Below are 113,651 nucleotides of genomic sequence, written 5' to 3' on the forward strand. Positions count from 1 at the left end.
GCGGCGGCGGAGGTGGTCGGCAGTGCGGGCAACGGGCTCGTCACCGTGACCGGCAACGGCACCGGTGAGGTGACCGCCGTGTCGATCGACCCTAAGGTCGTCGATCCTGACGACGTGGAGACCCTGCAGGACCTGTTGCTCGGTGCGTTGGCCGACCTGTCGGAGAAGCGCGAACAGCTCGCCAGCGAGAAGATGGGCCCGCTCGCCGGTGGTCTCGGCGGCGGCCTCCCCGGATTGGGCGGCTGAGTACGCCCACCCCGCGTACGACGCCGAACGACGAGTAGGAATCCCGGACACCGTGGACGCAGATCAGCATGTATGAGGGACCGATCCAGGACCTGATCGACGAGCTGGCCAAACAGCCGGGCCTCGGTCCGAAGGGCGCCCAGCGCATCGCGTTCCACCTGCTGGCCGGGGAGAAGTCCGACATCGATCGCCTCGTCGCCGCGCTGGGACGGGTCCGCGACGACGTCGTCTTCTGCGCGGAGTGCGGGAACGTCTCGGCCAATCGGCTGTGCCGGATCTGTTCGGACGCCCGCCGCGACGCCAGCAAGATCTGTGTCGTCGAGGAGCCGAAAGACGTGCACGCGATCGAACGGACCAAGGAGTTCACCGGGCGCTACCACGTACTCGGTGGTGCTCTCGACCCGTTGTCCGGGATAGGCCCGGACCAGTTGCGTATCCGTGAACTGCTGCGTCGGCTGGCCAATCAGGAAGACGGCGTCGACGTCTCCGAGGTGATTGTCGCGACCGACCCGAACACCGAGGGCGAGGCGACCGCGACCTACCTCCAGCGCATGCTGAAGGACTTTCCCGGCCTGTCGGTCACCCGGCTCGCGTCGGGGCTGCCGATGGGCGGCGACCTCGAGTTCGCCGACGAACTCACCTTGGGTCGTGCACTGTCGGGTCGTCGCATCCTGGCGTGAGGTCGGTGGCCGTCGTACCCGGCAAACCGGACGGCTAGGGTCATGTGGTGATCTCGCGTAGTGGGTGGCGTCGTCGTGTCCGGGGTGTTGCAGCAGGCCTGACGGTGGTGGTCGCGGGCGGCCTGGTGGGTGCCGTACAAGGTGTGCAGCCGCCCGAAGCATCCGCTGCGCCGGCGCTCGATTGGCAGGCATGCCCCGCGGTGCACGGCGTACCGGCGACGGTCCGGTGCGCGACGGTCGAAGTTCCGCTCGACCACACCGAGCCGAACGGCGAGACCATCGAGATCGGCGTGAGCCGTATGCAGGCGCGCGACCAATCCCGGCGTCGCGGTGTCGTGATGGGCAACCCGGGCGGCCCGGGCGGCGACGGCATCGCGATGTTCAGTCAGCTGCGCCCGCCGGCGGCCATGCTCGACGAATGGGATCTGGTGGCCGTGCAGCCGCGTGGTCTGGTGTCGGGCACACCGCTGCGCTGCGATCCGATCACCGGCGACGAGCCCGAACTGATGACGGCGCTGGGCAAGCTGAATCGCGATCGCTGCGAGGCGCGTACGCCGGGCCTCGGGGCGACGCTCACCACCGAGAACACCGCCCGTGACATGGAGGTCGTCCGGCGGCTGCTCGGCGAACCGAAGGTCAGCCTCTACGGCATCTCGTACGGCACCCTGCTGATGTCGACGTACGCGACACTGTTCCCGCAGCGCGTCGACCGGATGGTCCTCGACTCCGGTTTCGACCCGAGCGTGGTGTGGAACAGCCTTCTCTCCGTGCAGACACCCGGCTACAAGGCGCGGGTGCACGAGATGATGGCGTGGATCGCGCGCCACGACCGGATCTACCATCTCGGCACGACGCCACTCGCCGTGTACCGGAAGTGGAGCGACCGGGTCAGTGCCGAGGCCGGTGTGCCGCCATCGCTGCTGGCACCTCCCGCGCAGGTCGGGGACGTGCCGCCAGGCCTGCGGGCGGTCGCGCAGCAGTACATCGCGGGAACCGATCTGACCGCCGACGCGCGTGCCAGGTTCGAGAACCTGGTGTTCACCTTGCTCCGGCCCGGGTCGCTCCAGCTGACGTCGCAGCTACTGGTGCTCACCCGCGCGCTCGCGCCTGATCGCAACTCCTGGCCGACAGTGGCGCTGATGACCGCGAACCCCGGCCGGAAGCTGCCCACCCCGGGCCCCGCCGCGATCGAGGCCGCCCAGGTCTCGCAGGACATGCAGGCCGCGGTGCTGTGCAACGAGAACCAGGTCCCCGCCCAACCGTCGCTCGGCTTCCAGGCGTTCGTAGCGAACTACGTGACCGGGGATCCTTTCGAAGCGCCAGGTCTCGCCTACGAGTCCGGCCTCGCGTGTGCCGGAGCGCCGGCGCTCGCGCGGCCGGTCGAGATCCGCAACCGCGGGCTGGCGGTGGCGCCCCTGCAGATCCAGAGCGTCGGCGACCCGCAGACCCCGTATCGCGGGTCGCTGAAGATGCGTGAACTCATGCGCAGCCACCTCATCACGGTCGGTGGTGGCGACCACGCGCAGCTCGGTCGCGCCAACAAGCCACTCGACGACGCCATCGTCGAGTACTTCCGCACCGGCCGGACCTCGGTGCAGCGCGTCCCCGAAGCCCCGATCACGGCTCCGCTCACCCGGTTGCCCTCGGCGTTCGCGTCCGGGGCGGCCGGTCGGTGACCCATCCTGATCTGGTGAGCCCGCAGACCCGCGCCCGTGTGACCGAACTGGCCGCTCGCCTCGACGCCGGGATCGTCGCGATCGACGGACCGTCCGGAGCGGGCAAGTCGACGATCGCCGATCTCCTGGTCGCGGACCTGCGCGCTCGGGGAGTCGGGGTGACCCTGGTCCGCACCGACGACTTCGCGACGTGGGACGATCCGGTTGCGTGGTGGCCGGAGCTGGAAACCGATGTGCTGCACCCCTTCACCCGACGACGCGACTACCGGTACCGGCCCCGCGTGTGGCAGGACGGCGTCCCGGCCCCCGGGCCCCGCGTGTGGATCGAGTGGCAGCCGCTGCTGATCATCGAAGGGGTGTCCTCGGCGCGGCGCCGGATCGCCGACCGCCTGTCCCACGCGCTGTGGCTCGACGGCGGGACCCCGGGCGAACGGCTCGAGCGGACGGTCGCCCGCGACGGCGAGGACGCGCGAGGTCATCTTCAGGCGTGGCAGGAGTTCGAGCGCGGCTGGTTCGGCGTGGATCGCACGCGAGAACGGTGCGTCGTACTGGACTGAGCGGTCTCGGACTGACGGTCCCGTCGGCCGGCCGGGATGCCGAGCGGACGCCGCGGTTAGTGTCGAGGGATGGCCACCCGACGACGCTTTTGTGATCTGGCGGAGCTCGACGCGCAGCTGATCGAGTGCCGTGCATGCCCGCGCCTCGTCGAATGGCGGGAGTTGGTCGCGCAGGAGAAGCGACGCGCGTACGCCGACGAAAAGTACTGGGGGAGGCCGGTGGCCGGTATCGGTCCGGCGGATGCGCGACTGCTGATCGTCGGCCTCGCCCCCGCGGCGCACGGTGGGAATCGGACCGGGCGCATGTTCACGGGTGACCGCAGCGGCGATGTCCTGTTCTCGGCGCTGTACCTCGCCGGCCTTGCGAGCCAGCCGCATTCGGTCGCGATCGGCGACGGGCTGGAACTCTTCGACACACGGATCACCGCGCCCGTGCACTGCGCCCCACCGCAGAACAAGCCGACGGTCGCCGAACGCGACACCTGTTCGTACTGGTTGCACGCCGAACTGGAACTGCTCGCGCCGACGGTCCGCTCGGTGGTCACGCTGGGCGGATTCGGTTGGCAGTCAACGCTTCGCACCTTCGCGAAACTCGGCTGGACGGTGCCGAAGCCGATGCCGAAATTCGGCCACGGTGTCTCCACGACCCTCGTCCGCGACGGTACCGAACTCGAGGTCTTCGGCTGCTACCACGTGAGCCAGCAGAACACCTTCACCGGACGGCTGACGGTCGAGATGGTCGTCGACGTGCTCACCGCCGCGGCACGGTCGGCGGGGATCGAGAGGGGCCACCGCCCTGCTCCCTGAGGTGCGAGCGAAGCGAGCCACGAAGGGGCTGGCTGGCGTGGCACGTCACCAGGCCCGTCGAGGCTCGTCGACCTCGACGCGCTCCTTCGTCGCTTGCCCGTCCCGGCGGCTTGCGCTCCTCGCGCCTCAGGGAGCAGAGGGTTCGTTACCGACGCCGTCCGGCGGCGAGGCGTTCCCGGCGGAGCCGATCGACCTCGGGGAGGTCAAGCGGGGCAAGGGATTCGACGCCGAGCGCGGTGGCCAGGAGGTGGTCGGCGAGTTCGGGGTTGCGGGCCAGTGCCGGACCGTGCATGTACGTGCCGATGACACTGCCCTGGACGACGCCCTCGGTGCCGTCGCCCACACCGTTGCCGACGCCGTGCCGTACCCGGCCCAGTGGGGCCGCGTCGGACCCGAGAGTTGTTCCGCCGCGGTGGTTCTCGAAACCGGTGAGGGGCTGGGACAGCCCTGGCAGAGTCGGATCGATGAGCAATTCGCCGATACTCCGCTCCGCCTGGGGCGCCGTCGTGAGATCGAACAGGGAGATGCCGTCGACACGTTCGCCCGCCGATGTCTCGTACCAGTGGCCGAGCACCTGGATGGCGGCGCAGATGGCCAGCACCGGCCGTCCGGCCGCCGCCGCCTGCTGCAGACCCGGGTAGCGCGTGAGGTGCCGGGTGGCGAGCCGCTGCGCGTAATCCTCGGCGCCACCGAGGGTGTAGACGTCGAGCGAGTCGGGGACCGGATCGTCGAGGGTGATGTGGATGACCTCGGCGTCGATGCCACGCATCAGTGCACGGCGCTTCAGGACGAGGGCGTTCCCACCGTCCCCGTAGGTACCCATGACGTCGGGCAGGACGAGGCCGATCCGCAGGGTCGATTCGCTCACTGCTCTGCCTTCCGCGATCGTGCTGCGCGTTCCAGGGCGGTGCCGAGATCGCGGAACGCCGTGTAGTTCGCCAGGACCTCGACGCGTCCCGGCGGACAGGATGCGATGGCGGCCATGGGATCCGGGATGGTGGTGTGTTCGGCGCCCGCGTAGAGCAGCCGGACCGACAGGTCGGCGGCGCGCTCGCCGGCCGCGACGACCTGCATGGTCTCGAACGCCTCAAAGCGCACGTCCCACAACCAGGACAGGTCCTCGCCGTCGGGCACCTGGCCGTTGACCGCGATCACCAGCCCGTCGGCGTCCTGGTCGATCATCGACATCGCTTCTTGCCACCCGGCCGGGTTCTTCGCGAGAAGTGTTCGGACCGAGTGGTTTCCGACCTGGTGGATGCCGTACCGGCCGGCGACCTCGCCGACGGTGCCGACGGCGGCCACCGCGTTGCGCGGGTCGGCGCCCATCGCGACGGCCGCGGCCACCGCCTGCGTCGCGTTGCCGCGGTTGGCCCTGCCCGGCACCGCGAGCTCCAGGGGAGCGCTGAAACCGTCGGGGCCGTAGATGTTCTCGTCGTCGAACCACCAGTCGGGGGTGGGGCGGCGGAAGTTGTCGTCGCCGGTCGACCGCCACCCCTCCTCGGAACGGACGATCGGCTCGCCGGTACGGGGGCAGCTGACGGAATCGCCGACCCAGCTCGCGCCGGCCGCGACCCAGACCACGTCCGGGGCGTCGAAGGCGGCCGACGTCACCAGGACGTCGTCGCAGTTGGCGATCACCGTGGTCTCGGGATGACGTGCGATGCCTTCACGCAGCCGACGCTCGATCATGTTGATCTCCCCAACTCGGTCGAGCTGATCCCGGGAGAGGTTGAGCATCACGAGGACCTCGGGGTCGACGGCGTCGCTGACGTGCGGGACGTGCAGTTCGTCGACCTCGAGCGCGCAGAACGGCGCCGTGCGGCTCAGGGTCAGCGTCGCGATGATGCCGGCGTCCATGTTGGCGCCGTCGGCCTGGGTGGCGACCTCGCCGAGTTCGGCCATCGCGGCCGCGGTCATCCGTGTGGTCGTCGACTTTCCGTTGGTGCCGGTGACGATCGCGGTGCGTTTGCCCGCGGCGAGCCGACCCATGATCTGGGGGTCGATCTTCGCGGCGACCAGACCGCCGATCATCGACCCCTTGCCTCGTCCCGCGGTGCGCGACGCCCACCGGGCCGCGGCCGCAGCGCCCAGGGCGACGGCGGTACGGGCGGGAACACGGGTGTTCGTGCGGGTTGCGGAACCGGCGGAAGAGAGTCGGTCGGGCATGCGCACGAGTGTGTCACAGGCCGATCCGACGGGAGTGGTCGTGCCGTGCGCCGACGCCGCGTAGGCTCGGCGGCTGTGAGTCGCGACACCCATCTGCGCCTGTCCCTGCCCGCCCGAGTGCAACGCGGACTGTTGCTCGCCGTCGCACGAATCCCGGCCGGCGCGTTGGCCGTTCTGGGGCGACGGGCACCGGTCAACTCCGACGGTGAGCGGGTCGCCCCCGAACTCGCCGCGATCGGCTGGGCCAACGACAACGTGCCCGGGCTGAACCCCTTCCAGGGCGAGGTGGCGCAGTCGCGCGCGCAGACCGACGAGGTCGGCGCCGCCATGGCCGAGGCGCTGCCGCCCATGGCGGTGGAAGAGGACCTCGTCATCGACGGACCCGCCGGCCCGATCCCGGCCACCCGGTACCGCTCCACCACCGACTCGGCCGGGCTGCTCGTCTACTTCCACGGCGGCGGCTTCGTCACCGGCAGCCGGATCAGCCACGACACCTTCGTCCGGCGTCTGGCACATGGCACCGGCCTCGACGTGCTCTCCGTCGACTACCGGTTGGCCCCCGACGCCCCGTTCCCCGCGGCCGTCGAGGACGCGGTGGCGGCGTGGCGCTTCGCTGTCGAGGTGGCGCCGCGGTGGGGTCTCGATCCGGCGCGGATCGTCGTCGCCGGTGACAGCGCGGGCGGAAATCTCGCGACCGTCGTCGCCCGGGAGGTCCGTGGCGAAGCGGTCACCCCGGCTTTCCAGCTGCTCATCTACCCGGTGACCGACCAGGCCGCCGACACACCCTCGCGCCGGGAGTTCGCGTCGGGGTACTTCCTCACCGCCGACGGCATCGACTGGTTCACCGATCGCTACCTGCCCGACGCCGCGCAGCGGAGCGACCCGCGCTGCTCGCCACTGCTTGCCGACGATCTCAGCGGTCTCCCGCCCGCGCATGTCATGGTCGCCGGCTTCGACCCGCTGCGTGACGAGGGCCTCGCGTACGCGCGCAGGCTCGAGGAGGCCGGCGTGCCGGTCACGGTCCGGCGAGAGGGCGCGATGATCCACGGGTTCGTCAACATGACCTTGATCAGTCCGGGGGCCCGGGCCGCGGTCGACCGTCTGTGCGCGGTGGTGCGCGAGGCCCTTCCGTCGGCCGGGTCCAGCTCAGCCGCCTGAGCGCACCGGTGTTCGGGCGCCCTCCCGAGCGCCCGTCACCGCCGACACGGAATCGGCCGGCGTCTGCGTGGCACCTGGAACGGTCGGGCGCCTACGGGTTCGCGGCCGGGCCATCACCCCGGCAGCGCACCCCGCGACGACGATGACCGCACCGACGATCTCCCCGACGCTGGGGACTTCGCCGAGAACGAAGAATGCTGCCGAGATCCCAACCACGGGCACGAGCAGCGACATCGGCGAGACCCGGCTCGCGTCGTTGCGTCCCAGAAGGGTGGTCCACAGACCCGCACCGATGACGGTGCCGAAGATCGCGAGGTAGGCGAGTCCGCCCAGCGCACGCAGTCCGCTCTCGGTACCGAGCGTGGCGAGCGCGTCGAAGCCGGCGGACGGTCCCTCGACGATGAGGCTCACCGCATACAGCGGCGGAGTGGCGACGACGGCCATCCACAACGTCATCCGCAAGGAGTCGTCGGGACGGGCGAGTCTGCCCCCGATGTTGCCCGCTGCCCAGCTCAGACCACCGAGCACGGTGAGACCGATCGGGAGCAGAGCGGCCACGCCGAGGTCGCTGCCGCGCATCCGGTCGATCGCGATGACCGCCATGCCGAGGACCGCGACCGCCAGGCCGAGGATCTGTCCGGTCGTCATCCGTTCGCGGAGGAACAGCACGCCGAGCATGACCGTGAAGGGCGCCGAGGTCTGGAGGACCAGCGAGGCGAGCCCGGTCGGCATGCCCAGATCCATGGCCCGGAACAGCATGATGAACTGCACGCTGCCGAAGCCGGCGACGTACAGCAGGAACCACTTCAGGCGCACCTTCGGGAACCGCACGAACAACATGACCGGTATCGCCATCACCGCGAATCGCATCGCGGCGAGGAAGAACGGCGGGAAGTGGTCCAGCCCGACTCGGATCGCGATGAAGTTCAGTCCCCAGAGCAGGACGACGAACAACGCGAGGAGGCGATCACGAGTGGACATGGCCCCATCGTCGGCGTGGACGATGTGAAGGACAATCGAATTTAACCGGAATAACTATTCAGTTTTCCTGAACAGTTATCCCTGTGCCGCGGCGACCTTCGCCCGCACGTCATCCATGTCGAGCCCCTCGACGGCGCCGATCAGTTCCTCGAGCTGAGCCGCAGGTAGTGCACCGGGCTGGTTGAAGACCAGGATCCCGTCCCGGAATGCCATGAGCGTCGGGATGGAACGGATTCCGAGACTGCCGGCGAGCTGCTGCTCGGCCTCGGTGTCGATCTTGCCGAACACGATGTCGGAGTGTGCTTCGGAGGCCTTCTCGAAGACGGGCGCGAACTGCCGGCACGGGCCGCACCAGCCGGCCCAGAAGTCGAGGAGGACGATGCCGTCCGAGGCGATGGTGTCCTCGAAGGTTTCCAGGGTGATGTCTTGTGATGCCATGCCCCCACCAACGGATCGGACCGCTCGGACATTCCACCCCGAGGGTCATGCCGTGACCCACGGCACCGCCTGACGACGACGTGGGCCTGAGTACCGTTGTCGCATGGAAGTCCGGCGTCTGCGGCTGCTGCGGGAATTCGCCGACCGGGAGTCGATCGGCGCGGTCGCCGAGGCGATGCACATGACCCCGTCGGCGGTGTCGCAACAGCTGAAGGTCCTGGCAGAGGAGGCCGGTGTCGCGTTGTTCGAACCCGATGGCCGCCGAATCCGATTGACCGAGGCGGGGCGTGCGCTCGTACTGCGCGCCGATGACGTGATCGCGGCGGTGGATCGGGCGCAGGAGGAGATGTCGTCGTATCGGTCGGGCAAGACCCGGGTCCGCCTGGCGATGTTCCCGTCCGGTGCGACCCTGCTGCTGCCGGCGGTCCTGGAGCGGGCCACCGCATCGGGCATCGACGTACACGCGGTCCACCTCGACGTCGGATACCACGACGCGGCACCGGCTCTCGCCGATCACGACGTCGTGGTCACCCACCGCGACGAACGGACCCCGGCGATCAACATCCCGCGGGTCCGCGTCACCGAGTTGATGCGTGAACCCGTCGACGTGATCGTCGCCGCCGGCAGCGAACTCGCCGTGCGCGACCAGGTCGCGGTCGCCGAACTCGCCGACCACGACTGGATCAGCGTCGAGGGCGGCTTCCCGGTCGACGATGTGCTGCAATCGATCTCGGCGGCGACCGGGGTGGCGCCCCGGGTGACACAGCGGATGCTGGACTTCACCACCATCGAGGCGCTCGTGGCCCACGGCCACGGCATCGCGCTGATGCCGCGTTTCGCGGTCCGGCACCCGGAGGTGAAACGACTGGTGCTCAAAGGAGTTCGCGCCGCACGGGTCTACGAGGCGCTGGCCCGGCCGCGTTCGCGGGCGGCCGTGCAGCAGGTCGTCGATCACCTGCGTGCGGTGGGTGCCGAACAGGGCTGACGGCCCGACGCCACCTGAGCGGGCCCGGATACGCCGACAGCCCGGGGCGTGTGCCCCGGGTTGTCGGTGATCGATCGCTGGACTCAGACGCCGAGGCTCTTGCCGACGATGTCCTTCATGATCTCGGTGGTGCCACCGAAGATCGTCTGGATACGAGCGTCGGTGTAGGCGCGGGCAACCCGGTACTCGTTCATGTAGCCGTAGCCGCCGTGCAGCTGGAGGCAGCTGTCGATGACCCGCTTGGCGAGCTCGGTACACCACCACTTGTTCTTCGAGGCGTCGACGGCGTTCAGTTCACCATCGAGTACGCCCTGCAGGCAGCGGTCGATGTAGACCTCGGCGATGTCGAGCTCGGTCGCCATCTCGGCGAGGCTGAAGCGGTTCGCCTGGAAGGTGCCGATCGGACGGCCGAAGGCCTTGCGGTCCTTGGTGTACTGCAGGGTCTCGTCGAAGATCGCACGCGCACCGGCGATGGCGCCGATGCCGATCGACAGCCGCTCCGACGGCAGGTTCTGCATGAGGTGGTAGAAGCCCATGCCCTCCTGGCCGAGCAGGTTCTCGACCGGGACGCGCACGTCGTTGAAGTGCAGCTCGGCGGTGTCCTGGGCCTTGAGGCCCATCTTGTCGAGCTTGCGACCGCGCTCGAAGCCCTCCATGCCGCGCTCGACGACGAGCAGCGAGAACGCCTTGTGGCCCGCCTCGGGATCGGGGTTGGTCCGGCAGACCACGACCACGAGGTCGGAGTTGATGCCCGACGAGATGAACGTCTTGTTGCCGTTCAGGACATAGTGATCGCCCTCGAGCTTGGCCGAGGTCTTGATGCCCGCCAGGTCGGAGCCCGCGCCCGGCTCGGTCATCGCGACGGCGAGGATCGTCTCGCCGGTGGCGATCCCGGGCATCCAGCGCTTCTTCTGCTCGTCGTTGGCGAGATGCACGAAGTACGGTGCGACGACGTCGTTCTGCAGGCTGAGGCCGGGTGCCGCGCCGTCGAACTTCGCGAACTCCTCGACCACCACGGCGTTGAACCGGAAGTCGTCCATGGCACCGCCGCCGCCGTACTCCTCGGGGATGTTGAATCCGAGAAGACCTGCGTCACCGGCCTTCTTGAATGCGATGCGATCGACCTGACCGGCTCGCGTCCACTCCTCGGTGTACGGGGCGCATTCGCGCTGCAGGAACTGCCGCGCGGTTTCCCGCAGGGCCTCGTGCTCGTCTTCGAAGATGGTGCGTTTCATGGCTTCTGCCTTTCTGCTCTACTCGATCGTCGTTCAGGAGTTGTCGGTCGGTCAGTTGTCGTTCTGGTCGGCGTCGCGCGCGCCGACGACGCGCAGTGAGAGCAGCGCATACGACGCCGCGACCTCGGCCGGTGTCCGGGCACCCGAGGGGCGGTACCAGGTGGTGATCGCCTGGCATGCGCCGAACAGGTAGCGCAGCACGTCTTTCACGTCGTCGTCGAAGTGGAACTCACCGGATTCGACGCCACGCTCGATGACACTGGCGAGCAGCTCCTCGGTCTCGGTCCGCATCGCGACGTAGGTCTCCCGTCGCGGATCCTCGACGTCGAGGTGGCGGAACTCGCTTGCCACGCTGGCGAGTTCGACGTCGTTGGTCATGTGCAGGACGATCGACTCGATCGCGTTGGACAGCTGCTCGCTCGGCGTCCGTCCGGACTCGATGGCCGCACCCACCCACGCGAGCACAGCGGTCATCGCCGCCTCGAGCAGTTCGACCAGGATCCCCAGCTTGTTGTCGTGGTGGTAGTACAGCGTCGGCAGCGACACCCCCGCTCGCGAGGCGATGTCGCGGATCGAGGTGCCGTGGTAACCGCGTTCATAGAACGCGTGTTTCGCCGCGACGAGAGTGGCCGGCAGCGGAACCTGTTCGCGCAGCCGCCAGTCCAGACCGTCGGTCTCGATCGTGAATTTCCGGGCGGGAACCGCCCGGGCCGGCTCAGACACGTTCGATGATGGTGGCGTTGGCCATGCCCGCGCCCTCGCACATGGTCTGCAGGCCGTACCGGCCACCGGTCGCCTCGAGATGGTTGACGAGCGTGCCCAGCAGGCGGGTGCCCGACGATCCGAGCGCGTGGCCCAGCGCGATCGCGCCGCCCCGCGGGTTCAGCTTGGCCGGGTCGGCGCCGAACTCGTGGGCCCAGGCCAGGGGCACGGAGGCGAAGGCTTCGTTGACCTCGTAGGCGTCGATGTCGTCGATGGACAGTCCCGAGCGCGCGAGGATCTTGTGCGTGGCCGGGATGGGAGCGGTCAGCATGAAGATCGGATCGTCGCCGGCGACCGAGAACGAGTGGAACCGTGCGCGGGGGGTCAGGCCCAGCTTCGAGGCCATGACGTCACTCATGATCAGTGCGCCCGACGCGCCGTCGGTCAGCGGCGACGAGTTACCGGGGGTGATGTGCCAGTTGATCTCCGGGAAGCGAGCCGCGAAGTCCTCGCTGTAGAACGACGGCTTCAGGCCCGACAAGCCCTCGGGGGTGGTCGCGCGCACCGTCTCGTCGGTCTTGTGCGTGAACGTCGTGCCGTCGGCGTCAGCGACGTCGATGGGCAGGATCTCGCGATCGAAGAAGCCCTCGCCGGCCGCCGCGGCGGCACGCTGGTGGGACTGCGCGGCGAAGGCGTCGAGCGTGTCGCGGTCGAACTTCCACTTGGCGGCGACCAGTTCAGCGGAGATGCCCTGTCCGACAAGTCCATCCGGGTACCGTGCTTCGATGCTCGGGCCGTAGGGGCTGCGCCCGGCGGTGGTGAAGCCCATCGGGACGCGACTCATCGATTCCACGCCGGCGGCGATCACCACGTCGTAGGCGCCGGCGATGATGCCCTGCGCGGCGAAGTGGGCGGCCTGCTGGCTCGATCCGCACTGCCGGTCGACGGTGGTGGCGGGTACGGATTCGGGGAAGCCGGCGGACAGCAGCGCGGTCCGCGAGATGTTCAGGGCCTGCTCGCCGGCCTGACCGACGCAGCCGCCGATCACGTCGTCGACGAGTGCCGGATCGAGGTCGTTGCGCTCGACCAGGGAGCGCAGCACATGCGCGAGGAGCTCGACGGGCTTGGTCTCCGACAGCGAGCCACCGGGCTTGCCCTTTCCGGACGCGAGGCGGACGACGTCGACGATGACGGCTTCGGGCATGAGGGTTCCTCTCGGGAGCGGGTCACGGCGCAGCGCACCGCTTCGCGCGGCGTACTTTATCTAACGATCGTTATACCGGTCTAGCACGCGCCCGGCAGGGGAATCAACAACACTGGCCGCGGAAATGCGCGAAGCCCCCACCCGACAGGTCGGATGGGGGCAGATGTCGCGGTGGGTCAGATGGTGCCTTTGTCCGGCTGACCTGCAGGAACGGCGGTGAAGGTCCGGACGTCCAGCGGTCCGGAAAGCAGGCCCCCGATCGCCTTGCCGAGCGCGGTGAGCGCCGGAGCGGAGCCGTGCGTCGCCAGGGCCTCCGTGGATTCCCAGCGCTCGATCATCACCAGGTCGGTCGAGTCGCCGGTGGCCTCGTGCAACGCGTACTTCCCGCATCCCGGCTCGCCGTGGACTTCGGGGATCGCGGCGAGCAGGGCCTCCCGCACGGCCTGTTCCTCGCCGGGTTTGGGGGAGATGGTGGCGACGACGATGACTTCCGACATGAGAGTTCTCCGTTCGCGGTGGGGCTTGGTGTGTGTCTCGACTACTCGTCGGGATGTCCCTCGGGCATCGGACACCCCGGTGACGTTAGGTCAGCGAGTCGTCGCGATGTGGCGGTTTCGGCACCCCGCGCAGAAACGAGGCCGAATTTCGCCAACGGACGACCTCGTCTGCGACCGGATCCGTCGGCATCGTCCTGTCAGCGTTGCGACTGATGGTTTCCGATGCAACGCGCGGACTTCGGCGTCCAGTTCGCCGACATCAGGCCGATGATCGGTCGGCGGCGGCGCGACGCCGCTGCGAGGCGACCGTCAAAGACGAAGGGGTGTATCCGATGTCGGTGCATCCGATGTTGGTTCCCGGCGTGGCGATCTCGTCAATACGGTCCAGCACCTCGTCGGTGAGTACCGTATCTGCGGCGGCCAACAGATCGTCGAGTTGCTCGGTGGTCCGTGGGCCGATGATGGCCGCGGTGACGGCCGGGTGCGTGGTGACGAAACTCAGCGCCATGTGGGTCATCGAGATCCCGGCGGACGCGGCGACATCCGCTAGTTTCTCCACCGCGGCGTACTTGTCCGGATCGGTCATGTGCCGCGGCCCCCACTGAGCCCGGCTCGGCGAGTCGGCCCCGTTCTGACCATCGCGGTACTTCCCGGTGAGCAGGCCCCACGCCAAGGGACTCCAGGTGATCACCCCCATTCCGTAACGCTCGCAGACCGGGAGGACGTCCCGTTCGATCTCGCGAGAGAGGATGGAGTAGCTCGGCTGCTCGGTCCGGAGTCGCACGAGGCCGCGTCGTTCGCTGGCCCACTGGGCTTCGACGATGTCGGAGGCAAGGAAGCTCGATGAGCCGACGGCGCGAACCTTGCCGCTGGTGACCAAGTCGGAGAGCGCCGACAGAGTTTCTTCCAGGTCCGTCGCCGGGTCGAAGTGGTGAATCTGGTAGAGATCGATGTGGTCGACCTGCAGCCTGCGCAATGACTCCTCGACGGCAGTGATGATCCACCGCCGCGAAGCTCCTCGCCTGTTCGGATCCTCTCCCATCTGGCCGCTGAATTTTGTTGCGAGGACGACGTCGTCGCGCCGGCCTTTGAGGGCTTTGCCGACGATGGTCTCGGTCTCGGAGTAGCCGTACACGTCAGCGGTATCGACAAAGTTGATGCCCGCGTCGAGTGCGCGACGGATGATGCGGTGACAGTCGTCGGGATCTGCGTTGCCTGCGGGGCCGAACATCATTGTGCCGAGGCAATAGCGGCTGACGTGAATGCCGGTCCGGCCGAGGCTTCCTGTTTTCACGGAATTCTCCCGTTCCTTGGTGTTCGCTGGTTCGTGTCACTGCCACACGGCGAGGATGCTGCTCGCCACGACGGTGCAGACGACAAAATAGGCGCGTTGATGAAGGTGTAGAGAGCGGCCGCGGGATATTCGGATCGATGGCGACAGTGAGGGTCTGCGCGACCAGGTAGCCGATAGCGGCCGAAGACGATCCGTTGCCGAACGCGTCAATGGCTCCTTTGCGTGAATGTGGTGTGGAGTGTGGCTGGCGCCGCGAGGCGGGCGGTGAGCCCGCCCGCTTCGCGGCCGGCTCGAACGACTGTCCAGTCGGCCGGGCGGAGGTCTGACCAGGGGCCGGATCAGGAGGTGGTGACGCCCACGCTCCAGGTGACGCCGAAGCGGTCGGTGAGCATGCCGAAGCCGGCGCTCCACTCGGACGCCGCCAGCGGCTCGACGATGGTGGCGCTGTCGCCGAGCTTGTCCCAATAGACCTGCGCCTCATCGAGGGTGTCTGCGTTGATCGAGACGAACAACGCCTGATCGGTCAGAGTGGTGTTGTTCTCTCGGCGTGTCGAAGTGCCGCCAATGACGGTGCCGCCCTGCTCGCCGGGGATGTCGTAACCCATGATGCGGAACCCGTTCTCGGCGACCACAAGCCCGAAGACCACCTTGTCGGCTCCCGGGAGTTCCTGCGACAACCCGAATTCGCCGTAGGTGTTGATGACGCTGTGTCCGCCGAAGACAGACTGGTAGAAGTCGAGCGCCGCGCGGGCGTCTCCACGAAAGTTCAGATGCGTGGTGGTCTGGATGCTCATTCGTGCTCCTCGTGTTGGTTCCCGCCATCGGTGGCAGTGGTTACTCAGGCCCGGGGCGGTTCCGGTGGCCCGGTGAAACCACAGTCCCAACCGTGTAGGACGGGATCAGTCCTAGACTCGGCATAGGGTTCGAACTGTGACGACGACGACAACGCGACTTCTGACTCTTCTCTCGCTGCTACAGACTCGGCGCGAATGGTCGGGCTCGTTGCTCGCCGAGAGACTGGGTATCAGCGACCGGACCGTCCGGCGCGACATCGATCGACTTCGCGAGATGGGGTACTCGATCCAGGCAAGCATGGGCCCCGACGGCGGCTACCGCCTCGTACCGGGAGAAGACCTTCCCCCACTGCTGTTCGATGACGACCAGACCATCGCTGTCGCCGTGGCCCTGCACACCGCGTCTACCTCCGGCGCAGGGATCGAGGAGGGAGCCACCCGCGCCCTCGCGACAATCCGCCAAGTCCTGCCGTCACGTCTCCGGCACCGGTTGGACGCCCTCGATGTCACCGCGATCAGCGATCTCCCCGGCACCAGCACACCGATGGACGTGTCACCCGACACCCTTGTCACGCTCACCAACACGATCCGCGCGCAGGAGGTGCTCCGCTTCGACTACCTGCCCCGCGGCGCCCTGCCAGTAGACGACTCAACGACACCACCGAGGCGCGTCGAGCCCCATCACATCGCCACCTCGTACGGGCGCTGGTACCTCCTCGGGTGGGACCTCGACCGCGCCGACTGGCGACTGTTCAGCGTCGACCGAGTCCTGCCACGCGCACCGACGGGTCCTCGCTTCACCCCGCGCGAGGTCCCCGGCGGCAACGTCCACGAGTTCGTTTCCGCACGCTTCAAAGGGCAAGACGTCAATGAGTGGCCGTGTCGAGGCACTGTCATCCTCGACCTGCCGGCCCGGGACGTCCTTCCCTTCGCCGGAGACGGAGCGGTTCGTGTCATCGCCGAGAACAGGTGCAGTTTGGAGATCGGATCCTGGTCGTGGGGGGCGCTGGCCGCCTCGTTCGGTCGTTTCGAAACGGCCATGGAAGTCGTCGAGCCTCCCGAACTCATCGCTGCGTTCGCCACCCTCGCCGAGCGGTATCGCTTGACGGCTCAGACCGGCACCGCTCCGCCCGCCAATTGAGTACCGGGGGTGAGCCGGTGACCAAATTGATGCCTGTGCCGATCTGATCGGAGGGTTCTGGTGTCAGCCGCCGGTGAGCACCTGGTGGTCAACGCCAGCCGAGAGCGGGTGCGACGTGGGTCAGGATCGACTCGAGCACGTGGGCGTTGTACTCCACGCCGAGCTGATTCGGCACCGTCAGCAGCAGTGTGTCGGCCGCGGCGATCGCCTCGTCCTCACGCAACTGCTCGATGAGCTTGTCCGGCTCGTCGGCGTAGCTGCGTCCGAATCGGGCCACACTGTTGTCGATGACACCGACCTGATCCGATTCAGCACCACCACGTCCGAAGTAGGCGCGGTCGCGGTCGTCGACAATGGCGAAGATGCTGCGGCTCACCGACACTCGCGGTTCGCGCGGATGTCCGGCATCGGCCCAGGCCTTGCGGAACCGCTGGATCTGCTCGGCCTGCAACTGGTGGAAGGGTACCCCCGTGTCCTCGGTGAGCAGCGTCGAACTCATCAGGTTCATACCCTGCTCAGCGGTCCATTCCGCGGTGGCGCGGGAGCCGGCGCCCCACCAGATCCGGTCGCGGAGACCGGGCGCCTGCGGCTCGATCGGCAGCAGACCCGGGGGATTCGGGAACATCGGGCGCGGGTTCGGCGTGGCGAATCCGCCGCCTTCGATCACCTTCAGGAACACCTCGGTGTGCTGGCGCGCCATGTCGGCGTCGGTCGACCCCTCGGGCGGGACGTACCCGAAGTACTTGTAGCCGTCGATGACCTGCTCGGGCGATCCGCGACTGATTCCGAGCTGGAGCCGGCCACCGGAGATGAGATCCGCTGCGCCGGCGTCCTCGGCCATGTACAGCGGGTTCTCGTAGCGCATGTCGATGACCCCGGTGCCGATCTCGATCCGGCTGGTCTTCGCCCCGATGGCCGCGAGCAGCGGGAACGGTGAGGCGAGTTGCCGTGCGAAGTGGTGGACCCGGAAGTACGCGCCGTCGGCGCCGAGCTCCTCGGCCGCCACCGCCAGGTCGATCGACTGCAGCAGGGTGTCCGCGCCGGACCGCACCTGGGACCCGTGGGCGTCCGACCAGTGGCCGAACGACAGGAAACCGATGTTTTTCATGCCCTCTAAATGAAACTCCGGTCCGTTTTGTTCCCGTCAGAACGATTCCGTCCCGTCGATCGGCGCGATCGACGGGACGGAATCGGGTCTTCGAAGGGGGACGGTCAGGGCGCCCAGGTGCCCGGGGCCGCCTCACCGTCGGCGACCGGGGTGGAGGTGACACGGTAGGCGCGGTTCACCGCCGAGACGACGGCGCGCAGACTCGCGGTGGTGATCGACGACGCGATGCCGACACCCCAGACCGTCTCGCCGTTGACCTCGGTCTCCACGTACGCCGCGGCGCTGGCGTCGCCGCCGGCGGTCAGTGCGTGCTCGCTGTAGTCGAGGACCCGGACCTCATAGCCGACGGCGCCGAGCGCGTCGACGAAAGCCGCCAGCGGACCGTTGCCGGAGCCGGAGATCTCCCGCTCGTTGCCTTCGACCTTCACCACGGCGGTGATGTGGTCGTCGCCGCCGTCGACCTCGGCCGCGTCCACCTTCTGCCGGATGCGCTCGAGCGGCCAGATCGGGTGCAGGTAGTTCTCCGCGAAGACGTCCCACATCTCCTTGGGATTGACCTCGCCGCCCTCGCCGTCGGTGATCTTCTGGATCTCTCGGCTGAACTCGATCTGCAGACGACGCGGCAGGTTCATGCCGTGGTCGGCCTTCATGATGTAGGCGACGCCGCCCTTGCCGGACTGGCTGTTGACGCGGATGACCGCTTCGTAGTTGCGGCCGACGTCCTTGGGGTCGATCGGCAGATACGGGACGGCCCAGGTGATGTCGTCGACGTCGGAGTCGGCGTTGTCGGCGTCGACCTTCATCTGGTCGAGGCCCTTGTTGATCGCGTCCTGGTGGCTGCCCGAGAACGCGGTGTAGACCAGGTCGCCGCCGTAGGGGTGACGCTCGGGGACGTTGAGCTGGTTGCAGTACTCGACCGTCCGGCGGATCTCGTCGATGTCGGAGAAGCTGATCTGCGGGTCGACGCCGCGGCTGAACATGTTCATGCCGAGGGTGACCAGACAGACGTTGCCGGTGCGCTCGCCGTTGCCGAACAGGCATCCCTCGATGCGGTCGGCGCCCGCCTGGTAGCCGAGTTCGGCTGCGGCGACGGCGGTTCCGCGGTCGTTGTGGGGGTGCAGGCTCAGGATGACCGAGTCGCGCCGGGCGAGGTTGCGGTGCATCCACTCGATCGAGTCGGCGTAGACGTTGGGCGTGGCCATCTCGACGGTCGCCGGCAGATTGATGATCATCGGGCGCTCCGGGGTGGGGGCGATGATCTCGGTGACCGCGTCGCACACCTCCTTGGCGAAGCTCAGCTCGGTGCCCGTGTAGGACTCCGGCGAGTACTCGTACCGCCAGTTGGTGTCCGGGTAGTTCTGCTGTACCTCGAGGACCTTGTGTGCGGCGTCGGTCGCGATCTTGGTGATCGCCGCCTTGTCCGCGCGGAACACGACGCGACGCTGCAGGACCGACGTCGAGTTGTAGAAGTGGACGATCACGTTGGCCGCGCCGCGGCAGGCGTCGAAGGTGCGCTCGATCAGTTCGTCACGACACTGGGTCAGCACCTGGATCGTCACGTCGTCGGGGATGGCGCCGTCTTCGATGATCTCGCGGACGAAGTCGTAATCGGTCTGGCTGGCCGACGGGAAGCCGACCTCGATCTCCTTGTAGCCCATCCGGACGAGGAGGTCGAACATGCGGCGCTTGCGTGCCGGGCTCATGGGGTCGATGAGTGCCTGGTTGCCGTCGCGGAGGTCGACCGCGCACCACATCGGGGCGGTGGTGATGACCTTGTCGGGCCAGGTGCGGTCGGGAACCGCCACTTTCTCGACCTCGTCGGCGAACTGGCGATAACGATGAACGGGCATCGCGGAGCTGCGCTGCGGGTTCCATGAGGGTTGTCCGGCGGGAATCGGGCCCGCGGGCTCGACGATTCGGCTGGCGCCGGAAGTGAAGCTGTCTGCTGGTGCCATGGTGGTCATTCTCCGTGTGTGGAAGGAAAGTGACCGGCGCGTGATGAGGCCCCGCGACGGAGGGCCGGTCGGTTCAGACCCCGCCGCGGCAACCGAGGAGGAGTGCGCGCTGCATGCGCTCGACTGTACTCCCCGGCGACGAGGTGGCCAAAGCTGCAGGTGAGGCCGGGTCGTGACGTCCCCCTCTTCGGGGGGTGCCGCCTCACCGACACGGGCTCCAGACTATGACATGCCTCTCACCGCGCAGCCGGAGTGACCCAAATCATCCGAGCGGCGGACGGGGGCACCCGGACCGATGATGCCCGGGATCTCGAGCCGCCACCCCGACGCGGCCGTCTGCAGAAAGGGCGAACGCCAGTGACGACCATCCCCGCCGAACCGCCGGTGACCGAACCGCCGGAGGGTAAACGCACGAGCCTTCGACGCGTGGCCGCCGCGAGTTCCATCGGCACGACGATCGAGTTCTACGACTTCTTCATCTACGGCACCGCCGCCGCCCTGGTGTTCCCGACCGTGTTCTTCCCGGCCGCCGACGAGGTCACCGGGACCATCGCGTCCTTTGCCACCTTCGCCGTGGCCTTCTTCGCGCGGCCGGTCGGCGCGATGCTCTTCGGTCACTTCGGCGACCGGATCGGCCGTAAACGCACCCTGGTGTGGACCCTGCTCATCATGGGACTGGCGACGGTCGCGATCGGTCTTCTCCCCGGTTACGAGACCGGCGTGTTCGGCTTCGCCGAATCCGGGATCGGCATCGCGGCGCCCATCCTCCTCGTCTTCCTGCGGTTCCTGCAGGGCTTCGCCGTCGGCGGCGAATGGGCGGGCGCAACGCTTCTCACCGCCGAGTACGCCCCACCGGGCAAGCGGGGGCTGTACGCGATGTTCCCGCAACTCGGCCCGGCCTTCGCGTTCTTCCTGTCGAGCCTGACGTTCCTCATCGCGAGCCTGACGCTCGGCGAGACCAGTTCGGCCTTCCTCGACTACGGCTGGCGCATCCCGTTCATCCTGTCCTTCGCGCTCGTCGCCGTCGGGCTGTGGGTGCGGCTCGCGGTCGCGGAGACGCCGGTGTTCCGAGAAGCCCAGCAGCGCAGGGCAATCGACGGTCCCGTGGTCGACGGTCCGGCACTGCCGTTCCTCGACGCCTTCCGCCACCAGTGGCGCGAGATCCTCATCGCCGGCGGCGCGCTGGCGAGCCTTTTCTCGCTGTTCTACATGGGCACGGCGTTCCTCACGAACTACGGCACCAAGTCACTGGAGCTGTCCCGGACCTTCGTGCTGACCGCGGGGATGGGCGCGGCCGTGGTGTTCGGACTGTCCACCGCGGCGTCGGCGGTGTGGTCGGACCGCGTGGGTCGTCGCCGGGTCATCCTCACCTCGTGCAGCGTCGCGATCCCCTGGGCGCTGGTGCTGTTCCCGATCCTGGAGATCGGCGGCGGCGTCGCGTTCGTGGTCGGACTCTTCGGGACGCTGCTGATCTTCGGCATCGCCTACGGTCCGGCCGGAGCGCTTCTGCCCGAACTGTTCGAGGCGCGGTACCGCTACACCGGTGCGGGGATGGGTTACAACCTGGCCGGCATCCTCGGTGGCGCCATCCCGCCGCTGATCGCCGCCCCGCTGATCGCGGGTCCCGGTGCGATCTGGGTGGGTGTCCTGCTCGCCGGTCTGTCGGCACTCAGCGTCGTGTGCACGATCAAGATCGTCGAGACCAAGGACAAGACGATGCGGGCGTCGGTCACCGACGACGAGCAGGTGCTGGTCGCGTAAGCTACTGTCCCGCAACCGCATACAAGAACTCCGCCCCGGGCCTGTCGGCTCGGGGCGGAGTTGTTGCCACCGTCCGCAAGCTACGGGCGCTCCTCAGCTCAGGGAGCGGGGGTGGAAGGGGTGTAGCGCAACCAGTCGACCGTCATGGTTGCCGGGCTCGGAGTCGTCGACGACGGGGGCCCGGGCCAGATGCCGCCGACCGCGACGTTGAGCAGCGCGTACATCGGCTTGTCGAAGACCCACCGTTCGTCGCCGGTGAGCGAGGAGCGGTTGATCGTGTAGACCGCGTTCCCGTCGATGGTGAAACGGATCTGCGACGACGACTTGGTCACCGCGTAGACGTGGAAGTCGCCCGGATCGATGCCGGTGAGGTCGTGGCCCCGCTCCCAGCGGCCGGCGAGCGGCCCCGGCAGCGGCAGTCCGGGGAGGAGATCGGCGAGCGAGAGATCGAGTGATCCCATCGCGGTGCCCAGCGCCGTCGGGCCGTGCACGCCCACGTGGACCCAGTCGGAGGAGTTGGTCGTCTCGGCGATGTCGACCTCGCCGGCCGCCGGGTACCCGACGGAGTCGATGTCGCTCCCCAGCAGCCAGAACGCCGGGTGCAACCCGCGACCCTGCGGCAGGGAGATGCGCGCGGAGATCGTCCCGTAGGTGAACTCGAAGCTGTCCTTGGTGGTGAGCCGGGCCGACGTCCAGCCGCCGGTCGCCGCGCGGCGCGCCTCGATGAGCAGGTTGCCGTTGCCGTCGAGCCGCGAGTTCAGCCGATCGGCGGTGTAGTTCTGCACCTCGTTGTTGCCCCAGCCGCCGGCGCCGGTCTCGTGCTGCAGCGCCGACGGGAGAGTGCCGGCGGCGCCGTCGAATTCGAGGCTGAACGGCTCGTCGGCGTGGGCGGCCGCCGGCACGGACAGTGCTGCCGCGGCTGTCAGGGCGGTGACGGCGGCGACGGGCGCGAGGTGCGCTCCCAGTCGGCGGAGAAGTCCTCGAGGTTGAGGTGTGACAGTCATGGAGAACAAGTACCACACGTCACTTTTGTCTCATATGCCTCGTTCGTCACATTCGCCGGTCAGGCGCCTGCGGAGTCCGGGAACGCGGGACGTCCCCAGCGGCCCGCGAACGCGACCTCGGAGAGCGGGAGCCGGGTGCGGGGTTTCTCGTCGCGGGCGCGGATCTCCTCGGGAAGGGACGCCGGGTCGGCGAGCGCGCCGACCCCGAGCAGCACCAGCGGTCGTTTGTCGGCGGGGATCCCGAAGATGTCGCGGGCTGCCTCGGCGTCGAAACCGGCCATCGGATGGGCATTGAAGCCGAGGGCCTCGGACTGCAGGATCATCTGCGCCACCGCCAGTCCACAGTCGACGGCCCCGTACGTGTGGGCCTTCGCGTCGTCGGGGTCATCGGTTGTGCAGACCAGGATCAGGGCCGCCGAGCGCGGCGCCCACCCCGAGTTCCCCCGGGTCAGGACGCCGGCGAGGGCGTCGAACGTCGGGTCGCCGCGCAGTCCCGCGATGAAGCGCACCGGCTGCACCCGGCCCCAGGTGGGAGCCCAGCGCCCGGCGTCGACGATCGTGGTGACGTCGCCGAGCGAGATGGTCGCGGACGGATCGTAGCCGCGGGCGCTACGGCGGCCCGAGATGAGTTCGTGCATCCGCCCGAGGGTAATGGCGTGGCGACCGCCGGGCTCGCCGTCAGGAGTCGGCGCGTGCGACGCCCACGGGACCGGTCGCCGGGAGCGAAGCAAGCGGCACCGGATCAGCACCGTCCGGCAGTTGCACCTCGGCGACCTCGGCCTGCGGATCGGTGGGCTCGTCGCGCATCACGAACAGCAGGACCGTGCCGAGTGCGAGGAGCGCCAGACCGCTCGCCAGCGACGCCGCGTGCATGCCGTCGACGAAGGCCTGCTTCGCAGCGGTGGCCAACCCCTCTCCGGCCGAACCCATGTCGGTCGCCCGGTGCAGGGTCTCGCCCAGGGTGTCGCCGAACGACCAACCCCGGTCGCCGTCTCGGAACACGAGGGTGGCCAGCGATCCGAGAAGGGCCAGGCCCATCGCGGTCCCGAGCTCGAAGCTCGTCTCCGAGATACCCGACGCGGCGCCCGACCGCTCCGGCGGAGCCGAGCCGACGACCACGACCGACACCAGGCTGAACTGGATGCCGTAGCCGACGCCCGCGATCGTCGTGCACAGCACGTACGCCCAGACCGGGGTCGAGGTGCCGAGGGTCAGCATGCCGAGATTGCCTGCGGCGGCCAGGCCGACAGAACCGACGAAGGCCAGCCGGGTGCCCAGGAACGCGGCGACCCGGGTCGCGCCGATGGAGAACACCGCCACCGCGACGGCCATCGGCAGGCCGGCGATGGCCGCGGCCAGGACGTCGTGGCCCATGACCGACTGGAGGTAGACGCCGGTCAGGTACGACATGCCGCCGAGGGCCATCATGCCGATCAGCGCAACGGCGACCGCTCCGCTGAACTGCGCGTTGCCGAACAGCTTGAGGTCCAGGAGCGGTGACGTGACCCGGCGCTGGTGCAGCAGGAATGTGACGAGCAGCGCGGCACCCACCACTCCGGCGACCACCACGCCGGTCGTGGCGCCTTCGCTCGCGACCGTCTTGACGGCATAGACGAGCGGGAGGATTCCGGCCATCGAGAGCACGACGCCGACGACATCGAACGGGTCGTTGGTCGCGGCCCGGTACTCGGGGATCAGGCGCGGCCCGAAGACGAACAGTGCGGCGAGCACCGGGACGTTGATGAGGAAGACCACGCCCCACCAGAAGTGGTGCAGCAGAACGCCTCCGATGACCGGGCCGACCGCACTGCCGCCGGCGAACGCCGCGGTCCACACACCGATCGCGCGCCCGCGCTCGCGGGCGTCGGGGAACATGTTGGCGATGAGCGACAGGCTCGAGGGCAGCAGGGTGGCACCGCCGATGCCCATGAGGGCGCGCGCCGCGATCAGGATCTCGGGCGAGGGTGCGAAGGCGGCGATGACCGAGGCGATGCCGAACAGGGCGGCGCCGGCGAGGAGGATGCGTCGCCGGCCGACGCGGTCGCCGACATTGCCCATCGTGATGAGCAGCCCGGCGATCAGGAAGCCGTAGATGTCGAGAATCCACAGCTGCTGGGCTGCGGACGGCGCGAGGGCATCGGTGATCGACGGGATGGCGAGGTACAGCACCGAGACGTCCATCGAGACCAGGAACACCGGCAGGGTCAGCACGGCCAGTCCCAGCCACGTCCGCCGGTCGGCGGTACCCGAGGTGGTCGGGCGGAGCCGGTTCGACGGGCCGAGCTGGGCGGACATCATTCCTCCTTCGCGGCAGACGGCAGCTACCTACGCGTACGGTGTACGCGGGTCAGCGTACGGGGATGAGTACGCTGTACGCAATCGGATAATTCCCGCCCTGAGCAGGAGGAACGAGAACGTGACGGCCGACACCTCGAAACTGTCGACGGCGACGATCGTCGATGCCGCCATCGCCGTGGCCGACGATGCCGGGATCGGCTCGCTGTCGATGCGGCGGGTCGCCGAGAAGCTCGGGGTCGGGGCCATGTCGCTGTATCGCCACGTCGAGGACAAGGACGCGCTGCTGCAGGCGATGTCGACCGAGGTCGGACGGCGGTTCCCGTACCCCGTCGACACCGCGCCCGAGTGGCGGACACGGGTCGGGATCGCCGTCGACGTCGACTGGGACCTCTACACCCGGCATCCGTGGGTGGTCCTGGCCTACTCGTCGCCCCGGCACAGTTACGGCGAGGATTCGCTGGCGTGCCTCGACTGGCTGGCGGCCGGATTCCTCGAGCTCGGCGTCGGCATCGAACGCGCCACCGACATGGCGCTGTCGGTCTGGAGCTTCGTCCACGGCGTCGCCCTTGTCGCGGTGAGCGATCAGTTGCTTCACGACGACGCCCTGCTGCCGTCCGCGGGACTGGCCGAGGTGATCTCGGGGGAGTCCGAGGTCGAAGTCCCGTCGCATCTCGCCCGCCTCGCCGGCCGTCGCGATGCCGGCCGGCTGCTCGATCCCCGGGCGCGCCTCGACGCCGGAATCGACTACCTCTGCCTGGGATTCGCGGCGTCGGCGGTGTGACAACCTTCGGCTCCCTGAGAGGCGAGCGAAGAGGGTTTTTCTGCTCCCTGAGGAGCGAGCGTAGCGGGTCGTCTCCTGCTCCCTGAGGTGCGAGCGTAGCGGGTCGTCTCCTGCTCCCTGAGGTGCGAGCGTAGCGAGCCTCGAAGGGTCTCGCACGGCATCTCACCAGGCCCTTCGAGGCTCGTCGCTATCGCTCCTCGCACCTCAGGGAGCAGAGGGTCCGCTCGTCGCGCTTGGGGGCAGAGGGGGTCCGCTCGTCGCGCTTGGGGGTAGAGGGGTCGCGCTCCTCAGAGAGCAGGGGAACGTGGCTCCTTGGGGAACGGGGGTGCGCGACTCTCACATGGCGTGGGGGAACACGGTCAGCATGTGCGCGCCGAACCACGAGCTGCCGACCACGATCGGCACGACGATCAGTCCCGCGACCACCGGCCGCATCCGGGCGAGCGCCATCGCCAGCGGGATCAGCAGGACGAAGGCGGGCAGCAGCAACCGGGGCCGGCTCATCATCAGTCCGCTCGACAGCACGATCTGCGCGACCAGCAGCGAACCGTAGAGCAGGACCGGCCACGGCACCCGTGACCAGACGGCGACGCCCAGCATCACCAGCGTGCTCAGCACGATCCACGACGTGGCCACCGGGGCGATCTCGGCCGAATGGACGAGCATTTCGTTGATGAACTCGAAAGCGGCCACGCCCCAGTCGAACTGGGTGTCCCAGCCCTCGGTCTGGATGCGGAACCACCCGGTCGGCGACCCGGTGTGCGCCCACACCACGCAGAGATAGGCGAGGTAACCGAGCGGGCTGATGACGATGGCGACGATCGCGCGGACGCGTGCCGCTCTCGGGACGTCGGTCCCGCGCGCCTGCCACAGGTACACGAGGGCCGCGAGCATCACGACCCCGATCAGGACCGCCGCCGTCGGCCGGCACAGACCGCAGAGCGCGGCGACGACGCCGGCGAGGAGCCAGCGTTTCTCGAGGACCCCCACCAGCGCCCACACCGCGAGCGCGCAGAACAGCGCCTCGGTGTATGCCATGTTCAGCACGATCGACATCGGCGTCGCCGCGAAGAGCACCACCAGGAACAGTCCGGTTCCGCGTTCGGGTGCCGGGCCGATCGGGGACCGTCGTGCCATGAGTCGGGCGCACACCATTCCGAGACGTGCCGCACCGACCGCCGCCACGCATCCCAGGACCAGGTTCACCGTGATCGCCGCACCGAAGGGGCTCAGGCCCGGCAACTTCGCGATCAGGCCCACCAGGTAGGGGTAACCGGGAAAGAAGGCGTACGCGGTGTCGACGGTGTGCAGACCCCGCGCGTCGGTGAGCGTGTAGGGCACGCCGTCGTAGCCGTGGGTCGCGATCGCGATCATCCACTGCCCATCCCAGACCGCCAGGGAGTCGCCCAGCGTGGTGCCCCGGAGGTCGGCGAACCGCGCCAGGACGAGGATGCCGATGGCGCGGATGACGAGGAAGACGAGCAGCGCGTCGAGCCACCAGCGATGACCACGGACCGCGGCGGGCGACGAACCGAGCGGACCGAAATAGCCGCGGGTCATCGACGCCAGTCGACGGCCGTAGCTGTTCGTACCGACGGGACCGGTTCCGGTGTCACCGACGTCGGTTGGGGAGGCCACGCGAGCGATCCTAGGGCGGATCACCTCGGTCCGGTCCCGTCGGGTGGGGCGGAGACCAGGTCAGAGCGGTCGCGGCGGTCCCGGTAAGGTTGTCCCGGCAAGTTGACGTCTATCGACCGGCACACTGGCCGGCGGGAGGTAACTCGACGTGGCCCTCGTGGTGCAGAAGTACGGCGGATCCTCGGTCGCAACGGCCGAACGCATCCGTCGCGTCGCCGAGCGGATCGTCGAGACCAAGAAGCAGGGCAACGACGTCGTCGTGGTCGTGTCGGCGATGGGCGACACCACCGATGAGCTCCTCGACCTCGCCCAGCAGGTCAACCCGGCGCCGCCGGCCCGTGAGATGGACATGCTGCTGACCTCGGGTGAGCGGATCTCCAACTCGCTCGTCGCGATGGCGATCAGCTCGATGGGCGCGCAGGCGCAGTCGTTCACCGGATCGCAGGCCGGTGTCATCACGACGAGCAGCCACGGCAAGGCCAAGATCATCGACGTCACGCCCGGGCGCGTTCGCAGCGCACTCGACGAGGGCAAGATCGTGCTGGTCGCCGGCTTCCAGGGCGTCTCGCAGGACACCAAGGACGTGACCACGCTGGGACGCGGCGGCTCCGACACCACCGCGGTCGCGCTGGCGGCCGCGCTCGAGGCCGACGTCTGCGAGATCTACACCGACGTCGACGGCGTCTACTCGGCCGATCCGCGGATCGTGCCCGACGCCCGCCGTCTCGACACCGTCTGCTTCGAGGAGATGCTCGAGCTGGCTGCCTGTGGCGCCAAGGTGCTGATGCTGCGGTGCGTCGAATACGCGCGCCGATACAACGTTCCCGTTCACGTGCGCTCGTCGTACTCGACCAAACCCGGCACCATTGTGACCGGATCGATGGAGGACATCCCCGTGGAAGAAGCCATTCTCACCGGCGTCGCACATGACCGCAGCGAGGCCAAGATCACCGTCGTCGGCCTCGACGACAAGCCCGGTTACGCCGCGCGGGTGTTCCGCGCCGTGGCCGACGCCGAGATCAACATCGACATGGTGTTGCAGAACGTCTCGAAGGTCGACACCGGCAAGACCGACATCACCTTCACCCTGCCGCGCGAGCTCGGGCCGCTCGGCGTTGAGAAGCTCACCAAGCTGCAGACCGAGATCGGGTTCACCGATCTGCTCTACGACGATCACATCGGCAAGGTGTCGCTCGTGGGCGCGGGCATGAAGTCGCACCCCGGTGTCACGGCCACCTTCTGTGAGGCCCTCAGCGAGGCCGGCGTGAACATCGAGCTGATCTCCACCTCGGAGATCCGGATCTCGGTGCTGTGCCGGGACACCGAACTCGACGACGCGGTGCGCGCTCTGCACGCCGCCTTCGATCTCGGCGGCGAAGAAGAAGCCGTCGTCTACGCCGGAACGGGGCGATAGCAGTGACGGGGCGAGCGAAGCGACGGGAGATGTAATGGTACGTATCGGAGTCGTGGGCGCGACCGGTCAGGTCGGCGCCGTCATGCGAACCCTGTTGGCGGAGCGCAACTTCCCGGCCGACGAGGTGCGCTTCTTCGCGTCCTCGCGCTCGGCGGGCAAGAAGCTGCCGTGGGGCGACGGCGAGATCGTCGTCGAGGACACGGCCACCGCCGATCCGTCCGGACTCGACATCGCGCTGTTCTCGGCGGGTGCCACCATGTCGCGCGAACAGGCGCCGCGGTTCGCCGAGGCCGGCGTGACCGTCATCGACAACTCGTCGGCCTGGCGCAAGGATCCCGATGTGCCGCTGGTGGTCTCGGAGGTCAACGGTGAGCTGGCGAAGAACCCGCCCAAGGGCATCATCGCCAACCCGAACTGCACCACGATGGCGGCCATGCCGGTCCTCAAGCCGCTCCACGACGAGGCCGGTCTGCAGCGCCTGATCATCTCGAGCTACCAGGCGGTCTCGGGTAGCGGTCTGGCCGGTGTCGACGAATTGGCCACCCAGGTGCGTGCGGTCGCCGGCGACGCGGAGAAGCTCGTGCACGACGGTTCCGCCGTGGACTTCCCCGCCCCGAACAAATACGTCGCGCCGATCGCGTTCAACGTCGTGGCGCTCGCCGGTTCGCTCGTCGACGACGGTTCGGGTGAGACCGACGAGGACCAGAAGCTGCGCAACGAGTCGCGCAAGATCCTCGGGCTGCCCGGATTGCTCGTGAGCGGAACCTGCGTACGCGTGCCGGTGTTCACCGGCCACTCGCTGTCGATCAACGCGGAGTTCGCGAACCCGCTGTCGGCGGCACGTGCACAGGAGATCCTCGGTGGCGCAGCGGGTGTGGAGCTCGCGGACGTGCCGACGCCACTGGCCGCCGCCGGCAAGGATGCCTCGCTGGTCGGCCGGATCCGGCAGGACCCGGGTGTTCCGGACGGCCGCGGTCTCGCGCTGTTCGTCTCAGGGGACAACCTCCGGAAGGGCGCTGCCCTCAACACGATTCAGATCGCCGAGCTGCTCGTCTAGAGCACCTCAGGTGGCGGGGGCGATACAGCAGCCGCCGCTTCGGTGATGATCGCGCGCATCGACGCCTCCGCGACCTCCGGGTCGCGGAGGCGTATTGCTCTGGCGACGTCGTCGTGCAGTGCGATGGCCACCGGATTCGGTGTCGCGGGCATCATTCCGTGGTGGGTGCGGCCGGCGAGGACCTCGTTCACCACCCCGGTGAGCGACCGGAACATCTCGTTGCCGCTGGCCTCCAAGAGCGTTCGATGAAAGACCTTGTCGGCCAGCAGGTACGACTCGAGGTCGCCGTTGCGCCCGTGTACCGACATGTCCGACACGGCTGCCGCCAGGATGCGGCACTGGTGCTCGTTCGCGCGCTCGGCGGCGAGGGCCGCCGCCACCGGCTCGAAGCCGCGTCGTAGCTCCGAGAGGGTGGCGAGGAACTCGGCGCGGTCGGCGCCGTCGAGGCGCCAGCGGATCAGCCGGGCGTCGAACACGCTCCATCGGGTCCGCGGCTGGATCGTGATGCCGACGCGGCGCCGGGATTCGACGAGGCCCATCGACTCGAGAACCCGGATCACCTCGCGGGATACCGTCCGCGACACCCCGTGGTCGGCGCTGATGGCGTCGAGGGTCAGCACGCTGCCGGCCGGCTGCGCTCCCGAGACGATGCGTCGGCCGATCGCCGCGAGGATCTCGTCGTGCCGCTCGCCTGTGCTCCGTGTGCCCTGACTCACCGTTTCATCTTCTCATTCATCGAGGTACGGACAAATGTGCGTACTTAATGGTCGCGAGGGCTTGCGAAAGTATTACTATTGAGGCAGCCTACGTGATCAGCAGCACAGCGTGGTGAGGAGTGAACATGCGATCGCCGATCGTCGTCATGGGGGTGTCGGGGTCCGGGAAGTCGACCGTCGGGGCGGCGTTGGCACAGCGCCTGCGGGTGCCGTTCGCCGACGCCGACGACTTCCACCCCGCCGAGAACATCGCCAAGATGTCGGCGGGAGAACCGCTCGACGACGACGACCGCCGACCCTGGCTCGAGTCGATCGGCGTCTGGCTCGCCGAACACGCCGACGGCGGTGTCATGAGCTGCTCCGCGCTCAAACGGCATTACCGCGACCTTCTTCGTGATCACGCACCGACGACGCTTTTCGCGCATCTGGCCGGGTCGGTCGAGGTCATCTCGCGACGGCAGGCATCACGCCCGGGGCATTTCATGCCACCGACCCTGCTCGCCTCGCAGTTCGAGACCCTTGAACAGCTGACCCCCGACGAACGCGGCCTGACCGTCGACGTGGACCAGAGCGTGGACGCCATCATCGACGAACTGGTCGAGGCCCTCTCGAACAGTTCCGATCTCGACGCCGAGGAGAACTGATGTCGCCGACCACCACGATTCTCGCCGCGAGCACAGATCTGCCGCAGCCGGTCGCGCCCGGCTGGCAACTCATCGTCGCGGCGCTGGCGGGTATCGCCGTCATCGTCGTGGCGATCACGATCGCCAAGGTCCATCCCTTCCTGGCGTTGGTGGGCGGCGGCGCGACCGTCGGCATCGTCGCGGGTGAGTCGATCCCGACGGTCCTCGAGTCGTTCACCGCCGGATTCGGCACCACCGCAGCGGGAGTCGGCATCCTGATTGCACTCGGCGCCATGTTCGCCAAGCTGCTGGCCGACTCCGGTGGTGCCGACGAGATCGTGGACACGATCGTCGGTCACGCCTCACCGCGGATGCTGCCGTGGGCGATGGCGCTCGTCGGCGCCATCATCGGTCTGCCGATGTTCTTCGAGATCGGTCTCGTGCTGTTGATGCCGGTGATCTACCTGGTGGCCCGACGCTCGGGTCTCGGCCTGATCCCGATCGGCATCCCCGCGCTGGCCGGGTTGTCGGCGATGCACGGGTTCGTCCCGCCGCATCCCGGCCCGCTCGTGGCGATCGACGCCCTCGGCGCGGATCTCGGCATGACACTCGGACTCGGTGTGCTGGTTGCCATCCCGACCATCATCGTGTCGGGGCCGCTCTTCGGCGTGCTCGCCGGGCGATGGGTGACGGTCGAGGCCCCGACGACCTTCGACGTCGATCCGTCCGACGGCCCGACCACCAAGCGTCCGTCCTTCGCGATCACCATGTTCAGCGTCCTGCTGCCCGTCGTGCTGATGCTCGGCAAGGCACTCGCCGAGATCTTCATCGCCGACGAGGACCAGCCCGTGCGCAAGGTCCTCGACATCCTCGGCACGCCCCTCATCGCGCTGCTCATCGCGGTGATCGTCGCGATGTTCACCCTCGGCCGCGGTTCCGGCATGGACCGCGAGACCATCTCGAAGTGCACGGGTGCGGCACTCCCCGCGATCGCGGGCATCCTGCTGATCGTCTCCGCGGGTGGCGGATTCAAGGAGGTCCTCGTCGACACCGGGATCGGCACCCTGCTCGCCGACTGGGCGACCGGCGCGAACGTCTCGGTGCTCCTGCTGGCCTGGACGCTCGCGGCACTGATCCGCCTGGCGACCGGATCGGCGACCGTTGCCACGATCACCGCGTCGTCGCTGATCTTGGGTCTGGTCGACGGGATGGGTTCGGGAGAACTCTCGCTGGTCGTCCTGGCGATCGGTGCCGGGTCGGTGTTCCTGTCCCACGTCAACGACGCCGGTTTCTGGCTGGTGAAGGAGTACTTCGGCATGACCGTCGGACAGACCTTCAAGACCTGGTCGATGATGGAGACGGTCCTCTCGGTGACCGGATTGATCGTGGTACTCGCACTCGGCTTGGTCATCTGAGCCGGCCCTCTGTGCGGTAGTTTGACCACTCATGACACGGAAGATGCGGGTCCGGGCGGCGGTGGTCACCGGGGTTCTGGCGTTGGCGGCGACGCTCGCGTACCCCGCAGCGGCACAACCCGATTCGCCGAGCACCGGACTCGGACCGAGCGACACCTCGCTCATGCACGGCGACCTCGCCTCCACGGACTCCACGGCGCATCGAGGCCCCGGCCGCGGGGCTCGACTGGCCGGCTCCTCGATACCGGGCGGCGCCTGCGCGGCAACGTTCGTGGGACGCGACGGGATGCCCGTCGCGTTGTGTACGCAATTCGTCGGATCGTCGCCCCCGGCATTCGCGGTGCCGTCGGTCGTCCTCTTCGATCCCCGGACCGCGCAACCACTGGCGTCGACGCAGCTGACGAAGGGCGGACTGCTCGGCGGCGTGTACGGCTATCTCGACGACCGCGACCGGGTGGTCGTCGCCGACGGGTCCGGGTCGATTCTCCGTGTCGCGCATGCGAAGACGGCCAGCGGCTGGCGAGTGTTCGTCGACGATCGGGTCGACGTCGACCACGCGATACCGGCGGGTGACGCGATCACCGGCCTGGCGCCCGGCTTCGACGGCCGCGTGTGGTTCGCGACGACGCGCGGGGTGGTCGGGACAGTCGACCGGCACGGCGCTGTGCGGTCCACCCGGCTGCCCGCGGGAGAGGAACTCGGCAACGGCCTGTCGATCCGGCGGACGGGGGCGTCGATCCTGACGACGCACGCGCTCTACGAGATGCGTGCCGATCCGGGTGCGGCACCGGAGGTCGTCTGGCGTCGCGCCTATGACCGGGGGTCGGCACGCAAACCCGGACAGCTCACCTGGGGTTCGGGGACGACGCCGACGTACTTCGGTCCCGGTGGCGATGGTTGGGTCGCCATCGTCGACAACGCGGAACCGCCGGATCTCCGCGTGCTGCGCAGCGATGACGGCTCCGAGGTCTGCCGCATGCGGGCCTTTTCGACGTCCGGGCCGGGCACCGAGAACTCGCCGATGGCCTGGGGCAACTCGCTGGTCATCCCGAGCACCTACGGCTACCAGTACCCGCCGATGGCGGTGCAGGGGCCGTCCGACCCGGCCGATGCACCGTTCGTCGGCGGCGCCACCCGCATCGATGTCGGGGAAGGCGGCTGTCGTCGCGTGTGGGAGAACGGCGACCGGATCGCGACACTCCCCAAGTTGTCTCGCGCGGACGGTCTGATCCACGCGATCGGGTATGGCCCGATCCGGCCGAACCTCCCACAGCAGATCGGTGAAGTCGACTATGTGGCAACCGACTTCGCGACCGGCAGGCGGGTCGCGACGGTGCCGGTCGGGACGGCGCCGTTCGACGAACCACTCGAGCTGACCGGGACGATCACGGCCGACGGATCGCTGTGGCAGGCAACTCTCGGCCGCATGCTCAAGGTGACGCCGGGCCGCTAGGCCGTCGATCGGCGACACCCCTGTGGCCCTCTGCGAGGCGTCACACACTTGGAAGCGACACCCGTCACCTGACTCGTGTTACTGTGCGGTAGGTTACACAGCCATGAACTGGAAGTCGGGGAGACTCATGACCCATCGCAGGCGATCGAGACGGACGCTCGGGATCGCCGCGCTGGTGGCAGCGTGCGTCGCGTCGCTGGCCCCCGCAGCGGTCGGTACTGCAGCGGCGGCGGATTTCTACACCCCGCCGGCCCGGTTCGCGTCCGAGCCGGGATCGGTGATCCGCAGTCAGCCGAGTCCGCTGCTGCTCCAGATCCCCGGCATGGCGGGTCAGTGGCCGGGGACCGCCCGCAAGGTCATGTACACCTCGCGTTACCAGGACGGAAAGCCCGCCGCGGTCACCGGAACCGTCATCGAACCCACCGCGCCGTGGCGCGGCCCGGGTCCGCGCCCGACCGTGGTCATCGGTTCGGGGACGATCGGTCAGGGCGACCAGTGTGCGCCATCGAAGCTGATGACCGTGCCCCTCGCGGTGGACATCACGAAGCCGGGCATCTCGGTCAACTACACCGCGCCGGAGATGTATTACATGCTCGTCAACGGCGTGCGGGTGTTCATCACCGATTACATCGGGATGGGCACGCCCGGTGTCCACACCTACGTCAACCGCGCGGAGACCGGTCAGGCGATGCTCGACGGCGCCCGGGCCGCACTCGCGATCTCGGGCGCCCCGAAGGACGCCCCCGTAGGTTTCGCCGGTTACTCGCAGGGCGGTGGCGCAGCCGCGTCGGCCGCCGAACTCGCCGAGACCTACGCACCGGAACTCGACGTGCGCGCGACCTACGCCGGCGCGCCCCCGGCCGACCTCGAGAAGGTCATCCCCGCGATCGACGGCACCACCATCGCGGGGGCGATCGGCTTTGCCGTCAACGGGCTGACCGAGCGGTATCCGAACGTCGCCGACGTGGTGCGACGAGAGACCAACGCCACCGGCAAGGCCGCGCTGAAACAGCTCTCGACCAGCTGCATCGGGGACATCATCCCGGCCTTCGGTTTCCGCCGCGTCGAGACCTGGACCCGAACCGGCGAGACGCTGTCGTCCCTCATCGCACGATCCCCGGGACTGCAAGAGGTTGTCCGCCAGCAGCGGATCGGTCGCCTGAAGCCGAACGCGCCCGTCTTCGTCGAAGGCGGACTGCACGACGACGCGATCCCGTACGGCCAGGTCGCGCAACTCGCGGCGGACTGGCGCGCCCAGGACGCCGACGTCACCTTCGTCACCGACCCCACCCCGCCCATCTTGACGAAGTCGATCGTGAACCATGTCGTCCCCATGCTCGGCACGTTCGTCCCCGGGATGGAGTTCGTCCTCGCCGAGTTCCGGAAGTGAGCCGCTCGCGGCCGAACCTCCTCGATGCTGGAGGCCCGCCGGGGTGAGTGGCAGGATCGGGGCATGACGGATCCGAAGGACCCGGCTGGGGGCGCGTCCGGCGATTCTGCCGCGGATGACCCCGATCGCGTCCCGAGCCAGGCCGAGCTGGACGCCGAGGATCTGGCGGCCATCGAGCGGTCCTCGCGCGATCGGGACCAGTCGGCGCTCTATCCGACGCGGCCGGGCGAGCCGGGACCGCCGCCGGAGGCGCTGGCGGTGCACGCGCGCATCGCGTGGTGGGGCGCGGCCGTGATCGGTCTCGTGCTGACGATCTACGGCTTCTTCAACCTCGGCACCATCACCGACGATCTGCGCAACCGACTGCTCGAAGGCGTGGTCTCGGACCCGGCGAACTCCGCACCCGAGAGTGAGGTCGAGACCCTCGCCGGCTTCTTCCCGCCGTTCATGCTGGTGATGATCGTCGTCGTGCTGGCCAGCGAGTACGCGTGCCTGGTGACCGCCGCGTCGCAACACAGCCGGCATCTCCGCAACTTCTTCCTGGCCGCCGTCGTCGTGCATCTGCTGTGTATCCCCGTCGGAGTCGACCTGCTGTTCCGATACCCGGACGTGTCGTCCGTCATCGTCGTCCTGAGCTACCTCCAGTTCGGTCTCCTGGTGGTCGCCGCCCTCTGCACCCTCCGGCGACCGGTCAACCAGTGGCTGCCCGAGTCGACCCGGATGAAGCCCACGCGGATGATGCGCGGACGGTGAACCGGACTCCGACGCCGGTGTCGTGACCATCACGTCGCCGTCGCCGGTGTCGTCGGAATGTTCCGCGAGCGGGGTGGGTTGGACCGAACGTTGGCCCGAACCCGCACTGAGCATCCAGGAGGATTTCGAATGGCAATCGAACCGGTGTACACCATCTCGTCGAAGGCGTCCGGCGGGGGACGCGACGGCGAAGTCGTCTCGGCGAGCGGCCAGATCGATCTGGACCTGCGGCCGCCGAAGGAGCTGGGTGGCAGCGGTGAGGGGACCAATCCCGAGGAATTGTTCTCGGCGGGTTACGCCGCCTGCTTCCTGAGCGCGCTGCGCGCCACCGCCAAGCAGGCCGACACCCCGGTGCCCGACGGGGCGACCGTGGACGTGGCCGTCGGGATCGGAAAAGACCCGGCGGACAACGGGTTCGGTCTCACCGTCGCCATCGAGGTCTCGCTGCCCGGCCTCGACGAGGCCAAGGCCAAGGAACTCGCCGACCTCGCCTACACATTCTGTCCGTACTCGAAGGCGACCAAGGGCAACATCGACTCGTCGGTCACCGTACGCGTCTGATCGTTGAGCCGTGCGGGGTGTCGGTGTCGGCGCCCTTCGTGGCTCGTCGCTATCGCTCCTCGCACCTCAGGGAGCAGAGGTAATCCATAGGACAAGAAGGGAGTTCTTGATCATGACCAACCCGATCACCAGCACGCTCACCGACGAGCAGCAGTCCGTCGCCGGAAAGGCGTTGCAGGACACCCTCGTCGACCTCATCGACCTGTCGCTCATCGCGAAGCAGGCGCACTGGAACGTCGTAGGCAAGCAGTTCCGGTCGGTGCATCTCGACCTCGATGAACTGGTCACGGTGTCCAGGGAGTTCACCGACGCGGCCGCCGAACGGGCCACCGCGATCGGCGTGAGCCCGGACGGCCGTGCCGAGACCGTCGCAAAGACCGCCCACACCAAGGGATTCGGTGAGGGCTGGACCAAGGACAGCGACGTCGTCGAGTCGATCGTCGACAATCTCAAGGCAGTGGTCGCGGGTCTCCGCGAGCGAATCGGGGTCACCGAGGAGGCCGATCCGGTCACTCAGGACCTGCTGATCTCGTTCGCGTCGAAACTCGAGCAGCTGCACTGGATGTGGCAGGCGCAGATCGCGTGAGCGAGTACGCCTGACCCTCTCACAGCAACGAACCCCCGTCGACTCGCGACGGGGGTTCGTTGTGTCCGGGGGCCTGATCAGTCGACGGACCGAGCAGATTCGGGGGTGTCGGGATCGGAGGTGCCGGGATCGGGGGTGTCGGGGGCGGGATCGGCGTCATCGTCGGCATAGGAGTCGCTGAAGGAGACCCGAGGCGTGGTCGCCGAGTGGTACAGCGCGATGCCGACGTACACCAGGGCGGCCACCGCGAACACCGCGGACACGAGGATCGCCGCGATGTGTGCGACGGTCGCGAACACCCCGTCGAGCGGTCCGGTCGCGAGCGCTCCCGCACCGGCCAGCGCCGCGCCGAGCAGAGCCCACGCGGCACTCCGTATCCACGGGGCCACCACCGAGACGTAGAAGAGCCGTTGATAGATGGTCAGCGAGAACTCGTCGACCGCGGCCAGCCGGACCTCGTCGCCGCCGGCGAGGTCACGCAGTTCGCGCGCCAGCTGGGTCTGACGCTGCAGACTCGTCGATTCCCGCTCGCGGTACCGCACGAACCCGATGACGCCGAGCGCCGTCGCCACGAGCCCCAACCCGACCATCACACCCCAGTAATCCACGACGTTCACGCTACAACTAGAACCTGTTGCAGTCGTGAAGCGGGTCACACGCCCTGGGCGGCGGTCGGCAGATCCCGGTGGACCCGACGAGGACGCAACCGGGGGAACGTGGCGCAGATTGATCACCGATCCATCGGCGGAACTGCCGACGGGCTGGAAGAATTCTCCCTCGGAGGACTTCGTTTTCGGCGGCGTTCACCCGCGGGTTCCGACCGGGCCCGGACACACGGACCTCTGCCTGTGGCGGGGCCGCATCGACGTGAAGGAGCACTCCGTGTCGACACTTCTGTCCACTCCGCCCACCGCTGTCGAACTCGCCGCGTGCCCGACGCCGACGGAGCGGGCCGACCCGCTGCGCATCCTGGAAGCGCAGGCGCAGACCCGGGTCGCCGATCTCGTCCCGGTCCGGCACGCGCGGATGTCGGCGACGCCGTTCACCTTCTATCGTGGTGCGGCCGCGGTGATGTCCGACGACCTGTCGAGAACGCCGGACACCGGGATCATCACCCAGCTGTGCGGCGATGCGCACCTGAGCAATCTGGGCCTCTTCTTCAGCCCGGAGCGTCGAATGGTGTTCGACCTGAACGACTTCGACGAGACGCACATCGGGCCGTTCGAGTGGGACGTCAAGCGTCTGGCCGCGAGCTTCGCGATCGCGGGACGTAACAACGGACTCGACGACGCGACCAATCGTAGGGTCGCCAAGACCGTTGCCAAGGCGTACCGGCGGGCGGTCGTGCGCAGCGCGTCGAAGACGACTCTGGAGAACTGGTACGCCGGGATCGACGTCGACCATTTCCTGGCGGAGTTCGGGCCCAAGCTGGACACGTCGATGAGCGAGCGGACGCAGAAGGCGCTGAAGAAGGCGCGGCACCGCGACAGTGCGCAGGCCCTCGCGAAGCTCTGTGTGATCGGCGCCGACGGCTCCGCGCACATCCGCAGCGACCCGCCGCTGCTGGTGCCGCTGCACGAGCGGTTCCCGGCCGAGACCGCCGAGATCGTGGCCGAACGGGTCCGCGAGCGGGTCAGCGCCTACCGCGACACCGTGCCCTTGCATGTGCAGGCGCTCCTCGACCAGTTCGCGATCGTCGACATCGCGTTCAAGGTGGTCGGCGTCGGCAGCGTCGGCACGCGGGCGTGGATCATCCTGCTCACCGGCAAGGAGCTGGGTGATCCGTTGTTCTTGCAGGTCAAAGAAGCGCAGCGGTCGGTGCTCGCCGACCACGTGCCGGCATCGGGCTTCGACAACCAAGGGCAGCGGGTGGTCGAGGGGCAGCGCCTGCTCCAGGCGACGAGCGACCTCTTCCTCGGCTGGTCGACCGGGATCGACGAGAACGGTGAGCGACGCGACTTCTACGTGCGGCAGCTCCGCGACGGAAAGGGCTCGGTCGTCGTCGAGGCCCTGAGCGCGGAGGGGATGAAGTTGTACGCACAGCTGTGCGGGCTGGTTCTCGGTCAGGCGCACGCCCGGACCGCGAGCCGGTTCCGGATCGCCGAGTACCTCGGGAGCACGAAGGGTTTCAGTGACGCGATCGCCGAGTTCTCGCTCGCGTACGCGGATCTCAACGACTCCGATCACACCCGGATGATGGAGGCCATCGGTCGAGGCGAGCTCGAGGTGTACGACCTGGCGGCCGAGGGCAAGAGTTGAGTCCGACAGGGAAGGTTGCCGGTGGAACCGACTGCGCGCGAGGATGAGACGTCGTTGCGGGAGCAGGTCGCCGCGCTGATGCCGCAGGCGAGATCGGATCTCGCGGAGATGGTCCGGTTCCGGTCGGTGCACGACCCGCAGCAGTTTCCCGTCGAGGAGTGTGACGGGATGGTCGACTGGCTGCTGGCGGCCTTCGGTGCCGTCGGCGTCGACGACGCCTCCGCGCATGTCACCAGCGACGGCAGCAAGGCGATCACCGGGTCCATTCCCGGCCCGGAAGGTGCTCCGACCGTCCTGCTCTACTTCCACCACGACGTGCAACCGCCGCTCGGTGACGACGAATGGGACTCTCCCGTCTGGGAACTGACCGAGCGGGGCGGGCGGTGGTACGGCCGCGGAGCTGCCGACTGCAAGGGCAACATCGCCGTGCACCTCACCGCGTTGCGCGCACTCGCCGGCCGGGCCGGGGTGACGGTGAAGATCATCGGCGAGGGGTCGGAGGAGCAGGGGACGGGAGGCCTCGAGGACTTCGCGGTCCGCAATCCGGACTTGCTTGCCGCCGATGCGATCCTGATCGCGGACTCCGGCAACTTCGCGGTCGGGAAACCGAGTCTGACGACGACGCTGCGCGGCATCGCGAACGTCGTCGTGTCCGTGGAGACGCTGGGGTCGGCGATGCACTCCGGAATGTTCGGCGGGGCCGCCCCGGATGCACTCGCGGCGCTCATCTCGATGCTCGCGACCCTGCGTGACGAGCACGGCAACACCACCGTCGCCGGACTCGACGCCGACGCCCGTTGGCCGGGTGTGTCCTACCCGCCCGACCGATTCCGCAACGATGCAACGGTTCTCGACGGAGTCGACCTGGTCGGATCGGGATCGGTGTCCGACATGGTGTGGGCGCGCCCGGTCGCGACAGTGCTCGGCATCGACTGCCCGCCGGTGGTCGGATCGTCGGCGGCGGTGCAGCCGCGGGCGCGGGCGCGCATCAACCTCCGCGTGCCACCGGGGATGGACCCGATGGTTGCGCAGGACGCGCTCGTCGAGCACCTCCGTCGCGTCGCGCCCTGGAACTCACGGGTGTCCTTCGAGCGCGAGGCGGTGGGCGCGCCCTTCGTCGGATCCACCAGCGGTCCGGCGTACGACACGCTCACCGGCGCCCTGTCGACCGCCTACGACAGCGAGGTGCTGATCCAGGGGCAGGGTGGATCGATCCCGTTGTGCAACGTTCTCCAGTCGCTGTTCCCCGACGCCGAGATCATGCTGTTCGGCGTCGAGGAACCGCGGTGCCTGATCCACGCACCCAACGAGAGCGTCGACCCGTCCGAGATCGAGCGGATCGCCCTGGCCGAGGCGCTCTTCTTGCGCGACTTCAGGTACCGCTGAAGCGGTGTAGCAGAGCTGTTTTGAGTTCCGGGCGGCTCGCGGCCACCAGGACGAACGCGGCTTCGCGGAACAACCGTTCGGAATCGCTCCCGCGCACGACGCCGCGGCCGCCGTCCGCGGACACCAACGCGGCCGCGGCGTCGAGCGCCAGAGCCGCGGCGTCGGCCCGGGCCGCCAGCAGTGCGGTGGCATCAGCCATCCCGGCGTCGAGCGCGGTTCGGACGACGTCGGCGCGCTCGCGCAGCGCCCGCCCCTCCCGGTGGTGGCCGCCGACATCGAGCAGTGCCGCACAGCGCCGCACCAGGCCGAACGGGAGGGTGCCGTTCAGTCGGACGCCGACGTTCTGGGTCGCGAAGAATTCCGCGAGGCCCACGCGCGTGACCTCGCGATCGAACGGGACCATCAGACCGTCGACCCGTAGGGACACCGTGGTCGTCGCGGCGGCGGCGGACAGATCCACGGGTGTTGCCCGGACCGCTGCGGACGACCTGCCGCCGACCAGGTCGGGCATGCGCAGGATCGCGGAGATGACGTCATCGGTCGCGGCGTCGCGCGCCGAGATCTGGAGCAGGTCGACGACACCCCAGCCGCTGACGAACGGCGCGTGCCCGTTCAGGAGCCAGCCGTCGTCGGTGTGTGTCGCGACCATCCGTGGTGGCGTGGGGACGACTCCGGCGTAGGCGACGCCCGCGCGTAGACATCCGCTCACGGTCGCGTCGAGGAGTTCGCCACGTAGCTCGTCGTTGGTGCTCCGGGCGAGGGACAGGACGACGCCGTGGTGCTGGATCCAGGTGAAAGCGGTGGCGAGGCAACCACTGGTGAGCACCTCGAGGATCTCGGTGACCTCACCGAATTCGAGTCCCGGCCCGCCGGCCTCGACCGGCGCCGCGATGCCGTACAGGCCGGCGTCGGCCAGCGCTCGCCAGTGGGATTCGGGGACCGCTCTTGTGCGGTCCACCTCGCCGGCCGCCGGGAACAGGACCTCGTCGGCCACCCTGAGCGCTGCTGTTCGCAACTCGGCTCGTCGCTCGGCTCCGGCGTCCTGGGTGGTCACGACTCTCACAGTACGACGAGTGTCCGGGCCGGCAGGAAGTTGGACGACTGACCGACTCCGCCGTCGCGGCCGCTCACGGAAGTTCGCGTCGCGCAGCACAATCGCGGGACCGGAATCCTTGAAAGTGGGACCAAAGGCCCAAGACCGCAGGTGTGACCGTCGATAAACTCGTGTATCGAGTGGGAGCATTCTCCCGCGTGGAAGGAACCCAGGTGACCGCAGTCCTCAATGGTCGTGACGTTCAGTCGATACGTGTTGTGCCGGAATCGGTTTCGAGTGTAGTACGGTCGGACGTCCGGACGAGTGAGCGGTACCTGCGTGCCGCGGTCGCCGACCTCATCGAGCAGAATTTTCGTGATCCCGACTTCAGTGTGGAAGTCGTCGCCCGGCACCTGCACGTGAGCCGCCGGCACCTGTACCGGGTGCTCGCCGGTGGCACCACGTCGCTCGCCGAGATGATCGCCGATCGACGTCTGGAGTGGGCGGAGGGGCTGCTCATGGGTCCGGGCAACCTGAAACTCGAGGCCATCGCCCACGCGTCGGGATTCGCCTCGACGGCGACGATGCGCAATCGCTTCCGGTCGAAGTTCGGCTGCACCCCCGACGAGTTCCGCCGGATGGCGCCGGCGTCGGGACCGGACGCCGAGGCCAGCTGAAAACGACTCCGGCGCAAGCCTTTTCGCCCCTGAATCGGGGTTCACTCCGGCGCCGGAGTCGTCGTCACCGTCTGGCGTTGACCGTCACACCGTGCAGAGCGGTGAATAGTCGCTGCGACCACCGGTGGTCGGCGAGACGAGGAACGTGCACGGGTTATACCCGACCTTCTCGATCTCCTTGGTCAGGCGACGCAACTCCGAGTTGGGGACCACCTTGTCGCGCGACAGCAGGAATCCCGATCCGCGCGAGGGATCCCCGACGATCGCGTACCGGTACGGCCCGGCGGGGTCCGGCCCGTCTTCGAGGTAGGCGACGATGTAGTTCGGTGCGCCGCCCGGGTTGATGCTGCCCGGTGTCTGTGGGAACCGGACGCTCAGTTGGGCATTGGTCTGCGGGTCGACGACTGTCGCACGGCCGACGACGCCACCACGCATGCCGGTGGGGCCGGTGCACCGGTTGTCGACGCCGATCGTCTTGGCGTCGATGTAGGTGTAGGTCGCGCTGGTGTCCCGGGCGCAGGTGACCCCGAAGAAAGACGGCACGGTGGCGAGCTGCCACCACTTGCCGAGGTAGCGATCCACCTCGACCTTCGCCACGGGGGCCAGCGGCGCGGCTTGCGCCGGACCCGTCCCGGCGGCGAGGCCGACGCTGAGGAGGACGCCGGCGACAAGGGCTGCGAGGGACCGGGTGATGCGCATGGTGTTCCTTTCGGGCGGTTCGTCGTCGCGCTACCCAGGTGGAGCAGCGTCACCAGACGATTCGGACCGGATGCGCGTCGTGGATTGGTTACCCCGCAGCCCTCGTCTCAGCGAACTGTCGTCACCGCGTCAGAGCGGTCGGTCACAGGTTGTATTCGTTGTTGGGGTTCCAGGTGGAGACAGCCCAGATCACGATCAGGTCCAGCACGATGATCAGGATGGCCCACGCCGGGTAGTAGGGGAGCCACAGGAACTGGGCGATGATCGACAGCGAGGCGATGATGATCGCGGAGATCCGCGCCCAGTCGGCGCCCACCGCGAGACCGCCGGCGACGAGGACCCCGACGATGCCGAGGATCAGGTGGATCCAGCCCCAGGTGGTGAGGTCGAACTCGAAGATGTAGTTCTGGCCGGCGACGAACAGGTCGTCGTTCGCGATGGCCGAGATGCCCTGGAAGATCGAGACCAAGCCGGCCACGAAGAGCAGCGCGGCGGCCACGATCGCGATACCGAAGGCGAAACCCTGCTTGGCCGACGAGTTGGCCTGCTGATCGGGGGAAGCGCTCATTGTTTGGCGTGTCCTTTCAGTGGTTGTGCGCCGACTCCTTGGTCCCGACCGACGGCGCGGCGGCACTGGTACGGATGGACCACATCAAGGATGGGATGTGCGACGCTACTTCGCACGGGTTTCAGCCACACCGGGCACATCTTTGACCAGGCGATTTAGTAGTCGGCGGGGGCGGGGTATAAGCTATCGCAGGCTACACACGGGGTGTGGCGCAGCTTGGTAGCGCGCTTCGTTCGGGACGAAGAGGTCGTGGGTTCGAATCCCGCCACCCCGACGCAAGGTTGAGATTGCAGAAGAGACCCTGACCTGGAGAAATCCGGTCGGGGTCTCCTCGTCTCTGTGGGGTCACTCCGGTTCCTCGGCCGACGACGACCGGCCACCGATGTGGGCCAGGATGATCGGATCGTCGGTGACGACGCGGTCCACCTCCTCGCCACCGTCGCAGCGCAGCAGACCCAGGGTGATTCCATCCGGCCCGTGATGGACCACCCGCCACGACGCCCCCGAATCCTCCCAGCGCAGCAGGTCGTCGAGTGTCATCGGGACGGGCCGGTCACCGACGGGCCCAGCTGCCGCGCGAGGTCGAGGAGATCCGTCGCGTGGAAGTCGTTGTCCGGCGAGCCCGAATCGTCCTTCTCGTCCCCGCCCCACTCGTCCGGCCGCTCGACGAAGGCCGTCCGCAGGCCGAAGGAGCGCGCGGCGTCGAGATCGCTCTGGTGAGTGGCCACCATCATCACCTCGGCGGGCTCCACCTCGAGCAGATCCGCCAGCCCGCAGTAGGTCTCGCGCGCAGGTTTGTAGTGCCGCCAGAGGTCGGACCCGCCGATCACGTCCCAGGGGAACGCGTTGTACCGGGCCATGTCGGTGAGCAGCGCGACAGTGCCGTTGCTCAGTGCGCAGACGATGTGATCGCGCCTGAGGAGTTGCAGACCCTCGACCGCGTCCGGCCAGGCCGGAATCGTCCGCCACGCACGGACGAGGGTGCGGGCCTGATCGTCGTCGAGTGTCAGTGCAAACAGCGAGGCGACGTCGTGCAGCGTCTCGGTCTGCAGGTCGTCGAGGCGACGCCACGGCAGTTCGCCGGATTCCACGCGAGCCAGGATCGGCGAGTACCGGCGTCGCCACTTCTTGGCGAACGCCGCTGCGTCGACCTCCGGTGCGATCGCGCCGACGGCGCCGGAGATCCCGGTGAACCAGTCGGTGACCGTCCCGAAGGTGTCGAACGCCAGGACCTTCACGCGGGGATGAAGGTCAACGCTCACATGGTCTCCCGGGCCAGCTGCGGGAGCGACTGGTCGGCGTCGTAGTCGGCATCACCGTGCGACACAGGTGTGAGGGTGAGCAGGCTGGCCTCGGGGCGGCAGCAGAAGCGTGCCGGGGCGTACGGGGACGTGCCCAGGCCCGCACTCACGTGGAGCTTCATCGACGATCCCCAGCTCGACGGACCCTTGACCCGGGAGCGATCCAACTGGCAGTTCGTCACCAGAGCGCCGAAGAACGGCAGGCAGAGCTGGCCGCCGTGCGTGTGTCCGGCCATCACGAGGTCGTAGCCGTCCGCGGCGAACCGGTCGAGGACCCGCGGTTCGGGGGAGTGGGTGAGTCCGAGCCGCAAGTGTGCCAGGGGGTTCGGGCGGCCCGCGATCGTCTCGTAGCGGTCTCGCTCGATGTGGGGATCGTCGACGCCGGCCGCGACGACCCGCACGCCGCTGACCTCCAGCTCGCGGACCGTGTGCGTCGCGTCGAGCCATCCACGCTCGGTGAACGCCGCACGCAGATCCTGCCACGGCAGGGGCTCGCCGTGCGTGCGCTGATGGTCCTTCTTGAAGTACTTGAACGGATTCTTCGGCTTGGGGCCGAAATAGTCGTTGGACCCGAAGACGAACAGGCCGGGCCGCGACAACAACCCACCGAGCGACTGGATGACCGACGGCACGGCCTGCGGGTGCGCGAGGTTGTCCCCGGTGTTGACGACAAGGTCGGGTTCGAGCGCCTCGAGCTCGGCGATCCACGCCTGCTTGAGGCGTTGGTTGGGCATCATGTGCAGGTCGCTGATGTGCAGGACACGTAACGGCGAGGCGCCCGGTTCGAGAACGGACAGCGTCGTGTGTCGCAACGCAAAGGCGTTGCGCTCGATCACCGTCGAGTAGAGCAGTCCGGCGGCGGCGAGCCCCGCCACGCCGGCCAGAGCGCGCGCGGGTACCCCGGAACCGGACGGACCGAGGCGAGAGATGCCGAGGCGTGCGATGTCGAGTTCGGAGTGCTGCATCACCCCAGAATACGCATCCCCCACGACGATCCCGCCCCGGTTTCGTGAGCAGCGCGGGCGGGGCGTCGATTGTCTGATCGCGGGTCAGCCGGGTAGCTGGATCACCACCGGGCCGACACCGGGTACCACGACGGTGGTCTCGGTGGGGCCGCCCTCGTCCCCGCCGGCGCGGCGGCCGTTGCTGACGTAGATCGTCACGGTGCTGCCGGGCATGGCCGAGTCGGACGGTGCGGTGAAGACCACGGTGCCCTGCGGGCGTCCGCTGTCCACGTCGAGCTCGCTGACCTTGAACCCGGCACCCTGCAGGCGCGATGTGGCCTCGCTGGCGGGCAGGCCGCTGACCTGCGGGATACGGCCCCGGTCGCTGCCGTTCCAGTACTCGCGGTCGATCGGGGGCAGGCTGACGGGGCCGAACTTCGTCGCCACCGGTTTGACGGCCTGGAACCAGGTGCGCGCCGGTTCCATGCCGCCGTAGAGGTCGCCGTCGTAGCAGGAGCGCAGCGGACTGCTGCAGACGCCCTGCGGGTTCGGGCCGTCGCTGTAGACGTACGCGGCGCCGGCGATCTGGTTGGTGAACCCGACGAATGCCGAGGAGCGGTGCGCTTCCGTCGTGCCGGTCTTACCCGACATCGGCAGCGTCCAGCCCGCGGAGCCCGCGGCACCGGCCGCGGTGCCGGCGCCCACGTCGTCCTTGCTCATGGCGTTGGCCAGCGAGTGCGCCAGGCCTTCGTCCACGACCTGCTCGCACGGCGGTGGCGTGAACGGCACCGCGGTCAGGGCGCGCCGGCCGTCCGGTCCCATGACCGGGTTGCCGTACTGGTCCCGCTTGATCTGGCTGATCGACTTGATCGGGTTGGGCGGGCACCAGGTGCCACCCGACGCGATGGTGGCGGCGACGTTGGCGAGCTCGAGGCCGTTGAGCGGCAGCGGGCCGAGGGTGAAGGAGCCGAAGTTCCCGTCCTTGACGTACTGGGCCATGCTCTTCTCGCCGTAACCCGACGACCCGGGGATGGTGTACGAACGCAGGCCCAGGCGGACCGCCATGTCGACCGCCGGTTTGACGCCGACCTGCTGCAGCAGCTTCACGAACGCGGTGTTCGGCGACTGTGCCAGGGCGTTCGTCACCGACATCGACGCCGGGTAGCGGCCGTCGTTCTTGACGCAGTACGCATTGGCGGGACACCCGTTGGCCCCGCCGCTGTTGCCCATGCCCTCGACGGCGATGGACCCGGGGACGGGGATGGTGGAACCGGCGCCGAGACCCTTCTCCATCGCGGCGGCGACGGTGAAGATCTTGAACACCGAGCCGGCACCGTCGCCGACCATCGAGAAGGGTTGCGGCTGCATCGTCTCGCCGCGGTTGAGATCGAGACCGTAGTCGCGGCTCGACGCCATCGAGAGCACGTCGTGCGATTTCTTGCCCGGACGCAGGGTGCTCATCACGTCGGCGACGCCGTCGGCGGTCGGGCTGGCCTGACTCTTCACCGCCCGCACCGTGGACCGCTGGACCTCGGGGTCGAGCGTGGTCTGGATGATGTAGCCGCCGCGCAGGACCGAGTTGCGGGACATGCCGTTCTCGGCCAGGAACTGAAGGGCGTAGTCGCAGAAGAAGCCGTTGTTGTCGGCCGCGATGCAGCCCTGGGTCGGGGTCCGCGGACTCGGGAGCACGCCCACGGGTGCCTCCTTGGCCGCGACGAGCTCGGCGCGCCGTTCCGGGAAGTTGTCGATCATCGTGTCCAGCACGACGTTCCGGCGCGCGAGGGAGGCTTCGGGGTTCGAGTACGGATTCAGCGCAGAGCTGGACTGCACCATGCCGGCCAGCAACGCGGCCTGCTCGACCCGCAGGTCCTTGGCGGGGATGCCGAAATAGGTCTGCGCGGCGGCCTCGATGCCGTAGGCGTTGTTCCCGAACGGCACGACGTTCAGGTACCGGGTGACGATCTGCTTCTTGGCCTCCTGCTTGGCGGCGGCGTCGTCGAGCCCCTTGTCGCGCTTGGCCTGATCGATGAGGGTCTGCTCGAGGGTGAGCGCCATGCGCACCTCGCGGAGCTTGCGCGCGGGTGTGGTCTCGATCGCGGCCTGGCGGTCGGCCTCGGTCCGTGCGAGGACCAGGAGTTGATAGTTCTTGATGTACTGCTGGTCGAGCGTCGACGCACCCTGCTGGACCTCGCCCGACGACGAGTTCTTCAAAGCGGCACGGATGGTGCCCTTCCAGTCGACGCCGTCGTGTTCCAGGAACCGCCGGTCCTCGACGGAGATGATCGCTCGGATCATGTCGGGGGAGATGTCGTTGTAGCCCACCTGATACCGGTACTGGTCGAACAGCACCGCGATCGGCTTCCCGTCGACGTCGGTCATCGTGGTGACCTCCGGCAACGTGCCGTTGAGCAGTTCGGAGGACACGTTCTCGACAGCGGCCGCCGCCCGGTTGGAGACGACGCCGATTCCGCTGGCCACGGGGTACAGCAGGCCGGCGACGAGAACTCCGGCCAGCAGGCTCGCCCACGCCAGCGACCACAGTTTCTTCGACATCACCCCGACAGGATACGTGCGTTCGTTCCGAACATCGTCCTGCCTCGCCCGCGGCATCGGCGCAGCGTGGTCCCGAGCCGACGGTCGGGGTGCCCGCGGGTCGCCGGGCGGATGCGCCGGAGGCCACCGTCCGCGGGCCGTCTGTTCGGATGAGTTTGCACGGTTGTCCCACTTTGTTCGCTCCAGGGGTTGCGCCCCCAAGCACAGATCCCTAGATTGAGTGCAGAATGTGACTCACTTAACAGTTCGTTACAAATGTGGCTTGAGCAGCGAGGTCGAGACGTTCTCGCAGCTACGCAGACACGACAGGTAGGGGTGGCGGATGGCGACAGCGGCAGTTTCCAACGAAGAGGATCGCTTGGCGTGGGTTGCTCAGGCGCGTTGTCGAGGGGGAGACCCCGATGATCTGTTCGTGCGGGGCGCGGCCCAGCGCAAAGCCGCCACGATCTGCCGCCACTGCCCGGTGCAGCTCGAATGCGGTGCCGATGCACTCGACAACCGCGTCGAGTTCGGCGTCTGGGGCGGACTGACCGAACGTCAGCGTCGCGCACTCCTCCGCCAGCACCCCGAGGTCACGTCCTGGTCGGCGTTCTTCGCCGCGCAGCGCCGGCGTCATCGCGACGCCGTCTGACCTCTTCTCCGCCGAGCCGTGTCGAGTGGTTTCGACACGGCTCGTCGCACGCTCCTCGCCTGCTCAACCAGCAGGGGGGGCTCGGCGCACGCTCCTCGCCTGCAACCAGCGGGAGGCGGCTCGTCGCACGCTCCTCGCCTTCTCAACCAGCGGGGGACGGCTCGTCGCGCTCGGTGATCAGCCGCGGCCGGTGATCTGCTCGGCCACCGCGCGCAGGGCGGTCACATCGGCCACCTCGAACGGCAGCGCCGGGACCCCGACGATCGGCACCCGCGGGTGCGACGCCGTGAACCGTTGCAGCAGATGGAGTTCGCGCTTCCCGGTGGCGGCCCGATCCGCGTGAATCCGGAGTACACCGCGAGCCAGTTCGTCGTTGACCGATTCGAGGGCGACCAGCGCTGCCTCCTCGTGGATCGACGTCAGGTTCGGGTGGGTCCGGTTGAGGATCAGTCCGGCCAGTGGCATCGACTCCTCGGACAGGCGGTCGACGAAGAACGCGGCCTCCCGCAGGGCATCGGCCTCGGCCGCAGCCACCACCGCGAACTGGGTGCCCGGCTGTTTCAGCAGGGCATAGGTCTTCGCGGCGCGGTCCTGGAAGCCGCCGAACATCGAGTCCAGTGACTGCACGAAGGTCGCCACGTCGCGGAGCATCTCGCCGCCGATGATCGTCGAGACACCCCGCATGGCCAGGCTCATCGCGCCGGTCACCATCCGGCCGACGCCGCGACCGCCGCCGACCAGCACCTTCATCAGACGCCCGGACAGGAACGACCCCAACCGCTGCGGGGCGTCGAGGAAGTCCAGTGCGTTGCGCGACGGCGGGGTGTCGACGACGATCAGGTCCCAGTGGTCCTGCTCGAGAAGCTTGCCGAGCTTCTCCATCGCCATGTACTCCTGCGTCCCGGAGAACGACGAGGCGACCGTCTGATAGAAGGCGTTCTGCATGATCGCCTCGGCGCGTTCGGGAGTGGAGTACTCGAGCACCATCTCGTCGAACGTGCGCCGCATGTCGAGCATCATCGCGTCGAGCGTGCCCTTGCCGTCGATCGCGACCGGCTGCGGGTCGTTGGTGAGTTCGGACATCCCGAGCGACTGCGCCAGGCGCCGGGCCGGGTCGATCGTCAGCACGGCCACGGTCCGGCCCTGTTCGGCGGCGTACATCGCCATCGCGGCAGCAGTCGTTGTCTTGCCGACTCCGCCTGCGCCGCAACAGATCACGACGCGGGTCGCGGGGTCGGTGAGCACCGCGCCCATCTTGAGGTCGAGTGGCATCACGCACCCGCTTTCTGGAGGAGGTCGGCCAGCTCATAGATCGACCCCAGGTCGACGCCGTCACCGAGGGACGGCAGTTCGAGTGTCGGCATCTCCACCTCGTCGAGCTGCGCCTTGGCGATCTGCTGCGCCTGCAGGCGGGTCGCGTGCTCGATCGTCTCGGTGAGCAGGCCGGCCAGGTCCCCGTCGGCGAGCTTGAGTCCGGCGGCGGTGAGGCCGTCCTCGACACGCCCCGCGTCGACCCGACCTTCGGCGATCTCGTCGATCACCTCGGCCGGCAGGTGGGGTTCGCTGACGCGGTTGATGACGAGACTGCCGAGGTTGAGGTTCTTGCCCCGCAGTTCGTCGATCGCCTCGATCGTCTCCTGGATCGGCATCGCCTCGAGGAGCGTCACCAGGTGGATGATCGTCTCCTCCGAGTGGAGCAGGCGGACGACACCTTCGCTCTGGTTGCGGATCGGGCCGGTCTTGGCGAGGTCGGCCATGGCCTGGGTGACGTCGAGGAAATTGCCGATCCGGCCGGTCGGCGGCGCGTCGACGACCACCGCGTCGTACACGCGGTTGCCCTGCTTGTCGGTGTGGATGATGCGCTCTTTGATCTTGCCGGTGAGCAGGACGTCGCGGAGTCCGGGAGCGACGGTCGTCACGAAGTCGATCGCGCCGATCCGCTTCATCGCGCGGCCGGCGAAGCCGAGGTTGTAGAACATGTCGAGGTACTCGAGAAGGGCGTGCTCGATGTCGATGGCCAGCGCGGACACCTCGCCACCGCCCTCGGCGGTCGCGATGCGGGTGTCGGTGGGTGGCAGCGGCGGGATGTCGAAGACCTGCGCGATGCCCTGGCGACCCTCGGTCTCGACGAGGAGGACCTTCTTGCCGTCGGCGGCGAGCGCGAGTGCGAGCGCCGCGGCGATCGTGGTCTTGCCGGTGCCGCCCTTGCCCGTCACGAAGTGCAGGCGAGCGCGCGCGGCGGCCGCCGGCCACTCGTTCTCGCGCGCGACGGAGGAGTTGTCTGTCACGCCGGAATCGAGCGCCTCGCCCGACCCGGATCGTGAGCCCTGTTCGTTGGCCACCGCAACACCTTATCCATTGACCGTCGCCAGATAGGGTGAGTCCATGAGTGAAGTGACCGCGTGGGAATACGTGACCGTGCCGCTGCTGACGCACGCCACGAAGCAGATCCTCGATCAGTGGGGCGCAGACGGTTGGGAACTGGTTTCGGTTCTGCCCGGTCCCACCGGCGAGCAGCACGTCGCCTACCTGAAGCGACCGAAGGGCTGACCATGGCGACCACGTGGACCGATCGTCTGGCCGAACTGGGCATCGAACTCCCGTCGGTGGTGCCACCGGTGGCGAGCTACACCCCGGCCGTGCGCACCGGCAACCTCGTCTACACCTCGGGACAGCTGCCCATCGTCGACGGCGAACTGTCGGCGCGGGGCAAGGTCCACGAGGGCGCCGAAGGCGTCGTTCGGCCGGACGAGGCGACGGCAGCAGCCCGGGTCTGCGCGCTGAACGCGCTCGCCGCGATCCACGCACTCGTCGGGATCGACTCGGTCGTCCGGGTGGTCAAGGTCGTCGGGTTCGTCGCGTCCGCACCGGGCTTCACCGGTCAGCCGGCCGTGATCAACGGGGCTTCGGACGTCCTCGGTGAGATCTTCGGCGACGCCGGTGTGCACGCCCGGTCCGCGGTCGGCGTCGCCGAACTCCCGCTCGGTGCGCCGGTCGAGGTGGAACTGATCGTCGAAGTGGCCTGACGTCTCCATTGGACGTCGCGCTGCTGGTCGTGGCAGCCGCCGCGGCCGGGTGGGTCGACGCCGTGGTCGGCGGCGGTGGCCTCGTCCTGATCCCGGCGATGCTGATCGCCCAGCCGGGGTTGCCGATCGCGACGGCCCTGGGGACCAACAAGCTGGCGGCGGTCTTCGGGACCGCGTCGGCAGCGTGGCGTTACGTGCGGCACGTCCGGATCGATCTTCGTCGCCTGATCCCGGTGTTCGTTGCGGCGCTCGCCTTCTCGGCCCTCGGCGCGACGGTGGCCGTCGTCCTGCCCACCGAGATCTTCACGCCGATCGTGCTGGTCATGCTGGTCGGCGTCGGACTGTTCGTCGCGCTCAATCCCGGCTTCGGGACTGACGCGTCGACGGGACCGCGCTCGCGCGTCTCGACGATCGCGGGCCTCGTGCTGGCCGGTGTCGTCGTGGCCTTCTACGACGGGGTGATGGGTCCCGGGACCGGTACCTTTCTGATCATCAGCCTGACCGCGCTGGTCGGGACGAGTTTCCTGGAGAGCTCGGCGATGGCGAAGGTCATCAACACCGGTACCAACCTCGGCGCCCTCACGGTCTTCGGCCTGCAGGGAAATGTGCTGTGGCTCTTGGGTCTCGGCCTGGCCATCACCAACATCGTCGGCGCCCAGATCGGCTCGCACATGGCGATCGGCCGCGGCAGTTCGTTCGTGCGGTGGGTCCTGCTGGCCGTCGTCGTCGTGATGGTGGGGAAGCTCGGGTACGACCTGATCGTCGGCTGAGGTGGCCGGACTCGGCGGACAGCGCTGTGGAACGGCATCGGCCGAACTATGCTCTCCTCGTCGACCCCGCAGCGGACGGGTCGCGACCCGATCGTCGTAGAGGCGGTGCATCATCAGCGATTCGACGGCTTCCGAGGCCGCGACGCCGCTGTCGGGAAAGCAGCGGGTCCTCGCGCTGCTCCTCGCGATGGCGATGTTCGTTCTCGTCGTGGACACCTCGTTCATGAATGTGTCCATATCGGCGGTGGTCCGTGATCTGGACACGACCGTGAGCGGTGTGCAGTCGGCGATTGCGCTCGAGGCGTTGGTGTCCGCCGCGTTCATCCTGATCGGGGGCAAGGTCGGGGATCTGATCGGTCGCCGGCGGGCCTACGTGATCGGTTTGCTCGCCTATGCCGTGGGCGCGTCGGCCATGGCGCTCGCACAAGGTCTCACGACGATCATCGTCTTCTGGGCGATCGTCGGCGGGATAGGGGCTTCCCTGCTCCTGCCCGCGATGCAGTCGCTGGTACACGGCAACTTTCACGGCGGCGACCAGAAGCGGGTCTACGCCCTCGTGGGCGCCGCCGCCGCGATCGCGGCCGCCGTCGGCCCGCTCCTGGGCGGTTTCATCACCACATACCTGTCCTGGCGGATCGCCTTCGTCGGTGAGGTCGTCGTCATCGCGATCGTGTTGTGCGGCATCGGTTTGGTCCGCGACGTCGAGTACACGGGTCCACGGGGAGTCGACCCCGTCGGTGCTCTGCTCTCGGTGCTGGGAATGGGTGGGATCGTGCTGGGGATCCTCGTCTGGCAGGAGGGCGGTGAGGCCGTCGGCATCCTGCTGGTCCTGGGTGCCGCGGGTCTGGGCGGACTGACCTGGTGGCTGACCCGCCGGCGGCGCGCCGGGCGGCCCACGCTATTGGACCCGGACCTGTTTCGCTCCAAGCCGTTCCGCCTGGGCGTCAGCCAGCAGTTGCTGCAGCAGATCGCTCTCGGCGGCATCATGATCTCGCTGCCGATCTATCTGCAGATGGTCCTCGAGTACGACGCCATGGAGGCCGGGTTGTCCCTGGCGCCCCTGTCGCTCAGCATGTTCGCGGTCGCGCTGGTCGCCGGTCGGCGGACACACACCCGGCCCCCGTCGACGTTGGTGCTCATCGGTTTCGGCTTGCTCACGCTCGGGGTCGCGGTTCTGCTCCCGATCGTGCCGCGGGCGGACTTCGGCTGGGGTCTCGTCGTGCCACTCGTCGTGGCGGGTGCCGGCCTGGGGCTGCTCGTCTCGCAGCTGAACGACTACACGCTCGGGCCGATGAGCGACGAGCGTGTGAGCGAGGCGGCCGGAACCAACTCTGCGGCCGGATCATTCGGTCTGTCCTTCGGACTCGCGAGTGCCGGTGCGATCCTGTTGGCCTCGCTCGCCTTCGGATTCGCGCGCGAGGCAGAGTCCAGCGAGGTCCTGGCGCCCGCGGAACAGCAGCGGGTGGCGCAGGTGCTCGACGACGACGCACAGGTCATGAGCAATACACAACTGACCGAGTTGCTGGCCGGGCAGCCCACGGACGTAAGCGACGAGATCATCCGGATCAACACCGAAGTCCGGCCGGTCGCGCTACAGGTGGCGCTTGTGGTCCCACTCGCTGCGGGTGTTCTCGGCACGATCAATTCGCTGCGGATGCGGAGCAGACCCGGTCGTCCGCGATCATGAGTGAGAACGTCGCTCTGCAACGGCGGACCATCGTCCTGCTGTGCACGGCCCAGATCCTGGCCGGCCTGTCGATGGGCGGAGCGCTGGCGCTCGGGGCGATCCTCGGTGAGGAACTGTCGGGAACGGCGTCCCTGGCCGGGATACCGACGACCGTGGTCACGCTGGGGGCTGCGGCCGCCGGTCTCCCGCTGGCGTCACTGGCCGCCGGACGCGGGCGGCGTCCCGCGTTGACCACGGGCCTGGTGATCGCCGGGGCCGGTTCGCTGGTCGTGGCCGCCGCCGTCGATCGCGGCTGGTTCGCGTTGATGCTCGTCGGAATGGCCGGGGTGGGGTCGGGCACCGCGGTGAGCCTGCAGGCACGTTTCGCGGCAACGGATCTGTCGTCGGCCGACACTCGTGGCCGCGACCTCTCGCTCGTGGTGTGGACGACGATGGTCGGCGCGGTGATCGGGCCGGCGGTGGTCCCGATCGGCGCCACCGTCGCCGGGTGGTTCGCGATGGCCGATCTGTCGGGTCCGTTCCTCGTGGGTGCGGTCGGGTGCCTCGGGGCGGCGGCCGTGCTGTTCGTCGGCCTCCGCCCCGACCCGCTGGTCGTGGCGACCGGCGACACGGACGGGGGTCGTGTCAAAGTGTCGCTGGCCGAGGGGCTCTCGGCGATCACGCACTCGCCGCCGGCGCGGGCCGCGATGGCCGCGGTGGTGTCGGCGCACGCGGTCATGGTCGGGGTGATGGCGCTGACGCCGGTCCACATGCATCACGGGGGCGCCTCGGTGACGCTGGTCGGCCTGTCGATCAGCGCGCACATCGCCGGGATGTACGCGCTCGCACCGGTGATGGGCCTGCTCGCCGACCGGACCGGCCGTATCCCGGTGATCCTCGGCGGTCAGGCGACACTCGTCGTCAGCTGCGTGGTCGGATTCGTCTTCGCGGAATCGCAGATGGGTCTCGTCGTCGCGCTGGTCCTGCTCGGCGTGGGATGGTCGGCGTCGACGGTGGCGGCCTCCACGCTCCTCACCGACAGTGTCGACACCGCGCGACGCGCACCGGCGCAGGGGGTTTCGGACACCGCGATGAGTCTGGCCGGCGCGCCCGCGGGCGCGCTCTCCGGACTCGTCGTCGGGGCCTTCGGCTACGGGGTGCTGGTGCTCGGCGCCGCCGTGATCGCGGTGCTCACGGCGGCCTACGTGGTGCTCGACGGTGTCCGCGACCGACGACGGACCGCCGTGGCCTAGGGTTCGACACACGGATCGGGGACACTGGGGAGGCCGTCGGATGGCAGCATCGCAACTCGTCGGGCGTACCGGGACGGTGACGATGTCGATACCGGGCGGCGAACTCCTCGGGGAGATCGAACTGCCGTTGGCCGGCGGAACCGAGCGGTTCCTCGCCCGCGCCGCCGCACCGATCGGGCTCGACGCGCCTGTTCTGGTCATCGCCGAGCGTTCCGGCCGAGTCGTCGACGTCGAGCCATGGGTACCGGTCCCGGGCACGGCGAACCGAACCATGTGAACAACCGATCGTCGAAAGGTCCCGGATGCGGCAGGATCTGACGTCGACACATATCGCCTGCCGCTCGAGGAGAGACCATGCTCGGCTACTACGTTCCCGAACCCGATGAGGCGATGCTGATCTCCGGCGCCAAGTCCGACTTCGACGATGCGCCGTTCGTGGTCGTCGTCGGGCACGGGAAGTGGGTCATGCCCTTTTTCCGGAAGGTCCGTTTCCTGTCGATGGCGTTGCACGAGGCGACGATCCGCGAGGTCTGTGTGACGACCCAGGGCATCCAACTCAACGTGCGGGCGGTCATCGCCCACAAGGTCGGGAATGACGTGGCGTCGATCGTCAACGCCGGACAGCGCTTCATCTCCGAGCAGGAGAACGAGATGAATCAGCTTACCGGACAGATCTTCTCGGGTCACCTGCGTTCCATCGTGGGCTCGATGACCGTCGAGCAGATCATCCGCGAGCGCGACACCCTGGCTCGTCAGGTGCTCGACGCGTCCAAGCGTGAGATGGGATCGATCGGTCTCGTCGTCGACTCGTTCCAGATCCAGTCGATCGACGACATGGATTCCGGTTACATCAACGCGCTGGCTGCCCCGAACATCGCCAAGGTGCAGCGCGAGGCGGCGGTCGAGCGTGCTCGCGCCGACCAGGAGTCGGCGAAGGCGCAGCAGGAGTCGCTGCGGAACCAGGCCGACTACGAGCGGGAGACCGCGATCAAGCGGGCTGCGATCAAGGCCGAGACCGACAAGGCCAATGCCGAAGCCGCCCAGGCCGGTCCGCTCGCGCAGGCGCGGGTCAACCAAGAGGTCATCCGCGAACAGTCCGTGCTCGCGCAGGCGCAGGCCGAACTCCGTGAACAGGAACTGATCTCCGAAGTGGTGAAACCGGCCGAGGCCGAGGCGCTACGACGACAGATCATCGCCGAGGCGGAGGCCAAGGCGGTCGAGATCCAGTCGGCGGCCGCCGCACAGCACAACCGCATCGCCCTCGATCAGCAGCTCATCGAGGCCCTGCCCACGCTCGTCGGCGAGGTCGCCAAGGGCCTCAGCACCGCGAACCTCACCGTGTACAACGGGGCCGAGGGCGTCAACGAGATCATGACCGGTGTGATCACCCAGGGTGCCGCGCTGCTGCGCAGCCTGCAGGATCAGGTGGCGCCCACGGTGGTGGACGGGTCGGCCGGCGAGCAGTCCGTGAACGGTGCGACGGTCGGCGGGGTCTGACCCGGGGATCGACTCGGCATGGTCGGATCGTCGGGCTTCGCCCGGTTCTCCGCACCGAGTGGATAGGCTCGGGGACCATGAGCTCACCGAACGACGCCGCACCCACGCACCCTGCCTACGGGGTGCTGCGGGAAGTGACACCCTTCGCGTCGGTCCTGCTGTGCGACAACTCCGGGATGATGGAACTCGACGGCACGAACACCTACGTGCTGCGCGCTCCCGGCAGCGAGGAATGCGTGGTCGTCGACCCGGGACCGCCGAAGTACAAACACCACGCCCGGCGCCTCGCTGAATTGCCCGGGGTCGCACTGGTCTTGGTGACCCATCGGCACTTCGACCACACCGGCGGGGTGTCGCGCCTGCACAAGCGCACGGGTGCGCCGGTACGTGCTCGGTTGGAGAAGCACTGCCGCAACGGGGCGCCACTGCGGGATCGTGAGGTGATCGAGGCCGCGGGTCTGCGGATCACGGTGCTGTTCACCCCGGGACATACGGGGGATTCCGTCAGCTTCCTCGTCGAACACGACGGACAACGTGCGGTCCTGACCGGCGACACGATCCTCGGGAGTGGCACGACCGTGCTCGATCCCGCCGACGGCGGGTTGCGCGACTATCTGAACTCGCTGAACCGTCTGATCGTCGAAGGGGAAGGGGCGGCACTGCTCCCGGCGCACGGTCCGGACCATCCCGATCTGGGCCCCGTCGCGCGGTACTACAAGGCGCATCGCGAGGAGCGGATCGACCAGATCGTCGCCGCTCTGGACACGATGGGTGTCTCGGCCCGCGACGCGAAGCCGATGAAGGTGGTGCGCAAGGTGTACTCCGACGTCGACAAGAAGCTGTGGCCCGCCGCGCGGATGTCGGTGAAGGCACAGTTGGAGTATTTGCGCGAGGCCTGACCCTTCGAGGCTCGCTTCGCTCGCACCTCAGGGAGCGGGGAGGAGCAACGCCGCTCGCACCTCAGGGAGCGGGGAGGAGCAACGCCGCTCGCACCTCCGGGAGCGGGGAGAAGCAACGCCGCTCGCACCTCCGGGAGCGGGGAGAAGCAAAGCCGCCCGCTCCCGGAGGAGCGAGCGGCTTCGTGGTGAACTCGAGTCAGCGCGCGCGGCGCGCGAGACGCTCCGAGTCGGCGATGAGCACGCTCTTGCCCTCGAGGCGCAGCCATCCGCGCTGGGCGAAGTCGGCGAGCGCCTTGTTGACGGTCTCGCGCGATGCGCCGACGAGCTGGGCGATCTCTTCCTGGGTCAGGTCGTGGGTGACGCGCAGCGCGCCGCCCTCCTGGGTGCCGAAGCGCTGCGCAAGCTGCAGGAGCTGCTTGGCGACGCGACCGGGCACGTCGGTGAAGATGAGGTCGGCGAGGTTGTTGTTGGTGCGGCGCAAGCGGCGTGCCAGCACGCGCAGCAGCTGCTCGGCGATCTCCGGACGGTCCTTGATCCACGCCTTCAGCGCGTCACGGTCCATTGACACCGCGCGGACCTCGGTGACCGTCGTCGCCGACGAGGTACGGGGGCCGGGATCGAAGATGGAGAGTTCGCCGAACATGTCGGACGGGCCCATGATCGTCAGCAGGTTCTCGCGTCCGTCGGGCGAGCGTCGGCCGACCTTCACCTTGCCGGACATGATGATGTAGAGCCGATCGCCGGGCTCGCCTTCGTGGAAGATCACGTGTCCGCGAGGGAAGTCGACGGGCTGAAGCTGCTTGGTCAGCGCCGCGACGGCGGAGGGCTCGACGCCCTGGAATATGCCCGCCCGCGCCAGTACTTCTTCCACCTAGGGAACCTTTCTCGAATCTCTCTACAGCCCGCGTCAGATCGCGCCGTTGGCTACGCTACCCCGCGCACAAGCATATGTGTTGGATGGGTCACTGGAAGCTCATTGCGGGTGTGTCCGATTGGCGGAGTGTCGACGCGGTGGTCGGGCGGTACGGAAGCGGGGGCGGCGACGGCCGGTCAGCTGGCCCGCTGCGGCGATTCGGTGTGGCCGGACACCGCTGATTCGTGACGGGTGACCCGTCGGTCGCGGAGTTCGTCGAGCGCGGCCGGCATGCCCTCGCGGGCGAGGGTCTGGACGTTCTGGGCGTCGGCCGAGTCGAGGAAGTCCTCCACCTCATCGCGTGAGACCGCCGAGCGGTCGATCCGGGACTGGACCTTGTCCATGCCCATGGCGAACAACATGAGTACAGCCGGGAACAGCAGCGCCGCGAGACCGTGCATGGGGACAAGTAAACACAATCGACCCGCCCGGAACCGCATCGAGAGGGCCGCCGTCATTGACTTGTTACCTGACCGTAGGTTGCGCGTGAGCACGCCGATGTGGCCGTGACCAGCCCTTCTCCCAGGGCGAACACGCGGTTCTGACCTGCGGTGATGTTCCATTCAGGAGGTGTGTGAGAGTGCTTCGCCCCGTGTCGGGGGCCAGCGGAATCGGGCTTCGCCGTGCGCATCGCTAACCTGAATCAGGTGAGCGCACGCAAGTCTGCGGCCGCGGGACCGACCCCGGCACGCAAGCAGGAGACCCATCTCGGATTGGTCCGGCGCGCTCGGCGGATGAATCGGACCCTCCAGGTCGCCTTCCCGCACGTGTACTGCGAGCTCGACTTCACCGACCCGCTCGAGCTCTCGGTGGCGACGATCCTGTCGGCGCAGTGCACCGATGTGCGCGTGAACATGACCACCCCTGCGCTGTTCGCCAGATACCGGACGGCCGCGGACTATGCCGGGGCGGACCGCACCGAGCTCGAGGAGATGATCCGTCCCACCGGCTTCTACCGGAACAAGGCGAACTCGATCATCGGACTCGGGCAGGCGCTCGTCGAGCGGTTCGACGGGGAGGTCCCGGACAATCTGAAGGATCTGGTGTCGCTGCCCGGGTTCGGGCGCAAGACCGCGAACGTGGTGCTGGGCAACGCCTTCGGTGTGCCCGGCATCACCGTCGACACCCACTTCGGCCGCCTGGTCCGGCGCTGGCAGTGGACCGAGGAGACCGATCCGGTGAAGGTCGAGCACGCCGTCGGCGAGCTGATCGAGCGGCGGGAGTGGACGGATCTGTCGCACCGGGTGATCTTCCACGGCCGACGGGTGTGTCATGCGCGCAAGCCGGCCTGCGGGGTGTGCGTCCTCGCCAAGGACTGTCCGTCGGTGGGCACCGGACCGATGGACAAGGCCGAGGCCGCGGCCCTGGTGAAAGGGCCGGAGACCGAGCATCTCCTCGCGCTGGCCGGGATCGCGGCCCCGTGAGCGAACCAAGCGGGCCGACGTCACCCCGGGGTTCTCGGTTTCCACCTGCCGCGCGGTGGACCGTGGTCTTCGTGGTCGTGATGATCGCGCTGATCGTGGCGATCTGGCCGCGCGGGGACGATCCGTCGCCGATGTCGAGCGCACCGCCCTCGTCGAGTGGAGTCCGCCCGATCGATGCGCCGGTGGACGAGGCGCGTCTGGCGGAGGCGCGCAGCACCGCCGACCTGCCGGACTGCCCGGTCACCGGACTGCCGGAGTCGCCGGACTCCGTCCTCGACGGCGTCGTCGAACCCTGCTTGAGTACCGGAGCGCCCTACGACCTCGGTGCCTCGACGGCCGGCCGACCGCTCGTCATCAACGTCTGGGCGCAGTGGTGCGGTCCGTGCAAGACCGAGCTGCCCTACTTCGAGGAGTTCGCCGCGCGGGCCGGTGACCGGGTCACCGTGCTGGCCCTGCACGCCAAGGAAGGCGGTAGCAACCCGTTCTTCCCGCTGACGCTGCTCACCGAGATCGGAGTCCGCTTGCCGTCCGTGCTCGACCTCGACGGAAAGGTGGCCGCGGCCATCAACGCACCCAGGGTGTTCCCGTCGACCGTCTTCCTTCGACCCGACGGCACGGTCGCCGAGGTCTATCCCGGTGTCTTCGACAGTCCGGAGGAGATCGCCGATTCGGTGGCCGAGCATCTGGGCGTGCGGATATGAGCGGGCGTTCGCGCGCCGATGCGGGACCGCTGGTCCCGCGTGACGAGATCCCGCCGTGGCTGCGGGCGTTGACCGACGATGTCACCGCCGTCACGACAAGCGTCGACAACCGCGGCGGTGATCGATCGCGCTGGGCGTCGATGTTGCCGACCAACTCCCGGTCGGCGGCCGTTCTGATCCTGTTCTCGGGTTCGTGGGAGTCGGCCGACGATCATCCCGGCGGGGTGCCGGCCGACGCCGAGGTCCTGCTGACCGAGCGCGCTCCCACACTTCGCCAGCACAGCGGGCAGGTCGCGTTCCCCGGGGGCGCGGCCGATCCCGGCGACGACTTCCCGGTGGGCACCGCGCTGCGCGAGGCGGCCGAAGAGACCGGCCTCGACGCCTCCGGGGTGACCATCCTCGCGACCCTGCCGAGCTTTCCCGTGGGGGTGTCGGGCTTCGACGTCGTCCCGGTGATCGGTTACTGGCACCGCCCGAGCGAGGTGCGCGTCGTCGACCAGGGCGAGACCGCGCGCGTGGACCGGATCAATCTGCGCGAGTTGCTGAACCCGGACAACCGGTTCCAGGTCCGCCGCAAGGCGGTCGGCATCGTCTACAAGGGGCCCGCGTTCTTCGTCGACCAGTTGCTCGTCTGGGGATTCACGGGTGGGCTCATCGCCGCCATCAGCGAGGTGTCCGGCTGGGACCGTCCGTGGGACTCCGCCGACGTTCGTTCGCTGGAGAAGATGATCGAGCTCGCCGGGAGCCGGCAGGAATCCGGGTTCGCAGAGCTGCACCCGGACGACCGCGACGTGGTCGACGCCGGTAACGCCGAGTCCGGAGGTGCCCGATGACCGGCTCGACATGGGTCGACATCATCGTGATCGGCATCGCCCTGCTCGCGGCGGCCAGCGGGTACCGGTCGGGTGCGGTCGCCTCGGCCCTGGCGTTCATCGGAGTCGCACTCGGCGCCGTCGCCGGTCTGCTGCTCGCGCCGCGCCTGATCGAGCAGTTCGACGATCTGCAGGTGCGGGTGCTCGCCGGGATTCTGGTGCTGGTCGTGCTCGTGGTCGTCGGCGAGGTGGCCGGCATGGTCTTGGGACGTGCGGCTCGCGGTGGCATCCGGTCGCCCGGGCTGCGCGCCGTCGACAGCGGAGTCGGCTCGCTCCTACAGGTGGTCGCGGTGTTGCTGGCCGCGGGCCTGCTGGCGATCCCGCTTCGCGAGTCCGCCGACCCGGCCATTGCGGGGGCGGTTCGGGACTCGAAGGTGCTCACCGGGGTCGACGCGGTGTCGCCGCAGTGGGTCGACGACATCCCGGACGACTTCAAGGCGCTCCTGGACAGTTCGGGACTCCCGAAGCTCCCGTTCGTCAGCACCCCGTCGACGAACGTCGACCCTCCCGATCAGGCGCTGGCCGAACTGCCGGTGGTGACGCAGGCGCGTCCCAGCGTGGTGAAGATCGAAGGCGTGGCGCCGAGCTGCCGGCAGGCTCTCGAGGGGAGCGGGTTCGTCGTCTCTCCGGAGCGCGTCATGACGAACGCGCACGTGGTCGCGGGCACCGAACGGCTGGAGGTCCAGACCTCGACGGGGGCGCAGCTCCCGGCGCGCGTCGTGCTCTTCGACAGCGAGAACGACATCGCGGTTCTCGACGTCCCGGGACTCCGGGCGCCGGCCCTGCGGTTCGCCTCACGCCCCGCGTCGACCGGGGACGACGCCATCGCACTCGGTTTCCCCGAGGCCGGACCGTTCTACGTGAGCCCGCTGCGGGTGCGTGCGGTCTTCGCCCACACCGGTGACGACATCTACCGGACCGGGCAGGTGACCCGTGAGGTCTACGCCGTCCGTGGTCTGATCCGGCAGGGCAATTCGGGTGGGCCGCTGCTGAATTCGGACGGCGAGGTGCTCGGTGTGGTCTTCGGCGCGGCCGAGAATGCCGCCGACGAGACCGGTTTCGTGCTCACCGCCCGTCAGGTGCGCTCCGACTTCGACGAATCCGAGCGACGAAGCGAGCGGGTGAGTACGCAACGCTGCGTCCTCGCCTGACCTTGCGGGCCGATCGGCGGGGGCCGTCGGCGGTGGGTGCGGGTTCGTGGCGTAGGAACTCGAGGATGTGCTCGGTCACCGCGGCCGGTTGTTCTTGATGGACGAAGTGGCCGCTGCCCTCGACCTGCCGATACGTCTGGTGCGCGGCCCATCGGTGACTGTCGGCCATCGCGTCGTCGAGGATGTACGGGTCGTCGCGGCCCCGCAGGGCCAGCACGGGGAGATGCAGCCGCTGGTCCATCAGTTCCATGAAGCGGGCGCCGTCGGGCCGGAACTGCGAACGGAACGCCCAGCGCCGGTACTCCAGGCTGCAGTGCGCGACGTTGGGGATCAGCATGGCCGACCGGTTGAGTTCGACGGTGTGCGCGTAGTCGGGTTCACTGCGCCAGGGCGCCGACGACCGTTCCGCGAAGTAGTCGGACACGAAGGCCGCGTCGTCGCGGGTGACCTGCCGTTCACCGAGACGGGGGATCTGATTGCGCAGGAACAGAGGTAAGAACTGTGCGCGTTGTGCCTTGTCCCGCAACACGCGTCGACGCAGGGCGCGGGGGTGCGGGGACGCGATGACGACGATCCGATCGACGACGCGTGGGTGCAGCGTGGCGGTCGCCCAGCAGACCAGGCCGCCGTCGGAGTGTCCGATCAGGGTGGCCCGGGTGTGTCCGAGCGCGCGGACGAGGCCGTTGGTGTCGCCGGCCAGGGTCCAGCCGTCGTAGCCGCGCGGCGGTTTGTCGGTGTCGCCGTAGCCGCGGAGGTCGACGGCGACGGCGCGGAAGCCGGCGTCGGTGAGCGCGGTCAGCTGATGTCGCCAGCTCCACCAGAACTCCCCGAAACCGTGCAGCAGCAGTACCAGCGGGCGGTCATCGGCGGGAACGCCGGCGGGCTGGACGGCGTGGAAACGGACTCCGTTGGCGCGGACGTCGAGATGCTCCCAATCACCCGGGAGACGAACGGTCGAGGGGTCGGGCTCCTCGCTCACGGATCACCCTCCGCGGGCGGGCGGGATTCTCGGGTGCGTGGTGGTGTCGTGCGCCGCGCCGCGGTGGGGCAGGACGGTCGGCAGTTCGTTGACCGTCTCGATCGTCTTCGCGGGTCCGCGCACGCGTTTGAAGAACAGGTATCCGACGAACGCGGCGATCAGGGTGACCGCCACCAGGATGAGGAACACGATGAGGAACGCCAACCAGCGCCAGACCCACTCGTCGAGCAGTTCGGCGAGGAAGAAAAAGAAGAAGAAGCTCGCGTAGAGCGCCATCACACCGGCGACGATGAGCAGCCCGGTGCCCGCGCCCGCCTTCTTGGCCTCGGTGACCAGCTCGGCCTTGGCGAGCGCGACCTCGGATCGGAACAGGGTGGAGACACTGGCGGTCGCGTCCTTGACCAGGCTTCCGATCGTCGGTTCGCCGTTGCGGCCGGCGTTGGCGTCGGAGAGCGGGATCGACGGGACGGAGTCCCGGCCCGCGTCGGGCAGGCCGTGCTCGTTGGGGCTCACAGAATCCTCCGTTGTTCGGCTGATGGCCATATGTTGCCATGCGCGGGCGATCCGGGTGGCGAGCCACCCGTCGAATGGGGTGGCGCGAAGACGGGCAGGGCCTGCCGACCTCAGGTCGGCAGGCCCTGGAGAACTCGAACGGCCTCAGGCCTTCTTCGCGCGGATCGCTTCGAAGACCGACGGGTCGACGAGGGTGGAGGTGTCGCCGAGTTCGCGTCCTTCGGCGACGTCCTTGAGCAGGCGGCGCATGATCTTGCCCGAGCGTGTCTTGGGCAGTTCGGGGACGACGTTGATCTCACGGGGTTTGGCGATCGGCGAGATCTCCACCGACACCTGCTGGCGCAGTTCGGCGATCAGCTGGTCCCCGGTGTTCTCCACGCCCTCGCGCAGGATGACGAAGGCGACGATGCCCTGGCCGGTGGTCTCGTCGGCGGCGCCGATGACCGCGGCTTCGGCGACACCGGAGTGCCCGACGAGCGCGGACTCGACCTCGGCGGTGGAGATGCGGTGGCCGGAGACGTTCATGACGTCGTCGACGCGTCCGAGGACCCAGAGTGCGTGGTCCTCGTCGTAGCGGGCGCCGTCGCCGGCGAAGTACCAGCCCTGCTCGGCGAACCGTGACCAGTACGTGTCGCGGAAGCGCTCGTCGTCGCCCCAGATCCCGCGCAGCATCGACGGCCACGGCTGGTCGAGCACGAGATAGCCCTGCTCACCGGCGCCGACCGGGTTGCCCTGGTCGTCGACGATGTTGGCGCTGATACCGGGCAGGGGCTTCATCGCCGATCCCGGCTTGGTCGCGGTCACGCCGGGCAGCGGCGAGATCATGATGGCGCCGGTCTCGGTCTGCCACCAGGTGTCGACGATGGGCGCGGAGTTGCCGCCGATGACCTCGCGGTACCACTTCCAGGCCTCGGGGTTGATCGGTTCGCCGACGCTGCCGAGCAGCCGGATGCTGGACAGATAGTGGGCGTCGGGGATCTCCCGTCCCCACTTCATGAAGGTGCGGATCAGGGTCGGCGCGATGTAGTAGATGGTGACGCCGTACTTCTGGATGATCTCGAAGTGGCGGTGTTCGTTGGGGGAGTTGGGGGTCCCCTCGTAGACGACCTCGGTCGCGCCGTTGGAGAGCGGACCGTAGACGAGGTAGGAGTGGCCGGTCACCCAGCCGATGTCGGCGCCACACCAGAAGACATCGCGACCTTCTTTGTGGTCGAAGACGTAGTGGAACGTGTAGCTGACCTGGGTGAGGTAACCGCCGGAGGAGTGGACGATGCCCTTGGGCTTGCCGGTGGTGCCCGAGGTGTAGAGCAGGAAGAGTGGGTGTTCGGCGTCGAAGGCCTCGGCGTCGTGGGTGCCCGACTGTTCGTCGACGGTGTCTTCCCACCACACGTCGCGTCCTTCGACCCAGTTCAGGTCGGGGTCGTGGTTGGTACGACGCACGACGAGGACCTTCTCGACGGATTTCGCGGCGTCGTCGCCGGTGCCGAGCGCCTCGTCGACCTGGGTCTTCAACGGCGCCGGCTGGCCACGGCGGTACTGTCCGTCGGTGGTGATGACGAGCTTGGCCTCGGCGTCGTCGACGCGGGAGCGCAGCGCTCCGGAGGAGAAGCCGGCGAAGACCACGGAGTGGGTGAGGCCGAGGCGGGCGCAGGCGAGCATCGAGACCAGGGCCTCGGGGACCATCGGCATGTAGATGGCGACGCGATCCCCGGCGACCAGCCCGATGGACGAGAAGTAGTTGGCGGCCTTGCTGACCTCGGCGAGCAGCTGGCTGTAGGTGAGGTCGCGTGTGTCGCCGGGTTCACCGACCCAGTGGATGGCGACGCGGTCGCCCTTGCCTGCGGCGACGTGCCGATCCACGCAGTTGACCGCGACGTTGAGCTTGCCTCCGACGAACCACTTGGCGAACGGGGCGTCGGACCAGTCGAGGGTGGTGGTGAACTCGGTGGCCCAGTCCAGCCGCCGGGCCTGCTCGGCCCAGAACTCGAGGCGGTCGGCATCGGCATGGTCATACATCTCGGCGGTGCCGTTGGCCTGGGCGGCGAACTCGTCGGAGGGAGGAAATGCCTGGACGGTGGAGGACATCGGTGACAAGGGCCTTTCGCTGTCGACGGCGGTCACTCAACAGTAGGGTGACCTGGCGTCAGAACGGGCAATCAGTGTGAGCGTAGTCACGTCGCGGTCTAGGCTGGAACCGTCCGGTATGTGAGCGCGGCCGATTGGCGACGAACGGCGGGTAAGCGGCGACGAGCGGTCGGGATGCCCTCTGGACCGCGCCGACGTCGGGAGCGATGCGTTTCAGTCAGTCAACTGACGAACACCGTGAACAATTACAGGTGCGCATTATCTGAAACGGTGACTAACAATGGATCATCGGCGCCCATTCGGCTGACACCGTGGGTGTCCGAATCCGTAGCCCTGATCGACCGAACCGAGGGCGACCTGGTGAGCGGTCCGCGGCCGCAACTATCGTCGGTTCGTGACCACCGACCCACTGTTGCCCCTGCTGGAGCTGCCCGGCGTCGCCGCCGCCGCCGATCGAGCACGGGATGCCCTCTCCGCAGTGCACCGGCACCCCGCCAACCTGCGAGGATGGGACAAGACCGCCACCGAGGCGTCGTGGCGGGCGGGCCGGTCCTCGGCCGCGATCGACGGCGGAAGTGTCGAGCTCCGACGCGATGGCGACTTCGACGACCCGATTTTGGCCGGCGCGATGCGGGTGTCGCAGGCCCTCGACGGCGATTCGCTGGTCACACTCACCTCGGTGATCCGCCGGGCTCCCGCGCAGGCGCTGGCGAGGTTGCACACCCTCGCCGCCGCGGACCTCGTCGACGACCCGGAAGATCTCGGGCGGCCCCGGCGTGGGACGGATGTCGCCGAACGTCTCAACTTGTTGGGGCAGTTGACAACCGGCGCCACCTCGGTCCCGGCGCCGGTGCTCGTGGCGGTGGTGCACGGCGAGCTGCTGGCGGTGGACGCCTTCCCCGCTGCCAACGGTGTCGTCGCTCGTGCCGCGTCTCGGCTCGTCGGCGCCGCGACCGGGCTGGACCCGCACTGCCTCGGCGTGCCGGAGGTGACCTGGTTCAAGCGGGTCGGCGAGTATCGCACGTTGGCTACGAACTTCGGGGCTGGTACCGAGTCGGGCCTGCGGGACTGGATCATCTTCTGCTGCGAGGCCCTGGAAGCCGGTGCGGCCGAGGCGAAGTCGATCGCGGACGCGGCCCGGTCGGGTTAGTCTCGCGAGGTCTCGAACCCGGCCCGGACAGCACTGCGGGCGGCCACCGGCGTCGTAAACGACGCGGTTGCCGCCCGCGTAGCACGGACTCAAGTTACCAAGCGTGCTTGGTGGGTTGTGGTCACCGCCTCGGCGATTGATCGCGAGTCGGGATTACTGACCGTCCACGTGCTGCCAGCTGTGGGCCATTCCTCTCGGGCCTGGCGCCTCACGAGGGGAAGGCGGTGGCGCATCGAGTGGTGGCGGTCGGTCGTCCTGACTGTGATGTCGCAGGCGCACAACACTTTTGCCATATGCGGCGTGCTCCGCGTGGGTGCTTGCCGCCCGTGCTGGGAAGTGCTCGGCGTGGGGGTTCGTTCCTTCTCTTCCGGATCGAACTTGGCCTTCCGAGATTCCGTAACCACTGTTCTACACCGTGATGCCGATCACATCAAGCGTTCCGCGCCGGAATGTTGAACGACTTGCGGATGGGGACGAAACGCCCTGTGACGCACCATCTTCGACGGAATCGACAGCTGGTTTGGGGGTGGTAGGTGTCCGATTCGGAGTTCGGCGGCCTCGAGCGGGAACGTTGCAAAGACGTTGCGCGATTCGCGAGCCTGAATCGCGATTCCCGAATATGCGCCCGGAACGGGCGTCTGATTTGATCTGCTGGTTACTCCGCAGTACAACGGACATTAGTGAATGGGATTGTTGTGCTTGCAAATAATCCAAACCCGTGTGTATAGTCATCGGTACCCGGTTCTCATACCGGTGCGTTTCAGCCCGACCCCCCGGGGCTGAAACGTGACGACCCCGGCCTCCTCCCCCCCTGGCCGGGGTTGTCCTCTGTCTGGGGTCTGTTGTATCCCGAGACCCCGCCGGTCGCCAGAGTTTGTCCACAGCCTTCGTCGCCATCCCCAACCGCCCGCGATCCCGCCCGTCGGAACGCCGCGCCTGTCGCATGATCGGCCGCATGCCCGATGAACTCCTGGTTCTCGTAGACCCCGACCTCCACGACGACGTCGCACGCTGCGCCGCCGCAGCCGGATACCACGTGCTCAGCGCGCCGGCGGACGATTGCCGTCGCGAATGGCTGACCGCCCGCGCCGTCGCGGCCGACCCGTCCGCGATCGCCGTTCTCGCCCGGGTGCGCCCACCTCGGCGACCCGGTCTCGTACTGGTGAGTGCGGCCGAACCGGGAGCACGCATCTGGCGGATGGCGATGGAACTGGGTATCGAGGACGCGTCGACGCTCCCGGCCGACGAAGGACGCCTCGTCCGGGTACTGACGGAGTGCCGGGTGCCCAGACGCCGACCCGCGGGTGTCGTGGCGCTCATCGGTGCTCACGGTGGTGCCGGGGCGTCGACCCTGGCCGCGGCGGTTGCGCTGACGTCGGCAGGTGCCGAGTCGCCCACGCTGCTGCTCGACCTCGACGACATGGGCGCCGGAGCCGATCTCCTGCTGGGCATCGAGCGCCGCCGCGGGCTGCGGTGGCAGGATCTCTCGCTCGACGGCGGCGTCGTCGGCGGTACGGCGCTCCACCAGGCGCTGCCGAGCGCGGGCGAGGGCCTGGCGGTGTTGACCTCACAACGCCGGCCGAGCGCCGGGTTGAGTGTCGAGGCGGTCACCGCGGTGATCGACGCGGGGCACACCCATGGTGATCTCGTCGTGCTCGACCTGCCCCGGTCCGACGCGCCGGTGGTGCGCGCCGCGATCGCGTCGTCCGATGTCGTGGTGGTGGTGACCACACTCACCGTCGGCGGATGCGCCGCGGCTCGACGCATCGTCGACCGTGTCGTCGGTGACGAGGTGGCCGTCGAGCTGGTGGTGCGCGGCCCGTCGCCCGGCGGGTTGCGTCCGCAACAGGTCGCGGATGCCATCGGACTCCCACTGCTCGCCGCCTATCGGCCGGAGCCCCGTCTCGCGGGGCGGCTGGAGGGTGGTCCGTTGCGGTTGCGGCCTCGCAGTCCGCTCGGACGCGCGGCGCACACCGTGCACGCCAGGGTCGCCGAGCGCCGCCAGCGTGCGTCGTGACCCAGGCGCGAATCGACGGACCGGCCGACGAGGCGCTGTTGGACCGGGTTCGCTCGCGACTGGCCGCCGACGCGGCCGACCCGAGTCCGGCCGTCATCGCCGACGCGATCCGCGCCGAGGCCGGGGGAGTGCTGGGTGACACCGACCTGCTCGCCGCTCTCCGCTTCCTGCAGACCGAGCTGACCGGGGCGGGCAAGCTCGAGCAACTCCTCGCCGAACCCGACATCGCCGACATCCTGGTCGCCGGTCCCGACGAGGTCTGGGTCGACCGCGGATCCGGGCTCGAGCAGACGACGATCCGCTTCCCGGACGAGGCGTCGGTACGCCGCCTCGCGGGTCGGCTGGCCCTGGGCGCCGGGCGGCGGCTCGACGACGCCCAGCCCTGGGTCGACGGGCAGTTGTCGAACGTCGGTCGGCGCGGATACACCGTGCGGCTGCACGCGATCATCCCGCCGCTTGCCGCGGACGGGACATGTATCTCCTTGCGGGTCCTGCGTTCGGCGTCCAAGGATCTGCCCAGCCTCGTCGAGAGCGGCGCGATCCCGTCCGAGGTGGTGCCGATCATCGAGGACATCCTCCGGAACCGCCTGGCATTCCTGGTGATCGGCGGTACCGGGACCGGCAAGACGACCCTGCTCAACGCATTGATCGGAGCGATGGATCCGCGCGAGCGGGTCGTCTGCGTCGAAGATGCGCTCGAACTGGCCCCGCGCCATCCGCAGGTGGTGAGGTTGGTCGCGCGCGCGTCGAATGTCGAAGGCGTGGGCGAGGTGCCGGTGCGGACCCTGGTCCGTCAGGCACTTCGGATGAGACCCGACCGGATCATCGTCGGAGAGGTTCGCGGCGGTGAGGTCATCGACCTCCTCACCGCGCTGAACACCGGGCACGACGGGAGTGCCGGCACGGTCCACGCGAACTCGACGTCGGAGGTGCCGGCGCGGATGGAGGCCCTCGCCGCCCTCGGAGGCATGGCCCGCGACGCTCTTCACAGTCAGCTGGGTGCCGCACTGCAGGTGGTGCTAGGCGTGGCGCGCAACGCGGGCGGGACCCGCGGACTCGCCGAGATCGGGGTCGTCCGGCGTGACGACGCCGGACGCGTGACGATCGTGCCGATCTGGTTGCGGAACAGCGGTTTCACGGCGGAGCGCGATCACTTCGACCGGTTGGTCGCCGGGCGTGGGCCGGTGTCGGGGGACCGACGATGATGTCGACGCCGGTCGCCGCCGCGCTGGTCCTGGGAGCCGTCGGAATCGCGGTGCCGCTGTCGGCCGCGCCGCGAGCGAGAAGCCGACTCCAGACGGTGTCCGAACAACCCCGCCCCGCCCGGAGATCGGCACCGGCCGTGCTGATCCCGATGACGGTCCCGTTCGGGGCGCTCCTGGTCGGCGGGTTGCCGGCCGCCGTCGCTGCCGCGATCGTCGTGACGGTCGTGCTGTGGGTACGTCGGCGGCGGTCGGCGGAGAAGCGCCTCGACCGCCAGTCGGATGACTTGCTCCTGGGGCTGTCGCTGATGATCGCCGAACTGTCGGTGGGTGCGCCACCGGTCCGGGCCTGTGAGGTCGCGGTCGCCGAACTCCGTCGTCGCGAGCCCCATGACCCGGCCACCGGAGCGGAGATCGCGAACGGGTTGGAGTCGATGGCGTTCCGGGCCGCCCTGGGCGGGTCGGTGATCGACCCGGTGTCCGGGGCCGGCCTGGCGGGCAGGGTCTCGGGCGAGGCGTCCTGGCGTCGTATCGGCGTGGCCTGGCAGATCGCCGAGGACCGCGGCCTGCCGATGGTCGACCTGCTCGGTGCGGTGCGTTCGGATCTTCAGGCGCGGCGTGGCTTCGCGGATCGGACGCGAGCCGGACTGTCGGGACCGCGGGCGACGGCGGCGGTCCTCGCCGGTCTGCCATTACTCGGGATCGCCCTGGGTCAGGCGACCGGTGCGGGTCCGATCCAGGTCCTCCTCGGCGGTGGCCTGGGTGGGATCCTGCTGGTGGTCGGGTGCGCTCTGGTCGCCGCGGGGATCGGTTGGTCCGAGCGCATCACCGGCAAGGTGCTGGCACGTTGATCTCCGGCGGCCTCACCGGTACGGCGTGTTCGGCGGTGCTGCTCGCGGCCGCGCTGTGGATCTGGCCTGCGCCGCGCTGGCTGCTCTATCGGGTGACCGATCCGCCACCGCCCGATCGCACGCCGCGGTGGCTTGGTGCCGGCCCTTCCGCCGACGATCCGTTCGCGGTCGCGGCGGCCTTCGATCTGTTCGCGGTGTGCCTACGCGCCGGTCTGCCGGTGGGGACCGCGGCCTCGGTGGTCGCCGAACGCGCGCCGGCGTCGATGGCGGCGCCCCTCGCTCACGTCGCCGACCTGCTGCAGCTGGGCGCCGATCCGGACGCGGCATGGTCGGCCCTGCTCGACGGACCGGACGGCGAGACGTCGGACGACCATCTCGATGCACTCGCCGCGATGGCGCGCCGGTCGGCGCGGGCCGGCTCGTCGCTGGCCGGCGGCCTCGCCGAACTCGCCGATGATGTTCGACGCCGGGCGCACGACGACGCACTCGCCGCCGCCGAACGGGCCGGTGTCGCGATCAGCGGCCCGCTCGGACTGTGCTTCCTGCCCGCGTTCATCTGTCTCGGGATCGTCCCGGTCGTCGTCGGGCTCGCCTCGTCGGTTCTGGGTTCGATCTGACGTGCTTGTCGGTGCGACGACGCAGAATGTTCTCCATGACCGACTCCGGGCACCGACACCATGCCATCGACTACATCGAACTCACCGTCACCGACTCGGCCGCGACGCAGGCGTTCTACGCAGCTGCGTTCGGCTGGCAGTTCAACGACTACGGTCCCGCATACGCGGGGATCGCGAATCCGGGCGGCCCGGACCTGCCCGAGGTCGGGGGTCTCGCGACGAGCGAGGTCGCGGCCGTACGCGGTGGTCCCCTGGTGCTGCTCTACTCCGACGATCTCGACGCCTCAGTGGAGCGGGTGCGCGCGGCGGGTGGCGAGATCGTGAACGGCCCCTATGCTTTCCCCGGTGGTCGTAGGTTCCACTTCACCGATCCCAGCGGCAACGAACTCGGGGTGTGGTCGACCTCGTAACTGACGATCGTCCGGGTTTGCGCCGGAACGGCATGGTCGGCAAATCCGAGGGATCCGAACGGCGACGCGCTGCGTCCAAGTACGTGCAACACCGTTCACTCGGTTCCATCGACTCCCAGGAGAGACCATGTCACGCACCATGTTCCGGACCCACGACGCCACCCAGGCCGCGGCGCCGCACGATCGAAGCGATGTGATCGGACGTCTCGGCGCGCACATGACGCGCCTGATGACCGACGAGGAAGGCATGTCCACTGCGGAGTATGCGATCGGCACCATCGCCGCGGCGGCGTTCGGGGCGATCCTCTACACGGTGGTGACGGAAAGTCAAGATACACTGTCACCATGCCGGAGCGAACCGCGGTCATCTACTGCCGCATATCCCAGGACCGAACCGGCCTTCGAGCAGGCGTGGATCGGCAGCGAGCCGATTGTGAACGACTGGCAGAGTCCCTGGGCTGGACCGTGTCCCACGTGTTCGTCGACAACGATGTTTCCGCTTACAGTCGCCGACCCCGACCCGAGTACCGGCGAATGCTGGACATGCTTCGGGACGGGCGAGTGGGCGCCCTGATCGCCTGGCATACCGACCGCTTGTACCGTTCTATCCCTGATCTGTCCGAGCTCGTCGAGATCTGCGACGACCGAGAAATCGAGATCAGGACTTGCAAGGCTGGCGAAGTGGATCTATCGACGCCCAGCGGTCGGTTATCCGCCACCATGTTCGCGAGCATCGCCCGCTACGAGGTCGAACGCTCTGCCGAGCGGTTGAAGTCCGCGAAAGACCAGCAAGCCCGCGAGGGCAAGTTCCGTGGAGGCCCAAGGCCTTTCGGCTACCGCGACGGTGGTCTCGAGCTCGACGACGCCGAAGCGGCAAGGCTTCGCGAAGCGGCCGACCACCTCTTGTCGGGCGGGTCGTTGATGGCCGTAACGCGTCGATGGAATGCAGAAGGATTCACTACTGCTCGCGGCTCCAAGTGGACCGTGACCGCGCTGCGGAAGGTTCTTACCCGCGGCCGGAACGCCGGCCTGGTCGAGCAGCAGGGGAGGGTTGTCGGTCCCGCTCTGTGGCCGGCAATCTTCGACGAGGACACCTTGCACGCGATTCGCGCCGTCGTCTCGGACCCGACAAGACGCACCGCAACCTCGTACGAGAAGAAGCACCAGGGTGCCGGCATCTACCGTTGCGGGAAGTGCGACGCGCCGATGAAAACCATCAAGGCGCATGGCGGCGGCCGTGACTACCGCTGCGCGGAGCAACTACACCTCTCGCAGAAACAGGACCCGCTCGACGAGTTCGTGAGCGCCCTTGTCGTCGGTCGGCTTTCGCAACCCGACGCCGCTGTCATGTTCGCAGAGGAGCAGGGTTGCGACCCCGTTCAGCTCGCTCGTACCCGCGAAGGCATCCAGGCCCGCAAGGATGAACTCGCCGCGCTATTCGCCGCTGGAACAATCGACGGCTCGCAGCTGAAACGGGGCAGCGCGGATCTGCAGGTGAAGCTGGACGCGGTCGACGCCGAGTTAGCCGCTACTCGACAACAATCCCCGGTTGCCGACCTTGCTCTCGCGCCCGACGTTGCGGAGCGATGGTCGGAACTGACAGCAGACGTACGCGGCAAGATTATCGACGCGCTGATGAGAGTCACAGTGCTACCAGTAGGAGCCGGAGCGAAACGGCGTGATTTCCACGTCAGCGAGAGAGTCAGGGTGGAGTGGAAGAGATGAACCAGTCCTCGATCCGTGTGTTCTGCGATTCAGCCAGGCATTCGCCGCGGGTCGTGCCCGTGACCAATTTTGACAAGATCGACGGCACCTGGCACGAGCGCCCAACATCGCGAGCGGTGCAAACTGCGGGAACCGGCCAGACCTTGGTCGGAGATACTCTCCCGCAACCAGGTTGGGCGTTAGATCCAGCGATCGACAACAGAGATATTCGAGATCGATTCGACCTCAGATGTCGCAAATGCAAGGACCGGCCGGTTCCAGCGCGCCGTGAGTCCTTGTTCGACGTACTTGATCGGTGGCTGGATTCTGGCGTGTCCGAACTCTCGCTTACTCAGATAGCTGCTAGTCTCGCAAGCAGAGGTGGTTAAGGTTGCCTCTCCCGAAGTTCGGCAGGGTTAACCGAACTGCATAAGTGCCTCAGCGGGCAGCGTTAATTCGCATGCCCTGGAGGCACTTTCTATGTCTTGGACCCAAGACCGTGCACGCGTTGCGGCTCTGTCCCGCACACGAACTCGTGACGATCCCGACCTGGTCTCGGCTCGTCAGACCCTCAAAGCCGAACGGCTCGCCGAGCATGTTGCGAAGGTGCTCGCTGAGGCTCCACCGCTCTCTGACGGACAACGCGAGCGCATCGCCGCGCTACTTAGGGTGAATCCTGAACGGCCTCAAGCGGGTCATGCAGACCTAGGGCTTGCGGACACCTCGCCCAGCGCAATCGGGGACGATGTCTGATGCCCGGCAAGAAGAAACCCCCGGTGGGCGCCGGGGGCTCTGAAGCAGTCTCGTGGGTGCGCGACTATCAACATCATAGCGAACCACTCACGCCCGACGAGCGGTACGAAGTAGCAGTCGTGTCGGCTGCAGCCGAGCTTGGATACCGGCCGGCCGTCCAGTGCACCCGATGCGGGGCATGGCTCGTAGCCGCGAAATCCGTTGCACTGCATCGGGGTCCTGTCTGCAGAGGGCTAGCGGGTGACGATGACTGACACAGCAGCATTCGAGCGCGTCATCGACGCATTCCGGGTCCAAGGTCTCACGGTCGACGAACGGGGAGACAAGGCAACTGCGCAAGCTCCGGGTCACTCGCCGGCCGACCGCTCGGTTTCCATAACCAGGGGCGACGACAAGGTGCTGGTCTACTGTCACAGCGACGACACTGCCGACGTACTCGCTGCGGTAGGTCTCACCCTCAACGATCTGTACGACGACCGCCGAGGCATGGGCAAGGTTCCCGATTCGACACTTACCGCGGGCCAGAAGTTGTTGCGGAACCGGCGCCGCGCCGAACAGCGAGCACGACGATCTGAACTCGACCAGGCGCACGCTGACGAGTTCGCGCGCGATCTGGCGGAAGCTGACCGAATCGCACGAGCGGAGAACCCTGACCGGCCGAGCGGTGGTGACCTTGTACTCCAGAAGATCGAGAAGTTCCTGGCGCGGTTCGTGTCCTACCCGTCCGAGGCCGCTCGGGTAGGACACGTGTTGTGGATCGTCCACACCTGGCTCATGCCGGCGTGGGAGTCGACACCTCGTATCGCCTTCCTGTCTCCTGAGCCGGGTTCGGGGAAGTCGCGTGCCCTCGAGGTCACGGAGCCCTTGGTGCCGAGGCCGGTTCACGCGGTCAACACGACTCCTGCATACCTGTTCCGCAAGGTGGCCGACGAGGCCGGGGCGCCGACCATCCTTTACGACGAGATCGACACCGTCTTCGGGCCGAAGGCCAAGGACAACGAGGACATCCGCGGAATGCTGAACGCGGGCCACCGCAAGGGCGCCACCGCCGGCCGCTGCGTCATCCGCGGTAAGAACGTCGAGACCGAAGAACTAGAGGCGTATTGCGCGGTTGCGCTCGCCGGACTCGACGACCTGCCCGACACGATCATGACGCGATCAGTCGTGGTGCGGATGCGGCGTCGCGCTCCGGGTGAGCGGGTGGAACCCTGGCGGTTGCGCATCAACGGTCCCGAAGCCGACGAGTTGGCCGCCGAGATCTATGGATGGACAACAAGCGTCGCGGCGCAGGCCGGGGAGTCGTGGCCCGAGATGCCCGAAGGCGTCGAGGACCGGGACGCGGACGTCTGGGAGGCCCTGCTTGCCGTTGCGGATCTCGCCGGTGGCGATTGGCCGCAGCGAGCACGTGTCTCGGCTGTCACGCTTGTCACGGCTTCTAAGGACCGCTCACCCAGCTTGGGTGTAATGCTGCTGCGCGACCTACGGATCGCTTTCGGCACGGAGACCAGGATGTCCACCGAGAACATCCTGTCGGAGCTGAACGACCTCGACGAGTCCCCATGGGCAACTATCCGGCGCGGTGACCCACTCGACGCCCGAGGGCTATCGACTCGACTCGGCAAGTACGGGATCAAGCCCGCGCAGTGGCGTGAAGGTGAAGATCGTCACCGCGGGTACCTCGCGGCCGACCTCACCGACGCCTGGGAGCGGTATCTACCGCCGGTAGACCCCCAGGAATCCGTGACACCCGTGACAGCGGTGACAACCGGGGGTTGTGTCACGGGTGTCACGGGTGTCACGGATCTGTCCGGTCCTACCCAGTGCCCGATGTGCCAATCACCCATGACCTTCGCCGACGACCTCGCCGCGGGCCACCACATCACTTGCAAGGAGAACTGACCGATGGATCACGCCACTTTCGACAACATGTCGGCGCACTGCGAGTTCTACACCGGCCGAGCGTGGAACGGGACACTCGACCATCTCGTCGCGGCCAATTCCCGCCAAGCCGAGGCGGTCGACATCCTGAACGCTCACGCCGACTGGCTCAGCGCCACCAAACAGCGGGTCGAAGCATCCGGTGCGCGATGGAACACCATCAGCGCACGACGCCAGTCCCGCCTCGATGGCGACCTCGCCGAGGTCCCGGAGTGGATAGGCGAGATGTCCGAGCGCCTGACGCCCGAATGGTTACTGAACCGATGACCCGGCGGCGACGGTTCTCCGTGCGGTTCGATCTGCAACCCGCCGCTGAGGGCGGCATCCGATTGGCAGGCATCTACCTCGCGACCACCGAGGCCCGGGAGTTGGCCGACGAGATACACGACATTCTGGAAACCCAGGCATCCGAGACGGAGACACCATGACCGAGACAGCTGTCATCAAACTCGAAACGGACGGTCAGTATTTTTTCAACGACGCGGCTACCGCACTGCTACTGGGTATCAATGTCGAGACCCTTCGCACCCTCGCCGCTGAAGCGGGCTGTCGAACGCCGGACGAACTGCCTGACGAAGTCATCAAGAGCGGTCGGCGACGGGCGAAGGAGTTCGCGGCCGCGTCCGGCGCGGAAGAACCGGACGTTGGCGAGGCACTCATCTTCTACGCCAAACGTGAAGGCGTCGAGCTGATCTACGAGGACGCCGAAGGTGAGCGATTCACGCTCGCGTCGCCGCCCGAACAGAACGGGAGTGCCGCGAACCCCTTGATCGGGTGAGTCAAAAGGCCGGGTCCAACTACCTCTGACAACCCGACGGCCTCCGCTCCCACCATTTATCAATGGGGAGCGGAGGCCGGGAAGGACACCACCAGTTGTGTCTGCAACAGAAAATGCTTGCAGCCCGGGCCGCGGCATTCGTGTTCTCGGCGAAGCGATTCTGATCGAAGGGGCGGAAGCCCTGCTTGCAGTGAAGTACTCGGCACGAGCCGCAGTGCGGGCCCGAAAGTTGAACGGCTCAGCCCCATTCCCAGAACTGATCGCCCTGCTCGCCTCCGCGGACAAGGCCCTCGACGCCGTCACGTCCCGGTACGGACACGAGGACGGACCCGACGAGGCCGACACGGCACTGTCTGATCCAGAGCTGATCGACACCGCAACAGCCGCAGAGATTCTCAACGTCTCGCCGCGACAGGCACGACGACTAGCTCGCACGCTCGAAGGCAAGCAACTCAACACCGGTTGCTGGGTCTTCGATCGGTCCACCGTGGAGGACTACGCGAGGAGCAGACACCATGCGCGGAGAGCACCTTGATCTGGTGATCGAGGAGTTCCTTGCGTCGCTGTCAGACGATGACTTCATCGAGCTCGTCGAACGAACACGTCCACCACGCAACACAATCCGGGTCCTCAACAGGTACGAGGAGGCCCGATAGTGGCCGAGGAAATTGGCGTTGGTTACGTCACGATCATGCCCTCCATGCGAGGATTTCGCAGGAGTGTGGACCGTGAGCTGTCTGGTGTGGAGAGGTCAGCTGAGCAGACAGGGCGGCGGTCAGGGCGGTCGATGTCGGCGGCCTTGTCGGGGGCACTCAAAGCTGGCGGAGTGGCTGCCGCTGGTGGTGTGGCAGCGCTCATGGGCACAGCCCTGACGAAGGGCTTCACCCGTCTTGACGCCATCGACCAGGCTCAGTCGAAGCTGCGTGGACTTGGACATGACGCACGAGCGGTGTCGACGATTATGGAGTCCGCGAACCGAGCGGTTAAGGGCACCGCCTTCGGCTTGGGGGACGCAGCCACCATCGCAGCGTCCGCAGTCGCAGCGGGCATCAAGCCAGGTCAGGAACTCACCAAGTATCTGACTATGACGGCTGACGCGGCAGCCATCGCGGGCACCGACCTCGCCGACATGGGGTCGATCCTCAATCAGGTCGCCACCGGTGGTGCGGCGATGACTGACGATCTAAACCAGTTCGCGGACCGTGGTATCCCCGTGTACCAGTGGCTTGGTAAGGAGATGGGTGTCGCCGCCGGCGAGGTCAAGAACCTCGCCTCCGACGGTAAAGTCTCCTCTGAGATTCTGTTCCGCGCCATCAAGAAAAACATTGGCGGGGCAGCGCAGGAGACGGGTAAGACGTTCCGTGGCTCTCTCAACAACATGGTGGCTGCGCTGGGACGGTTCGGCGCGAAACTCCTCGACCCGATCTTCTCCCGAGCTCCCGCCGTGTTCGGGTTCTTCACCAACGGCATTGATACTGTCACCAAAAAGGTGGGACCGTTCGTGTCGAACATCGGCTCCCAGTTGGGTGGGCTGTTCAAGGGCATCGACCTCGGTAGCATCAAGGACGTCTTCGCGAACGCGTTCAGCGGTATCGACCTGGGTGGTGTCAAGGGCGCATTCTCGGGCCTATTTGATTCGTTCGGCAACCTCGGCGCCCAGCTGTCAGAGTTCGCCCGGGAAGCCGCCCCAGTTGTCGTGGGCATCTTTGAAAAGATGGCTCCGATCGTGGGTAACGTGGCCCGCGTTGTGGGGTCGATCCTGGCGGGGGCGTTCAAGGCTCTCGTTGGGGTGATCTCTACCGTGGTGAATGTGGTGGCCGGTGCGGTGCGGATCTTTAACGATCACCGTGGGGTCATCCTCGCTGTCGCCGGCGTTATCGCCTCCCTCTTCCTGCCTGCGCTGATCACGATGGGCGCCACCATGCTCGCCAACGTGGGGGCCATGGCGGCAATGGGGGCTGGGATGCTCGCCTACAACGCGGCCATGCGGGTGGTGGCGATCGCGACACGCGCTTGGGCTGCGGTGCAGTGGGTGCTAAATGCTGCCCTGTCGGCGAACCCAATCGGAATTGTCATCGCCGCCATCGTCGCACTTGTCGCCGGTGTCGTTCTCGCGTACAAGAAGTCCGAAACATTCCGCAATATCGTCACCGCCGCCTGGAACGGCATTAAGACTGCTATCGGAGCGGTGTGGGGTTGGCTGTCGACGACGGTGTGGCCAGGTATGCAGGCCGCGTTCCGGGTCATCGGCCAGGTTGCGATGTGGTTGTGGCAGAGCGTAATTCTGCCCGCTTGGAACGGCATCAAAACAGCCATCGGTGTCGCGTGGACCATCATCAAGGGCTACTTCACCGCCTACATGACCGTGGTGAAGTTCCTCGCCGGCGTCGTGTTGTGGTTGTGGAACAACGTCATCGTTCCCGCATTCAATGGAATCAAAGCCGCGATCGGGTTCGCCTGGACCCTGATCCAGCCCATCTTCCAAGCCTTCATGTCCGTCCTACGGGTCGTCGGCACTGTCGCCACATGGTTGTGGAAGAGCGTCATCGTCCCAGTCTTCAACGGGATCAAGGCGGCCTCCCAGTTCATGTGGACCGGGGTATCGGTCATCTTCGGCTGGTTCAAGGCGGCGTGGGGCATCCTCGGCAGCCATCTGCGGGCGGTGGCGGACAACGTCATCGCCCCGGTTTGGAATGCGGTGAAGGCTGGCGCCAACTTCCTGTGGACCGGCGTCAAAACAATCTTCGACTGGATCAAGGGTGGCTGGGACCTCATGGCCTCCGCGATCCGCACCGTCTGGGAGAACGTCATCCGGCCTGCGTTCGATGCGGTGAAATCCGCAGTCGGCAAGGTCGGCGACATGTTCTCCGCGGTTGGCGAGGGTATCCGCAGCACCTGGGACAAGATCAAGGAGTACGCGGCAGCACCGATCCGGTTCGTGGTGAACACGGTGTGGAACAACGGATTGCTGCCGGTGTGGCGCAACCTCAAGAAGTTCCTGCCCATCCCTGACGCCCCATCACCGACCCCGGTCGCGTTCGCCGAGGGCGGTCCGGTTCCGATGGGCAAGGGCGCCAAGCGTGGCAAGGACTCCGTCAGCGCGCTACTCATGCCGGACGAGCACGTGTGGGATGTCGCCGATGTGAAGCGTGCCGGCGGCCATGGCGCCATGTACCGGATGCGCAACATGGTCGAGTCCGGAAAGCCGTTCACCTGGACCCCCGGCGGCATCGGCGGAGCGTCCGAAGGTGGCCCGCTGCACCGGTTCGCCAAGGGCGGCGCAGTCACCCCGGGTGCCCGCCTCGCACCCGCGCCCGGCGAAGGTGGACTGCGTCCCATCGGTCAGCTGATGAAGCGCCTCATCCACGCACTGTGGCCAAGCATCAAAACGATCGGCGGATACCGGCAGGACGCCTACCCCGAGCATCCGTCGGGCCGTGCGCTGGACGTCATGGTCGGTTCGGACAAGAAGACGGGTGATCAGGTCAATGCGTGGGCGCACGCGAACCACCCGAAGTTCCCGCTCACGCACTCCATCTGGCAACAGTCGATGTGGTACCCGCCGAAGATGCGGCGAGAGGGGATGCCCGACCGTGGCAGCCCTACCCAGAACCACATGGACCACCCGCACGTGTGGTGGGAGGAGCAGGCGGTCAACCCGAACGTCGTTCCCGAGGGATTGGTGGGGTTCGACGGGATGACCCCCGAGGACAAGAAGTCGTGGCTGCAGAACAAGGCCAAGGAGATCATCGACGGAATGTTCGGTGGCCTCCGCGACGCGGTTGCCGCACTGTTCCCCGGCGGGGAGTCGGTCATCCAGAACATCCCGAAGGAGTTCACCAACGGGATGTTCGCGAAGATGCTCGAGCAGACCCGCTCCATCATCTCCAAGATCGCAAATCCCGGGTTCTGGTACGACAAGGGCAAGGGCCTTCTGGGTAGCGTCACCAAGTCGATCTGGGGTGGCGTGAAGAGCGTCGGCGGTCTCTTGCGGGACACTGGCGGGTTTGTCCCGACCGGGCAGTCGGTGGTCACCAATGAGACGGGTAAGCCTGAGGCGGTGTTGAATTGGCAGCAGCTGCAGGACGTCATCAAGCAGATGGAGACGGGCGCGACGCTCGCTGAAGCAGTGGCGAAGGTCGGTGCGCAGAAGACCGACACCGCGCCCGAGGGTGCCGTGGTCCTCAAGCACAACGCGTCCCTCGAGGACGTCAAGACTGTGGCCGCTCAGATCGAGGCCAAGGAACGCACCAACAGTCAGCAGAACCAGCAGAACCCGACGGGCGACACCGAGACCCGGGTACTGGCAGACAGCATCTCCGAGAGCCTCGGCAACGCAACGATGAGCGCGGTCGGCGATAGCATCCGCGCCGCACTCGGTCAGAAGAACAAGACCGGCCAAGGTGGCGATCCCACACAAGCCGACGTCATCGCCGAACGGTTCAGCAGCGCAGCGAAAACTGCCGTATCTGAGCAGGCCCAGGATGCGATGGGGTTGTTCTCGATCCCCGATTCGCCGTCGCTGCTCAACGCCTTCAACCAGTTCATGGAGGCGAAGAAGAAGCACGACACCGCGAAGGCCGGCGGCGACACCACCACCGACCCCAGCACCACCGATCCCACCACCACACCGGGCACCGACAACTACACCCAGACCGACCCCAGCGGGCAGCTCCAGTACAAGGAGGAGAAGTCCAAGATCCAGGACGTCGCTGAGGGTCCGGGTGGGATGCCGAATATCCAGTACAACCCTGGTGGTGGTGCTGAGCAGTGGCGTCCGTTGGCGCAGTGGGCGATCGACTACGTCAACCGCACCATGAAAGGCCCTGCCCAAACCCAGGCGATGGTCGAACAAATCGACGACGAATCCGGCGGCAACCCCCGAGCGGTCAACAACTGGGATATCAACGCCCAGAACGGCGTCCCCTCCGGTGGACTACTGCAAGTCATCGAACCCACCTTCCAAGCCAACCGCGACCCCGCCCTACCCAACGACAAGTTCAACCCCGGCGCCAACCTCGTCGCCGCGCTCCGCTACTACGTCGGGCGCTACGGAACCAACCTCACCACTCGTTGGGGAAGCGGCAAGGGTGGATACAAGAAGGGCGGCTACACGGGAAACATCAGCCCCAACAAGGCCGCTGGCATAGTCCACGGACAAGAGTTCGTGATGCCCAAGGGGCCGACAGCGCGCAACGGCGCAATGCTCGAGGCCATGCGATCCGGCGTCGATTTCACTCCCGTCAGCGCAGTCGGTGGCGGGGCGGACAACTCCACCCACTTCCACAACCCGGTGTTCCGAGATGAGCGCGAGTTCTACGAACGTCAGTCCCGGATGCAGCGGGCCCGGCAACGAGCAATGAGCGGCGGACGCGGTTAGTCCACAGCAGCACCACACAGCAGCACAACACAGCAGCACCACACGAAGGAGAACACCATGAGCCTCGAAGACCTCCACACCGAAGTCGAGGGATACCGCGCCGAAGCCGGCCGCCTCGCCGAGGAGTACACCCGCGCACACGCCGAGATCACCAGCGACCGCAACCTCACCAACGACGGCCAGCGCGAACACCTCGAACCACTGCACGAAGAGATCACCGAGAAGATGGCCGCACTCCGCACCCGCGAGAAGACCGCAGTCAAGACATACAAAGAGAAGTTGGAACGCAACGTCTTCGGCCTCTCACCCTCGGCCAGCAACGACCCCAACCGAGTCGTATCCTTCCGCGACGCACAAGCCCGCGCCCGCGAACTCGACCACAGCGACGACGCACAAGAACTCTACGAATCAGCCAAACGATCCGGCGACGACATCCTCGCCGCAGCCATCCTCGAAAAGGCCCTCGTCCGCGGCTGGTCCAGCATCAAGAACGACTACCTCGAGCGCAACGCATCCAAGCGCGACGCCCTCGAAGACCTCGGCGCGCTCGCCAAGTACACCGACAACAGCCTCGCGGTCACTGCCCAGTACATGGCGCCCAACGCCAACCTGCCGCGCCCATCAGCCGGCTTCCAGCAACTCGGCGGCCGCACCGCACACGGCCAGCCCAAGCCCGTCCCCGACCTCGCAGACCAGATCAACCGCTTCCTCACTTCCTCACCCACACACCGATACATCTAACCCCAGGGGCAGGTCCCCGAAGCCCCCTCGAATCCGGCCTCTCGCGGCATACACGACCGTGTGTTGGACCCCCCCTACCCCCTTGCGCAGAGAAGGGCTGTGAGTGCCGATGCCGTTCGCTTCGACAACCATCCGCGACCGCAGGCGGGCTGAGGTTCGCCGCCGCGACGGCGACGCGCCCTGTGCGCTGCAGATCACGGCCGACTGCCAAGCGGTCGGGGGGCAGATCGACTACGAGGCCCGATCGCCTGATCCTCGTTCGTTCACGGTGGATCATGTGGTGTCGTCGGTTGAGGCGGAGCGGATGGGGTGGTCGCCGGTTGAGGCTGACGCGCTGGACAACTGTGTTGGTGCGTGTCGGCAGTGCAACCGTGAGAAGTCCTCTGGTGTGCGGGAGGTCGCTCCTGTTCGCCAGACGTACGTTAATCCGCGATTCGATTGGGAGCCTGGGAGTTATGGCGGCTAAGTACACGAAGTTGAACGACGCGATGGCCGCCGAGGACAATCTGGCTGAGGCGGAAATTCGCTATCGGCTTCTGGCCGAGACGTTTGAGGAGATGCCGCAGTTGCGGGGGAATTTGAACGGGGCGTTGGAGCGGGCGAAGACGGAGATCATCCAGTTGCGAGCTGCTCGGGACGCGCACGCGAAGAAGGCCAAGAAGCCTGATCCAGAGGTGGTTGTCCCGTTCGACGCCGACAGGTTCCGGAAGACCTCAGGCACGTAAGCAAGAAGTCATGCCCGGACGGTGGCGGCGAGTGAGAGAAGGGCTCAAATGTCGGCGGTACCTGCGATAGTGCGTACCATGGCAAACCATGGACGGGAAGGCGGGCAAATTCGTGCCTAGTGTCGAGTCGCTGCGTTTCGAACTCGATGGCCGGCTTCGAGACATCGAAGCCGAGGTCGGGAAAACCCACCTGAGCCTTCGGTGGGAGTCGATGTCGAAGATCGCCCGCGTTGGAGTGTGCATCGAGAACTACGACTGGGACACGCGCGGGCTGTTGGTCGATCGCCTAGCCCAGTTCCAGCAGGACCATCTGGATGACTTCGCGCTGGAGTTTGATGTGATCCCGCTTGAAGCCGTCCGCGACGAGGAGTTCGCCGAGGCCTAAGGGTGGGCGTTCGCAAGTGGCACCTGGCGCGTGCTGCACATCACAAAGAGGTATCCGACTTCCTACTCGACCGGTACCCGGACTGGGCGATGGTTGCGCTGTTCTACTCGGCGCTGCATTACGTCCACTCGTCGTTGGCTGACGAGGAGGATCTCGGCAAGGACGAGCGTCACCCACGAAAGCACACCGGCCTCGAACCGGGCGCTCGCGGGACCAACCAGATGGTCGCTGCGAAGTACGCGCAGATCTACCCGGCGTACATGAGTCTGTTCGAGCTATCCCATCGCACTCGTTACGACATGGCCCAACTAGGGGCGATGACCGTTCCTGGGGCCGAGAAGCAGTGGGCAACTGTCAAACAGTTCTGCGAAGCATTGAATGCTAGTCGTCCGTGGATCAAGAGCCAGGCTCAGTGAGTAACGAGGGCTCTGCTCGCAGCTGAACGGGGTTGACGACAAACTCTGTCTCTCCGACCCCGGTGCCGTTGCCCGTCCGGACACCGTCGTAGTACGCCAGCAAGTCTCCGCTGTGCGCGGTCGCTGTCCACAGCGTGCCGTTGCAGCGGTTGCGGAACCACCCCGCGAGGGACCGGTCTGTCGTCCACGCCATCCGGTCGGCGCTGAGTCCGCCGCGGTACAGGACGACCTCAGTGGGTGGGGTCACGCGCTCGAGATTGTGGCGGTAGCCGACCCATTCGAACATCTCGATCCACTCCTCGCGGCTGAGGTAGTCCTCGGGGTGCTCAGCCGACACCCATGCATCGCGAAGCGCGGCTGCAAGATCGGTGGTCGTCATCGACCATGCGACCTCACTGAGGATTGCCGGCAGATGGTTGCGCCCGACTCTCTGCGTCAGTGTCGTCCAGTCGGTCTCGCCTTCGCTGATGGCTGCAAGCGCGTCGTCGTAGGTCAGGATCATCTGGTTACCTCCACTGCCTGGTTTGGAACACCCTACGGGCGTGCTGGGCGCGTTGCCCTCCACCCTTAGCTCCCGATCGACCATGACCCGATAGACCCTCTCGGCCACGACTTGTAGCACCAGGCCGATGTGGCGAGGTGTTTCGTCATGGCACCCGTGGTCGCGATCCGTGGGTGGCGTACCCGTCAGGGGTACGACTGGGTTACTGACGGCAGGCTGGTTTCCGTCGGGCTCTGCGATGACGACGGGCACGCAAGCTCGCGTGCGGCGTGCCCTGGCCGGGAGTCGAACCCGGCAGTCACGGAGTTGAAGTCCGTGGTTGACCATCAGGGCTGATTGGGGGTCCTCAGGTTTGAGGACCCGGTGAGGGGGTGGAAAGAGTTTCCACGCGGAGATGATCAGTGACGGTGGAGCTTGCACCACGGGCCGTTGCGGCATGGCTTGCCCGATCGGGTCATCCGGCCGCACCGAGTGCGTCGCACCTTGACCTGGAACTCGACGGGAAGCTTGCCCAGGTTCTCGTGCGCGGGTGGGGTCCGCCCCGAGCACTTCTCATCCTTAAGGTCGGTGTCGTAAAGCCAGAGATCTGCTTCGCCATCGGAATCGATGAGGGTGTGAAGCTCCCACCTGTCGCTCATTGCCTCGGTGGTCGCGCGATCGTGAATCGTGTAACCCTCACCATCGGCGTACTCGACCGGCAGGCAGGCGGGGCAGGCGTTCCAGCGGTTCGGGTGTTGGAACAGCCGCCGACAGTGCTTGCACCACCGATTTAGGGTGAAGGCGAGGAGGTCGCGGTAGCCGCACTCAAACTCGTCGTCGTCGCGGAGCGTCATCGTGCTCAACATCTGTTCGGCAACGCGGGCGAGGGTGTCGCCCGATGCGGCCTGGCGTTCTGCGAGTTCTTTCTCGGCGGCTCGAACGCCGGCGTTGTAGGCGCTCACCGGTCCAGCCCCAACCATGCGGCGACGTCACCAATTGGTGACATGATGTCGTCGACTTCTTCTCCGGTCGCGTTTGAGAGGGCCTGAACGACCCGGCGGGCGAGCCGCTCCACGTCGTCGTGGTCGTAGTCGACGGCTTCCTCGAGCTGCCACACCGCGTGACGCAGACTGTCCGCGCCGTCGCATTCGGTGTCCTGCTCGTAGAAGTCCCAGGCATGCCGTATCAGGGTTTCCGCGGGCCCGCGCTTGAGCTCATCGTTCAATTGTTTCTTCGAGGGGGTCGGCGCGGTCATGCGTGCCACCCGAGCTCGATGCACACGGCCATCACGCCGAGCGGGATGAAGTAGAAGCCGAGGATGAATGTCGCCACACCGGCGACGAGGGATATGCTGGATGCACGGTTCACGACGGAGTTCCGTTCCGTTTGTTCCGAGGCTCTGGAATCGGTGTTGGTAGCACCGGCCGGAGCCGTTCTCATTTCGAGAACTGTCCAAGTCGTACCTCCGTCGTCACCGGTGACAACATCGTGAGTGCCCTGACGGGCATCATCGGAAAGGCGCTCAACACCTCGGTCGGTTGATGAACCGCCGAAAGTGGCTGCGACGCCTGCTCGCCGACGAATCAGGCATGGTGACGGTCGAGGCCGCGTACGCGATCGCCGCGATCGTCGTCATGGTGCTCATCGCCGTGGGTGCGGTCGCCGCGGTGACCACCCAGATCCGCTGTACCGATGCGGCGCGCGAGGTGGCTCGCCTGTCCGCTGCGGGTGATGCTTCGGGGCGCGAGGTCGCGCAACGGCTGGTCGGAGACGGTGCGCGCGTGTCGATCTCGGATGCGGACGATCGGGTCGTCGTGGTCGAGGTCCGATCGGGTGTGGCGATGCTGCCGGGTCTCACGGTGTCGGCCCGGGCGGTCGCGGCCAAGGAGCCGACAGGTGCGGATCAGGTGGTGTTCGCGCCGGGGGTGGGGCCATGACGCGCCGTCGTGGGCTGATCGCCGACGACGACGGTCACGCAACGGTGTTGGGCGCATTCGTGATCGCGGCGCTGGCTGCGGTTCTCGTGATGGTGATCTATGTCGGGGCAGCGGTGCTCGCCCGCCACCGCGCCCAGTCGGCGGCCGATCTGTCCGCTCTGGCCGCGGCGATCGAGCATGCCGCGGGTGAGCCGAATCCATGCGCGGCGGCACGAGATCTGAGCCGCCGACAGGACTCGGGGGCCGAGCTCGTGGAGTGCCGTACCGCCGGAGACGATGTGGTGGTGACGGTTCGGGTGCCGGTGGCACTCGGGAGCTTCGGGACGAGCGACGCCACCGCCCAGGCGCGCGCGGGACCGGTGGACTGACCCCGTGCCGAAGGGCGGCCCTACCCGAGACCGTCGGATTCGACGGAGATCCGCTTGGGGTACACCCGGATGGACTGCATGGGCGCGAACCACAATTGGTGGAAGTGCACGTCGGTGTCGCCGCGATAGGCGAGTTCGAGCGCATCGGTCCCGGTGTTCAGCGGAATCCACGATCGGGCGGCCCGGACGAACGACGACCAGTGGATGAGTTCCCCCTCGGTGAGGAAACCGCCTGCTGCTGCCCAGGTTTCACCGGAGTGGGCATCGGTGGACGCCAGATAGACCTCACCGAGGGAGGCGGTGACCCGCGGACCGACCATCGCCGTCTGCAGATACCACTGTGCCGTGGTCACGACATCGGTGAAACCTCCGGAACGGGCCGCGCACCAGGCGTAGTGGAGGTCCAGGGCGTCGAGCGCCTCGTCTTCGGAGAAGAACACGTCGCGCTCGCCGATGGACGACGGCAACTGGTCGGTGTTCTGCGTCGGGCGGGCGAGCAGGAAGAAGGCACGAGAGGGTCGGGTGACCTGACGATACGTGTGGGTCCCCCGGTCGGATGCCTCGTCATGCATGGGCCAAGTATTCCCGACGGAGAAGATCCAGGACGGCTACTGCGCCATTCTTGTCGAGCGGATCGTTACCGTTGCCGCATTTGGGACTCTGCACGCAGGACGGGCAACCGCTCTCACAACCGCAGCTGGCCACGGCGTCTCGGGTGGCGTCGATCCAGGTCAGGAACGCCGAATGCCCGCGTTCGGCGAAACCGGCACCGCCCATGTACCCGTCGTAGACGAAGACCGTCGGCAGACCGGTGTCCGGGTGGAGGTCGGTCGAGAGTCCACCGATGTCCCACCTGTCGCAGGTCGCAACCAGAGGGAGGAGGCCGATGGCCGCGTGTTCCGCGGCGTGCAACGAACCGGGCAACCGGGTCTCGTCGACACCGGCGTCGGCGAGTGCCTCCGGTGTGAGGGTGTACATCACGGCGCGGGTGCTCAGGGTCTGCTCGGGCATGTCGAGCTCGACGGCGTCGAGCACCTCTCCGGTGCGCAACGTGCGCAGGTAACCGACGACCTGATGGGTGACGTCGACCTCCACGAATGCGACCGTCAGCGGGCCGAATCGCCGGCTCGCGAGCGTCGCGGTGATGCTGATGTCCGTCGTCTCCCGCGCCGACGTCGTCCAGTCCGGGTCCTCCGGATGCGCCAGCGCGAGACCGTCGTCGAGATCGAGCTCGTCGACGAGATAGGTCTCGCCCTGGTGAATGTGGACGGCGCCGGGGTGCACCGTCGACATGGCCCGGCCGGTGTCGACGGTACCGAGCAGCTGCGACGTCGTGGTGTCGACGATCAGGACCTGCCCGCCGATGCCGCCGCGGATGTCGACGTCGGCGTGGGGTTCGGTTCCGGCCGTGACGTACCAGCCGGACTTACGTTTGCGCAGCAGGCCGTCGGCGGCCAGGTCCTGCGCCACGTCGCGGGCGTTCCAGGCGTCGATCTCGCTGTCCGACAGCGGTTTCTCCATGGCGGCGCACAGCAGGTGCGGACCGAGGATGTACGGGTTGGCGGGGTCGGTGACCGTGGCCTCGACGGGTTTGCCGAGGAGTGACTCCGGATGATGCACGAGGTAGGTGTCGAGCGGGTCGTCGCGGGCGACGAGCACGACGAGTGAGTCGCCGGACTCGCGCTGGCGTCCCGCGCGCCCGGCCTGCTGCCAGAACGAGGCGACCGTTCCGGGGTACCCGCTGACGATCACGGCGTCGAGTCCGCTGATGTCCACGCCGAGTTCGAGCGCATTGGTGGTGGCCACGCCCAGCAGTTCGCCGTCGGAGATGGCCTTCTCCAGACGTCGCCGATCGTCGGCCAGGTATCCCGCCCGGTACGCGCCGATCCGGGACTCGAGCTCGGGGGCGCTCTGTGACAACAGGTGTCGCGCGCCGAGTGCGGTCAGTTCGACGCCCCGCCGGCTCCGGGCGAAACACAGTGTACGAGCACCTTCCACCACGAAATCGGCCAGCAGTCGGGCGGATTCAGCGCCGGCCGAGCGTCGGACGGGTGCACCGTTCTCGCCGGTGACCACCGGCAGGAAATCGGGCTCCCAGAGGGCGACGGTCCGCTCCCCGCGGGGAGATGCGTCCTCGGTCACCGCGACGGCCGGTTCACCGATCAACCGGCCCAGCGCCTCGGCCGGTTCGGCGACCGTCGCACTCGCGCCGATGACGACCGGATCGGCACCGGCGGCCCGCGCGATCCGCAGCAGACGCCGCATCACCAGGGCGGTGTGAGACCCGAACACGCCTCGGTAGTGGTGACATTCGTCGACGACGATGAACCGCAGATGCCGGAAGAACTGACGCCATCGGTGGTGATGGGACAGGATGCCGATGTGCAGCATGTCGGGGTTGGTGAAGATCCAGCGCGAATGGGCGCGCGCCCACTGCCGGATCTCGGGGTCGGTGTCGCCGTCGTATGCGCACGGCTGGAGGTGCCCGAACTCCGGTCGCCCGGCGATGATCGAGGACACCGCCCGGATCTGGTCGGCCCCGAGAGCTTTTGTCGGCGCGAGGTATAACGCGGTCGCATTCTTTTCGTTCAGAAAAGAAGTGAGAATGGGCATTTGATACGACATCGATTTGCCCGATGCGGTCCCGGTGCAAATAGCCACATGATTGCCGCGGAATGCGGCGTCGGCCGCGCGCGCCTGGTGAGTCCACACCTTCTCGATGCCGTTGTCGGCGTAGGCGTCGATCAGGGGCTGCGGCACCCACTCCGGCCAGGCGTCGAAAGATGGTGAGCGCGATGGGATTACCGAGAGGTGGGTGAGCGGGGAGGGGTCGGCGTCGGACCCCGCGAGGGTGCGGGCCAACAGGCCTGTCCCGAATGTGGAGTACTGCATCTTCTGGTGAGAACTCTTCGAAATAGTGTTGCAGCGACGGGTCTCCGACCTGCGTCGATGTTACCGGCTGGTGTCGTTGGTCTGAAGTTTGACGAGGTTTTGACTCACTTTGGTTCGTGTGACTATCGCTGGGGGGCCGAACATGATTGACTGGTTCCGGCCGCAGCTTTCGCGACCCACCGCCCGGTGGGCGACAAGCATGTTGCAGCCGTGGTACTGAGGTTAGTTTGGCGGATCGATGCAGATCTTCGCGGGGCTCTTTGAGGTATGGCGGTCGACCGGCCACGACACGATGACCCATCGTGTCGCGACAGTTGATATGTAAAGGATTGCAAGAATGGCACAGGGAACTGTGAAGTGGTTCAACGCGGAAAAGGGCTTCGGCTTCATCGCGCCTGATGAGGGTTCCGACGACGTGTTCGTCCACTATTCCGAGATCCAGGGATCCGGTTTCCGCACCCTCGAGGAGAACCAGCGGGTCGAGTTCGAGGTCGGTCAGGGCACCAAGGGGCCGCAGGCCACCGGCGTCCGCGCTGTCTGAGAAGACCCGCGTGTGACTGCACCAAGCAGTCGGGGCAAACCACCGCTCCCGTTTCGATTCGTCGAGGCGGGAGCGGTTTGTTGTCTGGCTCCCGTTCCGCAGCGCTCCGCGCGTCGCGAACGCGCCACCTGAACCGCCCACCTATTTCCGAGACACAGCACTAGTCTCGAATCGTGGGCCAGTTGTCGTTTTTCTCCGCGGAGACCGAACAGCCCGCGTACGCCGACCTCGCGGGGCTGCTCGCGGCGCACGGACAGGCCGTCCGCTCCGAAACCGGTACGCGGGTCTCGATCGTGGTCGCCGACCGCTGGCGGGCAGAGCAGATCGTCGTCGAGATGCGTGCGGCCGGCCTCGAAGCCGAGTCGACGGTCTCGGACGAGGGCACGCCGCTGGCCCGGACCGCGCCCTGCCATGAACTCGATCCCCTGCACGCGGCCTGGTCCGCGGGAGCGGTCAAGGCGATGCCCCCCGGCTGGGTTCCGAGTTTCCGGGCCCTGCGCCTGTGGGTGATCGCCGCCGGTCACTCGGATGCCGGCCGCTACCAGCTCGGATTGGATCCCCACGCTCCGGAGTCGCACGCGGCACTCGCCACGGCGCTGATGCGGGTCGGCATCGCACCAACCCTCGTCGGTACGCGCGGGCATTCCCCGGCCCTGCGGATCGCAGGCCACCGGCGCCTGTCCCGGTTGCACGAGTACGTCGGCGTCCCGCCCTGTGCCGAGGCCGTCGCCGACTGGCCTCCGGTCGACGAGCATTAGTCATCCCGCATTGGAGCCGTTGAGCTGCTACAACGGGTCGGAACGGTGTCGGATCGGTCACCTCGCCGGGTCCGAGACGGAATTCAGATGTGCAAACGGCGCTATACATAAGGTACAAACCCATCGAACACACCTGAACTGACACGCAGGAACGTTCTCCACCCAGTCAACCGAAGGACGCCCCGGTGGCAGAGACCAGCACCGCATCCCGCTCGAACAGGGGTATTCGACGCCTCGTGATCGTCGAGTCCCCGACCAAGGCCCGCAAGATCGCCGGGTACCTGGGGGCGAACTATGTGGTGGAGTCCTCCCGAGGGCACATCCGCGACCTCCCGCGCGGTGCCGCCGACGTGCCGGCCAAGTACAAGGGGCAGTCCTGGGCACGTCTCGGCGTGAACGTCGACGAGAACTTCGAGCCGCTGTACGTGGTGTCGCCTGACAAGAAGTCGACCGTCAGCGAACTCAAGTCGCTGATGAAGGACGTCGACGAGCTCTACCTCGCCACCGACGGTGACCGCGAGGGGGAGGCGATCGCCTGGCATCTCCTCGAGACCCTCAAGCCGAAGATCCCCGTCAAGCGCATGGTGTTCCACGAGATCACCGAGCCGGCCATCCGGGCGGCTGCCGAGAACCCGCGTGACCTCGACATCGACCTCGTCGACGCGCAGGAGACCCGACGCATCCTCGACCGCCTCTACGGCTACGAGGTGTCGCCGGTGCTGTGGAAGAAGGTCATGCCGAAGCTGTCGGCGGGCCGTGTGCAGTCGGTGGCGACGCGCATCATCGTCGAGCGGGAGCGCGAGCGCATGGCGTTCGTGTCGGCCGAGTACTGGGATATCTCCGCGACGATGGACGCGAGCGCGGAGAGTGCGGACAGCTCCAATCCGCAGACCTTCAAGGCGCGGCTGGTCAACGTCGACGAAGCCCGGGTCGCCACGGGACGCGACTTCGAGTCGACGGGTGTCCTGAAGAGGTCCGACGGCGTCATCGTGCTCGACGCCGACCGCGCCGAGAGTCTGGCCACCGGCCTGCGAGGTGCGGGGATGACCGTCACCTCGGTCGAGGAGAAGCCCTACACGCGCCGTCCGTACGCGCCGTTCATGACCTCGACGCTGCAGCAGGAGGCCGGCCGCAAGTTGCGGTTCACCTCCGACCGCACGATGCGGATCGCGCAGCGGTTGTACGAGAACGGCTTCATCACCTACATGCGTACCGACTCGACGAGCCTCAGCGAGTCGGCGATCAACGCCGCCCGCGCCCAGGCCCGCGAGCTCTACGGCGACAACTTCGTCCACCCGACGCCGCGTCAGTACACCCGCAAGGTCAAGAACGCCCAGGAAGCTCACGAGGCGATCCGACCCGCCGGTGAGACCTTCCGTACCCCCGGCCAGGTGGCCGGGCAGCTCGAGGCCGACGAGTTCCGCCTGTACGAACTGATCTGGCAGCGCACGGTCGCGTCGCAGATGGCCGACGCCAAGGGCACCACTCTGAGCCTGCGTATTGCCGGTACCGCCTCTTCCGGAGAGCGCTGCACCTTTGCCGCGTCAGGTCGCACGATCACCTTCCCGGGCTTCCTGTCGGCCTACGTGGAGACGGTCGACGAGCTCAGCGGCGGCCAGGCCGACGACGCCGAGAACCGGTTGCCGCAGCTCACCGAGGGGCAGTCGCTGACGGCCACCGACCTGACGGCCGACGGTCACTCCACCAACCCGCCCGCGCGGTTCACCGAGGCGTCGCTGGTGAAGGTGCTCGAGGAACTCGGGATCGGCCGACCGTCGACGTATGCGTCGATCATCGGCACCATCCAGGACCGCGGGTACGTGGTCAAGAAGGGCAACGCCCTGGTGCCGTCGTGGATCGCATTCGCGGTCGTCGGTCTGCTGGAGGCGTACTTCCAGAGCCTCGTCGACTACGACTTCACCGCGACCCTCGAAGACGACCTCGATCAGATCGCCACGGGTAACGAGAACCGCACGAAGTGGTTGTCGGAGTTCTACTTCGGCGATGATCACCAGGGTGCCGACGGTGAAACCCGTTCCGCCCACTCGGCAATCGCGCAATACGGCGGTCTGAAGAAGCTCGTCGGCGTCAATCTCGAGGAGATCGACGCACGGCAGGTCAACTCCATCCGTCTGTTCAACGACGAAGAGGGCCGCCCGATCTACGTGCGGGTCGGCCGTTACGGGCCGTATCTCGAGCGCAATGTCGCCGCGGACGGTGCGGAAGAGGATCTGCAGCGCGCCAACCTGCCCGCTGACATCACCCCGGACGAGTTGACCCTCGCGGTCGCCGAAAAGCTCTTCGCGACACCGCAAGAGGGACGTTCGCTCGGTACGGACCCCGTCACCGGTCACGAGATCGTCGCCAAGGAAGGACGTTTCGGTCCGTACGTGACCGAGGTCCTGCCGTCGGACGACGATGACGACGACGGGGACACGCCCGCAACCATTCCCGCGGGCCCGACGCCGCGTGACGGCGGGTCGGGCGGCGGCACCGGAGGTTCGGACACCGCCGACGGCGCCGTCGTCCCGCTCGACTCGCCCGGCGGGGGCACGGCCACCAAGACGAAGCCGGCGGCGAAGAAGACCGCGAAGAAGGCGGCGAAGAAGGCCGGTCCCAAGCCGCGTACGGGCTCGCTGTTCAAGACGATGGACATCTCGACGGTCACGCTCGAGGACGCGCTGAAGCTGCTGTCGCTGCCGCGCGTCGTCGGCGTCGACCCGGAGTCGGGCGACGAGATCACCGCGCAGAACGGCCGTTACGGCCCGTATCTCAAGAAGGGCTCGGACTCGCGGTCGCTCGGCACCGAGGAGCAGCTCTTCGAGATCACCCTCGACGAGGCGCTGAAGATCTATTCGGAGCCCAAGCGTCGCGGTCGTCAGGCCGCCGCGCCGCCGTTGCGTGAGCTCGGCAAGGACGACGAGGTCAGCGGCAAGCCGATGGTCATCAAGGACGGTCGGTTCGGACCGTACGTGACCGACGGCGAGACCAACGCCAGCCTGCGCAAGGGCGACGAGGTCGCCTCGATCACGCCGGAGCGCGCGATGGAGTTGCTCGCCGATCGTCGGGCTCGTGGCCCGGCCAAGAAGGCTGCCAAGAAGACCACGAAGAAGGCGGCGGCGAAGAAGGCCCCCGCCAAGAAGACAGCGGCCAAGAAGACGGCGGCGAAGAAGACCGCAGCGAAGAAGACGACGGCGAAGAAGACCGCAGCCAAGAAGTCGACCGCCAAGAAGACGGCGGCCAAGAAGGCGACGCCGGACGCCGAGTAAGAGCGCTCAATAATCGCTAATCGCTGGGGCAAGCGACGGCGAGTCCCTGCTCGCACCTTAGGGGGCAGGGGAGGGTGGGTAGCTCAGTCCCGCCGGTCCGGCTCGAGGTGCGGGCGCGCGAGGAGCGTCTCGATCCCGCGGCCGCGGAGTTCGACGCCCTCGCCGATCTCCCAGTGCTCGGCTTCCTCGTGAGACGCCAGGAAGACCGCGCGTGCGGACCCGAGGACGCGGGTGGGTTCGTCCTTCGCGAGCTCGGTGAGGCGGGCGGCCTCGTTGACCGGATCGCCGATGACCGTGTACTCCAGTCGCTGCTCGGCGCCGATGTGGCCGGCGATGGCCTTGCCGGCCGACACCCCGATGCCGATGTCGGTGTCACCGAGGGTCTCGTAGAGCTCGGCCCGCAGCTCACGCGCGGAGGCAAGCGCCCGGCCGGCGAAGTCGTCGAGGTCGAGCGGCGCCCCGAAGATGGCGAGCGCCGCGTCGCCCTGGAACTTGTTGACGAACCCGCCGTGGCGACCGACCACGCCGACGACGACCCGGAAGAACTCGTTGAGCAGTTCGACGATCTCGCGGGGCGGCCGATTCACCGCCAGGCGCGTCGAGCCGACGATGTCGACGAACAGGACGCCGACGTAGCGTTCCTCGCCACCGAGTTCGGTGCCGGTCTCGATGGCCCGCCGCGCAACGTCCTCGCCGACGTAGCGGCCGAACAGGTTGCGCAGCTGCTGGCGTTCGCGCAGGTCGGCGACCATGTCGTTGAACCCGGCCTGCAGCAGGCCGAGATCACTGCCGTCGTAGATCTTCACCGCGACGTTGAGGTCGCCCTCGCTGACCTTGGACTGTGCGCGCCGCAGCTGCTTGATCGGGTCGTTGATGGCGGCGACAACGCGCACGATCGCGATCACGCTGAACGCGAGCGCCGAGATCGCCATCCACAGGATCGGCCGCTCCAGGCCGGTGGAGTCGGCCTCGATGATGCCGAGCCGGTGCAGCACGATCATCCCGATGATCACCAGCATCGGGGCGACCACGCTGATCACCCAGAACGCGGTGATGCGGGTGGTGACACTGGGCGCGATGGCATTGTCGGGATTGTTGGCCATCGCCGCGACCGTGATCGGCCGCATGACCTTCTCCGCCTGCATGTAGCTGAGCGCACACGTGACCATCGCGCCGATCGTGCTGGCGATCGCGACGATGAAGGCGTTCTTCGACGAGACGGTCAGGTTGACGAACGTGAACAGCGTGCCGCCCACGACCCACAGTGCGGCGTTCACCGCGGTCAGCAACATCGGTAGCGCGAGGGCGCGGCGTCGTGCGGCCTCGTTGTCGAGTCGGGTGCGACGCCGATGCCAGATGAGCACCGGTAGCGAGAGCTGGATGCTGGCGAAGCCGCCGATGACCATCGCGATCAACAAGTAGGCAGCGAAGATGACCTGGTTCAGCGCGGTGATCTCGTCGAGGCTGATCGAATCCTGGATCGGCATGCCGAAGCGCAGGAACGCGAAGGTGAACAGTGCACCGACGAGGTTCGCCCGCAGCATGTCCAGCGCGAGAATGGGCCACGGCGTATGAATCAGCCATCGGGCCAGATGCAGGCCCTTTGACCACCGCGACCGTTGTTGAACCACGGAGACTACGGTAGCTGGCTGCTTGCAATCGTTAAACACGGTTCCGCGCCTCAGGCGTGTCCGAACTGCGGATTAGGGTGTTGCTGTGACAAATGTCTTCGATCGGCTGACCGGGCAAGAGGCCATCGCCGACGATCTGCGGGCCGCCGCACGGGCCGCGCGTGCTCTTGCGGCGAGGCTCGACGCGGGTACCTCGGACGACCTGTTCCTCGCCGACGACGAGATCCCGGCCGTCGATGCGGGGTGGTCGCGGGCGTCGATGACCCACTCGTGGCTGTTCACCGGACCACCGGGCAGCGGTCGGTCGGTGGCCGCGCAGTGCTTCGCCGCGGCTCTCCAGTGTCAGGCGCCCGACGCCACGAACGTCGGTTGTGGTGAATGCCGGGCGTGCGTCACGGTGATGGCGAAGACCCACGCCGACGTCCGCCACGTCGTGCCGGAGGGGTTGAGCCTCGCCGTCGGCGCGATGCGGGACATCGTGCAGGCCGCCGCGCGCCGGCCGGGCACGGGACGCTGGCAGATCGTCATCGTCGAGGACGCCGACCGGCTCACCGAGCAGGCCGCGAACGCGCTGCTGAAGGTCGTCGAGGAGCCGCCGTCACGCACGGTGTTCCTGCTGTGCGCGCCGTCGGTCGATCCCGAGGACATCTCGGTGACCCTGCGGTCGCGCTGCCGGCACATCGCACTGGTGACGCCGACGACCGCCGACATCGAGCGGGTGCTCGTCGAGCGCGACGGTCTCGATCCGGAGCAGGCTCGGTGGGCGGCGTCGGTGTGTGGCGGCCACATCGGGCGCGCGCGTCGGCTGGCGACGGATCCCGAAGCGCGCACGCAACGCGAGAAGGCGCTCGGGCTGGCGCGTGCCGCCGCCCGCGACTCGACCGCCTATGCCGCTGCCGAGGAGCTCGTTCGGTCGGCCGATGAGGCCGCCAAGGCGATCAGTGCCGAGCTAGACGCGGCCGAGACCGAGGAGATGAAGACCGCGCTCGGGGCGGGCGGCACGGGCAAGGGCACCGCGCGGATGCCGCGCGGAAGTGCCGGCGCGCTCAAGGAACTGGAGAAGCGGCAGAAGTCGAGGGCGACCCGGGTCGGACGCGACGTCCTCGACCGTGCTCTGGTCGATCTCGCCGCGCTGTTCCGCGACGCGCTCGTCGTCGGCGTGGGCGCCCAGGTCACCGCGATGCATCCGGACAAGGCCGACGACCTCGCGAACCCGCTCGCCGGCTACGCCAAGCCCGAGCAGCTGCTGCAGTGCGTCGAAGCCGTGCTCGCGTGCCGGGAGGCCCTCGACATGAACGTGAAGCCGAAGTTCGCCGTCGACGACATGGTCGCGCGGATCGGACTCGCACTCGCGCGCCCGGTCGGGGCGTAGACAGCTTCACCCTTCCCTATTGGTAACTCGTGTGTTACCAATAGGGCGTGGACGACTTCGAGGCGATCGCCGACCCGGTGCGTCGTGCGCTGATCGAGCGGCTCGCTCGCGGGTCGGCGCGCGTCGTCGATCTCGCGGCCGACCATCCGATCAGCCGGCCGGCGATCTCGCGTCACCTTCGTGTGCTCGGCGAAGCTGGCGTGACGACGGCCGTCGACCACGGCCGGGAGCGGCACTACGAGCTGGCGTCCGGCGCGCTGGCCGGGGTCCGGGCGTGGCTCGACGCGGTGGACTCGGCGGTTGCGGGCTCGCACGCCGTGGACTCGGACGGCGTGGACTCGGACGGCGTGCAGCCGAGATTCGACGAGCGTCATCTCGACGCGCTCGACCTCGAGGTGCGACGTACCGTGCGCGAGTTCGTCGACGAGGAATCCGCGGACTCCCCTCTTGCACAGCCCGATTCAGGCAGACGACACAAGGAGACAGGATGACTGCGGACATCACGGCCACGGGCCGTCGAGAGGTGCGGGCCGGCGTGCCGCACATGGTGCTCGAACGGAGTTTTTCGGCGCCGGCCGACGCCGTATGGGCGGCGATCACCGAACCCGCGCGCCTCGAACGCTGGATCGGAACATGGGCGGGCGACCCCGTCGACGGGTTCGTCGACTTCCGGATGACCGCCGAGGGCGACGACGTGGAGCCGGAGCGATTCACGATCCTGGAATGCGATCCGCCGCACCGGCTGGTCGTCGAATCGAAGTCCCCGGCCCAGGACGGGGGTGAGGACGTGTGGCGGCTGGAACTGGACCTGGCCGAAGCCCACGGAACGACGACACTGACCTTCGCTCAGGGACTGCCAACGGCCGACATGGCTGAGAACGTGGGCCCGGGATGGGAGTACTACCTCGACCGTCTGGTGGCGGCCGAGGCCGGCCGTGGCGTCGCCGAGGTCGACTGGGACGCCTACTACCCGGCGCTGTCGTCGTCGTACGCGGACATGTTCCGGGACTGATCGGTCGCGCGCCCGGACTCCGATCGCCGGAGGGTGACGCGGGCCTCGACCTATCATGAGGTCACGGTCGCGTGCCGCGGCCGGACGATGAGCGAGGAGCGAGCGATGTCGGACTTCATCCGCAAGATCAAGGAAGATGCCAAGGCCGTCTCGGCCGCCATCGATCAGGAACTGACGGTGCTCGAGGGTGTTCCCGGCTACGACCCCCTCGCCGACAACAGGGACGCCGAGACGTCCGACGAGACCGCCGAGGACGCGGAACGGGTCGACGACGACGCCCGGTAGGGACAGACGGCAAACGGCCGCCGGTTGGAGAATCCATCCGGCGGCCGTCCTGCTGTCACGCGGGTGTGCTCGCTGGGCGAACTCACCCCGGGCCGCTCACTTCTGAACGAACCCCAGCAGCGCCTCGTTCACCTCGGCGGCGTGAGTCCAGAGCAGGCCATGGGGGGCATCGGGGATCTCGACGTACTCGGCCTCCGGAACGGCCTGGTGGAAGCGGCGTCCGGTGGCGTCGATCGGCAGGATGTTGTCGGCCGTGCCGTGCAGGATGAGGGTCGGCTTGCCCGAGTCGCGCACTGCGGCAACATCTTCGCGGAAGTCCTCGATCCAGGCGGGGACAACCGAGTAGGCGGCGACCGGCGCACTGCCGACCGCGGTGTTCCAGTTCGCGTCGACGACCTCCTGGGTGATGCGGGTGCCGAGGTTGTCGTCGAGGTTGTAGAAGTCCTTGTAGAACTGCGTGTACCAGGCGTAGCGGTTCTCCTTGGCGGCCGCCGCGATACCGTCGAAGACGGACCGGTCGACGCCTTCGGGATTGTCGTCGGTCTTCACCAGGAACGGTTCGAGCGACGCCAGGAACGCGAACTTCGCGACCCGATCGATGCCGTGGTTCTTGGCGTAACGGGCGAGTTCGCCGGTGCCCATGGAGAATCCGACGAGGATGACGTCGCGGAGGTCGAGCGTCTCCAGGACGGTGTTCAGGTCCGCGGCGAATGTGTCGTAGTGGTAGCCGGTGCCGACCTTGCTCGACTTCCCGAACCCGCGACGGTCATAGGTGATCACGCGGTAGCCGGCGTCGATGAGCTCGCGCGCCTGCAGTTCCCAGCTGTTGCCGTCGAGCGGATAGCCGTGGATCAGCACGACGGCCTGGCCGGTGCCGTGATCTTCGTAGTACAGCTCGACGTCGGTGGAGTTCTCGGTGCCGACTTTGATGTAGCCCATTGCGATCACTTCTCTCTGTTGAGGCGACCCGATCGGGATCGGAATCGATGCGGCGGGCGGGAGAACGGTCGTTCTCACCGGTGATTGCTACACTAGAGAACGATCGTTCCCCGCGCAACCCCCAGCCGGGAACCGGCAGTAGAGGAGATCGAGGTGACCGACGCCGTGGACCCGCGCGAGCAGGTGGTCCGTGCCGCTGACCAGCTGTTCAACGCACACGGGGTCCACGCGGTGGGGATGGACAAGGTCCGCGATGCGGCGGGGGTGTCGCTGAAGAAGATCTACTCGATGTTCCCGTCGAAGGAGGCGTTGATCCTCGCGGTGCTCGACGATCGGACCCGGCAGTGGAACAGCGGGATCGCCGCGTGTGCGGAGGGGCTGTCAACACCGCGGGAGAGGTTGCTCGCCGTGTTCGACTTCTTGCTCCAGTGGTTCGGCACCGACGAGTTCCGCGGGTGCGCGTTCATCAACGCCTACGGCGAACTCGGGGCCGAGATGCCCTCGGTCGCCGCCGCGGTCCGTGCGCAGAAGGCTGATTTCCAGCGTTACGTCGCGGGTCTGGTGGCGGAGTTGGGAGGCCCCGACGGCCTCGGCGCGCAGCTGTCCATCCTCGCCGAGGGGGCCCAGACCACGGCGGCGATCGCGGGCTCGGCGCGTGCCGCCGACGATGCACGAGCCGCCGCCGAAGTCCTGATCGACCAAGCTCTCCCGTAGTCGATTCCAGAGGGCCTGCGGCCGTGAGCTTCTCGACGGTTGGTGATCTGCCGCCCTTGGTGCGGCGAAAATCGCTCGCGGGAGACGCCCGATGGTGGGAGGCTGCGACGGTGATCGACGTCGACAGGTTCAGCGCAGACGGTTTCCTGAAGATCGACCGTCCGCAGTTGCGCGAGGCCGCGGACCGCGCGCGGGCAGGATTGTGGGCTCAGCTGGGTCTGTCCGAGGACGACCCGGACGCCTGGACCGATCCGGTGCGCTGGGCGTCGGACATGGTGGGGGCCGACCCATTCGGGTTGCTCGCGAACAGTCCGGAGCTGACCGAGGCGCTCGATGCGGTCTGTGGCGTCGGCGGTTGGACACCGCGCGGCGCCCTGGGCAACATACCGGTCCGCTTCCCGCTGCCGCCGACGGTCGATGACCGCGGCTGGCACATCGACGCCAACACACCGCGGGAGGACGGATCGTGGGTGGTGAGTCGACGGCCCCACACCGTGCTGATCCTGACCCTGCTCTCCGAGGTCGGACCGACCGACGCACCGACACGCATCCGGGTGGGGTCACATCGCGACGCAGTCGCCGTCCTCGACGACGACGGGATGAGCCCCTTCGACGCCGGTCCGCTACTGGACGCCGCGAGTCGCGGGCGTCGCGTCGCTTACGCGACCGGCAGTCCCGGTGACGTCTACGTGGTCCATCCGTTCACCGTGCACGCGGCCGACGAACATCGTGGTGCGACTCCACGATTCATGGCGCAGGGGCCGGTGATGCTGACCTCGCCGTTGTCGCCCGACTCGGCAGCACCACTCGGGTCCGTGTTCGGTTGAGCAGTTGATCTACGACGACGGATCAGGCGGCGGATTCCGAGGATTCGCTGCCGGAACCACCGCGGTCGGAAGAATCGCTGTCGTCGCCCGCGCCGGAGTTGTCACGGCTCGTCGAGTCGGATCGCGAGTTGCCCGAACCCTCGGACGGACCGTCGTCGCCCGCTTCGCCTGATTCCGATCCGGTGCCCCCGTCGTCTTCGACATCGGAGGACTCGGTCGGCAAGTCCTGGTCATCGTCGACCACGATGTCCCGCAGGGTTTCCCGGCCCACGTCCCGTGTCTCGACGGTGTCCCTGGGCGTCTCGGCATCGGCTCCGGCGTCGGATGTGGTGGCCCCACGGTCGGTGGTCGGCTCGAGGGGCCGGCCGCGGGGTGGTTCGGTGACCGCTGGCTCGCCGCCCGTGCCGGCGTCGGGACGTGGCGTCTCGACCGGGCGGTCCGTCCGGGGCGGGTCGACCTTCCATCCGATCGACTTCAGGAGCGCCGAGACGAGCGGGATGGTCTCCAGCCAGACTCGAATGCTCCACGGCCCACGGGGATCCGACACCAGCACGATGACCGGCCCGTCGGTACCCGGCGGGGGAGGAGTCAGGCTGGTGCCGCCCTCGGGTACACCGGGCGCGCCGGGCCCGCCGGAGCCCTGGGCGTCGCCGGTGTAGACGACGAACGGACTGTTCGCGTCGAGTCCGGCGATGACGGTCATGACCGCCAGGTTCTGTTGCACCGCACGTTCTTTGAGTTCGTCGTCGAGCTCCGTCGACAACACTGCGCGGGTTCGGGGACCGCCGGCGATGATGGGGCCGACCGAGTGCGGAAAGTCGATGACCAGCGTTCTCGGTGTACCCGTGGAAGACAGGTCGCGTGTCATGGGAGCGGCCGGCCCGCCGGTCGGTGTCGCAGCGACGGACGGGGCGGCGGGGCCGCCGGCGCCCGGCGACAACGGGATCGGTTGGCTCCACCCTGTGGTCGATTCGGTGGCCACCTGGACGGTGTCCGGCGCGGTGAGAGCGTGGACCAGGGTGGTCACGTTGATCGATGCGACCGCGGTCGGGATGACGGTGGCCAGCGAGAGCGCGCCGAGGGTGAGAGAGGCGTTGGAGAGGCCCGAGGGTCGTCGAAGAGGACCGACGCCGTCGTTCTCGACGGCGCGTCGCGTGCCGCACCGATATCCTGCCACCCCTGGGCCCCCTCTTTGTCGATCAGATATTAGACGACGAGTGGGCTGCTCGCTGTCGTCTGAATGACACAAATCGGGACATCTACTCGGAGGGTCAGCTACTGGAGATCACGGTCCTTCCAGATCCAGCAGCGCGGCCACCCGCTGGGTGAGCCGGAAACGCAGCGGTTTCCTCGTGACGGTCTCGATGATCCCGGCGTCGTCCAAGAGCTGGAGTCGCGGTCGGACGAACTGACTGGATCTTCCCAGCACGTCGGCCAGGGTGTTCGATCGGACGGCGCGGTTCACATCGAAGTAGTAGGCCTGGCCGAGGGTGTACAAGATCGCGCCGAAGTCGTCAGGACTTATCGGCGGTGACGACTCGCGGTCGAGCCCTACGCTGAGCGGAAACTGTTCGTCATCAACCAGATCGCGAAGGCGTGCCCTGAGCGCCTCGATCTTCTGCCGACGTTCGGAGAGGTCGAGCAGCAGCCGATGTTGTGCCTCGGCGATGATCTCCAACATTCTGATCAAGAAAGGCGTCAGATCCCCGCGATTCAGTGGATTCTCCACGTCCGCGAACGCGCGATAGTAACGGTCCTTGTTGTCGGCGACGGTCGCCGACAGCGCGAGGCTCGCGTACGGAGCGATCACCTGTCGGAGGTCGAGTGCGAGAAGGTAGCGCCCGGTTCGGCCGTTGCCGTCGTAGAACGGGTGCGTGTACTCGAAGATGAAGTGCGCAGCCACGGCCCTGATGAGTTGGGGGACCGAATCGTCGCGCGCCTGGCTCAGCATCAGGGTGAGCGCTGCGTCGATCGCTGACTCGGGCACGACTCCGGTATGCACGATCTTGGGCCCGGATTCGATCGATACCGGTCCCTGCCGGAACAGCCGCCCATCGGGAGCGTCTTCATCACGGATCTCTCCCGCGGTCACCGCGTCGTAGACAGCCCGGATGTCGTCCAGCGTATGCGGACTTTCGGCCTCGTCGTTGCCGATGTCGAGGTAAAGACGCGCCATCTCCGCGAAGCGCTTGTTTTCGATGGGTTGTCGCGCCCGGACGGCCCTGATCGCAGCACCGATCTCCTGTCGGGTCGAACGGACCTGTTCGATCTCGTTGGTCGCTTGGATTTCGTCGATGACCATGCGATGGAGATAGTGGGTCCGTGCTCGTCCTGGCAGATCTTTCCACTCGGACTGAATCTTCGGCTCAAAGCTCATGATTCGTTCGATCAGCACTGCGATCTCGGGGGTCAGCAGCGCGAACATCGGGTACTCGCCGATCATCAAGTCCCAGCGGAGGGCGGCGGGAGACTCGCGTCGGACCCGTTCCTCAGCGTCGGCGCCGACTTGATCGCGCTGGTGGAAGACGGACTTGAGCGTTCTGTATGACACTTGATCTATCTCCGCATCCATACGCAAAAGCGGGGTGGCCTGTATGGCCTATGTTATACAGAGACGGAGATAGATAAAATAAGGAACAGTCGGAGTGGCCTCTATTGTTCCAATGGTGCCCAGGGCTGCGTTCGCAGGGTCGGTCGACGGGGGTCGCGCACCGCGGGGCTGCCACACGCCCGCCTGTTCATGGTTGAACGAGTGAACTAAACGGCCTGCGGTCAGTGCGTCGAGGCGGCCGCGCGGCGGATTTCTGACGACGCAGGGGTGGGCCAGAACCGAGGCATGAGTGGCCGGGAGGAGATGGAGCCGCCCAGGGGAATCGAACCCCTGACCTATTCATTACGAGTGAATTGCTCTACCGACTGAGCTAGGGCGGCGTGCTACGCGAGGCAGCGCAGACGAGTCTAGCGAGGGTCGGGGATCGAACAAAACTCGGGTCGTCGAAGCCAGAGGGCCCAGGTCAACCCGGGAAGTCGGAACCGCAGACGACCGGCACCCGACGCTGCGGATCGAGTGCGTTGCGGACGAGCGCAGCGACGGTCGGGGAGTAGGCCATCCCGACGTGACCGATCTTCGACGCCGGGCACACGTCCTGGATCACCGTGTTGGTGATGTTGGGGCCGGGCGGCATCAAGGTCACGGTGTACGGCGTCGAGATCTCGTCGAATCGCGTCGCGAGGTTCACGTATCGGATCGAGCGATGCGTCGGACCCCAGTAGCTCTGACCGGGGGCACGGGCCGGTAGGCGGTCGGTGATCGACCCGACGCGGGAGTATCCCCGGTTCGACGCGGACAGCCCGACGATCGTGCCCACCTGTTCGGCGCGTCCGGGCAATTGGGTGACGAGCTGTGCGATCGCGCCGCCCTGGCTGTGGCCGACGACATCGACCTTCTGGGCACCGGTGGCAGCCAGAACCCGTCCGACGAAAGCCGGGACCACACGGGCGGACTGCTCCTTGTTGCCCAGGCCGCCGGTGTTGCCGCTCCAGCTCGTCTGGCCGTAGGTCAGGCTGAACACGCAGTACCCCGCGTTGGCCAGGGTCGGCGCGAGATACGCCCAGTTGGCGCTCTGGTTCATGGCGGTCGCGTGCAATAGCACGACCGGATTGCGTCCGTCCCGGTCGCGGCAGCCGAAGCGGTTGGCGCCGGCGGGCGACTCCGATGCCGGACTCAGGTAGCGAGTGGCGATGGCGGTCGGCGCATCCGTGATCACCGGGAACGGCGCGGCGTTCGCGCTTCCGGCCACGAGGCACAAACCTGCGGCGGCTAGCGCGAGCACAGCCGCCGTGACTCCGGATCGGATGCTGTTCATGGTCGGATTGTCGCCGACGACGCGGCGACGCGACCCGCGATTGCCGGAACGCCGGGCGGTCTAGGCGAGTACCTCGGCCAGTTGCGTCAGGCGAACACTGTTTCCCGACGGGTCGCGGAAACCCGCGTCGATGCCGTACGGCCGTTCTTCGGGTGTCTCGGTGAACTCGGCGCTGGCGATGCGAATCATGTTGTCTTCCTTCGCTTGAGGGATGTTGCGGTGTGAGATCAACGTAAGTCGCTGCGGCCGTCGGGGTCTTCTCCCCGTGTGCTGTCCTCACCTGGCCTCGTCGCGTGTTGCTTCCCTTTCCGGGGATTGCTCGGTCCGGCTCGTCGGCGCCGGGCGCGAGTAGACGCGCAGAACGCACGCCGGTATCTGTGCGTACGTGGAAGCGGGTGGGAACGAATCCCGATATGCGGTCGGCGTCTTGCCGAATGCGCGAGTGAAGCTCGTGGTGAACGAACCGACACTGGAAAGACCCGCCGCCATGCAGATGTCGGCGACGGTACGGTCTGTCGTTCGCAGCATGGCCGCTGCCCGTTCCAGTCGTCGAGTCTGCAGATACGCGTGTGGCGACTGTCCGTATGCGGCTGCGAAGGCCCGCGAGAAGTGGGCGCGGGACAGTTTCGCCGCGGCGGCCATGTCGTCGACCGTCAGCGGCTCGGCGAATCGCACGTCCGCGAGATCCTTGGCGCGCAGCAGGTGACGGGCCGGGTGTGCGCTGGGCATGAATTGATGATGCCCACGTCGACATGTCGTCGTCGGATGTTCGGTGACCTCAGTCGCGGTCGCGTCGCCGGAACTCGACGCCGCGCGGCGACAGTTCGTACCCGACGACGAGGCTGTCGGTCAGCCCGAGCTTCTTGAGCTTGGCGATGTCCTGCTTCAATCCTGCTCGGTCCCTGCCGAGTTCAGCCGCGAGGTCGGTCGACACCACGCCCGGGCGGCGCGCGATGAGGTCGAGGGTTTCTCGGGTCCATGGACCGTTCTTGGACCGGGAGTCCATCCGGTCGAGGCGGGTTCGGATCTCGTCCACGTCCGCGTCCGCGAGATCATCGTCGGCGCGCAGGGCGATCCGTGGGTCCTCGCCGATGCACTGCAGTCCGATGCGGTAGGTCGGATTGTGGACGTTGACGCAGAGGGCGGCCCGGACGGCGTCGGCATCGTCGTATCCTGCACGCCGCGCCTCGTCGCGCGTGATCCGCTCGGGGTCGACGCGTTCCAGCGACGTCACCTCGATGACGTGAGTCAGCGCGATGAAGATCGAGCCGGGATGTATGCGCGGATGGCCCCATCGCCGGAAGGCGAGGTCGACGGTTCCGTCCGCGACCCCGCGGGCGACTGCGGCCGTGAGAAGCACACTCGCGACCCTAGTCAGCGCGACATCTGTGTGCATGAATTCGCAGCGCAGGATCGCCTGTCACCCCTGTGGATGACAGCTGAGAAGGTCCTGAGAGCTGTTGTAGGGTGTCCCGAGGTCAGCGACGGCATATGCCGACGTCATCGGGGGACCCCCTGCGTCGTGCCGTCGTTGAGCGCAACTTCACGACGACATGATCACCGGCCGGGGGGAGGGATCTTTGGTGCCGCCGCGCGCTTCCGCACTGTGGTTCCCCGACGTCCCGCCGTCGCCCGCTTCCGACGCGACGCCAGCCGCCGATCTGGCCGCTCACCTGGCCCGATACCGCTCCGTCGGCCCAGCTCAGGTGGCCCCGCAGCCGTCCGTGGTGGCTGTTCTCGAGCGTCCACTTCCACAGCTCGAGGAGCCGATCCGCCCGGTGGTCGCCGTACCGCAGGTCGTCGCGCCTCGCCCGGCGTCGGAGCTCGACGCGTTCCTGGCGGAGGCGGAGAAGTCGGTCCGTGCGAAGCGGAAGAGCGGATCGGCCGCACGCGGTGAGACGCCCGCACGTCTCGGTTCGCCACTGCGAATCGCAGGTGCGGCAGCAGCGATTCTTGTGATTGTCGCCACAGCCTTGGGTGTGGTCCTGACGCGCGGCGGCGAGTCCGAATCGACGACGGCATCGACGTCCACCGCTGACGCCTCTGATTCGCTGTTGCCATCCACGTCCGCTGTGGCGAGCGAGCCCGCCTGTACGCAACGCCCGGTGGGGGCGGGGACGACGGTGTCCGACGGCGACGATGCCGGTGATCAAGAGTCCGGCGCCGGCGCGATCCGCGCCTTCAACCACGCCTACTACGTTCTGCGCTCGGCGAGGGCGGCACGGGCGGTCGCGGCGCCGGGCGCGGTGGCCTCCGAGTACGTGATGCAGCAGTACATCAACCAGCGTCCCATCGGTACCCGGCACTGTCTGACGGTCGCCGAGCGCGGCCCGGGCGAGTACTCGGTGGTGCTCACCGAACTGCAGCCCGACGCGGCGCCCATCACCTACCGCCAGGTCATCCGCACGACGACCATCGGCGGAAGGTCCTACATCCAGTCCATTCGATCAGTTGAGTGAGATCTCGCCCGCCGTGGGCGCACCAGAGAGGTAGTCGAGTAATGAGTCATAGTCGGGGTCGGCACCGGAAGCGTCGGGTGCCGAGTGGTCCATTGCTGTCGCTGACATCGGCGGTGGTCGCAGCGTCGATCACTGCGGGCGCGGGAGCGGCGTTTGCGGTGCCGGAGCAGGGGGGCACGAGTCCGGGTGACACGGCGCCGGGGCAGGGTGGCACGAGTCCGAGCGATGTGTCGCCGGATGGTGGTGCCGGTGCTGAGGCCACGGTCGAGCCGGTCGTGGTTCCGGGGCCGGGCAGTATTCCGGGGCCGCCGGTGGAGGCGCCTTATCAGGCGTACACCGCGCCTGGGTCGTATTCGTATGACGAGCCCTACACTCCGTTGATCAACAATCGGGTGGCTCCGCGGGTTGCTCCGCCGGTTCGGCCGATCGCGCCGCCGCCGGAGAAGATCCGTGTGGGCAACTTCGTCACCGACATTCCGGAGGGGATGTCGAAGCGTGATGTGAACTCGATCAATGCGTGGTCGGCCTATGGTGAGGCGAAGATCGCGCAAGGTTTGATCTCTGCTGGTGTTCCTGAGGACGAGGCGACGCGTCGTGCTGCCGCCACGATCATCGGTGTCATGGCCGGTGGTACGGCTGGTGCTGTCGCGCTTGGTATTCCGTCGGCGGTTGTGGGCGCGGGAGTTGGTGCGGGAGTCGGGGCGTTGATCGGCTCCGCGTTCCCGCCGCAGCCGTTTCAGACGGGTGTAGGTGCACTAATCGGTGCCGGGGTTGGAGGTGCCGGGGCTGGCGCTGCAGGCGCAATAGTCGGTTTCGCCATCGGTGGGACTGCTGGCGGAGCCCTCGCGTATGCGCTTGGCGCGGGTGACCCCGGCGCGAACCCGGATGAGCCATGGAATCAGAACGGTCCACGGCACGCGCTCCCGCAGCCTGATGGGCCGAATCAGTTTGAATTCCACCTGACAGCAGATCGCGCGCGCAGCGCGGGGTTGCCAGCCGTCGACTATGTCGTCAACCATCGTGGCGACGTTGACGCAAGAATAGGGGCTTCGACCTTCAAATGGTCGGGAGCGCAAGCTCGGTCACCCTATGTAGTGTTCGGCCCGCAGACTGAGAAGTCGGTACGCGACTGGACTCGCGCACAGTCCGACAGCCTGAAGAACGCGGTCCCTGGAAGTGACGTCTTGTGGCCGGCTGAGGTTGGCAACTCTTCAGCCGAACATCACTGAGAACAAGGGCCTTTGAATATGAAACGTCTGTTGTGTGTAGTGATCGGCCTTGTCGTCGTGTCCGCGGGTGTTGTCGTCGGAGTTGGGAAAAGCGATGCTGCACCACAGTTGCCACGCATAGGTATTACCGGCGACACCATGGGAACCTTTGGCGATCATTCCTACTGCAGAGGAGTCCTGCACGTGGGCTTGACTGCCGCCCCATCCAAGCCCGGGGTCGTCCGGGTCACCCTCACGTCTTCTGGCTTCACAGGAAACGGTCCGAGTTGGAAGCGGAAGCCGGTGTGTAAGCTTCTGATCGGCACAGTGCATACGAGCATCGAGGCGTATGCCAAATGGAACTTCTTTAACGCCGATTTTGGACCGCGCCGCGGACAGAAGGTGGTCCACGACATCAGGACCGGGTCCGGTCTTGTTCAGTTCCAGGCCGTCTCGTATGCGCGCAACAACCCCGTTCGCGTCATGCAGTCCTACGGAGTGTCGCACTACATGTTGGTCCCGTAGCTTACGAAGTGAGTTGAGTTTTTGATGTCAAGACGTATTGCAGTTGCACTGACGGTGGCTGTAGCAGCGCTGACCGGGGTGATCGCTGGTCCAGGAGATGTCAACGCGGCGCCCGAACTGCAGAGAATCTCGGTCAGCGGCAACCAATTTGCTACGGTGGGCAACCATTCATTCTGCAACGGTGTACTACACGTCAGTCTCACCGCAGCGCCCAGGGAGCCGGGAGTTGTCCGCGTCTCGCTCACGTCTCGCGGATTTACCGGCCAGGGGCCGAGTTGGAAGCGGAATCCGGTGTGCAAGCTGTTGGTCGGCACGGTGCACACCAGTGCGATTGGGTACGCGCAATGGAACTTCTTCAATGCCAATTTTGGTCCGAGGCGTGGGCAGAAGGTGGTTCACGAGGTCAGGACTGGGTCGGGAGTGGTCGAGTTTCTGGTGTCGACGTATGCCCGTAACAACCCGATTCGTCTGAGGCAGTCGGTGGGCGTGTCGTACTACATGCTGGTTCCTTGACGAACCCAGCGAAAACTGACGATCTAGTACGCCGCACCGCGCCGACAAGATATTCGGTGCGTGCTCACAGATGGGTGGCGCACCGACGCGGGGCCACTTCCAATTTTTGATCCGAATCGAATAGTGAGGGACGAATGAATAAACTCATGGTCTTTATGGTCGTGCTTGTCTTGGCAAGTATCGCTACGGTTGCTGGCGGTGGTCACTCAACCGCAGCCCCTATTCCCCAGCTATCAACGACCGGGAACAATTTCGGCACCTTTGGTGACCACTCCTTCTGCCGCGGAGCTGTCAACATCGGTCTCGATGCGCCGGCAGGGAAGCCCGGCGTGGTTCGAGTAACTGCACGGTCGCACGGGTTCACAGGCGACGGCCCGGGATGGAGGAAGAATCCGAGGTGTCGAGTCCTCTTCGCGACAACGTACACAAGCGGTCGAGGACTCAACATTCAGAAGTGGGTAAGAGCTGGCTTCGGGCCGCGACGCGGTGAGAGCAAGACTTGGGACGTTCATACGGGTTCGGGTGTGGTCGTATTCGGCGTAACTGCCTACTCGGCTAACAGCCCGATCGCCTCACCCCAGTCATACGGGGCGGGTTTCTACCTGTTGGTCCCGTAACTGAGCGCCCGCAGAAGGTAAAGAGGGATCAAATGAAGCGATTACTCGCGACTATTTTTGTCGGACTTATCGTTGGCGCCTTGTGCATGGCGGGCGTCGGTCAGGCGTCCGCGGCTCCGATTCCCCAAGTTTCGACTACCGGCTACAACTTCGGGATATTCGGCGACCACTCCTACTGCCGGGGTGCGGTCAACGCGACTGTGGATGCGCCGAAGGGTAAGCGGGGTGTAGTCAGGGTCACGGTGCGGTCGCACGGGTTCACCGGGGCTGGGGCGAGTTGGAAGCGTAATCCGAATTGCCGAGTGCTGTTTGGGAACTACTACACCAGCGTGCGGGGTTACAACCTGGAAAAATGGGTTACCGCAACGTTCGGCCCGCGTCCGGGCGAGAAGAAGGTTTGGGAGATCAACACCGGCTCAGGTCCAGTCAGCCTTGGGTTCGGTGGGTTTTCGCCCAATAGTCCTGTTCGAGTCCCTTCCGGCTACGGTTCGACCATCTACATGCTCGTTCCCTGAATCCACATGACCAACCCGACCACACCACGCGACGGCGACCCGCAGGCCTGGGCCGAGCGGGCCGTCGTCGTGTGCGGGACAGCGGGAGGCGTTGGCACGTCGGTTGTTTCGGCGCTGCTCGCGGAGCATCGGGCGTCGTCGACGCTCGGGCTGCTCTCGTGGTGGGTGGACGCGTCGGGCAACGACTGCGACATCGAGCTGCGGCTCCGCGGGTCGGGTAACCCCGAACTGTTGCGCACGGCGTCGGGCACGGGTCTGTGGCTTCCGCCCGAGGAGGCGACGGTCACCGACGCCGTCGTCGAGACGTGGCGGCAGGGCGCGGTTCCCGTCGTCGACGCCGGTGCGCATCCGCTCACGTTGCTGCCCGAACTCGCCGAAGACGACCTCCCGAACCTCACCCCGGTGCTCGTCATCGCCGCGAGACCCGACTTACTCAACCGCGCCCGGGTCGTCTTCACCGAATGGGACCGGGCCGGGGTGCTGGAGAAGACGATCGTCGTCATCTCCTCCCAACTACCGGCCACCCATCAGAACGGACTCGCCGACATGCTGGTCAACGTGGTGTCCGGTGCGGTCGGCGGAGTGATCGGACTCGACTACGACCCCGTCATCGGCGCCGGCACCCCCCTGGACCAGGAGGCGCGCCGCGGGTTCCTCCCGGCGACGCACCAGGCGATCGCGACCTTGGCCGCGGCGACCACCAAGAGGCACTGAGGCGCGCCCCCTTTCGCAATCCACCGGAACGGGGCAGCATGGGGCGACATGACCGGGTCCACTCGCTCACCGCTCACCACCGCCGAGGCCGCCGAGATGGTCGCCGATCCCTGGCGTGTCATCGCCGACAGACTCGCCGCCGCCTACAACACCGGATCGATGGTGCGGGGCGGCGAGTTCGTCGCCAAGATCATCGACGCCGCCGAAGAGGCGAACCACCACCCCGACATCGATCTGCGTTACGGCACGGTGCATCTCGTGCTCACC

The 113,651-nt window shown here is 67.4% G+C and carries 112 protein-coding genes, 2 tRNA genes and 3 pseudogenes (2 of these 117 cut by a window edge); 71 read left to right on the forward strand and 46 right to left on the reverse strand.

What is annotated here, in order from left to right; translation table 11 throughout:
* The 5 genes from GR168_RS02265 to GR168_RS02285 all read left to right on the forward strand — a co-directional run.
* Positions 1–246 carry the 3' portion of a YbaB/EbfC family nucleoid-associated protein gene (locus tag GR168_RS02265; protein ID WP_033204544.1) on the forward strand. 126 nt of this gene lie to the left of the window's left edge, so only the last 246 of its 372 coding nucleotides appear in the window; the start codon falls outside the window, past its left edge; the stop codon is at positions 244–246.
* Between the two features lie 68 nt (positions 247–314).
* Positions 315–926, forward strand: coding sequence for a recombination mediator RecR (recR, locus tag GR168_RS02270; protein ID WP_058251045.1), 612 nt, complete (start codon positions 315–317; stop codon positions 924–926).
* Between the two features lie 44 nt (positions 927–970).
* Positions 971–2,602 carry an alpha/beta hydrolase gene (locus tag GR168_RS02275; RefSeq protein ID WP_159369900.1) on the forward strand — a complete coding sequence of 544 codons (1,632 nt, stop codon included), beginning with the start codon at positions 971–973 and terminating at the stop codon, positions 2,600–2,602.
* On the forward strand, positions 2,599–3,159 hold the full coding sequence (locus GR168_RS02280) for a (d)CMP kinase (protein ID WP_203235885.1): 561 nt from the start codon (positions 2,599–2,601) through the stop codon (positions 3,157–3,159). Before GR168_RS02275 ends, GR168_RS02280 begins: the two co-directional genes overlap by 4 nt.
* A 69-nt stretch (positions 3,160–3,228) precedes the next feature.
* On the forward strand, positions 3,229–3,966 hold the full coding sequence (locus tag GR168_RS02285) for a uracil-DNA glycosylase (protein ID WP_159369902.1): 738 nt from the start codon (positions 3,229–3,231) through the stop codon (positions 3,964–3,966).
* Positions 3,967–4,111: 145 nt separating this feature from the next.
* On the opposite strand, the gene GR168_RS02290 is transcribed toward GR168_RS02285, so the two are convergent.
* Both GR168_RS02290 and GR168_RS02295 read right to left on the reverse strand, forming a co-directional pair.
* A complete protein-coding gene (locus GR168_RS02290; protein ID WP_159369903.1) occupies positions 4,112–4,834 on the reverse strand; it encodes a type 1 glutamine amidotransferase in 723 nt (240 codons plus the stop codon).
* Positions 4,831–6,132, reverse strand: a complete 1,302-nt coding sequence (locus GR168_RS02295; RefSeq protein WP_065632082.1) for a MurT ligase domain-containing protein — start codon at positions 6,130–6,132, stop codon at positions 4,831–4,833. Before GR168_RS02295 ends, GR168_RS02290 begins: the two co-directional genes overlap by 4 nt.
* Positions 6,133–6,207: 75 nt before the next feature.
* On the opposite strand from GR168_RS02295, the gene GR168_RS02300 reads away from it, so the two are divergent.
* Entirely contained in the window at positions 6,208–7,290 is a 1,083-nt protein-coding gene (locus GR168_RS02300) for an alpha/beta hydrolase (RefSeq protein ID WP_159369904.1), read from the forward strand.
* On the opposite strand, the gene GR168_RS02305 is transcribed toward GR168_RS02300, so the two are convergent.
* Complete coding sequence (locus tag GR168_RS02305) at positions 7,279–8,271, reverse strand: EamA family transporter (RefSeq protein ID WP_159369905.1); 993 nt, start codon at positions 8,269–8,271, stop codon at positions 7,279–7,281. The genes GR168_RS02300 and GR168_RS02305 overlap by 12 nt on opposite strands.
* 75 nt (positions 8,272–8,346) lie before the next feature.
* Positions 8,347–8,709 carry a thioredoxin gene (gene trxA, locus GR168_RS02310; RefSeq protein ID WP_159369906.1) on the reverse strand — a complete coding sequence of 121 codons (363 nt, stop codon included), beginning with the start codon at positions 8,707–8,709 and terminating at the stop codon, positions 8,347–8,349.
* A 103-nt stretch (positions 8,710–8,812) separates the two neighbouring features.
* On the opposite strand from trxA, the gene GR168_RS02315 reads away from it, so the two are divergent.
* Complete coding sequence (locus GR168_RS02315) at positions 8,813–9,694, forward strand: LysR family transcriptional regulator (RefSeq protein WP_137808664.1); 882 nt, start codon at positions 8,813–8,815, stop codon at positions 9,692–9,694.
* A gap of 83 nt (positions 9,695–9,777) precedes the next feature.
* Here the strand turns inward: GR168_RS02315 and GR168_RS02320 are convergent, their stop codons facing one another.
* The 6 genes from GR168_RS02320 to GR168_RS02345 all read right to left on the reverse strand — a co-directional run bounded on the left by GR168_RS02320 (position 9,778) and on the right by GR168_RS02345 (position 15,420).
* Complete coding sequence (locus tag GR168_RS02320) at positions 9,778–10,929, reverse strand: acyl-CoA dehydrogenase family protein (RefSeq protein WP_058251055.1); 1,152 nt, start codon at positions 10,927–10,929, stop codon at positions 9,778–9,780.
* A gap of 51 nt (positions 10,930–10,980) precedes the next feature.
* Entirely contained in the window at positions 10,981–11,652 is a 672-nt protein-coding gene (locus GR168_RS02325) for a TetR/AcrR family transcriptional regulator (protein ID WP_058251056.1), read from the reverse strand.
* Complete coding sequence (locus GR168_RS02330; protein ID WP_159369907.1) at positions 11,645–12,835, reverse strand: acetyl-CoA C-acyltransferase; 1,191 nt, start codon at positions 12,833–12,835, stop codon at positions 11,645–11,647. The genes GR168_RS02325 and GR168_RS02330 overlap by 8 nt, the downstream gene beginning before the upstream one ends.
* Positions 12,836–13,011: 176 nt before the next feature.
* Positions 13,012–13,332, reverse strand: coding sequence for a putative quinol monooxygenase (locus tag GR168_RS02335; RefSeq protein ID WP_159369908.1), 321 nt, complete (start codon positions 13,330–13,332; stop codon positions 13,012–13,014).
* A 259-nt stretch (positions 13,333–13,591) separates the two neighbouring features.
* A complete protein-coding gene (locus GR168_RS02340) occupies positions 13,592–14,626 on the reverse strand; it encodes an aldo/keto reductase (RefSeq protein ID WP_159369909.1) in 1,035 nt (344 codons plus the stop codon).
* 338 nt (positions 14,627–14,964) lie between these two features.
* Complete coding sequence (locus GR168_RS02345) at positions 14,965–15,420, reverse strand: VOC family protein (protein ID WP_159369910.1); 456 nt, start codon at positions 15,418–15,420, stop codon at positions 14,965–14,967.
* A gap of 136 nt (positions 15,421–15,556) precedes the next feature.
* Between GR168_RS02345 and GR168_RS02350 the strand changes: the two genes are divergently transcribed.
* Complete coding sequence (locus GR168_RS02350; RefSeq protein ID WP_159369911.1) at positions 15,557–16,561, forward strand: WYL domain-containing protein; 1,005 nt, start codon at positions 15,557–15,559, stop codon at positions 16,559–16,561.
* A gap of 88 nt (positions 16,562–16,649) precedes the next feature.
* Here the strand turns inward: GR168_RS02350 and GR168_RS02355 are convergent, their stop codons facing one another.
* Together GR168_RS02355 and leuA are read right to left on the reverse strand one after the other, a co-directional pair.
* Positions 16,650–17,669, reverse strand: a complete 1,020-nt coding sequence (locus tag GR168_RS02355; protein WP_159369912.1) for an LLM class flavin-dependent oxidoreductase — start codon at positions 17,667–17,669, stop codon at positions 16,650–16,652.
* 104 nt (positions 17,670–17,773) lie between these two features.
* Positions 17,774–19,624 (reverse strand): 2-isopropylmalate synthase, encoded by a 1,851-nt coding sequence (gene leuA / locus GR168_RS02360; RefSeq protein ID WP_159369913.1) that lies wholly within the window; start codon positions 19,622–19,624, stop codon positions 17,774–17,776.
* Positions 19,625–19,981: 357 nt separating this feature from the next.
* Between leuA and GR168_RS02365 the strand changes: the two genes are divergently transcribed.
* Positions 19,982–21,385 (forward strand): MFS transporter, encoded by a 1,404-nt coding sequence (locus tag GR168_RS02365; RefSeq protein WP_159369914.1) that lies wholly within the window; start codon positions 19,982–19,984, stop codon positions 21,383–21,385.
* A gap of 98 nt (positions 21,386–21,483) precedes the next feature.
* Here the strand turns inward: GR168_RS02365 and GR168_RS02370 are convergent, their stop codons facing one another.
* Genes GR168_RS02370 through GR168_RS02380 form a run of 3 tightly spaced genes read right to left on the reverse strand, consistent with a single transcriptional unit; the run spans position 21,484 to position 24,684 of the window.
* Complete coding sequence (locus GR168_RS02370; RefSeq protein WP_159369915.1) at positions 21,484–22,389, reverse strand: glycoside hydrolase family 16 protein; 906 nt, start codon at positions 22,387–22,389, stop codon at positions 21,484–21,486.
* A 59-nt stretch (positions 22,390–22,448) separates the two neighbouring features.
* A complete protein-coding gene (locus tag GR168_RS02375; protein WP_068972284.1) occupies positions 22,449–23,027 on the reverse strand; it encodes a nitroreductase family protein in 579 nt (192 codons plus the stop codon).
* A gap of 40 nt (positions 23,028–23,067) precedes the next feature.
* Positions 23,068–24,684, reverse strand: a complete 1,617-nt coding sequence (locus GR168_RS02380) for an MFS transporter (RefSeq protein ID WP_159371795.1) — start codon at positions 24,682–24,684, stop codon at positions 23,068–23,070.
* A gap of 121 nt (positions 24,685–24,805) precedes the next feature.
* On the opposite strand from GR168_RS02380, the gene GR168_RS02385 reads away from it, so the two are divergent.
* Positions 24,806–25,468: a TetR/AcrR family transcriptional regulator gene (locus tag GR168_RS02385; RefSeq protein ID WP_058251062.1), complete on the forward strand. Its 663-nt coding sequence runs from the start codon at positions 24,806–24,808 to the stop codon at positions 25,466–25,468.
* 336 nt (positions 25,469–25,804) lie between these two features.
* On the opposite strand, the gene GR168_RS02390 is transcribed toward GR168_RS02385, so the two are convergent.
* Positions 25,805–27,028 (reverse strand): mannosyltransferase family protein, encoded by a 1,224-nt coding sequence (locus GR168_RS02390; protein WP_238995074.1) that lies wholly within the window; start codon positions 27,026–27,028, stop codon positions 25,805–25,807.
* Positions 27,029–27,254: 226 nt separating this feature from the next.
* On the opposite strand from GR168_RS02390, the gene GR168_RS02395 reads away from it, so the two are divergent.
* Positions 27,255–28,520, forward strand: coding sequence for an aspartate kinase (locus GR168_RS02395; protein WP_065630659.1), 1,266 nt, complete (start codon positions 27,255–27,257; stop codon positions 28,518–28,520).
* Between the two features lie 34 nt (positions 28,521–28,554).
* Positions 28,555–29,577 carry an aspartate-semialdehyde dehydrogenase gene (locus GR168_RS02400; RefSeq protein WP_137808657.1) on the forward strand — a complete coding sequence of 341 codons (1,023 nt, stop codon included), beginning with the start codon at positions 28,555–28,557 and terminating at the stop codon, positions 29,575–29,577.
* Here the strand turns inward: GR168_RS02400 and GR168_RS02405 are convergent.
* Positions 29,574–30,293: an FCD domain-containing protein gene (locus GR168_RS02405; protein ID WP_137808656.1), complete on the reverse strand. Its 720-nt coding sequence runs from the start codon at positions 30,291–30,293 to the stop codon at positions 29,574–29,576. The genes GR168_RS02400 and GR168_RS02405 overlap by 4 nt on opposite strands.
* Before the next feature lie 125 nt (positions 30,294–30,418).
* Between GR168_RS02405 and GR168_RS02410 the strand changes: the two genes are divergently transcribed.
* From GR168_RS02410 to GR168_RS02440, 7 genes are all read left to right on the forward strand, one after another.
* Complete coding sequence (locus tag GR168_RS02410; protein ID WP_065630691.1) at positions 30,419–30,937, forward strand: gluconokinase; 519 nt, start codon at positions 30,419–30,421, stop codon at positions 30,935–30,937.
* The gene (locus tag GR168_RS02415) at positions 30,937–32,331 is read left to right on the forward strand and encodes a gluconate:H+ symporter (RefSeq protein ID WP_068969847.1); all 1,395 of its coding nucleotides are present in this window, start codon (positions 30,937–30,939) and stop codon (positions 32,329–32,331) included. Before GR168_RS02410 ends, GR168_RS02415 begins: the two co-directional genes overlap by 1 nt.
* 31 nt (positions 32,332–32,362) lie before the next feature.
* Positions 32,363–33,784 carry a hypothetical protein gene (locus tag GR168_RS02420; protein WP_238995002.1) on the forward strand — a complete coding sequence of 474 codons (1,422 nt, stop codon included), beginning with the start codon at positions 32,363–32,365 and terminating at the stop codon, positions 33,782–33,784.
* A 127-nt stretch (positions 33,785–33,911) separates the two neighbouring features.
* Positions 33,912–35,174, forward strand: a complete 1,263-nt coding sequence (locus tag GR168_RS02425) for a lipase family protein (RefSeq protein WP_159369917.1) — start codon at positions 33,912–33,914, stop codon at positions 35,172–35,174.
* 63 nt (positions 35,175–35,237) lie between these two features.
* Positions 35,238–35,927: a hypothetical protein gene (locus GR168_RS02430; RefSeq protein ID WP_159369918.1), complete on the forward strand. Its 690-nt coding sequence runs from the start codon at positions 35,238–35,240 to the stop codon at positions 35,925–35,927.
* 129 nt (positions 35,928–36,056) lie between these two features.
* Positions 36,057–36,488: an organic hydroperoxide resistance protein gene (locus GR168_RS02435; protein ID WP_065630665.1), complete on the forward strand. Its 432-nt coding sequence runs from the start codon at positions 36,057–36,059 to the stop codon at positions 36,486–36,488.
* A 112-nt stretch (positions 36,489–36,600) separates the two neighbouring features.
* Positions 36,601–37,074, forward strand: a complete 474-nt coding sequence (locus tag GR168_RS02440) for a DNA starvation/stationary phase protection protein (protein WP_068969841.1) — start codon at positions 36,601–36,603, stop codon at positions 37,072–37,074.
* Positions 37,075–37,151: 77 nt separating this feature from the next.
* Here the strand turns inward: GR168_RS02440 and GR168_RS02445 are convergent, their stop codons facing one another.
* Positions 37,152–37,691 carry a hypothetical protein gene (locus GR168_RS02445; RefSeq protein WP_159369919.1) on the reverse strand — a complete coding sequence of 180 codons (540 nt, stop codon included), beginning with the start codon at positions 37,689–37,691 and terminating at the stop codon, positions 37,152–37,154.
* 265 nt (positions 37,692–37,956) lie between these two features.
* On the opposite strand from GR168_RS02445, the gene GR168_RS02450 reads away from it, so the two are divergent.
* On the forward strand, positions 37,957–39,333 hold the full coding sequence (locus GR168_RS02450) for a DUF2252 domain-containing protein (protein ID WP_159369920.1): 1,377 nt from the start codon (positions 37,957–37,959) through the stop codon (positions 39,331–39,333).
* A gap of 21 nt (positions 39,334–39,354) precedes the next feature.
* Positions 39,355–40,719 carry a dipeptidase gene (locus GR168_RS02455; RefSeq protein WP_159369921.1) on the forward strand — a complete coding sequence of 455 codons (1,365 nt, stop codon included), beginning with the start codon at positions 39,355–39,357 and terminating at the stop codon, positions 40,717–40,719.
* On the opposite strand, the gene GR168_RS02460 is transcribed toward GR168_RS02455, so the two are convergent.
* Positions 40,706–41,773 (reverse strand): acyl-CoA dehydrogenase family protein, encoded by a 1,068-nt coding sequence (locus GR168_RS02460; RefSeq protein ID WP_159369922.1) that lies wholly within the window; start codon positions 41,771–41,773, stop codon positions 40,706–40,708. The genes GR168_RS02455 and GR168_RS02460 overlap by 14 nt on opposite strands.
* A gap of 212 nt (positions 41,774–41,985) precedes the next feature.
* Here GR168_RS02460 and GR168_RS02465 point away from each other — a divergent pair, with 212 nt between their 5' ends.
* Positions 41,986–42,429: an AraC family transcriptional regulator gene (locus tag GR168_RS02465; protein WP_159369923.1), complete on the forward strand. Its 444-nt coding sequence runs from the start codon at positions 41,986–41,988 to the stop codon at positions 42,427–42,429.
* Positions 42,430–42,513: 84 nt separating this feature from the next.
* On the opposite strand, the gene GR168_RS02470 is transcribed toward GR168_RS02465, so the two are convergent.
* Together GR168_RS02470 and GR168_RS02475 are read right to left on the reverse strand one after the other, a co-directional pair.
* Positions 42,514–43,128, reverse strand: coding sequence for a lipocalin family protein (locus tag GR168_RS02470; protein WP_159369924.1), 615 nt, complete (start codon positions 43,126–43,128; stop codon positions 42,514–42,516).
* Between the two features lie 142 nt (positions 43,129–43,270).
* Entirely contained in the window at positions 43,271–43,696 is a 426-nt protein-coding gene (locus GR168_RS02475; protein WP_058251076.1) for a hypothetical protein, read from the reverse strand.
* 200 nt (positions 43,697–43,896) lie between these two features.
* Between GR168_RS02475 and GR168_RS02480 the strand changes: the two genes are divergently transcribed.
* Positions 43,897–43,970: transfer RNA gene (locus tag GR168_RS02480), tRNA-Pro, on the forward strand.
* Positions 43,971–44,041: 71 nt separating this feature from the next.
* On the opposite strand, the gene GR168_RS02485 is transcribed toward GR168_RS02480, so the two are convergent.
* The 4 genes from GR168_RS02485 to GR168_RS02500 form a co-directional block, all read right to left on the reverse strand.
* The gene (locus tag GR168_RS02485) at positions 44,042–44,236 is read right to left on the reverse strand and encodes a hypothetical protein (protein WP_058251077.1); all 195 of its coding nucleotides are present in this window, start codon (positions 44,234–44,236) and stop codon (positions 44,042–44,044) included.
* Positions 44,233–44,958 (reverse strand): haloacid dehalogenase type II, encoded by a 726-nt coding sequence (locus GR168_RS02490; RefSeq protein WP_238995003.1) that lies wholly within the window; start codon positions 44,956–44,958, stop codon positions 44,233–44,235. The genes GR168_RS02485 and GR168_RS02490 overlap by 4 nt, the downstream gene beginning before the upstream one ends.
* Positions 44,955–45,962, reverse strand: coding sequence for a metallophosphoesterase (locus GR168_RS02495; protein ID WP_159369925.1), 1,008 nt, complete (start codon positions 45,960–45,962; stop codon positions 44,955–44,957). The genes GR168_RS02490 and GR168_RS02495 overlap by 4 nt, the downstream gene beginning before the upstream one ends.
* A gap of 84 nt (positions 45,963–46,046) precedes the next feature.
* A complete protein-coding gene (locus tag GR168_RS02500) occupies positions 46,047–48,494 on the reverse strand; it encodes a penicillin-binding protein (RefSeq protein ID WP_159371798.1) in 2,448 nt (815 codons plus the stop codon).
* Positions 48,495–48,816: 322 nt separating this feature from the next.
* Here GR168_RS02500 and GR168_RS02505 point away from each other — a divergent pair, with 322 nt between their 5' ends.
* The gene (locus GR168_RS02505; RefSeq protein WP_004022078.1) at positions 48,817–49,125 is read left to right on the forward strand and encodes a WhiB family transcriptional regulator; all 309 of its coding nucleotides are present in this window, start codon (positions 48,817–48,819) and stop codon (positions 49,123–49,125) included.
* 177 nt (positions 49,126–49,302) lie between these two features.
* On the opposite strand, the gene GR168_RS02510 is transcribed toward GR168_RS02505, so the two are convergent.
* Both GR168_RS02510 and GR168_RS02515 read right to left on the reverse strand, forming a co-directional pair.
* Positions 49,303–50,397 (reverse strand): ArsA family ATPase, encoded by a 1,095-nt coding sequence (locus tag GR168_RS02510; RefSeq protein WP_058251081.1) that lies wholly within the window; start codon positions 50,395–50,397, stop codon positions 49,303–49,305.
* Positions 50,397–51,467 carry an ArsA-related P-loop ATPase gene (locus GR168_RS02515; RefSeq protein ID WP_058251082.1) on the reverse strand — a complete coding sequence of 357 codons (1,071 nt, stop codon included), beginning with the start codon at positions 51,465–51,467 and terminating at the stop codon, positions 50,397–50,399. The genes GR168_RS02510 and GR168_RS02515 overlap by 1 nt, the downstream gene beginning before the upstream one ends.
* 43 nt (positions 51,468–51,510) lie before the next feature.
* Here GR168_RS02515 and GR168_RS02520 point away from each other — a divergent pair, with 43 nt between their 5' ends.
* From GR168_RS02520 to GR168_RS02555, 8 genes are all read left to right on the forward strand, one after another.
* On the forward strand, positions 51,511–51,675 hold the full coding sequence (locus tag GR168_RS02520) for a DUF4177 domain-containing protein (RefSeq protein ID WP_004022081.1): 165 nt from the start codon (positions 51,511–51,513) through the stop codon (positions 51,673–51,675).
* A 2-nt stretch (positions 51,676–51,677) separates the two neighbouring features.
* A complete protein-coding gene (locus GR168_RS02525; protein WP_159369926.1) occupies positions 51,678–52,151 on the forward strand; it encodes a RidA family protein in 474 nt (157 codons plus the stop codon).
* 8 nt (positions 52,152–52,159) lie between these two features.
* Positions 52,160–52,921, forward strand: coding sequence for a TSUP family transporter (locus GR168_RS02530; RefSeq protein WP_159369927.1), 762 nt, complete (start codon positions 52,160–52,162; stop codon positions 52,919–52,921).
* 187 nt (positions 52,922–53,108) lie between these two features.
* A complete protein-coding gene (locus GR168_RS02535) occupies positions 53,109–54,608 on the forward strand; it encodes an MFS transporter (protein WP_343213030.1) in 1,500 nt (499 codons plus the stop codon).
* Positions 54,605–55,840, forward strand: coding sequence for an MFS transporter (locus GR168_RS02540; protein WP_159369928.1), 1,236 nt, complete (start codon positions 54,605–54,607; stop codon positions 55,838–55,840). Before GR168_RS02535 ends, GR168_RS02540 begins: the two co-directional genes overlap by 4 nt.
* A gap of 40 nt (positions 55,841–55,880) precedes the next feature.
* Positions 55,881–56,117, forward strand: coding sequence for a hypothetical protein (locus GR168_RS02545; protein ID WP_058251086.1), 237 nt, complete (start codon positions 55,881–55,883; stop codon positions 56,115–56,117).
* Positions 56,118–56,194: 77 nt separating this feature from the next.
* The gene (locus GR168_RS02550) at positions 56,195–57,337 is read left to right on the forward strand and encodes a flotillin family protein (protein WP_058251087.1); all 1,143 of its coding nucleotides are present in this window, start codon (positions 56,195–56,197) and stop codon (positions 57,335–57,337) included.
* Between the two features lie 77 nt (positions 57,338–57,414).
* Complete coding sequence (locus tag GR168_RS02555) at positions 57,415–58,236, forward strand: MBL fold metallo-hydrolase (RefSeq protein ID WP_078111781.1); 822 nt, start codon at positions 57,415–57,417, stop codon at positions 58,234–58,236.
* 196 nt (positions 58,237–58,432) lie between these two features.
* Here GR168_RS02555 and GR168_RS02560 read toward each other — a convergent pair whose 3' ends face one another.
* Positions 58,433–59,107: a Crp/Fnr family transcriptional regulator gene (locus GR168_RS02560; protein ID WP_004022089.1), complete on the reverse strand. Its 675-nt coding sequence runs from the start codon at positions 59,105–59,107 to the stop codon at positions 58,433–58,435.
* A gap of 179 nt (positions 59,108–59,286) precedes the next feature.
* Positions 59,287–59,550 carry a hypothetical protein gene (locus GR168_RS02565; RefSeq protein WP_058251089.1) on the reverse strand — a complete coding sequence of 88 codons (264 nt, stop codon included), beginning with the start codon at positions 59,548–59,550 and terminating at the stop codon, positions 59,287–59,289.
* A gap of 333 nt (positions 59,551–59,883) precedes the next feature.
* On the opposite strand from GR168_RS02565, the gene nth reads away from it, so the two are divergent.
* From nth to GR168_RS02585, 4 genes are all read left to right on the forward strand, one after another.
* Positions 59,884–60,573 carry an endonuclease III gene (nth, locus tag GR168_RS02570; protein WP_226514344.1) on the forward strand — a complete coding sequence of 230 codons (690 nt, stop codon included), beginning with the start codon at positions 59,884–59,886 and terminating at the stop codon, positions 60,571–60,573.
* Between the two features lie 80 nt (positions 60,574–60,653).
* Positions 60,654–61,274: a TlpA disulfide reductase family protein gene (locus GR168_RS02575; RefSeq protein ID WP_240199209.1), complete on the forward strand. Its 621-nt coding sequence runs from the start codon at positions 60,654–60,656 to the stop codon at positions 61,272–61,274.
* Complete coding sequence (locus tag GR168_RS02580) at positions 61,271–62,107, forward strand: CoA pyrophosphatase (RefSeq protein ID WP_159369929.1); 837 nt, start codon at positions 61,271–61,273, stop codon at positions 62,105–62,107. Before GR168_RS02575 ends, GR168_RS02580 begins: the two co-directional genes overlap by 4 nt.
* A complete protein-coding gene (locus GR168_RS02585; protein WP_065630682.1) occupies positions 62,104–63,297 on the forward strand; it encodes a MarP family serine protease in 1,194 nt (397 codons plus the stop codon). The genes GR168_RS02580 and GR168_RS02585 overlap by 4 nt, the downstream gene beginning before the upstream one ends.
* Here GR168_RS02585 and GR168_RS02590 read toward each other — a convergent pair.
* The 3 genes from GR168_RS02590 to acs form a co-directional block, all read right to left on the reverse strand.
* Positions 63,212–64,276, reverse strand: a complete 1,065-nt coding sequence (locus GR168_RS02590) for an alpha/beta hydrolase (protein ID WP_159369930.1) — start codon at positions 64,274–64,276, stop codon at positions 63,212–63,214. The genes GR168_RS02585 and GR168_RS02590 overlap by 86 nt on opposite strands.
* A gap of 3 nt (positions 64,277–64,279) precedes the next feature.
* Positions 64,280–64,789, reverse strand: coding sequence for a phage holin family protein (locus GR168_RS02595; RefSeq protein WP_159369931.1), 510 nt, complete (start codon positions 64,787–64,789; stop codon positions 64,280–64,282).
* A 144-nt stretch (positions 64,790–64,933) separates the two neighbouring features.
* Positions 64,934–66,874, reverse strand: a complete 1,941-nt coding sequence (gene acs / locus GR168_RS02600) for an acetate--CoA ligase (protein ID WP_159369932.1) — start codon at positions 66,872–66,874, stop codon at positions 64,934–64,936.
* 394 nt (positions 66,875–67,268) lie between these two features.
* On the opposite strand from acs, the gene GR168_RS02605 reads away from it, so the two are divergent.
* The 17 genes and pseudogenes from GR168_RS02605 to GR168_RS02690 all read left to right on the forward strand — a co-directional run bounded on the left by GR168_RS02605 (position 67,269) and on the right by GR168_RS02690 (position 85,941).
* A complete protein-coding gene (locus GR168_RS02605) occupies positions 67,269–68,024 on the forward strand; it encodes an oxidoreductase (protein ID WP_068970208.1) in 756 nt (251 codons plus the stop codon).
* A gap of 955 nt (positions 68,025–68,979) precedes the next feature.
* Positions 68,980–70,041, forward strand: coding sequence for a septum site-determining protein Ssd (gene ssd, locus GR168_RS02610; RefSeq protein WP_159369933.1), 1,062 nt, complete (start codon positions 68,980–68,982; stop codon positions 70,039–70,041).
* A complete protein-coding gene (locus GR168_RS02615; RefSeq protein ID WP_159369934.1) occupies positions 70,038–71,246 on the forward strand; it encodes a TadA family conjugal transfer-associated ATPase in 1,209 nt (402 codons plus the stop codon). Before ssd ends, GR168_RS02615 begins: the two co-directional genes overlap by 4 nt.
* Complete coding sequence (locus GR168_RS02620; RefSeq protein ID WP_165630698.1) at positions 71,243–72,094, forward strand: type II secretion system protein F; 852 nt, start codon at positions 71,243–71,245, stop codon at positions 72,092–72,094. The genes GR168_RS02615 and GR168_RS02620 overlap by 4 nt, the downstream gene beginning before the upstream one ends.
* Entirely contained in the window at positions 72,094–72,711 is a 618-nt protein-coding gene (locus GR168_RS02625; protein WP_159371800.1) for a type II secretion system F family protein, read from the forward strand. The genes GR168_RS02620 and GR168_RS02625 overlap by 1 nt, the downstream gene beginning before the upstream one ends.
* A gap of 35 nt (positions 72,712–72,746) precedes the next feature.
* On the forward strand, positions 72,747–73,121 hold the full coding sequence (locus tag GR168_RS02630) for a VOC family protein (protein WP_159369935.1): 375 nt from the start codon (positions 72,747–72,749) through the stop codon (positions 73,119–73,121).
* Between the two features lie 139 nt (positions 73,122–73,260).
* Positions 73,261–73,443: pseudogene (locus tag GR168_RS02635) on the forward strand (DUF4244 domain-containing protein); the annotation flags it as partial.
* Positions 73,444–73,466: 23 nt separating this feature from the next.
* The gene (locus GR168_RS02640; RefSeq protein WP_159369936.1) at positions 73,467–74,846 is read left to right on the forward strand and encodes a recombinase family protein; all 1,380 of its coding nucleotides are present in this window, start codon (positions 73,467–73,469) and stop codon (positions 74,844–74,846) included.
* 978 nt (positions 74,847–75,824) lie between these two features.
* Entirely contained in the window at positions 75,825–77,477 is a 1,653-nt protein-coding gene (locus GR168_RS02645; protein WP_238995004.1) for a DUF3631 domain-containing protein, read from the forward strand.
* Between the two features lie 3 nt (positions 77,478–77,480).
* Complete coding sequence (locus GR168_RS02650) at positions 77,481–77,783, forward strand: hypothetical protein (protein WP_159369937.1); 303 nt, start codon at positions 77,481–77,483, stop codon at positions 77,781–77,783.
* The gene (locus tag GR168_RS02655) at positions 77,780–77,944 is read left to right on the forward strand and encodes a hypothetical protein (RefSeq protein ID WP_159369938.1); all 165 of its coding nucleotides are present in this window, start codon (positions 77,780–77,782) and stop codon (positions 77,942–77,944) included. The genes GR168_RS02650 and GR168_RS02655 overlap by 4 nt, the downstream gene beginning before the upstream one ends.
* On the forward strand, positions 77,941–78,294 hold the full coding sequence (locus GR168_RS02660) for a hypothetical protein (protein ID WP_159369939.1): 354 nt from the start codon (positions 77,941–77,943) through the stop codon (positions 78,292–78,294). Before GR168_RS02655 ends, GR168_RS02660 begins: the two co-directional genes overlap by 4 nt.
* 856 nt (positions 78,295–79,150) lie before the next feature.
* Complete coding sequence (locus tag GR168_RS02665) at positions 79,151–83,674, forward strand: tape measure protein (RefSeq protein WP_159369940.1); 4,524 nt, start codon at positions 79,151–79,153, stop codon at positions 83,672–83,674.
* A gap of 57 nt (positions 83,675–83,731) precedes the next feature.
* Positions 83,732–84,415, forward strand: a complete 684-nt coding sequence (locus tag GR168_RS02670) for a hypothetical protein (RefSeq protein WP_159369941.1) — start codon at positions 83,732–83,734, stop codon at positions 84,413–84,415.
* Positions 84,416–84,870: 455 nt separating this feature from the next.
* Positions 84,871–85,140, forward strand: a complete 270-nt coding sequence (locus GR168_RS02680) for a hypothetical protein (protein WP_159369942.1) — start codon at positions 84,871–84,873, stop codon at positions 85,138–85,140.
* 88 nt (positions 85,141–85,228) lie between these two features.
* Complete coding sequence (locus tag GR168_RS02685) at positions 85,229–85,525, forward strand: hypothetical protein (RefSeq protein WP_159369943.1); 297 nt, start codon at positions 85,229–85,231, stop codon at positions 85,523–85,525.
* A 2-nt stretch (positions 85,526–85,527) separates the two neighbouring features.
* Positions 85,528–85,941, forward strand: a complete 414-nt coding sequence (locus GR168_RS02690) for a hypothetical protein (protein WP_159369944.1) — start codon at positions 85,528–85,530, stop codon at positions 85,939–85,941.
* Here GR168_RS02690 and GR168_RS02695 read toward each other — a convergent pair.
* The 3 genes from GR168_RS02695 to GR168_RS02705 all read right to left on the reverse strand — a co-directional run bounded on the left by GR168_RS02695 (position 85,922) and on the right by GR168_RS02705 (position 87,677).
* Positions 85,922–86,443, reverse strand: a complete 522-nt coding sequence (locus GR168_RS02695; RefSeq protein ID WP_159369945.1) for a hypothetical protein — start codon at positions 86,441–86,443, stop codon at positions 85,922–85,924. The genes GR168_RS02690 and GR168_RS02695 overlap by 20 nt on opposite strands.
* A 398-nt stretch (positions 86,444–86,841) precedes the next feature.
* The gene (locus tag GR168_RS02700) at positions 86,842–87,384 is read right to left on the reverse strand and encodes a hypothetical protein (protein WP_159369946.1); all 543 of its coding nucleotides are present in this window, start codon (positions 87,382–87,384) and stop codon (positions 86,842–86,844) included.
* Positions 87,381–87,677 (reverse strand): hypothetical protein, encoded by a 297-nt coding sequence (locus GR168_RS02705; RefSeq protein ID WP_159369947.1) that lies wholly within the window; start codon positions 87,675–87,677, stop codon positions 87,381–87,383. Before GR168_RS02705 ends, GR168_RS02700 begins: the two co-directional genes overlap by 4 nt.
* A 93-nt stretch (positions 87,678–87,770) precedes the next feature.
* Between GR168_RS02705 and GR168_RS23835 the strand changes: the two are divergent.
* From GR168_RS23835 to GR168_RS02720, 3 genes and pseudogenes are all read left to right on the forward strand, one after another.
* A pseudogene (locus GR168_RS23835) lies at positions 87,771–87,964 on the forward strand (DUF4244 domain-containing protein).
* A complete protein-coding gene (locus tag GR168_RS02715; RefSeq protein WP_065630535.1) occupies positions 87,964–88,359 on the forward strand; it encodes a TadE family type IV pilus minor pilin in 396 nt (131 codons plus the stop codon). Before GR168_RS23835 ends, GR168_RS02715 begins: the two are co-directional and overlap by 1 nt.
* On the forward strand, positions 88,356–88,727 hold the full coding sequence (locus GR168_RS02720) for an Rv3654c family TadE-like protein (RefSeq protein WP_065630534.1): 372 nt from the start codon (positions 88,356–88,358) through the stop codon (positions 88,725–88,727). Before GR168_RS02715 ends, GR168_RS02720 begins: the two co-directional genes overlap by 4 nt.
* Positions 88,728–88,747: 20 nt before the next feature.
* On the opposite strand, the gene GR168_RS02725 is transcribed toward GR168_RS02720, so the two are convergent.
* Entirely contained in the window at positions 88,748–89,299 is a 552-nt protein-coding gene (locus tag GR168_RS02725; RefSeq protein WP_065630533.1) for a hypothetical protein, read from the reverse strand.
* Positions 89,292–91,619, reverse strand: coding sequence for a DEAD/DEAH box helicase (locus GR168_RS02730; RefSeq protein WP_159369948.1), 2,328 nt, complete (start codon positions 91,617–91,619; stop codon positions 89,292–89,294). The genes GR168_RS02725 and GR168_RS02730 overlap by 8 nt, the downstream gene beginning before the upstream one ends.
* Positions 91,620–91,956: 337 nt before the next feature.
* Between GR168_RS02730 and GR168_RS02735 the strand changes: the two genes are divergently transcribed.
* The 3 genes from GR168_RS02735 (at position 91,957) to topA (ending at position 96,187) form a co-directional block, all read left to right on the forward strand.
* Complete coding sequence (locus tag GR168_RS02735; protein ID WP_004022110.1) at positions 91,957–92,160, forward strand: cold-shock protein; 204 nt, start codon at positions 91,957–91,959, stop codon at positions 92,158–92,160.
* 173 nt (positions 92,161–92,333) lie between these two features.
* Positions 92,334–92,918: a hypothetical protein gene (locus GR168_RS02740; protein ID WP_065630531.1), complete on the forward strand. Its 585-nt coding sequence runs from the start codon at positions 92,334–92,336 to the stop codon at positions 92,916–92,918.
* Positions 92,919–93,103: 185 nt separating this feature from the next.
* Positions 93,104–96,187: a type I DNA topoisomerase gene (gene topA / locus GR168_RS02745; protein WP_159369949.1), complete on the forward strand. Its 3,084-nt coding sequence runs from the start codon at positions 93,104–93,106 to the stop codon at positions 96,185–96,187.
* 83 nt (positions 96,188–96,270) lie between these two features.
* Here topA and GR168_RS02750 read toward each other — a convergent pair whose 3' ends face one another.
* Positions 96,271–97,731: an adenylate/guanylate cyclase domain-containing protein gene (locus GR168_RS02750; RefSeq protein WP_083207337.1), complete on the reverse strand. Its 1,461-nt coding sequence runs from the start codon at positions 97,729–97,731 to the stop codon at positions 96,271–96,273.
* Positions 97,732–97,903: 172 nt separating this feature from the next.
* Between GR168_RS02750 and GR168_RS02755 the strand changes: the two genes are divergently transcribed.
* The 4 genes from GR168_RS02755 (at position 97,904) to GR168_RS02770 (ending at position 100,487) form a co-directional block, all read left to right on the forward strand.
* The gene (locus GR168_RS02755) at positions 97,904–99,190 is read left to right on the forward strand and encodes a DNA polymerase III subunit delta' (protein ID WP_159369950.1); all 1,287 of its coding nucleotides are present in this window, start codon (positions 97,904–97,906) and stop codon (positions 99,188–99,190) included.
* A gap of 47 nt (positions 99,191–99,237) precedes the next feature.
* Complete coding sequence (locus GR168_RS02760; protein ID WP_065630527.1) at positions 99,238–99,681, forward strand: metalloregulator ArsR/SmtB family transcription factor; 444 nt, start codon at positions 99,238–99,240, stop codon at positions 99,679–99,681.
* Positions 99,678–100,202 (forward strand): SRPBCC family protein, encoded by a 525-nt coding sequence (locus GR168_RS02765; RefSeq protein ID WP_159369951.1) that lies wholly within the window; start codon positions 99,678–99,680, stop codon positions 100,200–100,202. Before GR168_RS02760 ends, GR168_RS02765 begins: the two co-directional genes overlap by 4 nt.
* A gap of 105 nt (positions 100,203–100,307) precedes the next feature.
* Complete coding sequence (locus tag GR168_RS02770) at positions 100,308–100,487, forward strand: hypothetical protein (RefSeq protein WP_068970217.1); 180 nt, start codon at positions 100,308–100,310, stop codon at positions 100,485–100,487.
* A 96-nt stretch (positions 100,488–100,583) separates the two neighbouring features.
* Here GR168_RS02770 and GR168_RS02775 read toward each other — a convergent pair whose 3' ends face one another.
* Positions 100,584–101,426 carry an alpha/beta hydrolase gene (locus tag GR168_RS02775; protein ID WP_068970199.1) on the reverse strand — a complete coding sequence of 281 codons (843 nt, stop codon included), beginning with the start codon at positions 101,424–101,426 and terminating at the stop codon, positions 100,584–100,586.
* 153 nt (positions 101,427–101,579) lie between these two features.
* On the opposite strand from GR168_RS02775, the gene GR168_RS02780 reads away from it, so the two are divergent.
* On the forward strand, positions 101,580–102,140 hold the full coding sequence (locus GR168_RS02780) for a TetR/AcrR family transcriptional regulator (protein WP_068970198.1): 561 nt from the start codon (positions 101,580–101,582) through the stop codon (positions 102,138–102,140).
* A 110-nt stretch (positions 102,141–102,250) separates the two neighbouring features.
* Positions 102,251–102,967 (forward strand): mitomycin antibiotics/polyketide fumonisin biosynthesis protein, encoded by a 717-nt coding sequence (locus tag GR168_RS02785; protein ID WP_159369952.1) that lies wholly within the window; start codon positions 102,251–102,253, stop codon positions 102,965–102,967.
* Between the two features lie 22 nt (positions 102,968–102,989).
* Here the strand turns inward: GR168_RS02785 and GR168_RS02790 are convergent, their stop codons facing one another.
* From GR168_RS02790 to GR168_RS02820, 7 genes and pseudogenes are all read right to left on the reverse strand, one after another.
* A complete protein-coding gene (locus GR168_RS02790) occupies positions 102,990–104,144 on the reverse strand; it encodes a hypothetical protein (RefSeq protein WP_159369953.1) in 1,155 nt (384 codons plus the stop codon).
* A 108-nt stretch (positions 104,145–104,252) separates the two neighbouring features.
* Positions 104,253–105,518, reverse strand: a complete 1,266-nt coding sequence (locus tag GR168_RS02795) for a Fic family protein (protein WP_159369954.1) — start codon at positions 105,516–105,518, stop codon at positions 104,253–104,255.
* A 304-nt stretch (positions 105,519–105,822) separates the two neighbouring features.
* Positions 105,823–105,898: transfer RNA gene (locus GR168_RS02800), tRNA-Thr, on the reverse strand.
* Positions 105,899–105,981: 83 nt separating this feature from the next.
* Positions 105,982–106,833 (reverse strand): alpha/beta fold hydrolase, encoded by an 852-nt coding sequence (locus GR168_RS02805; protein WP_065630522.1) that lies wholly within the window; start codon positions 106,831–106,833, stop codon positions 105,982–105,984.
* Positions 106,834–106,893: 60 nt separating this feature from the next.
* Positions 106,894–107,001, reverse strand: a pseudogene (locus GR168_RS02810) (VOC family protein); the annotation flags it as partial.
* A gap of 108 nt (positions 107,002–107,109) precedes the next feature.
* A complete protein-coding gene (locus GR168_RS02815) occupies positions 107,110–107,562 on the reverse strand; it encodes a helix-turn-helix transcriptional regulator (RefSeq protein ID WP_065630544.1) in 453 nt (150 codons plus the stop codon).
* Between the two features lie 49 nt (positions 107,563–107,611).
* Entirely contained in the window at positions 107,612–108,193 is a 582-nt protein-coding gene (locus GR168_RS02820; RefSeq protein WP_159369955.1) for a hypothetical protein, read from the reverse strand.
* A 223-nt stretch (positions 108,194–108,416) separates the two neighbouring features.
* On the opposite strand from GR168_RS02820, the gene GR168_RS02825 reads away from it, so the two are divergent.
* The 6 genes from GR168_RS02825 to GR168_RS02850 form a co-directional block, all read left to right on the forward strand.
* Positions 108,417–109,292: a hypothetical protein gene (locus GR168_RS02825; RefSeq protein ID WP_226512318.1), complete on the forward strand. Its 876-nt coding sequence runs from the start codon at positions 108,417–108,419 to the stop codon at positions 109,290–109,292.
* Positions 109,293–109,333: 41 nt separating this feature from the next.
* On the forward strand, positions 109,334–110,521 hold the full coding sequence (locus GR168_RS02830) for a hypothetical protein (RefSeq protein WP_238995005.1): 1,188 nt from the start codon (positions 109,334–109,336) through the stop codon (positions 110,519–110,521).
* Positions 110,522–111,049: 528 nt separating this feature from the next.
* A complete protein-coding gene (locus tag GR168_RS02835; protein WP_065630518.1) occupies positions 111,050–111,538 on the forward strand; it encodes a hypothetical protein in 489 nt (162 codons plus the stop codon).
* 649 nt (positions 111,539–112,187) lie between these two features.
* Positions 112,188–112,670 (forward strand): enoyl-CoA hydratase, encoded by a 483-nt coding sequence (locus tag GR168_RS02840; protein ID WP_083207333.1) that lies wholly within the window; start codon positions 112,188–112,190, stop codon positions 112,668–112,670.
* Positions 112,671–112,676: 6 nt separating this feature from the next.
* On the forward strand, positions 112,677–113,384 hold the full coding sequence (locus tag GR168_RS02845) for a hypothetical protein (protein WP_159369957.1): 708 nt from the start codon (positions 112,677–112,679) through the stop codon (positions 113,382–113,384).
* A gap of 48 nt (positions 113,385–113,432) precedes the next feature.
* Positions 113,433–113,651 carry the start of a VOC family protein gene (locus GR168_RS02850; protein WP_058251398.1) on the forward strand. Its footprint extends 453 nt past the window's final position, so the window shows 219 of its 672 coding nt (coding positions 1–219); its start codon is at positions 113,433–113,435; the stop codon falls past the right edge of the window.

The organism is Gordonia sp. JH63 (assembly GCF_009856645.1).
GTDB lineage: Bacteria > Actinomycetota > Actinomycetes > Mycobacteriales > Mycobacteriaceae > Gordonia > Gordonia hongkongensis.

What these genes read in the sequence shown, in the direction of transcription:
- recR (WP_058251045.1), top strand. Translation starts at nt 315, where the DNA reads ATGTATGAGGGACCGATCCAGGACCTGATCGACGAGCTGGCCAAACAG.
- GR168_RS02285 (WP_159369902.1), top strand. Translation starts at nt 3,229, where the DNA reads ATGGCCACCCGACGACGCTTTTGTGATCTGGCGGAGCTCGACGCGCAG.
- GR168_RS02295 (WP_065632082.1), bottom strand. Translation starts at nt 6,132, where the DNA reads ATGCCCGACCGACTCTCTTCCGCCGGTTCCGCAACCCGCACGAACACC.
- GR168_RS02305 (WP_159369905.1), bottom strand. Translation starts at nt 8,271, where the DNA reads ATGTCCACTCGTGATCGCCTCCTCGCGTTGTTCGTCGTCCTGCTCTGG.
- trxA (WP_159369906.1), bottom strand. Translation starts at nt 8,709, where the DNA reads ATGGCATCACAAGACATCACCCTGGAAACCTTCGAGGACACCATCGCC.
- GR168_RS02315 (WP_137808664.1), top strand. Translation starts at nt 8,813, where the DNA reads ATGGAAGTCCGGCGTCTGCGGCTGCTGCGGGAATTCGCCGACCGGGAG.
- GR168_RS02320 (WP_058251055.1), bottom strand. Translation starts at nt 10,929, where the DNA reads ATGAAACGCACCATCTTCGAAGACGAGCACGAGGCCCTGCGGGAAACC.
- GR168_RS02330 (WP_159369907.1), bottom strand. Translation starts at nt 12,835, where the DNA reads ATGCCCGAAGCCGTCATCGTCGACGTCGTCCGCCTCGCGTCCGGAAAG.
- GR168_RS02335 (WP_159369908.1), bottom strand. Translation starts at nt 13,332, where the DNA reads ATGTCGGAAGTCATCGTCGTCGCCACCATCTCCCCCAAACCCGGCGAG.
- GR168_RS02345 (WP_159369910.1), bottom strand. Translation starts at nt 15,420, where the DNA reads ATGAGCATCCAGACCACCACGCATCTGAACTTTCGTGGAGACGCCCGC.
- GR168_RS02355 (WP_159369912.1), bottom strand. Translation starts at nt 17,669, where the DNA reads ATGAAAAACATCGGTTTCCTGTCGTTCGGCCACTGGTCGGACGCCCAC.
- leuA (WP_159369913.1), bottom strand. Translation starts at nt 19,624, where the DNA reads ATGGCACCAGCAGACAGCTTCACTTCCGGCGCCAGCCGAATCGTCGAG.
- GR168_RS02370 (WP_159369915.1), bottom strand. Translation starts at nt 22,389, where the DNA reads ATGACTGTCACACCTCAACCTCGAGGACTTCTCCGCCGACTGGGAGCG.
- GR168_RS02375 (WP_068972284.1), bottom strand. Translation starts at nt 23,027, where the DNA reads ATGCACGAACTCATCTCGGGCCGCCGTAGCGCCCGCGGCTACGATCCG.
- GR168_RS02380 (WP_159371795.1), bottom strand. Translation starts at nt 24,684, where the DNA reads ATGTCCGCCCAGCTCGGCCCGTCGAACCGGCTCCGCCCGACCACCTCG.
- GR168_RS02390 (WP_238995074.1), bottom strand. Translation starts at nt 27,028, where the DNA reads ATGACCCGCGGCTATTTCGGTCCGCTCGGTTCGTCGCCCGCCGCGGTC.
- GR168_RS02400 (WP_137808657.1), top strand. Translation starts at nt 28,555, where the DNA reads ATGGTACGTATCGGAGTCGTGGGCGCGACCGGTCAGGTCGGCGCCGTC.
- GR168_RS02410 (WP_065630691.1), top strand. Translation starts at nt 30,419, where the DNA reads ATGCGATCGCCGATCGTCGTCATGGGGGTGTCGGGGTCCGGGAAGTCG.
- GR168_RS02415 (WP_068969847.1), top strand. Translation starts at nt 30,937, where the DNA reads ATGTCGCCGACCACCACGATTCTCGCCGCGAGCACAGATCTGCCGCAG.
- GR168_RS02420 (WP_238995002.1), top strand. Translation starts at nt 32,363, where the DNA reads ATGACACGGAAGATGCGGGTCCGGGCGGCGGTGGTCACCGGGGTTCTG.
- GR168_RS02425 (WP_159369917.1), top strand. Translation starts at nt 33,912, where the DNA reads ATGACCCATCGCAGGCGATCGAGACGGACGCTCGGGATCGCCGCGCTG.
- GR168_RS02430 (WP_159369918.1), top strand. Translation starts at nt 35,238, where the DNA reads ATGACGGATCCGAAGGACCCGGCTGGGGGCGCGTCCGGCGATTCTGCC.
- GR168_RS02435 (WP_065630665.1), top strand. Translation starts at nt 36,057, where the DNA reads ATGGCAATCGAACCGGTGTACACCATCTCGTCGAAGGCGTCCGGCGGG.
- GR168_RS02440 (WP_068969841.1), top strand. Translation starts at nt 36,601, where the DNA reads ATGACCAACCCGATCACCAGCACGCTCACCGACGAGCAGCAGTCCGTC.
- GR168_RS02470 (WP_159369924.1), bottom strand. Translation starts at nt 43,128, where the DNA reads ATGCGCATCACCCGGTCCCTCGCAGCCCTTGTCGCCGGCGTCCTCCTC.
- GR168_RS02475 (WP_058251076.1), bottom strand. Translation starts at nt 43,696, where the DNA reads ATGAGCGCTTCCCCCGATCAGCAGGCCAACTCGTCGGCCAAGCAGGGT.
- GR168_RS02485 (WP_058251077.1), bottom strand. Translation starts at nt 44,236, where the DNA reads ATGACACTCGACGACCTGCTGCGCTGGGAGGATTCGGGGGCGTCGTGG.
- GR168_RS02495 (WP_159369925.1), bottom strand. Translation starts at nt 45,962, where the DNA reads ATGCAGCACTCCGAACTCGACATCGCACGCCTCGGCATCTCTCGCCTC.
- GR168_RS02500 (WP_159371798.1), bottom strand. Translation starts at nt 48,494, where the DNA reads ATGTCGAAGAAACTGTGGTCGCTGGCGTGGGCGAGCCTGCTGGCCGGA.
- GR168_RS02505 (WP_004022078.1), top strand. Translation starts at nt 48,817, where the DNA reads ATGGCGACAGCGGCAGTTTCCAACGAAGAGGATCGCTTGGCGTGGGTT.
- GR168_RS02510 (WP_058251081.1), bottom strand. Translation starts at nt 50,397, where the DNA reads ATGCCACTCGACCTCAAGATGGGCGCGGTGCTCACCGACCCCGCGACC.
- GR168_RS02520 (WP_004022081.1), top strand. Translation starts at nt 51,511, where the DNA reads ATGAGTGAAGTGACCGCGTGGGAATACGTGACCGTGCCGCTGCTGACG.
- GR168_RS02525 (WP_159369926.1), top strand. Translation starts at nt 51,678, where the DNA reads ATGGCGACCACGTGGACCGATCGTCTGGCCGAACTGGGCATCGAACTC.
- GR168_RS02535 (WP_343213030.1), top strand. Translation starts at nt 53,109, where the DNA reads ATGGCGATGTTCGTTCTCGTCGTGGACACCTCGTTCATGAATGTGTCC.
- GR168_RS02540 (WP_159369928.1), top strand. Translation starts at nt 54,605, where the DNA reads ATGAGTGAGAACGTCGCTCTGCAACGGCGGACCATCGTCCTGCTGTGC.
- GR168_RS02545 (WP_058251086.1), top strand. Translation starts at nt 55,881, where the DNA reads ATGGCAGCATCGCAACTCGTCGGGCGTACCGGGACGGTGACGATGTCG.
- GR168_RS02550 (WP_058251087.1), top strand. Translation starts at nt 56,195, where the DNA reads ATGCTCGGCTACTACGTTCCCGAACCCGATGAGGCGATGCTGATCTCC.
- GR168_RS02555 (WP_078111781.1), top strand. Translation starts at nt 57,415, where the DNA reads ATGAGCTCACCGAACGACGCCGCACCCACGCACCCTGCCTACGGGGTG.
- GR168_RS02565 (WP_058251089.1), bottom strand. Translation starts at nt 59,550, where the DNA reads ATGCACGGTCTCGCGGCGCTGCTGTTCCCGGCTGTACTCATGTTGTTC.
- nth (WP_226514344.1), top strand. Translation starts at nt 59,884, where the DNA reads ATGAATCGGACCCTCCAGGTCGCCTTCCCGCACGTGTACTGCGAGCTC.
- GR168_RS02575 (WP_240199209.1), top strand. Translation starts at nt 60,654, where the DNA reads ATGATCGCGCTGATCGTGGCGATCTGGCCGCGCGGGGACGATCCGTCG.
- GR168_RS02580 (WP_159369929.1), top strand. Translation starts at nt 61,271, where the DNA reads ATGAGCGGGCGTTCGCGCGCCGATGCGGGACCGCTGGTCCCGCGTGAC.
- GR168_RS02585 (WP_065630682.1), top strand. Translation starts at nt 62,104, where the DNA reads ATGACCGGCTCGACATGGGTCGACATCATCGTGATCGGCATCGCCCTG.
- acs (WP_159369932.1), bottom strand. Translation starts at nt 66,874, where the DNA reads ATGTCCTCCACCGTCCAGGCATTTCCTCCCTCCGACGAGTTCGCCGCC.
- ssd (WP_159369933.1), top strand. Translation starts at nt 68,980, where the DNA reads ATGCCCGATGAACTCCTGGTTCTCGTAGACCCCGACCTCCACGACGAC.
- GR168_RS02620 (WP_165630698.1), top strand. Translation starts at nt 71,243, where the DNA reads ATGATGTCGACGCCGGTCGCCGCCGCGCTGGTCCTGGGAGCCGTCGGA.
- GR168_RS02630 (WP_159369935.1), top strand. Translation starts at nt 72,747, where the DNA reads ATGACCGACTCCGGGCACCGACACCATGCCATCGACTACATCGAACTC.
- GR168_RS02640 (WP_159369936.1), top strand. Translation starts at nt 73,467, where the DNA reads ATGCCGGAGCGAACCGCGGTCATCTACTGCCGCATATCCCAGGACCGA.
- GR168_RS02645 (WP_238995004.1), top strand. Translation starts at nt 75,825, where the DNA reads ATGACTGACACAGCAGCATTCGAGCGCGTCATCGACGCATTCCGGGTC.
- GR168_RS02650 (WP_159369937.1), top strand. Translation starts at nt 77,481, where the DNA reads ATGGATCACGCCACTTTCGACAACATGTCGGCGCACTGCGAGTTCTAC.
- GR168_RS02655 (WP_159369938.1), top strand. Translation starts at nt 77,780, where the DNA reads ATGACCCGGCGGCGACGGTTCTCCGTGCGGTTCGATCTGCAACCCGCC.
- GR168_RS02660 (WP_159369939.1), top strand. Translation starts at nt 77,941, where the DNA reads ATGACCGAGACAGCTGTCATCAAACTCGAAACGGACGGTCAGTATTTT.
- GR168_RS02665 (WP_159369940.1), top strand. Translation starts at nt 79,151, where the DNA reads ATGGGCACAGCCCTGACGAAGGGCTTCACCCGTCTTGACGCCATCGAC.
- GR168_RS02670 (WP_159369941.1), top strand. Translation starts at nt 83,732, where the DNA reads ATGAGCCTCGAAGACCTCCACACCGAAGTCGAGGGATACCGCGCCGAA.
- GR168_RS02680 (WP_159369942.1), top strand. Translation starts at nt 84,871, where the DNA reads ATGGCGGCTAAGTACACGAAGTTGAACGACGCGATGGCCGCCGAGGAC.
- GR168_RS02685 (WP_159369943.1), top strand. Translation starts at nt 85,229, where the DNA reads ATGGACGGGAAGGCGGGCAAATTCGTGCCTAGTGTCGAGTCGCTGCGT.
- GR168_RS02695 (WP_159369945.1), bottom strand. Translation starts at nt 86,443, where the DNA reads ATGATCCTGACCTACGACGACGCGCTTGCAGCCATCAGCGAAGGCGAG.
- GR168_RS02705 (WP_159369947.1), bottom strand. Translation starts at nt 87,677, where the DNA reads ATGACCGCGCCGACCCCCTCGAAGAAACAATTGAACGATGAGCTCAAG.
- GR168_RS02715 (WP_065630535.1), top strand. Translation starts at nt 87,964, where the DNA reads ATGAACCGCCGAAAGTGGCTGCGACGCCTGCTCGCCGACGAATCAGGC.
- GR168_RS02720 (WP_065630534.1), top strand. Translation starts at nt 88,356, where the DNA reads ATGACGCGCCGTCGTGGGCTGATCGCCGACGACGACGGTCACGCAACG.
- GR168_RS02725 (WP_065630533.1), bottom strand. Translation starts at nt 89,299, where the DNA reads ATGCATGACGAGGCATCCGACCGGGGGACCCACACGTATCGTCAGGTC.
- GR168_RS02730 (WP_159369948.1), bottom strand. Translation starts at nt 91,619, where the DNA reads ATGCAGTACTCCACATTCGGGACAGGCCTGTTGGCCCGCACCCTCGCG.
- GR168_RS02735 (WP_004022110.1), top strand. Translation starts at nt 91,957, where the DNA reads ATGGCACAGGGAACTGTGAAGTGGTTCAACGCGGAAAAGGGCTTCGGC.
- GR168_RS02750 (WP_083207337.1), bottom strand. Translation starts at nt 97,731, where the DNA reads ATGCTGCGGGCGAACCTCGTCGGTGCACTGTTCACCTTCGCGTTCCTG.
- GR168_RS02765 (WP_159369951.1), top strand. Translation starts at nt 99,678, where the DNA reads ATGACTGCGGACATCACGGCCACGGGCCGTCGAGAGGTGCGGGCCGGC.
- GR168_RS02770 (WP_068970217.1), top strand. Translation starts at nt 100,308, where the DNA reads ATGTCGGACTTCATCCGCAAGATCAAGGAAGATGCCAAGGCCGTCTCG.
- GR168_RS02775 (WP_068970199.1), bottom strand. Translation starts at nt 101,426, where the DNA reads ATGGGCTACATCAAAGTCGGCACCGAGAACTCCACCGACGTCGAGCTG.
- GR168_RS02805 (WP_065630522.1), bottom strand. Translation starts at nt 106,833, where the DNA reads ATGAACAGCATCCGATCCGGAGTCACGGCGGCTGTGCTCGCGCTAGCC.
- GR168_RS02815 (WP_065630544.1), bottom strand. Translation starts at nt 107,562, where the DNA reads ATGCCCAGCGCACACCCGGCCCGTCACCTGCTGCGCGCCAAGGATCTC.
- GR168_RS02830 (WP_238995005.1), top strand. Translation starts at nt 109,334, where the DNA reads ATGAGTCATAGTCGGGGTCGGCACCGGAAGCGTCGGGTGCCGAGTGGT.
- GR168_RS02835 (WP_065630518.1), top strand. Translation starts at nt 111,050, where the DNA reads ATGTCAAGACGTATTGCAGTTGCACTGACGGTGGCTGTAGCAGCGCTG.
- GR168_RS02840 (WP_083207333.1), top strand. Translation starts at nt 112,188, where the DNA reads ATGAAGCGATTACTCGCGACTATTTTTGTCGGACTTATCGTTGGCGCC.
- GR168_RS02845 (WP_159369957.1), top strand. Translation starts at nt 112,677, where the DNA reads ATGACCAACCCGACCACACCACGCGACGGCGACCCGCAGGCCTGGGCC.